This window comes from Micromonospora sp. NPDC000089, assembly GCF_042899365.1.
GTDB lineage: Bacteria > Actinomycetota > Actinomycetes > Mycobacteriales > Micromonosporaceae > Micromonospora.
Map to the genome: position 1 here is coordinate 1 of NZ_JBIAZT010000012.1, position 115,343 is coordinate 115,343.

General features: G+C 76.7%; 9 protein-coding genes (1 of these 9 running past the window's edge). All 9 read left to right on the forward strand.

Annotation, left to right across the window (positions count from 1 at the left end; translation table 11 throughout):
- A partial coding sequence (locus tag ACFY3U_RS21290; RefSeq protein WP_387204277.1) for an SDR family NAD(P)-dependent oxidoreductase occupies positions 1–2,223 on the forward strand: 2,223 nt, incomplete at its 5' end.
- Positions 2,220–3,101 (forward strand): metallophosphoesterase family protein, encoded by an 882-nt coding sequence (locus tag ACFY3U_RS21295; RefSeq protein ID WP_387204280.1) that lies wholly within the window; start codon positions 2,220–2,222, stop codon positions 3,099–3,101. The genes ACFY3U_RS21290 and ACFY3U_RS21295, both read left to right, overlap by 4 nt.
- 204 nt (positions 3,102–3,305) lie before the next feature.
- Entirely contained in the window at positions 3,306–27,122 is a 23,817-nt protein-coding gene (locus ACFY3U_RS21300) for a type I polyketide synthase (RefSeq protein ID WP_387204283.1), read from the forward strand.
- Positions 27,123–27,144: 22 nt separating this feature from the next.
- Complete coding sequence (locus ACFY3U_RS21305; protein ID WP_387204286.1) at positions 27,145–56,982, forward strand: type I polyketide synthase; 29,838 nt, start codon at positions 27,145–27,147, stop codon at positions 56,980–56,982.
- A 298-nt stretch (positions 56,983–57,280) separates the two neighbouring features.
- Positions 57,281–67,561, forward strand: coding sequence for a type I polyketide synthase (locus tag ACFY3U_RS21310; protein ID WP_387204289.1), 10,281 nt, complete (start codon positions 57,281–57,283; stop codon positions 67,559–67,561).
- Positions 67,562–67,584: 23 nt separating this feature from the next.
- Positions 67,585–82,356 (forward strand): type I polyketide synthase, encoded by a 14,772-nt coding sequence (locus ACFY3U_RS21315; protein WP_387204476.1) that lies wholly within the window; start codon positions 67,585–67,587, stop codon positions 82,354–82,356.
- 49 nt (positions 82,357–82,405) lie between these two features.
- Positions 82,406–93,649 carry a type I polyketide synthase gene (locus ACFY3U_RS21320; RefSeq protein ID WP_387204479.1) on the forward strand — a complete coding sequence of 3,748 codons (11,244 nt, stop codon included), beginning with the start codon at positions 82,406–82,408 and terminating at the stop codon, positions 93,647–93,649.
- Positions 93,646–107,763 (forward strand): type I polyketide synthase, encoded by a 14,118-nt coding sequence (locus ACFY3U_RS21325; RefSeq protein WP_387204291.1) that lies wholly within the window; start codon positions 93,646–93,648, stop codon positions 107,761–107,763. Before ACFY3U_RS21320 ends, ACFY3U_RS21325 begins: the two co-directional genes overlap by 4 nt.
- 44 nt (positions 107,764–107,807) lie before the next feature.
- Positions 107,808–115,343, forward strand: partial view of an SDR family NAD(P)-dependent oxidoreductase gene (locus tag ACFY3U_RS21330; protein WP_387204294.1) — the 5' portion only. It continues 3,447 nt past the right edge of the window; only the first 7,536 of its 10,983 coding nucleotides appear in the window; the start codon lies at positions 107,808–107,810; the stop codon falls past the right edge of the window.

Below are 115,343 nucleotides of genomic sequence, written 5' to 3' on the forward strand. Positions count from 1 at the left end.
ACCACGGCCGTGGCCCGGTTGCACGTGACCGGCACCCGGATCGACTGGGCGGCCTGGTACACCCGCGACGGGCAGCGTCCGGCCACCGTGGACCTACCCACCTACGCCTTCCAACACCAGCGCTACTGGCTGTCCGAGGACGACGCCCCGGCCGCCACGCCGGTCGGGGGCGGCGCGGCCGACGACCGGTTCTGGGCCGCCGTCGAACAGGCGGACCTCACCGGCCTCGACCCGGAGTTCCGCACCGACCGGCCGGTCGCCGAGCTGTTGCCCGCGCTCGCCCGCTGGCGGCACGCCGGCCGGCGTCGCGCCACCGCCGACTCGTGGCGCTACCGCGTCGACTGGCAGGGCGTACCCGAGCCGACCGGGAGCCTGACCGGGACCTGGCCGCTGCTGGTGCCGTACACCGGGATCGACGACGCGGTGGTCGCCGCCGTGACCGACGGGCTGACCTCGGCCGGCGCGGACGTCCGGCCGGTACGGCTGGACGGGCCCGCCGACGACCGGGACCTGCTCGCCAAGGCGCTGCACGCCGCCGGCCCGGCCGCCGGGGTGGTGTCGCTGCTCGCGCTCGGCGGCGCCGACGCCGGTGCCGCGCTGGCGACCGTGCAGGCCGCCGCCGACGCCGGCCTCGGCCCGCTCTGGTGGCTGACCCGCGGCGCGGTCACGGTCGGCGCGTCCGACGGCCCGGTGGACCCGGTCGCCGCCGCAACCTGGGGCCTGGGCCGGGTCGCGGCCCTGGAGGAGCCCGGCCGCTGGGGCGGCCTGGTCGACCTGCCGGCGGCGCTGGACGCCCAAGCGGTGCGGCGGATGTGCGCGGTGCTCGCCGGCGGCGGTGAGGACCAGGTGGCGGTGCGACCGTCCGGGCTGTTCGCCCGGCGGCTGGTACGGGCCACCGACGACCCGGCCCGGCGGATGTTCCGGTTCTCCGGGACGGTGCTGGTGACCGGTGGCACGGGCGCGCTCGGCGCGCGGGTCGCCGAATGGGCGGCCGGCACGGGCGCCGAGCACGTGGTACTGACCAGCCGGCGCGGCGCGGACGCCCCCGGCGCGGCGGAGCTGGCCGACCGGCTGCGTGGGCACGGAGCGCTGGTGACCGTGGCCGCGTGCGACGTGGCCGACCGGGATGCGCTGTCCGCACTGCTCGACAGCATGGCCGGCCGGGGTGAGCCGGTGCGGGCGGTCGTGCACGCCGCCGGGGCCGCCCAGGCCACCCCGCTGACCGCGATGCCCGGCGCGGAACTGGCCGAGGTGCTGCGGGCCAAGGTCGACGGCGCGGCACACCTGGACGCCCTGCTGCCGGACCTGGACGCGTTCGTGGTGTTCTCGTCCATCGCCGGGGTGTGGGGCTCCGCCGGCCAGGCCGGTTACGCCGCTGCGAACGCGTACCTCGACGGGCTGGTGGCCCGGCGACGGGCCCACGGCGCGGCCGGCACCGCCGTGGCCTGGGGACCCTGGGCCGGCGCCGGAATGGCCCAGGGCGAGCAGCGCGACCACCTCGCCCGGCGCGGCCTGCCCGCGCTCGACCCGGACCTCGCGGTGACCGCACTCCAGGGCGCGCTCGACCGGGACGACACCACCGTGGTCGTCGCGGACGTCGACTGGAAACGGTTCGCCGCCTCGTTCACCGCCCGCCGGCCCAGCCCGCTGCTCGCCGGCATCCCCGAAGCGGCCACCGACCACGCCGGCCCGCCGCCGGCCGACGCGGACGCGCCGGCGGCGCTGCGCGACCGCCTCGCCGGGGCCGGACCGGCGGAACGGGACCGGATGCTGCTCGACCTGGTGCGCGCGGCCGCGGCCACGGTGCTCGGGCACCGCACCCCGGCCGCGATCCGGGCCGGCCGCGGCTTCCTGGACCTCGGCTTCGACTCGCTCACCGCGGTCGAGCTGCGCGACCGGCTCACCGCCGAGACCGGGCTGGCGCTGCCCACCACCCTGGTCTTCGACCATCCCACGCCGGCCGCGCTCGCCGAGCACCTGGCCGGGGAGCTACGCCCCGACGCCGCCCCGGTCACCGCCGAGATCGACCGTCTGGCGCGGCTGCTCGACGCGGTGCCGGGCGAGCGCCGCGACGCGGAGATCACAAACCGGCTGGAGGGCCTGCTGGCCCGCTGGCGGGGCGACCCCACGCCGCCGGCCGCCGCCCCGGTCGCCGACGACCTGGCCGCCGCCGGGGAGGACGACATCTTCGCCATCATCCAGCGTGAGTTCGGCAAGTCGTGACCAGCGCCGGAGCTAGGGGTACGCCCGCGGCTAGGGGTGCCAGGCTGCTCGCCGTCAGCGACCTGCACGTCGGGTACGCGGAGAACCGTGAGCTGGTCGAACGGCTGCGCCCCGACGGCGACGACGACTGGCTGATCGTCGCCGGGGACGTCGGGGAGTACCTGCACGACGTGGAATGGGCGCTCGGCCTGCTCGCCCGGCGCTTCGCCCGGGTGGTGTGGGCGCCCGGCAACCACGAGCTGTGGACGCCCCGCGACGACTCGGTGCAACTGCGCGGCGAGGCCCGCTACCGGCACCTGGTGGCGCTGTGCCGCCGCCTCGGCGTGCTCACTCCCGAGGATCCGTACCCGGTGTGGGACCCCGACGGCGACCCGGTGCTGGTGGTGCCGCTGTTCGTCGGCTACGACCACTCGTGGCGGCCACCGGGCACCTACAGCCGCGCGCAGGCGCTGGCGCTGGCGTACGAGACCGGGGTGGTGTGCACCGACGAGATCCTGCTGCACCCCGACCCGTATCCGAGCCGGGACGCCTGGTGCCGGGCCCGGGTCACCCGCACCGAGCGGCGGCTCGACGCCGAGCGCAACGGCCTGCCCACCGTGCTGGTCAACCACTACCCGCTGGTCCGCGAGCCGACCCGGATCCTGCGGTACCCCGAGTTCGCCCAGTGGTGCGGCACCGACCTCACCGCCGACTGGCACCTGCGCTACGCGGCCCGCGTCGCCGTCTACGGGCACCTGCACATCCCGCGCAGCACCCGCTACGACGGCGTCCGCTTCGAGGAGGTCTCCGTCGGCTACCCCCGCGAGTGGCGGCGCCGGGCCACCCCGCCCGGGCAGCTGCGGACCATCCTGCAGGCGCTCGCCGGGCAGCCCCGCTGACCCTCCGCCCGGGCGCGTCCGGCGACCGGGGCACCCCACCGGCCGGGGGCGGTGAGGGGTCCGTAGGGGTTGGGTCGCAGGTCAGCGCTCAGTAGCGTCCACTCACGGTGACGGGCCGGGTGCCGGCGTACCCACGTGTGCCGCACCGGCGGCTACCTCGGTGTTCGACGGAATCGATCGGCAGCAACTGCGGGCGGGTGGATCATGGCGGACGAAGAGAAGCTCCTCGAACACCTGAAGTGGGTGACCACCGAGCTCCGGCAGGCGCACCGGCGCCTGCGCGAGCTGGAGGAGCCGGAACCGATCGCCGTGGTCGCCATGGCCTGCCGGTTCCCCGGCGGCGTGGCCTCCCCGGAGCAGCTGTGGGACCTGGTCGCCGCCGGCACCGACGCGACCGGACCGTTCCCCACCGACCGCGGCTGGGACCTGGCGGACCTGTACGACCCGGACCCGGACCACCAGGGCACCTCGTACAGCGACCGGGGCGGCTTCCTCACCGACGCCGGGCACTTCGACCCCACCCCGTTCGGCATCAGCCCGCGCGAGGCGCTCGCCATGGACCCGCAGCAGCGGCTGCTGCTGGAGACCACCTGGGAGGTGTTCGAGCGGGCCGGCGTCGACGCCGGCACGCTGCGCGGCAGCCGCACCGGGGTGTTCGTGGGCACTGCCGGGCAGGACTACGCGTCCGTGCTGCGCCGGCTGCCCTCCGGTGCCGAGGGGTACCTGCTGACCGGCACCGCCGCCAGCGTCATCTCCGGCCGCCTCGCCTACACGTTCGGCCTGGAAGGGCCCGCCGTCACCGTCGACACCGCCTGCTCGTCGTCGCTGGTCGCGCTGCACCTGGCCGTGCAGGCGCTGCGCAAGGGCGAGTGCACGCTCGCGGTGGCCGGCGGCGCCAGCGTGATGGCCACCCCGGGCGGCTTCGTGGAGTTCTCCCGCCAGCGCGGCCTGGCCGCCGACGGCCGGTGCAAGGCGTTCTCCGCCGCCGCCGACGGCACGGGCTGGGCCGAGGGCGCCGGCCTGGTGCTGGTGGAGCGGCTCAGCGACGCGCGGCGGCTCGGCCATCCGGTGCTGGCCGTGATCCGCGGCAGCGCGGTCAACTCCGACGGGGCCAGCAGCGGTCTCACCGCCCCCAACGGGCCCGCCCAGCAACGCGTGATCCGGCAGGCCCTGGAGAACGCCGGCCTCACCCCGGCCGACATCGACGCGATCGAGGCGCACGGCACCGGCACCACGCTCGGCGACCCGATCGAGGCGCAGGCGCTGTTGGCCACGTACGGCCGGGACCGGCCCGCCGACCGGCCGCTGCGGCTCGGCTCGCTCAAGTCGAACCTCGGCCACACCCAGGCCGCCGCCGGCGTCGCCGGTGTGATCAAGATGGTGCTGGCGCTGCGCCACGGCCTGCTCCCCGCCACGCTGCACGCCGACGAGCCCACCCCGCACGTCGACTGGTCGGCCGGCGCCGTCGCGCTGCTCACCGAACCCCGACCCTGGCCGGCCGACCCGGAGCGGGTCCGTCGGGCCGCCGTCTCCTCGTTCGGCATGAGCGGCACCAACGCCCACCTGGTGATCGAAGAGGCCCCGCCGGCCGAGCCGGCGCCCGAGCCGACGGCCACCGTGCACCGGCCGGTCGTGCCGGTGCTGCTCTCCGCCGCCGATCCGGCCGCGCTCGCCGCGCAGGCCGGCCGCTGGGCGTCCCGGCTGGACGCCGACCCCGCGCCCCGCCCGCTCGACGTGGCGTACGCGTCGGTCACCACCCGGGCCACGCTGGACCGGCGGGCCGTGCTCGCCGCCGCCGACCCGGACGGCCTGCGGGCCGCGCTGCGGGCGCTGGCCGCCGGTGAACCGGCTGGCGCGCTGGTCACCGGCGAGGCGACCGACCGTGGCCCCACCGCCATGCTCTTCTCCGGGCAGGGCGCGCAGAGCGTCGGCATGGGCCGCGAGCTGTACGCGCAGTTCCCGGTGTTCGCCGCCGCACTGGACGAGGTGTGCGCGCACCTGGACCGGGCGTTGCCCCGGCCACTGACCGAGGTGCTGTTCGCGGCCGAGGGCACGCCCGAGGCGGCGCTGCTGGACCAGACCGCGTTCACCCAGGCCGGCCTGTTCGCGGTCGAGGTGGCGCTGTTCCGACTGGTCGAGTCGTTCGGCGTCACCCCGGACCTGCTGGCCGGCCACTCCATCGGCGAGGTGACCGCCGCGTACCTGGCCGGGGTGCTGTCGCTGAAGGACGCCTGCCTGCTGGTGGCCGCCCGGGGCGCGTTGATGCAGGCGCTGCCCGCCGGCGGCGGCATGCTCGCCGTCGCCGCCACCGAGGAGCGGGTCCGCGCCGACGTGGCCGGGTACGCCGACCGGGTCGACATCGCCGCCGTCAACGGCCCGGCGTCGGTCGTCGTCTCCGGCGCCGTCGACGCGCTGGACGAGCTGGCCGCCCGGTGGACCGGCGACGACCTGCGGGTACGGCGGCTCGCCGTGTCGCACGCGTTCCACAGCCCGCTGATGGCACCGATGCTGGACCGCTTCCGCGCGGTGCTGGCGAAGCTGACCTTCTCCGCCCCCACGCTGCCGGTGGTGTCCAACCTGACCGGCGCGCTCGCCGAGGGCGACGACCTGTGCACCCCCGACTACTGGGTGCGGCATGTGCGGGAGGCGGTCCGCTACGCCGACGGCGTGGCCGCGCTGCGCGCCGCCGGCGCGGACACCTTCCTGGAGATCGGCCCGCGCAGCGTGCTCACCGCGCTGACCGCCGAGGCGCTGCCCGACGCCGACGGCGTACTCACCGTCGCCGCCCAGCGACGCGACCGGCCGGAGACCGAGGCGCTGCTCGCGGCGCTGGCCGAGCTGCACGTGCACGGCGTGCCGGTGGACTGGACACCCTGGTTCGCCGACACCGGCGCCGGCCCGGTCGACCTGCCCACGTACGCGTTCCAGCGGGAGCGGTTCTGGCCGGACGCACCGGCCTGGCAGGCCGGGGACGTGTCCGGGGCCGGGCTCGGCGTGGCCGGGCACCCGCTGCTCGGCGCCGCCGTCCGGCTCGCCGGCGACGACGAGGTGCTGCTCACCGGGCGGCTGTCGGTGTCCACGCACCCCTGGCTGGCCGACCACGTGGTCGCCGGTGCGGTGGTGGTGCCCGGCACCGCGCTGCTGGAACTGGTGGTGCGCGCCGGCGACGAGGTCGACGCCGGACGGATCCGCGACCTGACCGTCGCCACCCCGCTCACCCTGCCGGTCGCCGGCGCGGTGCGGGTGCAGGTGCGGGTCGGCGCCGCCGACGACACCGGCGCCCGCCCGGTGACCGTGCACGCCCAGCCCGACGACGACCCGGACGCCGACTGGGTCCGGCACGCCGAGGGCGTGCTGGAGCCGTCCGCCGCCGACGAGCCCACCGTCGGGGACTGGCCGCCCGCCGGGGCGTCCGAGGTGGACGTCGACGGCTGGTACGACGCGTTCGCCGCGCACGGCCTGGCGTACGGGCCGGTGTTCCGGGGCGTCCGTCGGGTCTTCTCCGGCCCGGACGAGGCGTACGCCGAGGTGACGCTCCCCGACGGGGCCGACCCGACCGGCTTCGGCGTGCACCCGGCGCTGCTCGACGCGGCGCTGCACCCGATCGGCCTGCTCGACGCCGGCTCCGGCGACGGTCCCCGGGTCCCGTTCGCGTTCGAGGGCGTGCAGGTGCATGCCGCCGGCGCCCGGGTGCTGCGGGTGCGGCTGACCCGCGCCGGCTCGTCGGTGCGGCTGGTCGCGGTGGACGCCATCGGCGCGCCGGTGGTCTCGGTGGACGCGCTCGCCCTGCGGGAGCTGGGTGGGTCCGCGCCGGCGACCGCCGCCGACCGCTCGCTGTACGCGCTGACCTGGCCGGTCGAGCCGGTCACCGCGCCGGCCACCGAGCCGACGTGGGCGGTGCTGCGGCAGCAGTGGGCCGGGTCCGGCACGGTGGGCGCGGGCTCCGGCACGGCCACGGCCGGCACCGGGCCCGGCACGGACGCGGCTGTCCCGGATGCGGGCACGACCACGTCCGGCACCGGTGGCGCGGCGGAGTATCCGGACGTGGCGGCGCTCGTCGCCGCCGTGGCAGCCGGCGCGCCGGCCGCGCAGGCGGTGCTGCTGCGGCTGCCCGCCGGGCCGGCCACCGACGAGGCGCGGGACCGGACCGGTGCCGGCGCGGACGGGGCCGGTGCCGGCGCGGACGGGACCGGTGCCGGCCTGCCGGACCGGGTCCGGTCCGTGACCACCGCCGTGCTGGCGACGCTCCAGGAGTGGCTGGCCGCCGACGCGCTCGCCGACTCGCGCCTGGTGGTGCTCACCCGGGGCGCGGTCGCGGCCACCGACGACGACCGGATCACCGACCTGGCCGGCGCGGCGGTGTGGGGGCTGCTGCGCTCGGCGCAGTCGGAGCACCCGGGCCGCATCGTGCTGGTCGACCTGGACCGGGAGCCGGACGCCGAGACGCTGTCGACGCTGGCCGGAGTGGTCGCCGACCCGACGGCGACCGGCGGTCAGGTGGCGCTGCGCGGTGACGCGGTGCGCGTACCCCGGTTGGCGCGCCCGGCCGACGACGAGCTGAACCCGCCGGATGGCCGGTGGCATCTCGCGGCGGTCGCGCCCGGCACGCTGGACGGCGTCGTGCCGGTGCCGGCGCCGGTCGCCGAGGCGGGACCCGGCCAGGTCCGCATCGCGGTGCGGGCCACCGGCGTGAACTTCCGCGACGTGCTCATCGCGCTCGGCATGTACCCGGATCCGGCCGCCCGGATGGGCAGCGAGGGCGCCGGCGTGGTCCTGGCCGTCGGCCCGGACGTCACCGACCTGGCCCCCGGCGACCGGGTGCTGGGCATGTTCGAGCCCGGCTTCGGGCCGGAGGTCCTCGCCGCCCGCGAGCGGGTGGCCCGGATGCCGGCCGGCTGGACGTTCACCGAGGCGGCGTCCGTGCCGCTGGTGTTCCTCACCGCCTGGTACGCGTTGCGGGACCTGGCCGACCTGCGGGCCGGCGAGTCGGTGCTGATCCACTCCGGTGCCGGCGGCGTGGGCATGGCGGCGATCCAGATCGCCCACCACCTCGGCGCGACGGTGTACGCGACGGCCAGCCCGGCCAAGTGGGACACGGTGCGGGGTCTGGGGGTGGCGGACGAGCGGATCGCGTCGTCGCGGACCACCGACTTCGAGGCCGTGTTCGCCGCCGCGAGTGACGGCGCCGGTGTCGACGTGGTGCTGGACGCGCTGGCGGGGGAGTTCGTGGACGCGTCGTTGCGGTTGCTGCCGCGCGGCGGCCGGTTCGTGGAGATGGGCAAGACGGACCTGCGGGATCCGGCGGTGGTGGCGCGGGAACATCCGGGCGTCGGCTACCGGTCGTTCGACCTGAACGACGCGGGCGGGGCGCGGATCGGGGAGATGCTGGCCGAGCTGCTGGCGCTGTTCGAGCGCGGCGTGCTGTCGCCGCTGCCGGTGCGGGCCTGGGACGTGCGGCAGGCACGGACCGCGTTGCGGCACCTGAGTCAGGCCCGGCACGTCGGCAAGGTGGTGCTCACCGTGCCGGTTCCGGTCGACCCGGACCGGGTCACGCTGGTCACCGGCGCGTCCGGTGCCCTCGCGGGGATCGTCGCCCGGCACCTCGTCGCTTCCGGCCAGTCGCGCAATCTGCTGCTGGCCGCCCGCCGTGCCCCGGCCGACGACCCGGCGTACGCGGCGCTCGTCGACGAGCTGACCGACGCCGGGGCCACGGTTCGGGCCGTCGCGGTGGACCTCGGCGACCCGGCGCAGGTGACCGCGCTGGTGGCCGGTGTGGACCTGACCGCCGTCCACCACTGCGCCGGCGTCGTCGCCGACGCGACGATCGCGTCGCTGGACGCCGACGCCGTCGACCGGGTGCTGCGGCCCAAGGTGGACGCCGCCTGGGCGCTGCACCGGGCCACCGCCGGTCACGACCTGTCGGAGTTCGTGCTGTTCTCCTCGTTCGCGGCGACGCTCGGCTCGCCCGGGCAGGGCAACTACGCCGCCGCGAACGCGTTCCTCGACGCGCTCGCCACCCACCGCCACGCGACCGGACTGCCCGCCACCAGCATCGGCTGGGGCATGTGGGCCACCTGCAGCGCGATGACCGCCCACCTCGACCGGGATGACGCGCGTCGGCTGCGCCGCCTCGGCATGACCCCGCTCACCGCCACCGAGGGCGCCGCTCTGCTCGACGCCGCCACCCGCCGCGCCCGGCCCGCCGTCGCGGCGGCCCGGCTGCGGCTCACCGGCGACGCCGACCGCTACCCGGCGATCCTGCGCGGGCTGGCCCGCACCGGCGCCCGCCGCGCCGCCGCGCAGGCCACCGGCGGCGGCCAGAGCGGCTGGGTCGAGCGGCTCGCCGGCCTGGCCCCGGACGAGGCGACCGCGTTGCTCGTCGAGCTGGTCCGGGCGCAGGCCGCGGCGGTGCTGGGGCACCCGTCGGCACAGGCGGTGCCGGGCGGGCGGGCGTTCAAGGAACTCGGCTTCGACTCGCTGACCTCGGTCGAGCTGCGCAACCGGCTCGCCTCGGCCACCGGGCTGCGGCTGCCCGCCACGCTGGTCTTCGACCACCCGACCCCGGAACGCGTCGCCGGCCTGCTGCACGGGCAGCTCGCCGCCGCCGCGCCCGCCGCGCCGGCCACCCGTGCCGCCGGGCCCGCCCGCGCCGACGAACCGCTCGCCATCATCGGCATGGCCTGCCGCTACCCGGGCGGCATCGCCACCCCCGAGCAGCTCTGGGACCTGGTCGCCGCCGGCGGGGACGCGATCGGCGGGTTCCCCGCCGACCGGGGCTGGGACCTCGACGCGCTCTACGATCCGGACGCCGAACGGGCCGGCACGTCCACCACCCGCCACGGCGGATTCCTCGCCGACGCCGGCGACTTCGACCCGGCGTTCTTCGGCATCAGCCCGCGCGAGGCGCTGGGCATGGACCCGCAGCAGCGGCTGCTGCTGGAAACCTCGTGGGAGGCGTTCGAGTCCGCCGGCCTCGACCCCGCCACCCGCGCCGGCACCGCCACCGGCGTCTTCGTCGGCGCCGCCTCCTCCGGCTACGCCGCCGACGGCGCCGACGGGCTCGAAGGGCATCTGCTCACCGGCACCGCCGGCAGCGTCGCCTCTGGCCGCCTCGCCTACACGTTCGGCCTGGAGGGCCCGGCCGTCACCGTGGACACCGCCTGCTCGTCGTCGCTGGTCGCGCTGCACCTCGCCGCGCAGGCGCTGCGGTCCGGCGAGTGCGACATGGCGCTCGCCGGCGGCGTGGCGCTGATGGCCACGCCGGGGATGTTCTCCGAGTTCTCCCGGCAGGGCGGCCTCGCCCCGGACGGCCGGTGCAAGGCGTTCGCCGACGACGCCGACGGCACCGGCTGGGGCGAGGGGGTCGGCGTGCTGCTGGTGCAGCGTCTCTCCGACGCGCGCCGCGACGGCCGGCGGATCCTCGCCGTGGTACGCGGCACGGCGGTCAACTCCGACGGCGCCTCCAACGGCCTGACCGCCCCGAACGGGCCGTCCCAGCAGCGGGTCATCCGGGCCGCCCTGGCCAACGCGCGGCTGTCCACGTCGGACGTGGACGTGGTCGAGGCGCACGGCACCGGCACCACCCTCGGCGACCCGATCGAGGCGCAGGCGCTGCTGGCCACGTACGGGCAGGACCGGTCCACGCCGCTGCTGCTCGGCTCGGTCAAGTCCAACATCGGGCACACCCAGGCGGCGGCGGGTGTCGCCGGGATCATCAAGATGGTGCTCGCCATGCGGCACGGCGTGGTGCCGCCGACGCTGCACGTGGACGCGCCCTCGTCGCACGTCGACTGGACCGCCGGCGCGGTCACCCTGGTGACGGACGCCGCGCCCTGGCCGATGGTCGACCGGCCCCGCCGCGCCGCCGTCTCCTCGTTCGGCATCTCCGGCACCAACGCGCATGCCGTCATCGAGGCGGCCCCCGTCGCGCCGCCGGCCGGCCCCGCGCCCGCCGCCGGCCCCGGCCTGGTCGCCGCCGACGCCGTGCCGCTGCTGCTGTCCGCGCGCAGCGCCCGCGCGCTGCCCGCCCAGGCCGCCCGGCTGCGCGACCACCTCGACGCCCACCCCGACCTGGACCTCGCCGACGTCGGCTGGTCGCTGGCCGCCGGCCGCGCCCACCACCCGTACCGGCAGGTCACCGTCGCCGCCGGCCGGGACGACGCGCTCGCCGCGCTCACCACCGCCGCGCCGCCGACCGCCCCCGCCGACGGTACGCCGAAGGTCGTCTTCGTCTTCCCCGGCCAGGGCTCCCAGTGGCCCGGCATGGCGCTCGACCTGCTCGACAGCTCCCCGGCCTTCTCCGACCGGATGCGCGAGTGCGCCGCCGAGCTGGCCGGGCTCGTCGACTGGACGCCCGAGGACGTGCTGCGCGGCGCACCCGACGCCCCGCCGCTGGACCGGGTCGACGTGGTCCAGCCGCTGCTGTTCGCCGTGATGGTGTCGCTGGCCGAGGTGTGGCGCTCCTGCGGCGTACGCCCCGACGCGGTGATCGGCCACTCCCAGGGCGAGATCGCCGCCGCCTGCGTGGCCGGCGCGCTCACCCTGCCCGACGCGATGCGGCTCGTGGTGGCCCGCAGCCGGGCGCTGCTCGCCCTCTCCGGCCGCGGCGGCATGGTCTCCGTGCCGCTGTCCGCCGCCGACGCCGCCGACCTCGTCGCGCCCTGGGGCGACCGGCTCGGCGTCGCCGCGCTCAACGGCGCCACGGTCACCGTGGTCTCCGGCGACGCCGACGCCGTCGACGAGCTGCTCGCCACCGCCGCCGACCGTGACCTGCGGGCCCGGCGGATCGCGGTCGACTACGCCTCGCACTGCGCGCACGTCGACGCGGTCCGCGACGACCTGGCCGCCGCGCTGGGCACCCTCACGCCGCAGCCGAGCCGGGTCGCGTTCCACTCCACCGTCACCGGCGAGCCGATCGACACCACCGAACTGGACGCCGACTACTGGTTCCGCAACCTGCGCGAGCCGGTCCGCCTCGCGCCGGTGGTGGACGCGCTGATCGAAACCGGTCACCGGGCGTTCGTCGAGATCAGCCCGCACCCGGTGCTCAAGGTCGTGGTGCAGGACGCGCTCGACCGGGCACCCGCCGGGACGCCCGGCGTCGTGGTCGGCTCGCTGCGCCGCGACGAGCACGGCCCCCGCCAGCTGCTCACCGCGCTCGGCGGGCTGCACACCGCCGGCGTACCGGTGGATTGGGCGGCCGTGTTCGCCGGCTCCGGGGCCGCCCGGGTCGACCTGCCCCGGTACGCCTTCCAGCGGGAGCGGTTCTGGCCCGAACCGGGCGCGGCGCGGGGCGGCGACGTCACCGGCGCGGGCCTGGGCGCCGCCGGGCACCCGCTGCTCGGCGCCGCGGTCCGGCTGGCCGACGCCGACGAGGTGGTGCTGACCGGCCGGCTCTCGCTCGCCGCGCAGCCGTGGCTGGCCGACCACGCGGTCGCCGGCACCGTGCTGCTGCCGGGCACCGCGCTGGTCGAGCTGGCGGTCCGGGCCGGCGACGAGGTCGGCGCCGCCCGGGTACGCGAGCTGACGCTGCTGACCCCGCTGGCCCTGCCGGACACCGGTGGGCTCCGGGTGCAGGTGCGGGTCGGCGCGCCCGACGAGGTCGGTAGCCGCCCGGTGACCGTGCACGCCCAGTCCGACGGCGTCGCCGACGACGGGTGGACCCGACACGCCGAGGGCGTGCTGGAGCCGGCGACCGCCGAGGAGCCGACGCTCGACGCGTGGCCGCCCGCCGGGGCGACCGAGGTGGACCTCACCGACTGGTACGACACGCTGGCCGGGCACGGCCTGGCGTACGGGCCGGCGTTCCGGGGCCTGCGCCGGGCGTGGACCGTCGACGGCACGGTCTGCGCCGAGGTCGCGCTGCCGGACGGGCCGGCCGGCCGTGCCGGCCGGTTCGAGGTGCACCCGGCGCTGCTCGACGCCGCGCTGCATGCGATCGGCCTGCTGCCCGGCGGGGATGCGACGCCCGGCCCCCGGGTGCCGTTCACGTTCGGTGGCGTGCAGGTGCACGCGGCCGGCGCGGCGGTGCTGCGGGTGTGGCTGTCCCGCGCCGGTGACGCGGTGCGGCTGGTCGCCGCCGACCCCAGCGGCGTGCCGGTGGTGTCGGTGGACGAGCTGGTGCTCATGGAACTGGGCGCGTCCGTCGTACCGGCCGCCGCCGACCGGTCCCTCCTCGAGGTGGCCTGGTCGGTCCGGGGTGCCACGCCCGCGCCCGAGCCGGTGGCCTGGGCGACGCTGGCCGGCGTCCGGCCGACCGGAGCGGACCCGTGGCGGCCCGCCGACGGCGACGGTGCCGGCGCGACCTACCCCGACGTGGCCGCGCTGGTGGCCGCCGTGGCGGCCGGCGCACCGGCCCCGGCGGCGGTGCTGCTGCCGGTCCTGTCCGGGCCGGCCACCGACGGACCGGCCGGCGCGGCCGAGGCCGCCGGAGCGACCCGCTCGACCGACGGCGACAAGCCGGCCGGCGCCGGCGAAGATCTGCCGGAACGGGTGCGGTCGGCGACGGCGGCGGTGCTGGCGGCCGTGCAGACCTGGCTGGCCGCCGACGTGTTCGCCGACTCGCGGCTGGTGGTGACCACCCGGGGCGCGCTGGCGGCCCGCGACGGCGATCGGATCAGCGACCTGGCCGGCGCGGCGGTGTGGGGGCTGCTGCGGTCGGCGCAGTCCGAGCATCCGGGCCGGATCGTGCTGGCCGACCTCGACCGGGCACCCGACGCGGACACGCTGGCGCTGCTCGCCGCCGCGCCGCCCGGCGGCCAGGTCGCGTTGCGCGACGGGGACGTGCTCGTCCCGCGCGTGGTGCGCCCGGCCGGCGACCGGCTGGTCCCGTCGACCGACCGGTGGCACGTGGCGGCCGTCGAGCCGGGCACCATCGACGGCGTCGCCCTGCGGCCGACCGACACCGTGCCGCTCGGCGCCGGTGAGGTGCGGGTGGCGGTGCGGGCGGCGGGGGTGAACTTCCGGGACGTGTTGATCGCGTTGGGCATGTATCCGGATGCGTCGGCGGTGCTGGGTAGTGAGGGCGCCGGGGTGGTGCTGGAGGTGGGTCCGGGGGTGTCCGGGCTGGCCGTGGGTGACCGGGTGTTCGGGTTGTTCGAGCCCGGGTTCGGGCCGGAGGTGGTGGCGCGTCAGGATCGGATCGCGCGGGTGCCGGCCGGTTGGTCGTTCGTGGCGGCGGCGTCGACGCCGGTGGTGTTCCTGACCGCCTGGTACGCGCTGCGGGACCTGGCCGATCTGCGCTCCGGTGAGTCGGTGTTGATCCACTCGGGGACCGGTGGGGTGGGGATGGCGGCGATCCAGATCGCGCGTCATCTCGGCGCGACGGTCTACGCCACGGCCAGCCCGGCGAAGTGGGACACGTTGCGGAGCCTGGGGGTGGCGGACGAGCGGATCGCGTCGTCGCGGACCACCGACTTCGAGGCCGCGTTCACCGCCGCCAGTGACGGTGCCGGTGTGGACGTGGTGCTGGACGCCCTGGCCGGGGAGTTCGTGGACGCGTCGTTGCGGTTGCTGCCGCGCGGCGGCCGCTTCGTCGAGATGGGCAAGACCGACGTCCGGGACCCGGACCAGGTCGCCGCCCAGCACCCCGGCGTCACCTACCGGGCGTTCGAACTCAACGCGGCCGGCGGCGAACGCCTCGGCCAGATGCTCACCGAACTGCTCGACCTGTTCGAGCGCGGCGCGCTGCACCCGCTGCCCACCCGGACCTGGGACGTGCGGCAGGCCCGGACCGCGCTGCGGCACCTCAGCCAGGCCCGGCACGTCGGCAAGGTCGTGCTCACCGTGCCGGCGCCCGCCGACCCGGACCGCGTCACGCTGATTACCGGCGCCAGCGGCACTCTCGCCGGCCTGGTCGCCCGCCACCTCGTCGCCACCGGCCGGACCCGCAACCTGCTCCTGGCGGCCCGTCGGTCGCCGGCCGACGACCCGGCCTACTCCGCCCTGGTGGACGAGCTGGCGGCGGCCGGCGCGAGCGTCCGGGCCGCCGCGGTGGACCTCGGCGACCCCGCGCGGGTCGCCGAGCTGGTGGCCGGCGTCGACCTGACCGCCGTTTACCACTGCGCCGGCGCCATCGCGGACGCCACGATCGCGTCGCTGGACGCCGACGCGCTGCAGCGGGTGCTGCGGCCCAAGGTGGACGCCGCCTGGGCGCTGCACCGGGCCACCGCCGGCCACGACCTGTCGGAGTTCGTGCTGTTCTCCTCGATCGCGGCCACGCTCGGGTCGCCCGGGCAGGGCAACTACGCCGCCGCGAACGCGTTCCTCGACGCGCTCGCCGCCCACCGCCGGGCGAACGGCCTGCCGGCGGCCAGCCTCGCCTGGGGACTCTGGGCCACCACCAGCACCATGACCGCCCACCTCGACGACGGCGAGCACCGGCGCGCCATCCGCGCCGGCAGCGCGCCGCTCACCGACGCCGAGGGGCTCGCGCTGCTCGACGCGGCCCAGCGGCACGGCGGCGCGCACACCGTGCTCATGAACGTGCCGACCAGCCCCGACCCGGCCCGCGTGCCGGAGCTGCTGCGCGACCTGATCCGGCCGGCGCGGCGGCGGGCCGCCGCGCGTACCGGAGGAGAGCTGTCGCTGGCCGACCGGCTCGCGGCGCTCAGCCCCGCCGCCCGGCACAACCAGCTCCTCGACCTGGTCGCCGGCAGCGTCGCCGCGGTGCTCGGCCACCGGTCCGCCGACGGCGTCGACCCGCAGCGCCCGTTCAAGGAACTCGGCTTCGACTCGCTGACCTCGGTGGAGCTGCGCAACCGGCTCGCCGCCGCCACCGGGCTGCGACTGCCCGCCACCGTGGCGTTCGACCACCCCACCCCGGTCGTGCTCGCCGAGCACCTCGACCGGGAGATCGGCGGCAGGGCCGCACCGGCCGCCACGCCGGCCGGCACCGCGACCACCGCCGTCGACGAGCCGATCGCCGTCGTCGGCATGGCCTGCCGTTTCCCCGGCGACGTCCGCAGCCCCGAGGACCTGTGGAACGTGGTCACCGCCGGCGCGGACGTGATCGCGCCGTTCCCCACCGACCGGGGCTGGGACCTGGCCGGCCTGCTGAACGACGGCGACGACCGGCCCGCGCCCCGGCACGGCGGGTTCCTCTACGACGCCGCCGACTTCGACGCCGCCTTCTTCGGCATCAACCCGCGCGAGGCCCTCGCCATGGACCCGCAGCAGCGGCTGCTGCTGGAGACGTCGTGGGAGGCGCTGGAACGCGCCGGCGTCGACCCGTCCACCGTGCGCGGCAGCAGCACCGGCGTCTACGTCGGCCTGATCTACCACGACTACGCCGGCACCGCCGTCGGCGCCGACGGCGAACTCGACGGGTACGTGGGCAACGGCAGCGCCGGCAGCGTCGCCTCCGGCCGCATCTCCTACCTGCTCGGCCTGGAAGGCCCGGCGGTCACCGTCGACACCGCCTGCTCGTCGTCGCTGGTCGCGTTGCACCTGGCCGCCCAGGCGCTGCGCCAGCAGGAGTGCGGCCTGGCCCTGGCCGGCGGTGTCACGGTCATGTCCAGCCCCGGCATGCTCGCCGAGTTCTCCCGCCAGCGCGGCCTGTCCCCGGACGGGCGGTGCAAGGCGTTCGGCGCCGACGCCGACGGCACCGGCTTCGCCGAGGGCGTCGGCATGCTGCTGCTGGAACGCCTCTCCGACGCCCGCCGCAACAATCGCCGGATCCTGGCCGTGCTGCGCGGCAGCGCGGTCAACCAGGACGGCGCCAGCAGCGGACTCACCGCCCCCAACGGGCCGTCCCAGCAGCGGGTCATCCGGGCCGCGCTGGCCAACGCGCGGCTGTCCCCGGCCGACGTGGACGTGGTCGAGGCGCACGGCACCGGCACCACCCTCGGCGACCCGATCGAGGCGCAGGCGCTGCTCGCCACGTACGGGCAGGACCGGTCCACGCCGCTGCTGCTCGGCTCCGTCAAGTCGAACATCGGGCACACCCAGGCCGCCGCCGGCGTCGCCGGCATCATCAAGATGGTCCTGGCCATGCGGCACGGCGTGGTGCCGCCGACGCTGCACGCCGACGAGCCGTCCCCGCACGTCGACTGGACCGCCGGCGCGGTCACGCTGGCCACGACGGCGGCGCCCTGGCCGACCGTCGACCGGCCCCGCCGCGCCGCCGTCTCCTCGTTCGGCATCTCCGGCACCAACGTGCACGCCATCCTGGAGCAGGCCCCCGAGCCGGTCCCCGCGCCCACCACTCCGCACCCCGTCACCGGCGACCTCGGCACCCCGTGCGTGCTCTCCGCCCGCACCCCGGACGCGCTGCGCGCCCAGGCCGGCCGGTTGGCCGCCTGGATCGGGGCGAACCCTTCGGTGCCGCTGGCCGACCTGGGGCACGCGCTCGCCACCGGACGGTCCGCGTTCGAACACCGGGCCGTGCTGCTGCCCCGCGACCGGGCCGGCCTGCTCTCCGGCCTGGCCGCCATCGCCACGGACCAGCCGTTCTCCACAGTGGTCCGGGGCACCGCCGGCACCGGCCGGCTCGCCGTGCTCTTCTCCGGTCAGGGCGCGCAGCGCGTCGGCATGGGCCGCGAGGCGTACCGGGCGTTCCCGGTCTTCGCCGCCGCGCTGGACGAGGTCTGCCGGCACCTCGACCCGCTGCTGCCCCGACCGCTGCGGCCGGTGCTCTTCGCGCCCGAGGGCGCGCCGGAGGCGGCGCTGCTGGACCGCACCGAATTCACCCAGCCGGCGCTGTTCGCCGTCGAGGTGGCGCTGTTCCGCCTGATCGAGTCGTTCGGGATCACCCCCGACGTGGTCGGCGGGCACTCCGTCGGCGAGATCACCGCCGGGTACGTGGCCGGGGTGCTCTCCCTGCCCGACGCCGCCGCGCTGGTCGCCGCGCGCGGCCGGCTCATGCAGGCGCTGCCCGACGGCGGCGGCATGCTCGCGGTCGCCGCGCCCGAGGACGAGGTGACCGCCGCGCTCGCCGGGTACGCCGACCGGGTCGGCGTCGCCGCCGTCAACGGCCCGTCGGCCGTGGTCGTCTCCGGTGCCCTCGACGCCCTCGACGAACTGGAACGCGCCTGGCGGGAGCGCGGCCTGCGGACCCGCCGGCTGCGCGTCAGCCACGCGTTCCACAGCCCGCTGATGGCGCCGATGCTGGACGAGTTCCGGGCCGTCGTCGACGGGCTCACCCTCGACCCGCCGCGCCTGCCGGTGCTGTCGAACCTGACCGGCCGGTTCGCCGAGCCGGACGAGCTGTGCGACCCCGACTACTGGGTGCGGCACGTCCGGGAGGCGGTGCGCTTCGCCGACGGCGTCGCCGACCTGCGGCGGCGCCACGTCGGCACGTACCTGGAGGTCGGGCCGGACGGGGTGCTCGCCGGCATGATCCGCGACTGCCTCGGCGACGACACCGGCCCGGTGGTCGTGCCGACGCTGCGCGCCGGGCGGCCCGAGGGGGCCGCGCTGCTCACCGCGCTGGCCGAGGCGTACGCCGGTGGCGTGCCGGTGGACTGGACGCCGCTGACCGGCGGGGGCGCGCCGCTGGACCTGCCCACGTACCCGTTCCAGCGGCGGCGCTTCTGGCCCGACGCCACCGGCTGGCGGGCCGGTGACCTGACTGGCGCCGGACTGGCCGCGTCCGGCCACCCGCTGCTCGGCGCCGCGGTGCGGCTGGCCGGCGCGGACGAGACGGTGCTGACCGGCCGGCTCGCGGTGTCCGCGCAGCCCTGGCTGGCCGAGCACGTCGTGGCCGGGTCCGTGCTGCTGCCCGGCACCGCGCTGGTGGAGCTGGTGGTGCGCGCCGGCGACGAGGTCGGCACCCCCCGGGTACGCGACCTCACCGTCACCGCGCCGCTGGTGCTGCCCGCCACCGGTGGCGTCCGGGTGCAGGTGCGGGTCGGCGCCGCCGACGACACCGGCGGCCGGGACGCCGCCGTGTACGCCCAGCCGGACGACGACCCGGACGCGGAGTGGACCCGGCACGCCGAGGCGGTGCTGGAGCTGGCCGCCGCCGACGAGCCCGGCCTCGCCGCCTGGCCGCCGCCGGGCGTCACCGAGACGGACCTGACCGGCTGGTACGAGACGCTGGTCGGCCACGGCCTGACCTACGGGCCGACGTTCCAGGGCCTGCGCCGGGCCTGGGCCGGCCGCGACGAGGTGTACGCCGAGGTGGCGCTCCCGGACACCACGGTGGCCGGGTTCGCGGTGCACCCGGCGCTGCTGGACGCCGCGCTGCACCCGATCGGCCTGCTGCCGGGCGGGACCGGGACGACCGGGCCGCGCGTGCCGTTCGCGTTCGAGGGCGTCCAGGTGCACGCCGCCGGCGCCCGGCTGCTGCGGGTCCGGCTGAGCCGCGCCGGTGCCGGGGTGCGCCTGGTGGCGGTCGACGAGACCGGCGCGCCGGTGGTGACGGTCGACACGCTGGTGCTGCGCGAACTGGCCGGCACCCCGGCCCCCGGAGCGGGTTCCCGCTCGCTGTACGCGGTGACCTGGCCGGTCGAGGAGATCCCGCCGGCCGAGGCGGATCTGACCTGGGCCGCGCTCGCCCCGACCCGGCCGGACGACGCCGACGCGGACCGCCCGGCCCGGGGCCGGAAGGCGGCCGGACGCGACGCGGCCCGGTCGAACACCGGATCCCCGAACGCCGGCTGGATCGACCCGAGCGGGGCGGTGCCGGCGTTCCCGGACGTGGCGGCGCTGGTGGCAGCCGTCGAGGCCGGCACGCCCACCCCCGACGCGATCCTGCTGCCGACCGGTCTCCCGGCGCGCACCGCCGACGCCCTGACCGGCACGGCGGGCAGCGGCGTGGTCGATGCGACGGCCGAGGAGGTGGGCGTCCACGGGGAGGTGCCGGCCCGGGTGCGGTCGCTGACGGCGGCGGTGCTGGCGGCCGTGCAGGCGTGGCTGGCCGCGGAAGCGCTCGCGGACTCCCGGCTGGTGGTGGTGACCCGGAACGCGGTGACCACCGGCGACGACCGGGCCGTCGACCCGGCCGCCGCGGCGGTGTGGGGACTGCTGCGCTCGGCGCAGTCCGAACACCCGGACCGGATCGTGCTCGTGGACGCCGACGCCGCCCTCGACCGCCACGCGCTCGGCGTGCTGGCCGCCGTGGTGGCCGACCCCGCCACCGTGGGCGGTCAGCTCGCGCTGCGCGGCGACCGGGTGTGCGTACCCCGGTTGACGCGACCGGCGGGTGCGGAGTTGGTGCCGCCGGCGGCGGGTGGCTGGCACGTCGCCGCCGCCCGGCCCGGCACGCTCGACGGCGTCGAGATCGTCCCGGCCACGCCGGCCCCGCTCGCGGCCGGTGAGGTGCGGGTGGCGGTGCGGGCGGCCGGGGTGAACTTCCGGGACGTGTTGATCGCGCTCGGGATGTATCCGGACGCGTCGGCGGTCATGGGTAGCGAGGGCGCTGGAGTGGTGGTGGAGGTCGGTCCGGGGGTGTCCGGGTTGGCCGTGGGTGACCGGGTGTTCGGGTTGTTCGAGCCCGGCTTCGGGCCGGAGGTGGTGGCGCGGCGGGATCGGATCGCCAGGGTGCCGGCGGGGTGGTCGTTCGTCGAGGCGGCGTCGGTGCCGGTGGTGTTCCTGACCGCCTGGTACGCGTTGCGGGATCTGGCGGGGCTGCGTTCCGGTGAGTCGGTGTTGGTCCACTCCGGTGCCGGTGGGGTGGGGATGGCGGCGATCCAGATCGCGCACCACCTCGGTGCGACGGTGTACGCGACGGCGAGCCCCGGTAAGTGGGGGATCTTGCGTGGGCTGGGTGTCGCGGACGAGCGGATCGCGTCGTCGCGGACCACCGAGTTCGAGCAGGCGTTCGCGGCGGCGTCCGGTGGCGCCGGGGTGGACGTGGTGTTGGACGCGTTGGCCGGTGAGTTCGTGGACGCGTCGTTGCGGTTGCTGCCGCGCGGCGGCCGGTTCGTGGAGATGGGCAAGACGGACCTGCGGGATCCGGCGGTGGTGGCGCGGGAGCATCCGGGCGTCGCGTACCGGTCGTTCGACCTGAACGAGGCCGGCGGCGAGCGCATCGGCCAGATGCTGGGCGAACTGCTCGCGCTGTTCACCAGCGGCGCGTTGCGGCCCCTGCCGGTCCGGACCTGGGACGTGCGGCAGGCGCGGACCGCGTTGCGGCACCTGAGCCAGGCCCGGCACGTCGGCAAGGTCGTGCTCACCGTGCCGGCGTCGGTCGATCCGGACCGGGTCACGCTGGTCACCGGCGCGTCCGGCGCCCTCGCGGGCATTGTCGCCCGGCACCTCGTCGCCACCGGCCGGTCCCGGAACCTGCTCCTCGCGGCCCGCCGCGCGCCGGCCGACGACCCGACCTACGCGGCCCTTGTCGACGAGCTGGAGACGGCCGGCGCGACCGTCCGGGTCGCCACCGTCGACGTGGCGGACGAGACCCAGGTCGCCGCGCTGGTGGCCGGTGTGGACCTGACCGCCGTCCACCACTGCGCCGGTGTCATCGCCGACGCCACGGTCGCGTCGCTGGACGCCGACGCCGTCGACCGGGTGCTGCGGCCCAAGGTGGACGCCGCCTGGGCGCTGCACCGGGCCACCGCCGGCCACGACCTGGCGGAGTTCGTGCTGTTCTCGTCCATCGCGGCGACGCTCGGCTCACCGGGGCAGGGCAACTACGCCGCCGCGAACGCGTTCCTCGACGCGCTCGCCACCCACCGCCACGCGACCGGACTGCCGGCGACCAGCATTGGCTGGGGGGCGTGGGCCACCGGCGGCATGGCCGGGCGGCTCGATGCCGGCGACCGGCAGCGACTCGGCCGGATCGGCATGACCGGGCTCAGCGCCGCCGAGGGGGCGACGCTGCTCGCTGCCGCCGCCGCGCAACCGCTGCCCGCCGTGGTCGCCGCCCGGCTGCGCATCACCGGCGACCGGACGCAGCTCCCGCCGCTGCTGCGGCTGCTGGCCCCCACCGGCGTACGCCGGCAGGCCCGCACCGCGGACACGAACACCGCCGGCTGGGCCGAGCGGCTCGCCGGGCTGGCCCCGGACGAGGCGACCGCGTTGCTCGTCGAGCTGGTCCGGGCGCAGGCCGCGGCGGTGCTCGGGCACGCGTCGGCGCAGGCGGTGCCCGGCGCGCGGGCGTTCAAGGACCTCGGGTTCGACTCATTGACCTCGGTGGAGTTGCGCAACCGGCTCGCGTCGGCCACCGGGCTGCGGCTGCCCGCCACGCTGGTCTTCGACCACCCCACCCCGGAACGCCTCGCCGAGCACCTGCTGGAGCGCCTCGGCCACCAGCCGGCCCCCGTCGCCACCGCCACCCGCGCCACCGCCGCCGCCGACGACGACCCGATCGCCATCATCGGCATGGCCTGCCGGCTCCCCGGGGGCGTCACCAGCCCGGCACAGCTGTGGGACCTGGTGTCCACCGGCGGCGACGGGATCGCCGAGTTCCCCGCCGACCGGGGCTGGGACCTCGACGCGCTCTACGACCCGGACGCCGACCGCGCCGGCACGTCCAGCACCCGGCACGGCGGCTTCCTGCCCGGCGCCGCCGACTTCGACCCGGCGTTCTTCGGCATCAGCCCGCGCGAGGCGCTCGCCATGGACCCGCAGCAGCGGCTGCTGCTGGAGACCTCGTGGGAGGCGTTCGAGTCCGCCGGCCTCGACCCGCACGACCGCACCACGACCACCGGTGTCTTCGCCGGCCTGATCCACCACGACTACGCCGGCCGGCTCGACGCCGCTGAGGAACTGGAGGGCTACCTGGTCAACGGCACCGCCGGCAGCGTCGCCTCCGGCCGCGTCGCGTACGTCTTCGGCCTGGAAGGCCCCGCCGTCACCGTGGACACCGCCTGCTCGTCGTCGCTGGTCGCCCTGCACCTGGCCGGGCAGGCGCTGCGGGCGGGGGAGTGCGACCTGGCACTGGCCGGTGGCGTCACCGTGATGGCCACGCCCAGCGCGTTCGTCGGCTTCTCCCGCCAGCGCGGTCTCGCCCCGGACGGGCGGTGCAAGTCGTTCGCCGCCGGCGCGGACGGCACCAGCTGGGGCGAGGGCGTCGGCATGCTGCTCGTCGAGCGGCTCAGCGACGCCCGCCGCCGCGGCCACCGGGTCCTCGCCGTGGTGCGGGGTACGGCGGTGAACCAGGATGGCGCGTCGAACGGGTTGACGGCGCCGAACGGTCCGTCGCAGCAGCGGGTGATCCGGCAGGCGCTGGCGAACGCGCGGTTGACCACCGCCGACGTGGACGCGGTGGAGGCGCACGGCACCGGCACCACGTTGGGTGATCCGATCGAGGCGCAGGCGTTGCTGGCCACGTACGGGCAGGATCGTGAGCAGCCGTTGCTGCTGGGGTCGGTCAAGTCGAACATCGGGCACACGCAGGCCGCCGCGGGTGTCGCGGGGATCATCAAGATGGTCCTGGCCATGCGGCACGGCATCGTCCCGCCGACGTTGCACGTGGACGAGCCGTCGCCGCACATCGACTGGAGTGCCGGTGCGGTCAGCCTGGTGACCGAGGCGACGCCGTGGCCGGTGGTGGATCGGCCGCGTCGGGCGGCGGTGTCGTCGTTCGGCATCTCCGGCACCAACGCCCACGTCATCCTGGAGCAGCCGGTCGTCGGCGTGGTGGCGTCGCCGGTGATCGCGGGCGGCCTGAAGCCGGCCGGGAGCGGCGACGTCCACGGCGAGGCGTCCCCGGACCGGGTTGCTTCCCGGCCGGTGCCGGTGCTGCTGTCCGCCCGTACCGACGCCGCGCTCGCCGCGCAGGCCGGTCGGTGGGCGGCCTGGCTGGCCGGTGACGAGACGCTCCGCCCGGCCGACGTCGGCTGGTCCGCGATGACCACCCGACCGGCGCTGGAGCAGCGGGCCGTGCTGGCCGCCGCCGACCGGGACGACCTGCTCGCCGCGCTGCGCGCGCTGGCCGGCGGCACGTCCTCCGGCGCGGTGACCACCGGCGCGACCGCCGCCCACGGCCCGCTCGCGGTGCTGTTCTCCGGGCAGGGTGCGCAGCGTGCCGGCATGGGCCGGGAGTTGTACGACGTGTTCCCGGTGTTCGCCGCCGCGTTGGACGAGGTGTGCGCGCAGGTGGATCCGCTGTTGCCGCAGCCGCTGAAGGCGGTGCTGTTCGGCGACGGTGACCTGATCGACCGGACGGAGTTCACGCAGGCGGGTCTGTTCGCGGTCGAGGTGGCGTTGTTCCGTCTGGTGGAGTCGTTCGGTGTGGTGCCGGACTTCGTGGGTGGGCACTCGATCGGTGAGGTCACCGCCGCGTACGTGGCCGGGGTGCTGTCTTTGGCGGACGCGTGTGCGCTGGTGGCGGCGCGGGGCCGGCTCATGCAGGCGCTGCCCGCCGGGGGTGGGATGCTGGCGGTCGCCGCCGCCGAAGCGGACGTGGCCGCGTCGATCGTCGGGCACCCCGGCCTGGGCGTCGCCGCGGTCAACGGCCCGGAGTCGACCGTGGTGTCCGGTCCGCTCGACGCGCTGGCCGGGGTCGAGCGCGCCTGGCGGGACCGGGGTGCCCGGACCCGCCGGTTGACGGTGTCGCACGCGTTCCACAGCCCGCTGATGGAACCGATGCTGACCGACTTCCGGGCCGTGCTCGACGGGTTGAGCTTCTCCGCGCCGCTGCTGCCGGTGGTGTCCAATCTGACCGGCGCCCTCGCCGACGGCGACGACCTGCGCACCCCGGACTACTGGGTGCGGCATGTGCGGGAGGCGGTCCGCTTCGCCGACGGGATCACGACCCTGCGGGCCGCCGGCGTCGACACGTTCCTGGAGATCGGCCCGCAGAGCGTGCTCACCGCGCTGGTCCACGACACCGCCGGTGACGCGCTGGCCGTCGCGGTGCAGCGCCGCGACCGCGACGAGACCGCCGCGCTGCTGGCCGGGCTGGCCGACCTGCACGTGCACGGCATCCGGGTGGACTGGGCGCCCTGGTTCGCCGGCACCGACGCCGGCCGGGTCGACCTGCCCACCTACGCGTTCCAGCACGAGCGGTTCTGGCCCGACACGCCCACCCGGACGGACGCCTCCGACGCGGAGTTCTGGGCCGCCGTGGAGAGCGGCGACCTCACCGCGCTCGCCGGTCACTTCGCCGACGACGCCCTCGACACGCTCGCCCCGGCGCTGCCCGCGCTCACCACGTGGCGGCGGGCCCGCACCCGGCGTACCCCGGCCGACCGGTGGGCGTACCAGGTCACCTGGAAGCGGCTCGACCGCGACGAACGGCCCGCCACCGGCGGCGCCTGGCTGGTCGTCGCCCCGGCCGGCGAACCCGCCACCGCCGACGTCGCCGCCGCGCTGGCCGGCGCGGACCTGCGCCCGGTCACCGTCGACCCGGCCACCGCCACCCGCGCCGACCTCGCCGCCGCGCTCGGCAAGGCGCTCGCGGACGGGCCGGTCGACGGCGTGGTCTCGCTGCTCGGCCTGCACGACGCGCCGCACCCGGACCACCCGGCGCTGCCCGCCGGCACCGCCGCCACGCTGCTGCTGATCCAGGCGCTGCACGACACCGGCGACACCCCGCCGCTGTGGTGCCTCACCCGGGGTGCGGTGACCACCGGCGACGACGACCCGGTGCACGGCGCCGACCAGGGCGGCCTGTGGGGCCTGGCCCGGGTCGCCGGGCTGGAACTGCCCCGGCCGCGCGTCAACCTGCTCGACCTGCCCGACGACGGCACCGACCCCGCCCGCCTCGCCGCCGCGCTCACCGCCGACGGCGACGAGGACCAGCTCGCGCTGCGCTCCACCGGCCTGTACGCGCGCCGGCTCGTCCGGGCCGCCCCGGCCGCCCCGGACGCGGCCGACCGGTGGCAGCCCTCCGGCACGGTGCTGGTCACCGGCGGCACCGGCGCGCTCGGCGCCCACGTCGCCCGCTGGGCGGCCGGCAACGGCGCCGCGCACCTGGTGCTCACCAGCCGCCGCGGCGATGCCGCCCCCGGCGCGGTGCAGCTGCGCGACGAGCTGACCGCGCTCGGCGTACGGGTCACGCTGGCCGCCTGCGACGTGGCCGACCGGGACGCGGTCGCCGCGCTGCTCGCCCGCCTCGACGAGGATGCCGCGCCGCTGACCGCCGTCGTGCACGCCGCCGGACTCAACGACGTGGCGCCGCTGCTCGACACCGACCTGGACCGGCTGGCCGGGGTGCTGACCGGCAAGACCGCCGGCGCCGTGCACCTCGACGAGCTGCTCGGCGACCGGCCGCTCGACGCGTTCGTGCTGTTCGCCTCCATCGCCGGGGTGTGGGGCAGCGGCGGGCAGGCCGGCTACGCCGCCGGCAACGCCCACCTCGACGCGCTGGCCGCACGGCGGCACGCCCGCGGTCTCGCCGCCACCTCGGTGGCCTGGGGCCCCTGGGCCGACGGCGGCATGGCGACCGACGACGCGCAGCGGGAACTGGCCCGGCGCGGCCTGCGGGCGATGGCCCCCGCCGAGGCGGTGCACGCCATGCGCGTCGCGGTCGGGCGCGGCGACGCCGGCCTCACCGTGGCCGACGTCGACTGGGCGACGTTCGCCCCCGCGTACGCCGCCACCCGCCCCCGCCCGTTCCTGGCCGACCTGCCCGAGGCGCGGCAGGCCGTCCGCACCGCCGCGCAGGTGCCCGCCGACGGCGGCGCCGCCCTGCGGGACCAGCTGCGCGAGCTGACCGGCGAGGAGCAGGACCGCAAGCTCGTCGAGCTGGTCCGCACCGAGGCGGCGGCCGTGCTCGGCCACGGCGGTCCGGAGCGGGTCAAGCCCCGACGCGCGTTCAAGGACCTCGGCTTCGACTCGCTGACCGCCGTCGAGCTGCGCAACCGGCTCAACCGGGCCACCGGCCTGTCGCTGCCCACCACGCTGGTCTTCGACCACCCAGACCCGGCCGCGCTCGCCGACCTGCTGCGCGCCACGCTGCTGCCCGACGCGGCGGCGCACCCGGCGGCCGACCCGACCGAGACCGCGATCCGCCAGACCCTGGCCACCGTTCCGCTGGCCCGCATCCGCGAGGCCGGACTGCTCGACCTGCTGCTCGGCCTCGCCGACACCGACCACCCCGCGCCCGAGCCGGACGGCGCGGAGATCGACCTCGACGACCTCGACACCGACACCCTGATCCGGCTGGCCCTCGACGGCTCCGAGTCCTGACGCCCCACGTACGGAGTAGATGATGTCCACGTCCGCAGACAAGGTCGTCGAGGCGCTTCGGGCCTCCCTCAAGGAGACCAGCCGGCTCAAGCAGCTCAACCAGCAGTTGACCGCCGCCGCCCGGGAGCCGGTCGCCATCGTCGCGATGTCCTGCCGCTATCCAGGCGGGGTGTCCACCCCGGAGCAACTCTGGGAACTGGTGGAAGCCGGCGGCGACGCCATCGGCGGCTTCCCCACCGACCGGGGGTGGGACCTGGCCAACCTCTACGACCCGTCCGCCGACCGGGCCGGCCGCTCCACCACTCAGCAGGGCGGCTTCCTCTACGACGCGGCCGGGTTCGACGCCGAGTTCTTCGGCATCAGTCCACGCGAGGCGCTGGCCATGGACCCGCAGCAGCGGCTGCTGCTGGAAACCTCGTGGGAGGCGTTCGAGTCCGCCGGCATCGCCCCGTCGTCGGTGCGCGGCCAGAAGGTCGGCGTGTTCGTCGGCACCGCCGCCAACGGCTACGGCGTCGGATCCGACGGCGGCGCGCTGGACGCCGACGAGGGCTACCTGCTCACCGGCACCGTCACCAGCGTCGTCTCCGGGCGGATCGCGTACGCGCTCGGCCTGGAAGGGCCGGCCGTCAGCGTGGACACCGCCTGCTCGTCGTCGCTGGTCGCGCTGCACCTGGCCGCCCAGGCGCTGCGGGCCGGCGAGTTCGACCTCGCGCTGGCCGGTGGCGTGACCGTGATGGCCAACCCCGGCGCGTTCGTCGGGTTCTCCCGCCAGCGCGGCCTCGCCTCCGACGGGCGGTGCAAGTCGTTCGCCGCCGCCGCCGACGGCACCGGCTGGGCCGAGGGCGTCGGCCTGCTACTGGTCGAACGGCTCGCCGACGCCCGTCGCAACGGCCACCCGGTCCTCGCCGTGCTGCGCGGCAGCGCCGTCAACCAGGACGGGGCGTCCAACGGGCTCACCGCCCCCAACGGCCCCTCCCAGCAGCGGGTCATCCGGCAGGCCCTCAGCAACGCCCGGCTCGACACCGGCGACGTGGACGCGGTCGAGGCGCACGGCACCGGCACCACGCTCGGCGACCCGATCGAGGCGCAGGCGCTGCTGGCCACGTACGGGCAGGACCGGGACGGACGGGACCCGCTCTGGCTCGGTTCGATCAAGTCGAACCTGGGCCACAGCCAGTCCGCCGCCGGCGTCGCCGGCGTGATCAAGATGGTGCAGGCCATCCGGCACGGCCGGCTGCCCGCCACGCTGCACGTCGACACGCCGTCGCCGCACATCGACTGGTCGGCTGGCGCGGTGGAGCTGCTCACCGAGGCCCGGAGCTGGCCGGCGGTGGACCGGCCGAGGCGCGCCGCGATCTCCTCGTTCGGCATCAGCGGCACCAACGCCCACGTCATCCTGGAACAGGCCGACCCCGCGCCCACCCCGGTGCCGGACGCCGACCGGCCGGCGCTGGTCGCCGGGCCAGCCACCGTGTGGTCGATCTCCGCCCGCTCCACCGACGCGCTGCGCGAACAGGCCGCTCGGCTGGCCCGGCACGTCCGCGACCACGCCGACCTCGACCCGGCCCGGCTCGCCTGGTCGCTGGCCACCACCCGGTCGGTCTTCGAGCACCGGGCCGCCGTGGTGGCCGCCGACCCCGCGCAGCTCCTCGCCGGCTTGGACGCCGTCGCCGCCGGGACCCCGGCCGGCACGGTCGTCACCGGCCAGGCCGGCGAGCCGGGGGAGGGCCCGGTCTGGGTGTTCCCCGGCCAGGGCGCTCAGCACGCCGCCATGGCCGCCGAGCTGATCGGCGCCGCCCCCGTCTTCGACGAGGCGCTCGCCGAGTGCCAGGCCGAATTGGACCACTGGCTCGACGTCGACGTGGTCGCCGTGCTGACCGGCGCCGACGACACGTGGCTGAACCGTTCCGAGATCGCCCAGCCGGCGCTGTTCGCGGTCGGCGTGGCACTTGCCCGGCTGTGGCGGCACGCCGGGATGAGCCCGCGCGCGGTGATCGGGCACTCCCAGGGCGAGATCGTCGCCGCCCACGTGGCCGGCGCGCTCACCCTGGCCGACGCGGCCCGGGTGCTGGCGCTGCGGCTGCGGGCGCTGGCCGACGTCGCCGGTACCGGCGCGATGGCCGCGGTCGACCTGCCGGCCGCCGAGCTGGCCGCCCGCCTGCCCGAGGGCGTGACCGTCTCCGTGGTCAACGGCCCGGCCACCACCGCCGTCGCCGGGCCGGCCCGGGTCATCGCCGACCTGATCGCGGAGCTGGTCGCCGAGGGCGTCCGGGCCCGGCAGGTGGCCGTGGACTACGCCTCGCACTCGCCGGCCGTGGCGCCGGTCGCCGACCGGCTCCGCACCGAACTGGCCGGCCTGACCCCGCGCGACGGGGACGTGCCGATCATCTCCACGGTCACCGGCGACTGGCTCGACGGCACCCGGTTCGACGCCGACCACTGGGCCGACAACCTGCGGCTGCCGGTGCTGTTCGACACCGCCGTACGGGCCGCGATCGACGCCGGGCACACCGACTTCGTCGAGGTGTCACCGCACCCCGTGCTCACCATGTCGGTGGCGGCGATCCTGGACGACACCGGCACCACCGGTCACGCGCTGGCCACGCTGCGCCGCGGTGAGGACGCCCGGCTGCGGCTGCTGACCAGCCTCGCTCAGGCCCACGCCCACGGCCTGCCGGTGGACCTGGCCCGGGTGCTCGCTCCCGCGCCGGTGCTCACCGGCCTGCCCACGTACGCGTTCCAGCGGCGGCGCTACTGGCCGGAGCGGATGGCGGCGACCGCCGCCGGTCCGGTCGGCCCGGACGTCGTCGATGTGGAGTTCTGGTCGGCGGTGGAACGCGCCGACGTCGCCGCGCTCACCGCCGGCGACGCCGACCCGGAGGTGCTCGCCCCGGCGCTGCCGCTGCTGTCGTCCTGGCGTCGCGCCCGGCTGCAGCGGGCGGTGCTGGACGGCTGGTCGTACCGGGTGGTGTGGCAGCCGGCCACCGCCGTCGTCGCCCCGGCCGCCGCCGACCTGCTGGTGGTGTCGCCGGCCGGCGACGACCGGGCGGACACCTGGCTGGCCGCGCTCGCCGCCGCGCTGCCCGACGGGTCGACGCTGCGCACGCTGCCCGTCGACCCGGTCCACGCCACCCGCGCGGAGCTGGCCGCGTCGCTCACCGACGAACCGACCGCGATCGTGTCGCTGCTCGGGCTCGCCGACGCCGACCAGCCGGGCCACCCCGGCATCTCCACCGGCCTGGTCGCCACCACCCGGCTGGTGCAGGCCGCCCAGGACGCCGGCCGCACCGCCCCGCTGTGGTGCGTCACCCAGGGCGGCGTGGGCACCGGCCCGACCGAGCCGGTCACCAGCGCCGCCCAGGCCGCGCTCTGGGGCCTGGCCCGGGTGATCGGCCTGGAACACCCCCGGCAGTGGGGTGGCGTGCTCGACCTGCCCGCCGCGCCCGACGCCGCGACCTGGACCGAGGTGGCCCGCGTCCTCACCGGCGGCGGTGACGAGGACCAGTACGCGGTCCGCCCGTACGGCACGTTCGTGCGCCGGCTGGCCCGCACCACCGCCCGTGCCGCCGGGCAGCTCGCCGGCTGGCAGCCGCGCGGCACCGTGTTGATCACCGGCGGCACCGGCGCGATCGGCGCCCAGGCCGCCCGCTGGCTGGCCGCCAACGGCGCCGAGCACCTGGTGCTCACCAGCCGCCGGGGGCTCGACGCCGCCGGGGCCCGCGAGCTGGTCGACGAGCTGACCGCCGACGGGGTACGGGTCAGCGTGGTCGCCTGCGACCTGGCCGACCGGGAGCAGGTCGCCGCGCTGGTCGCCGGCCTGGACGACGTCGCGCCGCTGACCGCCGTGCTGCACGCCGCCGGCATCACCCGGCTGACCGCGCTCGTCGACACCGACCTCGACGTGTTCGACCACGTGATGGCCGGCAAGGTCGCCGGCGCCGCGTACCTCGACGAGCTGCTCGGTGACCGGCCGCTCGACGCGTTCGTGCTGTTCGCGTCCATCTCCGGCGTGTGGGGCAGCGGCGGGCAGGGCGCGTACGCGGCCGCGAACGCCTACCTGGACGCGCTCGCCGAGCAGCGCCGCGCCCGCGGGCTCACCGCCACCTCGATCTCGTGGGGCGCCTGGGCCGAGGGCGGCATGGCCACCACCGAGGAGGCGCAGCGGCTGCTCAGCCGGCGCGGCCTCAACCCGATGCAGCCGGCCGCCGCGCTGCTGGCCCTGCGCCGGGCCGTCGAGCACGGCGAGACCACGCTTGTCGTCGCCGACGTGGACTGGGCCCAGTTCGCGCCCGCGTACGCCTCCGCCCGGCCCCGGCCGCTGCTCGCCGACATCCCGGAGGCCCGGGACGCGCTGACCGAGCGGCCCGCCACCGCCGACGTCGACGACCGGGCCGGCGGACTGCGCCGGGAACTGCTCGACCTGCCCCGCGCCGACCGGGAACGCCGCCTCACCGACCTGGTCCGCGACCACGCCGCCGCCGTGCTCGGCCACGCCGGCAGCGACGCGGTACGCCCCCGGCGCGCGTTCCGCGACCTCGGCTTCGACTCGCTGACCGCGGTGGAGCTGCGTAACCAGCTCACCACCGCCACCGGCCTGTCGCTGCCCACCACCGTCATCTTCGACTACCCCAGCCCGGCCGTGCTGGCCGGTCAGCTCGCCACGCTGCTGCGGCTGCCCGAAGCCGGCGACGCCGCCGCCGACGTCCCCGCCGGCCCGGTGACCGCCGACGAGCCGATCGCGATCGTCGGTATGAGCTGTCGCTACCCGGGCGGCGTCGCGGACCCGGACGGGCTGTGGGAGCTGGTCGCCGAGGGCCGCGACGGCATCACCGAGTTCCGCACCGACCGGGACTGGGACCTCGACCGGCTCTTCGCCGCCGACCCGGACGCGCCGGGCCGCTCGTTCACCCGGCACGGCGGCTTCATCGACCGGGCCACCGAGTTCGACCCGGACTTCTTCGGCATCAGCCCCCGCGAGGCGCTCGCCATGGACCCGCAGCAGCGGTTGCTGCTGGAGGCCACCTGGGAGGCGTTCGAGGGGGCCGCGATCGCCCCGGACGCGCTGCACGGCACCGCGACCGGCGTGTTCGTCGGCGCGTCCCCGTCCGGCTACGGCGCCGGCGACGAGACCCGCGACCTGGACGGCTACCGGCTCACCGGCGGCGCACACAGCGTCATCTCCGGCCGGGTCGCCTACACGTTCGGCCTCGAAGGCCCGGCGGTCACCGTGGACACCGCCTGCTCGTCGTCGCTGGTCGCGCTGCACCTGGCCGTGCAGTCGCTGCGCCAGGGGGAGTGTGACCTGGCCCTGGCCGGCGGCGTGAACGTGCTGGTCACCCCCGGCGCGTTCGTGGAGTTCACCCGCCAGGGCGGCCTGGCCGCCGACGGCCGCTGCCGGTCGTTCGCCGCCGCCGCCGACGGCACCGGCTGGTCCGAGGGCGTGGGTGTGCTGGTGGTGGAGCGGCTGAGTGACGCCCGCCGCAACGGTCACCGGGTGCTCGCCGTGGTCCGGGGCTCCGCCGTCAACCAGGACGGCGCATCCAACGGCCTCACCGCCCCGAACGGGCCGTCCCAGCAGCGCGTCATCCGGGCCGCGCTCACCGCCGCCGGGCTGACCACCGCCGACGTGGACGCGGTCGAGGCGCACGGCACCGCCACCACGCTCGGCGACCCGATCGAGGCGCAGGCGCTGCTGGCCACGTACGGGCAGGACAGGGCCGGCGAGCCGCTGTGGCTGGGCTCGATCAAGTCGAACATCGGGCACAGCCAGGCCGCCGCCGGCGTCGCCGGGGTGATCAAGATGGTGCAGGCGCTGCGCCACGGCGTGCTGCCCCGCACGCTGCACGTCGACGAGCCGACCCCGCACGTCGACTGGTCGGCCGGCGCGGTGGAGCTGCTGACCGAGGCCCGGCCGTGGCCGGCGGTGGACCGGCCCCGCCGGGCGGCGGTCTCCTCGTTCGGCGTCAGCGGCACCAACGCCCACGTCATCATCGAGCAGCCGCCCGCCGTCGAGCCCGAGGTGACCGACCGGCCCGCGCCGCCGTCGCTGGTGCCGGTGCTGGTGTCGGCGCGCGGTGACGGCGGGCTGGCCCGGCAGGCGGCCCGCTGGGCCGACGCGTTCGCCGCGCCGGACCGCCCCGACCTGGCCGACGTGGGCCGCACGTCGCTGACCGCGCGGACCGCGCTGGAGCACCGGGCGGTGCTGCTCGCCGCCGACCACGACGAGCTGACCGCCGGGCTGCGCGCGCTCGCCGCCGGTGGGGCGGCCGACAACCTGGTCACCGGCCGCGCCACCGACCGGGGCCCGGTCGCGGTGCTGTTCTCCGGGCAGGGTGCGCAGCGTGCCGGCATGGGTCGGGAACTGTCCGAGGCGTTCCCGGCGTTCGTCGCCGCGTTGGACGAGGTGTGCGCGGCACTCGATCCGCTGCTGCCGCAGCCGCTGAAGCCGGTGCTGTTCGGCGACGCCGATCTGCTGGATCAGACCCAGTTCACGCAGGCCGGCCTGTTCGCGGTCGAGGTGGCGTTGTTCCGCCTCGTCGAGTCGTTCGGGGTGACCCCCGACTTCGTGGGTGGACATTCGATCGGTGAGGTCACCGCCGCATACGTGGCCGGCGTGCTGTCCCTGGCGGACGCCTGCGCGTTGGTGGCGGCGCGGGGCCGGTTGATGCAGGCGCTGCCGGCCGGCGGCGGGATGCTGGCCGTCGCCGCCGAAGAGGCGGACGTGGCCGCGTCGATCGCGGGGCAGCCGAGTGTGGGGATCGCGGCGGTGAACGGCCCGTCGTCGGTGGTGGTGTCCGGCCCGGTCGACGCGCTCGACGAGATCGAGCACAGCTGGCGGAAGCGCGGTGTCCGGACCCGCCGGTTGACCGTGTCGCACGCGTTCCACAGCCCCCTGATGGAGCCGATGCTGGCCGACTTCCGGGCCGTGCTGGACGGGCTCGCGTTCGATGCGCCGCTGCTGCCGATCGTGTCCAACGTGACCGGCGCGCTCGCCGCGCCCGGCGAGATCAGCACCCCCGACTACTGGGTGCGGCACGTGCGGGAGGCGGTCCGCTTCGCCGACGGCGTGACCGCGCTGCGGGGCGCCGGCGTCGACACGTTCCTGGAGATCGGCCCGCAGAGCGTGCTCACCGCGCTGATCCGCGACACCGACGAGAGTGTGCTGGCCGTCGCCGCCCAGCGCCGGGACCGCGCCGAGCCGCAAGGGCTGCTCACCGCCCTGGCGGAGCTATTCGTCGCCGGCGGGCACGTCGACTGGACCCCGCTGTTCGCCGGCGCCGTCCCGGCCGACCTGCCCACCTACGCCTTCGGCGGCGACCGCTACTGGCTGCGCCCGGCCGGACCCGCCTCCGACGTCAGCCGGGCCGGCCTCGGCGCCGCCGGCCACCCGCTGCTGGCGGCCGCCGTCCGGCTCGCCGGCGAGGACGCGGCCGTGCTCACCGGCCGGCTGTCCCGGTCGACCCAATCGTGGCTGGCCGACCACCAGGTCGCCGGCGCGGTCCTGGTCCCCGGCACCGCGCTCGTCGAACTCGTGCTGCGCGCCGGCGAGGAGTTCGGCCCCTGCCGGGTCCGCGAGCTGACCGTCGCCGCGCCGCTGGTGCTCCCGGCCCTCGGCGCGGTGCGCGTGCAGGTCCGGGTCGGCCCCCGCGACCACGCCGGCTGGCGCACCGTCGCGGTGCACTCCCAGCCCGACGACGACCCCGACGGCGACTGGACCCGGCACGCCGAGGGCCTGCTCACCGCCGCCGCCCCCACCGAGGGGGCCGGCCTCGGCGCGTGGCCGCCGCCGCACGCGGTCGAGACCGACCTCACCGGCTGGTACGACGCGCTCGCCGGCCACGGCATGACCTACGGGCCGGCGTTCCAGGGCCTGCGACGGGCCTGGACGACCGGCGACGACACCGTCTACGCCGAGGTGACGCTGCCGTCCGCCGGCAGCGACCAGGTCGGCGGGTTCGGTGTGCACCCCGCGCTGCTCGACGCCGCGCTGCACCCCACCGCGCTGCTGCCCGGCGACGGCACCACCGGCCCGAAGGCGCCGTTCGCGTTCACCGGCGTCCAGGTGCACGCCGTCGGCGCCCAGACGCTGCGGGTCCGGCTCACCCGGGCCGGCACGGCGGTGCGGCTGCTCGCCGTCGACCCCACCGACCGGCCCGTCGTCACCGTCGACGCGCTGGTGCTGCGCGAGCTGACCGGCGTCACGCCGCCGGCCGCCACCCGCGCCGCCCGGTCGCTGTTCCGGGTCGCCTGGCCGGCCGAGCCGCTCACCCCGGCCGCCCCGCCCGCCACGGCGGTGCTCGGCGCGCCGCTGCCCGCCCTGCCCGACGCCGCCGCCCACCCGGACGTGGCCGCGCTGGTCGCCGCCGGCGGCGTACCCCCGCTGGTGCTGCTGCCGGTGCCGCCGGCCGGGCCGACGCCGGACGCGGTCCGCGCCGCCACCACCGGCGTGCTCGCCGCGCTGCGCGCCTGGCTGACCGCCGACGCGACCGCCGACGCGCGGCTCGTCGTGACCACCCGCGACGCGATGCCCGCCACGCCGGACGACAGCGCCGCCGACCTGGCCGGCGCCGCCGTCTGGGGCCTGGTCCGCTCCGCCCAGTCCGAGCACCCCGGCCGGATCGTCCTGGCCGACCTGGACCGCGACCTCGACGCCGACGTGCTGGCACTGCTCGCGGCCGCCGCCGGTGACCCGGCCGCGGCGCAGCTCGCGGTCCGCGGCGACACCACCCACACCCCCCGACTGGTACGCGCCGACGCCCCACCCGCGACCACCCCGGCCACCTACGACGGCACCGTCCTGGTCACCGGCGGCACCGGCGCGCTCGGCGCGCTGCTCGCCCGGCACCTCGTCACCGACCGGGGCGTGGACTCGCTGGCCCTGGTCAGCCGGCGCGGACCCGACGCCGACGGCGCTGCCGACCTGGTCGACGAGCTGACCGCGCTCGGCGCTGACGTCCGGGTGCTGGCCTGCGACCTCACCGACCGCGACGCCGTCGACCGGCTGATCGCCGACCTCACCGGCGCCGGCCGGCTCGCCGGGGTGGTGCACACCGCCGGCGTGCTCGACGACGCCGTGATCACCGGCACCGACGCCGACCGGCTGGCCCGGGTGCTCGCCCCCAAGGTGGACGCCGCCTGGCACCTGCACGAGGCAACCGCCGGCCTCGACCTCGACCTGTTCGTCACCTACTCGTCGATCGCCGGCGTGCTCGGTTCCCCCGGCCAGGGCGCGTACGCCGCCGCGAACGCCTACCTCGACGCGCTCGCGGTCCACCGCCGCGCCCAGGGCCGGCCCGCGCACGCGCTGGCCTGGGGCATGTGGGACACCGACGGGATGGCCGCCGGCCTCGACAGCGCCGACCGTTCCCGGGTGGCCCGCGCCGGGCTCGGCGTGATCACCGAAGCGGTCGGCGTCGCGCTCTTCGACACCGCCGTCGCCTCCGACACCGCCGCGCTCGTGCCGGCCGTGCTGGACCTGCCGGCGCTGCGCGCCGCCGCCGGCGTACCCCCGATGTTGCGTGCCCTCGCCGGCGCGCCCGCCCGGCGGCAGGCCGGCGCGGCGGCCGACGGCTGGGCCGACCGGCTCGCCCGACTCACCGACGACGAGGCCCACGCCGAGGTGGACCTGCTGGTCCGGGGCCTGGTCGCGCAGGTGCTCGGCCACGGTGGCGCGGACGCGGTGCCGGCCGACCGGGCGTTCCAGGAGCTGGGCTTCGACTCGCTGACCGCGGTGGACCTGCGCAACCGGGTCAACGCCGCCACCGGGCTGCGGCTGGCGTCCACGCTGGTCTTCGACTACCCGACCCCCGCCGCGCTCGCCGCGCACGTGCACGAGCAGCTCACCGGCGCCACCGCCGTGACCCGCGCCGACGCGGCGGCGGTCACCGGCGTGGACGAGCCGATCGCGATCGTCGGCATGGCCTGCCGCTATCCGGGCGGCATCGACAGCCCCGAGGCGCTGTGGGAGCTGCTGGCCGCCGACGGCGACGGCATCGGCGCGTTCCCCACCGACCGGGGCTGGGACCTGGACACGCTGTTCCACGACGATCCCGACCACCCGGGCACCTCGTACGCCCGGGAGGGCGGCTTCCTCGCCGGCGCCGCCGACTTCGACCCGGGCTTCTTCGGCATCAGCCCGCGGGAGGCCCTCGCCATGGACCCGCAGCAGCGGCTGTTGCTGGAGGCGTCCTGGGAGACGTTCGAGTCCGCCGGGGTCGACCCGGCCCGGCTGCGCGGCTCGCGCACCGGCGTGTTCGCCGGACTGATGTACCACGACTACGCCGCCGGGTTGGGGGAGCTGCCGGAGGGCGTGGAGGGGTACCTCGGCACCGGCAACTCCGGCAGCGTCGTCTCCGGGCGGGTGGCCTACACGTTCGGGCTGGAGGGCCCGGCGGTCACCGTGGACACCGCGTGTTCGTCGTCGCTGGTCGCGCTGCACCTGGCGGTGCAGGCGCTGCGGTCCGGGGAGTGCGACCTGGCGCTCGCCGGCGGCGTGACGGTGATGGCCAACCCGGGCACGTTCATCGAGTTCTCCCGGCAGCGCGGTCTCGCCGCCGACGGCCGCTGCAAGTCGTTCGCGGCGTCGGCCGACGGCACCGGCTGGTCCGAGGGCGTCGGCGTGCTGCTGGTGCAGCGCCTGGCCGACGCCCGGCGGGACGGGCGGCGCATCCTCGCCGTGGTGGCCGGCACCGCCGTCAACCAGGACGGCGCGTCGAACGGCCTCACCGCGCCGAACGGCCCGTCGCAGCAACGCGTCATCCGGCAGGCCCTCGCGAACGCGCGGCTGACCACGTCGGACGTGGACGCGGTCGAAGCACACGGCACCGGCACCACGCTCGGCGACCCGATCGAGGCGCAGGCGCTGCTCGCCACCTACGGGCAGGAGCGGGCCGGCGATCCGCTCTGGCTGGGCTCGGTCAAGTCGAACCTGGGCCACACCCAGGCCGCGGCCGGCGCGGCCGGCATCATCAAGATGATCATGGCGATGCGGCACGGCGTGCTGCCCCGCACGCTGCACGTGGACGCGCCCTCCCCGCACATCGACTGGGACGCCGGCAACGTCTCCCTGCTCACCGAGGCCCGGCCCTGGCCGCGGTCGCACCGCCCCCGCCGCGCCGCGGTCTCCTCGTTCGGGGTGAGCGGCACCAACGCGCACGTCATCATCGAGGCGCCGCCCGCCGAGCCGGCTCCCGTCGCCGCCGAGCCGCCGCGCCGACCCGCGCCGGTACTCCTCTCCGCCCGCGACCCGGAGGCGCTCGCCGCGCAGGCCGACCGCTGGGCCCGCCGGCTGGCCGCCGACACCGCCGTCAGGCCGGTCGACGTCGGCTGGTCGTCGGTCACCGGCCGGGCCGCCCTGGACCACCGCGCCGTCGTCGTCGCCACCGACCGCGACGACCTGCTCGCCGGGCTGCACGCGCTCGCCACCGGCACGCCGGCCGGCACCGTGCACACCGGTACGGCGACCACCCGGGGCCGGCTCGCGATCCTCTTCTCCGGGCAGGGCGCGCAGCGTGCCGGCATGGGCCGCGAGCTGTCCGACGCGTTCGATGTGTTCGCCGCCGCGCTGGACGAGGTGTGCGCGCAGCTCGACCCGCTGCTGCCGCAGCCGCTCAAGCCGGTGCTGTTCGGCGACGGTGACCTGCTGGACCAGACCCGGTTCACCCAGGCCGGCCTGTTCGCGGTCGAGGTGGCGCTGTTCCGGCTCGTCGAGTCGTTCGGCGTCACCCCCGACTTCGTCGGCGGGCACTCGATCGGCGAGGTCACCGCCGCGCACGTGGCCGGCGTGTTGTCGCTGCCGGACGCGTGCGCGCTCGTCGCCGCGCGGGGCCGGCTCATGCAGGCGTTGCCGGCCGGCGGCGGGATGCTGGCCGTCGCCGCGCCGGAGCGGGACGTCCTGGCGTCCCTCGACGGCACCCCCGAGCTGGGCGTCGCCGCCGTCAACGGGCCGTCGTCGGTGGTGGTGTCCGGGCCGCTCGACGCGCTGGACGAGGTCGAACGCGGCTGGCGGGAACGGGGCGTCCGCACCCGCCGGCTGACGGTGTCGCACGCGTTCCACAGCCCGCTGATGGAACCGATGCTCGCCGAGTTCCGGGCCGTGCTCGACCGGTTGAGCTTCTCCGCGCCGCTGCTGCCGGTGGTGTCCAACCTGACCGGCGCGCTCGCCGACCCGGCCGACCTGACCCGCGCCGACTACTGGGTGCGGCACGTCCGCGAGGCGGTCCGCTACGCCGACGGGATCACCGCGCTGCGCGACGCCGGCGCGGACACGTTCCTGGAGATCGGCCCGCAGAGCGTGCTCACCGCGCTGACCGGCGACATCCTGCCCGACGCGCTCGCCGTCGCCGGCCAACGACGGGACCGCGACGAGACCGCCGCCCTGCTGGCCGCGCTGGCCGACCTGCACGTGCACGGCGTGCCGGTCTCCTTCCCGCAGTGGTTCGCCGGCACCGGCGCGACCCGGGTCGACCTGCCCACGTACGCGTTCCGGCACCAGCGCTACTGGCTGCCCACCGGCCGCCCCCGCCCCGGCGACGTCAGCGGCGCCGGGCTCGGCGACGCCGCCCACCCGCTGCTCGGCGCCGCCGTCACCGTGGCCGGCGCGGACCTGGTGGTGCTGACCGGCCGGCTGTCGGCGACCACCCACCCGTGGCTCGCCGACCATCTGGTGGCCGGCGCCGTGCTGGTGCCCGGCACCGCGCTCACCGAACTGGCCGTCCGGGCCGGCGACGAGGCCGGCACCCCCCGGGTACGCGACCTCACGCTCACCGCGCCGCTGGTGCTGCCGGCGACCGGCGGCGTGCGGGTGCAGGTGAGCGTCGGCGCCCCCGACGCCACCGGCGGCCGACCGGTCGCCATCCACTCCCAGGCCGACGGCGACGTCGAGTGGACCGCACACGCCGACGGCGTGCTGGAACCCGCGTCCGCCGTCGAACCCACCGTCGACGCCTGGCCGCCCGCCGGGCTGACCGAGGTGGACCTCACCGACTGGTACCCGGCGCTGGCCGGACACGGCCTCACCTACGGGCCGGTGTTCCAGGGCCTGCGCCGGCTCTGGACCGGCGACGGCGAGGCGTACGCCGAGGTCGCGCTCGGCGACGACGCAGCCGGCGAGGCGTCCCGGTTCGGCGTCCACCCGGCGCTGCTGGACGCCGCGCTGCACCCGGTCGGGCTACTGCTCGCCGGCGACGGCCCGCGCGTGCCGTTCACCGTCGAGGGCCTCCAGGTGCACGCCACCGGGGCCCGTGCCCTGCGGGTGCGGCTCACCCGCACCGGCACCACCGTCCGCCTGGTCGCCGCGGACACCGCCGGCGCGCCCGTGGTGTCGATCGACACGCTGGCGCTGCGGGAGCTGACCGGCACGGTCGTCCCGAACGTCGCGGCCCGGTCCCTGTACGCGCTCCACTGGCAGCCGGAGGACGTCACGCCGGCCGACGCCCCGTCCGGCTGGGCCGTGCTCGCTGGGACCGGTGTCGACCCGGCCGAGTCCGGCGTGACCGGCTCCGACCTCGGGCTGCCGGTGTACCCGGGCGTCGCGGCGTTGCTCGGCGCGGTCGACGCCGGCCACGACCCGGCCCCGCGGGCGCTCCTGCTGCCGCTGCCCACCGCCGACCTCCCGACTCCCGACGCGGTGCGCGTGGTCACCACCGACGTGCTCGGCACCGTGCGGTCCTGGCTGGCCGCCGACGCGCTCGCCGGCACCCCGCTCGTGGTCCTCACCCGGGGCGCGGTCTCCGTCGGCGACGACGACCCGGTGACCGATCTGGCCGGTGCCGCCGTCTGGGGTCTGCTGCGCTCCGCGCAGTCCGAACACCCCGGCCGGATGGTGCTGGCCGACCTCGACGCCGATCCGGACGACCGGACGCTCGCCGTGCTCGCGCACGCGGTCACCGACCCGACCGGCGGTCAACTCGCGGTACGGGACGGCCGGGTGTTCGTGCCCCGCCTGGTCCGCGCCGCCTCGACGCCGGGCGTTCCGGCCCCGGCCGACCCGGTGCCGACCGAACCGGCGTCGGACGGTGCCGAGCGGGTGGTGCGGGACGGCACGGTGCTGGTGACCGGTGGCACCGGCGCGTTGGGCGCGTTGGTGGCGGCGCATCTGGTCACCGGGTACGGGGTGCGGTCGCTGGTGCTGGTGTCGCGGCAGGGGCCGGCTGCGCCGGACGCGGACGCGCTGGTCGAGCGGTTGTCCGGGCTGGGTGCGTCGGTGTCGGTGGTGGCGTGTGACGTGACCGATCGGGATCAGGTCGTGCGTCTGGTGGCGGGTGTGGAGGGTCGGCTCGCGGGGGTGGTGCACACCGCCGGTGTGCTGGACGACGGGGTGGTGTCGTCGATCAGCCCGGAGCGGCTGGCGGCGGTGTTGGCGCCGAAGGTGACGGCGGCGTGGTGGCTGCACGAGGCGACCCGCGACCGTGAGCTGGACCTGTTCGTGTTGTTCTCGTCGGTTGCCGGGGTGCTCGGCTCGCCGGGGCAGGCCGCCTATGCGGCGGGCAACGCGTTCCTGGACGCGCTGGCGGCACGACGCCGGCAGGACGGACTGCCCGGGATCAGCCTGGCGTGGGGGATGTGGGACACCGCCGGGATGGCGGCGTCGTTGTCGGAGGGGGAACGGCAGCGGTCGGCGCGGGCCGGGTTGACACCGATGAGCGTGCAGACCGGTCTGGACCTGTTCGACGCCGCGCTCGCCGAGGGCCGTCCGGTGCTCGTGCCGGCCGTCGTCGACGTACCGGCGTTGCGGTCCGCGCTCGGCGCCGGCCCGGTGCCGGCGGTGCTGCGTACCCTGGTCGGTCCGACCGCGGCCCGACGGCAGGCCGGCGCGGGCGGCGACTGGGCCGACCGGCTCGCCGGCCTCGACCCGCAGGACGCCCGCGCCGAGGTCGACCTGCTGGTCCGGGGCCTGGTCGCGCAGGTGCTCGGCCACGCCGGGGCCGGCGCGGTGCCGGCCGACCGGGCCTTCCGGGAACTCGGGTTCGACTCGCTGACCGCGGTGGACCTGCGCAACCGGGTCAACGCGGCCACCGGGCTGCGGTTGCCGTCCACGCTCGTCTTCGACCACCCCAGCCCGGCGGCGCTCGCCGAACACCTCTACGAACAGGTCTCCGGCCGGATCAGCGCCCGCCGCGCGGCGGTGCGGGCGGTCGACACCGACGAGCCGATCGCCATCGTCGGCATGGCCTGCCGGTATCCCGGCGGCGTCGACAACCCGGAGCAGCTCTGGCAGCTCCTGTCGTCGGGGCGGGACGGCATCGTCGAGTTCCCCGCCGACCGGGGCTGGGACCTCGACACGCTCTACGACCCGGACCCGGACCACGCCGGCACCTCGTACGCCCGGCACGGCGGCTTCCTGGCCGGCGCCGCCGACTTCGACCCCGACTTCTTCGGCATCTCGCCCCGCGAGGCGGTCGCCATGGACCCGCAGCAGCGGCTGCTGCTGGAGGCGTCCTGGGAGAGCTTCGAGTCCGCCGGCGTGGACCCGGCGGCGTTGCGCGGCTCGCGTACCGGCGTGTTCGCCGGGGTCATGTACCACGACTACGCCTCCCGGCTGGCCGACCTGCCGCCGGACGCCGAGGGCTACGTCGGCACCGGCACCTCCGGCAGCGTGCTGTCCGGCCGGGTCGCGTACACGTTCGGGCTGGAGGGCCCGGCCGTCACCGTGGACACCGCCTGCTCGTCGTCGCTCGTCGCGCTGCACCTGGCCGGGCAGGCGTTGCGCTCGGGCGAGTGCGACCTGGCGCTCGCCGGTGGCGTGACGGTGATGGCGACGCCCGGCACGTTCATCGAGTTCTCCCGGCAGCGTGGTCTGTCCCCGGACGGCCGCTGCCGCTCGTTCGCCGCGTCCGCCGACGGCACGGGCTGGTCCGAGGGCGTCGGCGTGCTGCTGGTGCAGCGGCTCTCCGACGCGCGTCGTGAGGGCCGGCGGATTCTCGCGGTGGTGCGGGGTACGGCGGTGAACCAGGACGGCGCGTCGAACGGGTTGACCGCGCCGAACGGTCCGTCGCAGCAGCGGGTGATCCGGCAGGCTCTGGCGAACGCGCGGCTGAGCACCGCCGACGTGGACGCGGTGGAGGCGCACGGCACCGGCACCACGCTCGGTGACCCGATCGAGGCGCAGGCGGTGTTGGCGACGTACGGGCAGGACCGGGAGACGCCGCTGTTGCTCGGGTCGGTGAAGTCGAACCTGGGTCACACGCAGGCCGCGGCCGGGGTCGCCGGGATCATCAAGATGGTCCTGGCGATGCGCCATGGCATCGTCCCGCCGACGCTGCACGTGGACGAGCCGTCGCCGCACGTCGACTGGACGGCCGGGGCGGTGAGCCTGGCGACGGAGGCGACCCCGTGGCCGGTGGTGGACCGGCCGCGTCGGGCGGCGGTGTCGTCGTTCGGGATCTCCGGCACCAACGCCCACGTCATCCTGGAACAGCCACCTGCCGGCGAACCGGCCGGTCCGACGGCCGACGGTGACGTGCCCGGCGCCGGCGACGTCCTGCCCGGAGGCGCGGACGACTCCGGCGACGTGACCGCGGGCGGGCCGGTGCCGGTGCTGCTGTCGGCGCGTACCGACGGGGCGCTCGCCGCGCAGGCCGGCCGCTGGGTGGCCTGGTTGGCCGGCGACGAGACGCTCCGTCCGGTCGACGTCGGATGGTCGTCCGCCACCACCCGTACCCCACTGGAACAACGCGCTGTGCTCGCCGTCACCGACCGGGACGACCTGCTGGCCGGGCTGCGGGCGTTGGCGGCCGGTGAGCCGTCCGCCGTAGTGGTCGCCGGTGGTCGGGAGCAGCGGGACCGGGTCGCGGTGCTGTTCTCCGGGCAGGGCGCGCAGCGTGCCGGCATGGGTCGGGAGTTGTCCGAGGCGTTTCCGGTGTTCGCCGCCGCGTTGGACGAGGTGTGCGCGCACCTGGACCCGCTGCTGCCGCAGCCGTTGCAGCCGGTGCTGTTCGGCGACACCGATCTGCTGGACCAGACGCGGTTCACGCAGGCCGGGCTGTTCGCGGTCGAGGTGGCGTTGTTCCGTCTGGTGGAGTCGTTCGGGGTGACCCCGGACTTCGTGGGTGGGCACTCGATCGGTGAGGTCACCGCCGCGTACGTGGCGGGTGTGTTGTCGCTGCCGGACGCGTGTGCGCTGGTGGCGGCGCGGGGCCGGCTGATGCAGGCGTTGCCGGCCGGTGGTGGGATGTTGGCGGTCGCGGCGCCGGAGGCCGAGGTGGCCGCGTCGATCGCGGACCACGGAACGCTGGGCGTTGCGGCCGTCAACGGCCCGTCGTCGACAGTGGTCTCCGGTGACCTGGACGCGCTCGACGAGGTCGACCGTGCGTGGCGGGAGCGGGGGGTGCGGACGCGTCGGCTGACCGTGTCGCACGCGTTCCACAGCCCGCTGATGGAGCCGATGCTGGCCGAGTTCCGTACGGTCCTCGACGGGTTGACGTTCGCCGCGCCGCTGCTGCCGATCGTGTCCAACGTGACCGGCGCGCTGGCGGCGGGCGACGACCTGCGCACGCCGGACTACTGGGTGCGGCACGTGCGGGAGGCGGTGCGGTTCGCCGACGGTGTGACCGCGCTGCGGGCGGCCGGGGTGGACACGTTCCTGGAGATCGGCCCGCAGAGCGTGCTCACCGCGATGACCGCCGAGATCCTGCCCGACGACGAGACCGTCGTCGCAACCGCGGTGCAGCGCCGGGACCGGGACGAGGCGGACGCGTTGCTGGCCGGGCTGGCCGAGCTGCACGTGCACGGCGTCCGCGTCGACTGGGCGCCGTGGTTCGCCGGCACCGGCGCGACCCGCGTCGACCTGCCCACCTACGCGTTCGCGCACCGGCGCTACTGGCCGGCGACCGCCCGCCGCCGGGGCGACGTGTCCGGGGCCGGGCTGAGCGACGCCGCGCACCCGCTGCTCGGCGCCACCGTCGACCTGGCCGGCGACGGCGAGGTGGTCCTCACCGGCCAGCTCTCCCTCGCCACCCACCCCTGGCTGGCCGACCACGCGGTGGCCGGCACCACGCTGCTGCCCGGCGCGGCGCTCGTCGAACTCGCCGTCCGGGCCGGCGACGAGGCCGGCGTGTCCCGGCTGCGCGAACTCACCGTCGCCACTCCGCTGGTCCTGCCGGACACCGGCCGCCTGCGCATCCAGGTACGCGTCGACGGCAGCGGCACCCGCCGCACCGTCACCGTCCACTCCCGCCCCGACGACGACCCCGAGGCGGGCTGGACCCGGCACGCCGACGGCATCCTCGAACCGCCCACCGCCGACGAACCGGCCGTCGGGGCCTGGCCGCCGGTCGACGCGACCGAGGTCGACCTGACCGGCTGGTACGACACGCTCGCGGCGCACGGCCTGGCGTACGGGCCGGCGTTCCGAGGCCTGCGCCGCGCCTGGACCGGCGACGGCGAGGCGTACGCCGAGATCGCCCTGCCGGACGACATGACCGCCGACGCGGCCCGGTTCGGGCTCCACCCGGCGCTGCTGGACGCCGCCCTGCACCCGATCGGGCTGCTGCCGGACGGCGGGACCGGCGGCCCCCGGGTGCCGTTCGCGTTCGAGGGCGTCCAGGTGCACGCCACCGGCGCCACCCTGCTGCGGGTCCGGCTGTCTCGCACCGGAGACGCGGTCCGGCTGGTCGCCGCCGACGAGAGCGGCGCACCTGTCGTGTCGGTGGACTCCCTGGTCCTGCGCGAGATGACCGGCCTGCCCACGTCCGGCGCCGCGAACCGGTCCCTGTACGAGGTGCGCTGGCAGTCCGCGGAGACGTCGGCCGGTCAGGCGACCGGCTGGGCGGTGCTCGGTGCGTCCGTCGACGGGCTGTCGTCGTATCGGGACGTGTCGGCGGTGCTCGACGCGGGGGAGGGGCTGCCGCACACGCTGGTGCTACCGGTCGCGGTGCCGTCCGGCGTGGACGTGCCGGACGCGGTGCGGGTGGTGGCGTCGGATGTGTTGGCGGTGGTGCAGGCGTGGTTGGCGGCGGAGCCGCTTGCCGAGTCGCGGTTGGTGGTGACGACCCGGGGCGCGGTGGTGGCGGCAGCGGGGGATCGGGTGACCGATCTGGCGGGTGCGGCGGTGTGGGGGTTGGTGCGGTCGGCGCAGTCGGAGCATCCGGAGCGGATCGTGCTGGCCGATCTGGATCGGGACGTCGACGGCGGGGTGCTGTCGGTGCTGGCCGGTGTGCTCGGCGACCTGCCGGGCACCGGTGGGCAGGTGGCGGTACGCGGTGACGCGGTGCTGACGCCGCGCCTGGTCCGCGCCGCGCCCGCCATCACGGACGCCGGGCACACGCCGACGGTCGACGGTCGGGCCGCCACCGACGAAGCGTCGGTGCCGGACCACGTCAGGCGTGAGATCGGTGCCGGCACGGTGCTGGTGACCGGCGGCACCGGCGCGTTGGGCGCCCTGGTGGCGGAGCGCCTCGTCACCGGGCACGGGGTGCGGTCGCTGGCGTTGGTGTCGCGGCAGGGCCCGGCCGCGCCGGGCGCGGACGCGCTCGTCGAACGGTTGTCCGGGTTGGGCGCGTCGGTGTCGGTGCTGGCGTGTGACGTGACCGATCGGGATCAGGTCGCCCGCCTGGTCGCGGGTGTGGAGGGTCGGCTCGCCGGGGTGGTGCACACCGCCGGGGTGTTGGACGACGGGGTGGTGTCGTCGATCAGCGCGGAGCGGTTGGCGAACGTGCTCGCGCCGAAGGCCACGGCGGCGTGGTGGCTGCACGAGGCCACCCGGCATCTCGACCTGGACCTGTTCGTGTTGTTCTCGTCCGTCGCCGGGGTGCTCGGCTCGCCGGGCCAGGCCGCGTACGCGGCGGGCAACGCGTTCCTGGACGGGTTGGCGGTGTGGCGTCGGCACGAGGGTTTGCCGGCGGTGTCGTTGGCGTGGGGGATGTGGTACACCGCCGGGATGGCGGCCTCGTTGTCGGAGGGGGAACGGCAGCGGTCGGCGCGGGCCGGGTTGACGCCGATGAGCGTGCAGACCGGTCTGGACCTGTTCGACGCCGCGCTCGCCACCGGTCGACCGCAGCTCGTGCCCACCGTGATCGACGTGCCGGCGCTGCGCGCGGCGACCGCCGGCGCACCCGCACCGGCGATCCTGGCCACGCTCGTCGGCCGTCCCGCCGGCCGGCGCCTCGCCGGGGCCGGTGGCTGGGCCGACCGGCTCGCCCGACTCACCGACGACGAGGCCCGCGCCGAGGTCGACCTGCTGGTCCGGGGCCTGGTCGCGCAGGTGCTCGGCCACGCCGGGGCCGGCGCGGTGCCGGCCGACCGGGCGTTCCAGGAGCTCGGCTTCGACTCGCTGACCGCGGTGGACCTGCGCAACCGGGTCAACGCCGCCACCGGGCTGCGGCTGCCGTCCACGCTGGTGTTCGACTACCCGACGCCGGCCGCGCTCGCCGGACAGGTGTGGTCCGAACTGGCCGGAAGCCGGCCGGAACCGGCAACCGCGCGGGCCGCCGTCCCGACCGGCCTGGACGAGCCGGTGGCGATCGTCGGCATGGCGTGCCGCTATCCCGGCGGGGTGGAGAACCCGGAGCAGCTGTGGGAGTTGCTGGCCGCCGGTGGGGACGGCATCTCCGAGTTCCCGGCCGACCGGGGCTGGGACCTCGGGTCGCTGTTCGACAGCGACCCGGACCGCAGCGGCACGTCGTACGCGACGCAGGGCGGCTTCCTCTACGACGCCGCCGACTTCGACCCCGGCTTCTTCGGCATCTCGCCGCGTGAGGCCCTGGCCATGGACCCGCAGCAGCGGCTGCTGCTGGAGACGTCGTGGGAGGCGTTCGAGTCGGCCGGGGTAAACCCGGCCGGGCTGCGCGGTTCGCGGACCGGCGTGTTCGCCGGGGTCATGTACCACGACTACGCCACGCGGCTGGTGGAACTGCCAGCCGAGGTCGAGGGCTACGTGGGCGTCGGCACGTCGGGCAGCGTGCTGTCCGGCCGGGTGGCGTACTCGTTCGGGCTGGAGGGCCCGGCGGTCACGGTGGACACCGCGTGTTCGTCGTCGCTGGTGGCGTTGCACCTGGCGGTGCAGGCGTTGCGGTCCGGGGAGTGCGATCTGGCCCTGGCCGGCGGCGTGACGGTGATGGCGACGCCGGGCACGTTCATCGAGTTCTCCCGCCAGCGTGGTCTGTCCCCGGACGGCCGCTGCAAGTCGTTCGCGGCCGCCGCCGACGGCACCGGCTGGGGCGAGGGCACCGGCGTGCTGCTGGTGCAGCGACTCTCCGACGCGCAACGCGAGGGCCGCCGCGTCCTGGCCGTGGTGCGGGGCAGCGCGGTCAACCAGGACGGCGCGTCCAACGGGTTGACCGCGCCGAACGGTCCGTCGCAGCAACGCGTCATCCGACAGGCCCTGGCCAACGCGCGGCTGACCACCGCCGACGTGGACGCGGTGGAGGCGCACGGCACCGGCACCACGCTCGGTGACCCGATCGAGGCGCAGGCGCTGCTCGCCACCTATGGGCAGGACCGCGACCAGCCGCTGCTGCTCGGCTCCGTGAAGTCGAACATCGGCCACACCCAGGCCGCAGCGGGGGTCGCCGGGATCATCAAGATGGTCCTGGCGATGCGGCACGGCATCGTCCCGCCGACGCTGCACGTGGACGAGCCGTCGCCGCACATCGACTGGAGTGCCGGGGCGGTGGAGTTGGCGACGGCGCCGACGCCGTGGCCGGTGGTGGATCGGCCCCGGCGGGCGGCGGTGTCGTCGTTCGGCATCTCCGGCACCAACGCCCACGTCATCCTGGAACAGCCACCCGCCGACGCCGCCCCGGCCGGCCCGGTGATCCCCGGTGACACCGCGGAGACCGGGAACCGGGACGCCGCGGAGGACCCGGCCCAAGCCCGGCCGGTGCCGGTGCTGCTGTCCGCCCGTACCGACGCCGCGCTCGCCGCGCAGGCCGGCCGGTGGGCGGCCTGGCTGGCCGGTGACGAGACGGCCCGACCGGCCGACGTTGGCTGGTCGTCGACGGTCACCCGGGCGGCGATGGAGCAGCGGGCCGTGGTGGCCGCCGCCGACCGGGACGACCTGCTGGCTGGGCTGCGGGCGTTGGCGGCCGGTGAGCCGTCCGGCGCGGTGGTCGCCGGTGGTCGGGAGCGGCGGGACCGGGTCGCGGTGCTGTTCTCCGGGCAGGGCGCGCAGCGTGCCGGCATGGGTCGGGAGTTGTCCGAGGCGTTCGGTGTGTTCGCCGCCGCGTTGGACGAGGTCTGCGCACACCTGGACCCGCTGCTGCCGCAGCCGTTGCAGCCGGTGCTGTTCGGCGACACCGATCTGCTGGACCAGACCCAGTTCACGCAGGCCGGGCTGTTCGCGGTCGAGGTGGCGCTGTTCCGCCTCGTCGAGTCGTTCGGGGTGACCCCCGACTTCGTCGGTGGGCACTCGATCGGTGAGGTCACCGCCGCGTACGTGGCGGGTGTGTTGTCGCTGCCGGACGCGTGTGCGCTGGTCGCGGCGCGGGGCCGGTTGATGCAGGCGCTCCCCGCCGGCGGCGGAATGCTGGCGGTCGCGGCCCCCGAGGCCGAGGTGGCCGCGTCGATCGCGGACCACGCGGAGATCGGGATCGCGGCGGTCAACGGACCGACGGCGGTGGTGGTGTCCGGACCGCTCGACGCGCTCGACGCGCTCACGCGCCACTGGCAGGAGCGCGGCGTGCGCACCCGGCGGCTGACCGTCAGCCACGCGTTCCACAGCCCGCTGATGGAGCCCATGCTGGCCGAGTTCCGATCAGTGCTGGCGGGGCTGACGTTCGCCGCGCCGCTGCTGCCGGTCGTGTCCAACGTGACCGGCGCGCTGGCGGCGGGCGACGACCTCCGCACGCCGGACTACTGGGTGCGGCACGTGCGGGAGGCGGTGCGGTTCGCCGACGGCGTGACCGCGCTGCGCGACGCCGGCACGGACACGTTCCTGGAGATCGGCCCGCGCAGTGTGCTCACCGCGCTGATTCCCGACCAGGCCGACGGCGTACGGGCGGTCGCCGCCCAGCGCCACGACCGCGACGAGCGGGACGCGCTGCTGGCCGTGCTGGCCGAACTGCACGTGCACGGGGTGCCCGTCGACTGGGCGCCCTGGTTCGCCGGCACCGGCGCGACCCGCGTCGACCTGCCCACGTACGCGTTCCAACGGCAACGGTTCTGGCCCGACACGCCCGCCCGGACCGACGGGCCGGACGCCGAGTTCTGGGCCGCCGTGGAGAGCGGCGACCCGGCCGCGCTGGCCGCGCACCTCGGCGACGACACCGCCGCCGACGCACTCCGCTCCGCACTGCCGGTGCTGGCCGACTGGCACCGGGCACGCACCCGGTCGGACGCCCCCGCGTACCGGATCGGGTGGGAACCGGTGCGGCCCGCCTCCGCGACCGGGCTGGCCGGCCGGTGGCTGGTCGTCACCGTAGGTGGCGGCGCAGACGCGGGCGTCGCGAAGACGCTCACCGGCGCCGGCGCGCGGGTCGACACGCTCACCGTCACCGCCGACACCGACCGGCGGGACCTCGGGGAACGGCTACGGCGACTCGGCGAGCAGGGCTGGGCCGGCGTGCTCTGCGTCCTGCCCCACCAGGACCGGCCGCTCGACCACACCCCGGCCGTCCCCGCCGGCACCGCCGCGCTGCTCGCACTCGTCCAGGCGCTCAGCGACACCGACCTGCCCGGCCGGGTGTGGGCGCTCAGCCGCGCCGCGCTGCCCGTCGCTCCCGGCGACCGGGGCGGCGACGTGCGGGCCGCGTCCGCCTGGGGCCTTGGCCGGGTCGTCGCCCTGGAACGCCCGGACCGGTGGGGCGGCCTGATCGACCTGCCCGCCCGCGCCGACCGGAACACCCGCGCCGCGCTCGTCGCGGTGCTCGCCGACGGCAGCCACGACCAGGTGGCCGTACGCCGTACCGGCGTCTTCGTCCGCCGCCTCCTGCCGGCGGCACCGCCGGCCGGCGGCGGCTGGCAGCCGCGCGGGACCGTGCTGGTCACCGGCGGCACCGGCGCGCTGGGCCGGCACGTGGCCCGGTGGCTGCTGACACACGGGGCCGACGAGGTGGTGCTGGCCTCCCGGCGCGGCCCCGCCGCCCCCGGCGCCACCGAGCTGGCCGACCTGCCCGGCGCGGTGCGGGTGGTCGCCTGCGACGTCAGCGACCCGGTCGCCGTCAGCGACCTGGTGGCCGGCCTGCCGCAGCTGACCGCCGTGGTGCACACCGCCGGCGTCGCCGGCGACCCCGCCGCCGTGACGGACCTGACCACCGACGATCTGGCCGGCACCCTGTCCGGCAAGGCGCTCGGCGCAATCCACCTGGACGCCGCCTGCCAGGGCCGCGACCTGGACGCGTTCGTGGTGTTCTCCTCCGTCGCCGGCGTGTGGGGCGGCGGCGGGCAGGCCGGCTACGCCGCCGGCAACGCCCTGCTCGACGCGCTGGTCGCGGCCCGCCGCGCCGCCGGCCTGCCCGCCACCGCGCTCGCCTACGGACCGTGGGCCGCCGATGGCATGGCCGCCGGCGAGACGGCGGACGGGCTGCGCCGGCGTGGCCTCGACCCGCTGCCACCGGCCACCGCCGTGGCCGCGCTGGGCCGCTGGGTCAACACCCCCGAACCGGCCCCGGTGATCGCCGGCGTGGACTGGTCCCGGTTCATCGCGGCGTACACCGCGGCCCGGCCCAGCCACCTGTTCGACCGGGTCGCCCCGGCCGTCCGCGTGGACCGGGAGCAGCCGGAGACCAGCGGCGACGGCGGCCTCCGCGCCCGGCTCGCCGCGCTGCCGGCCGCCGGGCAGGAGACGCTCCTGCTCGACCTGGTACGCGCCGAGGCCGCGGCGGTGCTCGGGCACACCTCCACCGACCAGGTGCCCGCCGGTCGGGCGTTCCGCGAACTCGGCTTCGACTCGCTGGCCGCCGTGCAACTGCGGGACCGGCTGGGTCGGGCGACCGGCGCCACGCTGCCCTCGACAGTGGTGTTCGACCACCCGTCGGCGGCCGAGCTGGCGCGCTTCCTGCGTACCGAGGTGGTGGCCGGCGCGGACGTTCCCGCCGAGGTCGTCCGGACGGCCCGGCCGGCCGCTGACGAACCCATCGCCATCGTGTCGATGGCCTGCCGTTTCCCCGGCGGGGTGTCCTCCCCGCAGGAGCTGTGGCGGCTGCTCGCCGACGGCGGGGACGCGGTCACGCCGATGCCCACGGACCGGGGCTGGGACCTCGACGGACTGTTCGACAGCGACCCGGAACGCGTCGGCACCAGCTACACCCGCAGCGGCGGCTTCCTGGCCGACGTGGCCGGTTTCGACGCCGCGTTCTTCGGCATCAACCCGCGCGAGGCGCTCGCCATGGACCCGCAGCAGCGGCTGCTGCTGCACACCACCTGGGAGGCGTTCGAGCACGCCGGCATGGACCCGCACCGGGTACGCGGCACCGCCACCGGCGTGTTCATGGGCACCAACGGGCAGGACTACGCCACGTTGCTGCTGGGCGCCCGGTCCGAGGTGGAGGGCTACCAGGCCACCGGCAACGGCGCGTCAGTCGTCTCCGGCCGGCTGGCGTACGCGTTCGGCCTGCACGGGCCCGCCGTCACCGTCGACACGGCCTGCTCGTCGTCGCTGGTGGCGCTGCACCTGGCCGCACAGGCGCTGCGCTCCGGTGAGTGCGACCTGGCCCTCGCGGGCGGCGTGACAGTGATGTCCACGCCGGGCGCGTTCCTGGAGTTCTCCCGGCAGCGTGGGCTCGCCGAGGACGGCCGGGTCAAGGCGTTCGCCGCCGCCGCGGACGGCACCGGCTGGGGCGAGGGCGTCGGCGTGCTGCTGCTGCAACGCCTCTCCGACGCGGAACGCGACGGCCGGCGCATCCTCGCCGTGGTACGCGGCAGCGCGGTCAACCAGGACGGCGCGTCCAACGGGCTGACCGCCCCGAACGGGCCCGCCCAGCAGCGCGTCATCCGGGCCGCTCTGGCCAACGCCGGCCTGACCCCGGCCGACATCGACGCGATCGAGGCGCACGGCACCGGCACCACGCTCGGCGACCCGATCGAGGCGCAGGCGCTCGCCGCCGCGTACGGGCCGGACCGGCCGGCCGACCGGCCGCTCTGGCTCGGGTCGGTCAAGTCGAACCTGGGCCACACTCAGGCCGCCGCCGGTGCGGCCAGCCTGATCAAGATGGTGCTGGCGCTGCGCCACGCGACGCTCCCGGCCACGCTGCACGTCGACGCGCCCACGCCGCACGTGGACTGGGCGTCCGGCCCGCTGGCGCTGCTCACCGAGGCGCGCCCGTGGACGGCCGGCGGCTCGCCGCGCCGGGCCGGCGTCTCGTCGTTCGGCATCAGCGGCACCAACGCCCACGTGATCCTGGAGGAGGCGCCGACCACCGGTGCCGCCGACGACCGCACCGCCACCGTGGCGGCAGGCCACACCCCGGACGAGAGCGACACCGGGCAGGGACGGGCGAACACGGACCCGACCGAAGCGCCGCGCGCCGACGCGGACCGGACCGCCGCCGCGGAGCCGAGCGCCGCGTCGCGCGCCGACGTGGCGCTGCCGTGGCCGGTCAGCGCCGCGACCGCGGCCGGCCTGCGGGACCAGGCCGACCGCCTGGCCCGGCAACTCGCCGACCCGGCCGCCGCCGACCCGGTCGATCCGGCGGGCCCGGCCGGTCCGCTGGCCGCTGTCGACCCCGGCGCGGTCGCCTGGGCGCTGGTGGAGGGCCGGGCGCACCTGGCCCACCGGGCCGTGGTGGTCGCCGCCGACCCGGCGACCCGGCTGGCCGCGCTGACCGCGCTCGCCGCCGGCGACACCCACCCGGCGCTCGTCCCGGCCGCGCCGGCACGGACCGGCCGACTCGGGATCCTCTTCTCCGGGCAGGGCGCGCAGCGCGCCGGCACGGGCCGCGAGCTGTCCGCGGCGTTCCCGGAGTTCGCCGCCGCGCTGGACGAGGTGTGCGCGCACCTCGACCCGCTGCTGCCGCAGCCGCTCAAGCCGGTGCTGTTCGACGACGGTGACCTGCTGGACCAGACGCAGTTCACCCAGGCCGGACTGTTCGCGGTCGAGGTGGCGCTGTTCCGCCTCGTCGAGTCGTTCGGGATCGTGCCGGACGCCGTCGGTGGTCACTCGGTCGGCGAGATCGTCGCCGCCCACGTGGCGGGTGTGCTGTCCCTGACCGACGCGTGCACGCTCGTCGCCGCGCGCGGCCGGCTGATGCAGGCGCTGCCGACCGGCGGCGGGATGCTGGCGGTCGCCGCGCCCGAGGCCGAGGTGGCCGCGTCGGTCGCCGGGCACCCGGAGGTCGGGATCGCGGCGGTCAACGGCCCCTCGTCGGTGGTGGTGTCCGGCCCGACCGACGCGCTGGACGGGATCGAGCGCGCCTGGCGGGAGCGGGGTGTCCGCACCCGCCGGCTCACCGTGAGCCACGCGTTCCACAGCCCGCTGATGGCGCCGATGCTGGCCGAGTTCCGGACCGTGCTCGACGGGTTGAGCTTCGCCGCGCCGCTGCTGCCGGTGGTGTCCAACCTGACCGGCGCGCTCGCGGCGGGCGACGACCTGCGGACGCCGGACTACTGGGTGCGGCACGTGCGCGAGGCGGTCCGGTACGCCGACGGGATCGCCGCGCTGCGGGACACCGGCGTGGACACGTTCCTGGAACTCGGGCCCGCCGCGGTGCTGACCCCGATGAACGCCGACCTGCTCCCCGACGACACCACCGCGGTCGCCGCGCTGCGGGCCGGCGTACCGGAGGTCACCAGCCTGCTCACCGCGGTCGCCACCGGCTACGCGGCCGGGCGGGACCCGCACTGGCCGGCGCTGCTGACGCCGCTGGCCGGCCCCCGCCCCGCCGCGCGGGACCTGCCCGAGCTGCCCACGTACGCGTTCCAGCCGCAGCGGTACTGGCCCACGCTGACCACCCCGGTCGGCGGCGCGGCGGCGGACGACGGCGAGTTCTGGCGGGCGGTCGGCGACGGCGACCTGGACCGGCTCGGCATCGACACCGGGCAGCCGCTGCGTGACGTGCTACCACAGCTCGACGCGTGGCGACGCCGGCGCCGCCAGGACGGCGTGCTGGCCGGCTGGCGCTACCGGGTCACCTGGCACCGGCGCCCGTTGACCGGCGGCGAGCCGGGCCGCTGGCTGCTTGTCGCGCCGCCCCGCGAGACCGCCGACACGGTCGCCGACGCGCTGCGGGCCGGCGGCGCCGACGTACGGCTGCTCACCGTCGACCCGGCCACCGCGGACCGGGACGGCCTCGCCGACGCCCTGGCCCGGGCCGAGACCGACCACCGGCCCACCGCGCTGCTGTCGCTGCTCGCGCTGGACGAGGCCCCGCACCCCGGGCAGGACGCCCTGCCGGCCGGGCTCGCGGCCAACCTGCTGCTGCTCCAGGCGCACGTCGCCCGCGACGCCGGTGTGCCGCTGTGGCTCGCCACCGCCGGGGCCGCCGCCACCGACGACGAGGCCGCCACCCGACCGTGGCAGGCCACCAGCTGGGGCCTCGGCCTGGCCGCCGCGCTGGAACACCCCCGGCACGTCGGTGGTCTGGTGGACCTGCCCGGCGCGGTGACCGCCGAGGCCGCCGCCGGGCTGCTCACCGCGCTGACCAACCGCGAGGGGGAGGACCAGCTCGCGATCCGCGCCGCCGGCCTGCTGGTGCGCCGGCTGGTCCGGGCGACCGGCCCGGCCGACGGTACGGGCGGCGGCTGGACGCCGCAGGGCAGCGTCCTGCTCGCCGGCGGCGCCGGACCGGTCGCCCGGCACACCACCGCCTGGCTCGACCGGGCCGGCGCATCAGTGGTGCCGCTGGACGAGACGGCCGGCGGCAAGCTCGCCGACCGGATGGCGCAGCTCGCCGCCGACGGGCGGCCGGTGACCGGCCTGGTGCACGTGCCGGCCGACACCGGCACCGCGCCACTTGTCGACCTCACCCTGGCCGACCTCGCCGCCGACCTGACCGCCACCGTCGGTGACCTGCCCCGGTACGCCGACGAGGTGGAACAGCGCGCGCTCGGCGCGCTGGTGGTCTGCTCGTCCACCTCCGGCGTGTGGGGCTCCGGCGGGCGTTACGGGCAGGCGGCCGGCGACGCGCTGCTGCACGTCCTTGCCGCCGGTTGGCAGCACGCCGGGCTGCCGGTGACGTCGGTGGCGTTCGGCCCCTGGGCCGACGGCCTCACCGACACCGACCTGGCCCACCTGGGCCGCAGCGGCCTGCCCGGCATGGACCCGGAGCTGGCCGTCGCCGCGCTCCGCCAGGCGGTCGTCGACGGCGACCGGCTCGTCGTCGCCGACGTGCGGTGGGACCGGTTCGTGCCGGCCGTCGCGGCGGTCCGGGACCGGCCGCTCTTCGCCGACCTGCCCGAGGCCGTCGAGGCGCTGCACGGCCTGCACGCCGAGCAGCCCGCGGATGACGCCGCCGCGGCGGCGCTGCGGGACCGGCTGCGTCCGCTCGGTGACGCGGAGCGGGACGCGATCCTGGTCGACCTCGTCGCCGGCCAGGCCGCGGCGGTGCTCGGTCTCCCGGACGCCGCCGACCTCGGCCCCGGCCGGGCGTTCCGCGAGGTCGGATTCGACTCGATGACCGCGGTCGAGCTGCGTAACCGGTTGCGCGCCGCGACCGGGGCCACGCTGCCGGGCAGTGTGGTCTTCGACTACCCGACCCCGCTGGCGCTCGCCCGGCACCTGCGGACGCTGCTGGCGCCCGACGGCGCCGCCGCCACCACCGGCCTGCTCGCCGAACTGGAGAAGGTGGACGACCTGTTCACCGCCGGCACGCCGGACCCGCTGACCCGGCAGAAGCTGCTGGTGCAGATGCAGGCGTTCATCGCCCGCTGGGGCGACGAGCGCGCGGGCACGCCGGAGGCACCGGTGACCGACACACTCGACGCGGCCAGCGACGCCGAACTGTTCGATTTCATCCACCGCGAGCTGGGCGGGCCGGGCGGCGAATTCTGAACGAATTCGCGCACCATTGTGGGCGCCCCGGCCCCGCCGGTCGCGGGGGCTTAGCGGACGCCGCCGCGACCGGTCCGGCCGGGTCGGTCGCGGCGGCGTACCGGCCCAGCCTGCGCACCTCGCGGCGGCGTCCCTGCTAGGGGCGGCCCTAGGGGCGGGCTAGGGGTTGTGACGCGTCTGGCCAGGCAATTACCTTCCTCACCGTAAGTGAGACCTGGTGGGCGCCGGTCAACGCAATTCGTGATCGCGCCGAACGGTATTGGGTCGCCTGTTGTTCCGGCCCGAAAAGGTGGCGCTGATGGCGACTGAGGACACCCTCCGGGAATATCTGAAATGGATGACCGCCGACCTGCACCAGACCCGGCGGAAGCTCGGCGAGCTGGAGGCCGCGAACCGCGAGCCCATCGCCGTCGTCGGCATCGGCTGCCGGTTCCCCGGCGGGGTGCGCTCCCCGGAGGACCTGTGGCGGCTGGTCGACAGCGGCACCGACGCGGTCTCGGCGTTCCCCACCGACCGTGGCTGGGACCTGGAGCGGCTCATCCACCCGGACCCCGATCACCCCGGCACCTCCTACGTCGGTGAGGGCGGCTTCCTGGACTCGGCCACCGAGTTCGACGCCGGCTTCTTCGGGATCTCGCCCCGCGAGGCGCTGGGCATGGACCCGCAGCAGCGGCTGCTGCTGGAGACGTCGTGGGAGGCGTTCGAGCACGCCGGTATCGACCCGGCGACGCTGCGCGGCCACCAGGTCGGCGTGTTCGCCAGCACCACCGGTCAGGACTACGCGGCGCTGCTCCAGACGCCCCCGCCCGGCGTCGAGGGGTACGTGCTCACCGGCACCGCCGCCAGCGTCGTCTCCGGCCGCATCTCGTACGTGCTGGGCATCGAGGGACCGGCCGTCTCCGTCGACACCGCGTGTTCGTCGTCGCTTGTCGCGATGCACCTCGCCGGCCAGGCGCTGCGGCAGGGCGAGTGCACGCTCGCGCTCGCCGGCGGCGCCACCGTCATGTCCACCCCGGCCGCGTTCGTCGGGTTCAGCCGCCAGCGCGGGCTGGCCGCCGACGGCCGGGTCAAGGCGTTCGCCGCCGCCGCCGACGGGACCGCCTGGGGCGAGGGCGTCGGCGTGCTGCTGCTGGAGCGGCTCTCCGACGCCCGCCGCAACGGCCATCCCGTCCTCGCCGTGATCCGGGGCAGCGCGGTCAACCAGGACGGCGCGTCCAACGGGCTCACCGCTCCCAACGGCCCCTCCCAGCAGCGGGTGGTGCTCCAGGCGCTGGCCAGCGCCCGGCTCGCCCCGGAGCAGGTCGACGCCGTGGAGGCGCACGGCACCGGCACCAACCTCGGTGACCCGATCGAGGCCACCGCGCTGCTCGCCACGTACGGGCAGGGCCGGCCGGCCGACCGCCCGTTGCGGCTCGGGTCGGTGAAGTCGAACATCGGCCACACCCAGGCCGCCGCCGGCGTCGCCGGTGTGATCAAGATGGTCATGGCGTTGCGGCACGACCGGCTGCCGGCCACGCTGCACGTGGACGCGCCCACCCCGCACGTCGACTGGTCCGCCGGCGCGGTGTCGCTGCTGAACGAGCCGCTGCCCTGGCCGCCGGGAGAGCAGCCGCGCCGGGCCGGCGTCTCGTCGTTCGGGATGAGCGGCACCAACGCCCACGTGATCGTCGAGGAGGCCCCGCCGCCGCCGGATCCGGCCGCCGCCACCCCGGCGACCCCGGACGCCGAGCCCGCCGCCGCCATCTCCACGGACGTCACGTCGGTGACCGGCCCCGCGCCGGTGGTGGCCGCCGGCCTGGTGCCGGTGCTGCTCTCCGCGCGCGACGCCGCCGGACTGGCCGCCCAGGCCGCCCGCTGGGCCGACTGGCTCGCCACCGACGACGCCCCCGTCACCGACATCGGCTGGTCGTCGGTCACCACCCGGGGCGCGCTCGAACACCGCGCCGTCGTCCTCGCGCCGGACCGGGACGCGCTGCGCGACCACCTGCGTAACCTCGCCGACGGCGACGCCGCGCCCGGCCTGGTCACCGGCGCTGGCCCGCGCGGCGGGCAACTGGCGTTCCTGTTCAGCGGGCAGGGCGCCCAGCGCGCCGGGATGGGCCGGGAACTGGCCGCCGCGTTCCCCGCCTACGCCGACGCGCTCACCGAGGTCTGCCGCGAACTCGACCGGCACCTGCCCCGACCGCTCGGCCCGATCCTCGCCGCCGCGCCCGGCACCGACGACGCCGCGCTGCTCGATCGGACCGAGTACACCCAGGCCGCGCTCTTCGCCGTCGAGGTGGCGCTGTGCCGGCTGCTGGACTCGTGGGGCGTACGGCCGGACCTGCTCGCCGGCCACTCCATCGGCGAGGTGGTCGCCGCGCACGTGGCCGGCGTGTTCAACCTCGCCGACGCCGCCACGCTGGTCGCCGCGCGCGGCCGGCTGATGCAGGAGCTGCCGGCCGGCGGCGCGATGCTCTCCGTGTCCGCCGCGCCCGCCGAGGTCGAGGCGCTCCTCACCGACGTCGACGGGCCGATCGGCGTCGCCGCCGTCAACGGGCCGGCCGCCGTCGTGGTCTCCGGGGCCGCCGAGGCGGTCGCCGAGGTCGAGCGCCGCGCCGCCACCCAGGGCGTACGCACCAAGCGCCTCACCGTCAGCCACGCCTTCCACAGCCCGCTGATGGAGCCGATGCTCGCCGAGTTCGCCGCCGTGGTGGCCCGGCTGGACCTGCGCGCGCCGACCCTGCCGATCGTGTCCAACCTGACCGGCGAACCGGTCGACCCGGACGAGATCCGCACCCCGGATTACTGGGTGCGGCACGTCCGGGAGACGGTCCGCTTCGCCGACGGCGTGACCCGGCTGCGCGCGCTCGGCGCCGGCACGTTCCTCGAGGTCGGGCCGAGCGGCGTGCTGACCGCGCTGACCCGGGAGTTGACCGGCCCGGACGCCACCGCGGTGGCGCTGCTGCGCCGCGACCGCCCGGAACCCGCCGCGCTGCTGACCGCGTTGGCCGAGCTGCACGTCGCCGGCGTCACCGTCGCCTGGCAGGAGCTGTACGCCGGGGCCGACCCGAGCCGGGTCCGGCTGCCGGGGTACGCGTTCCACCGGCAGCGATTCTGGCCCGATCCGCCGGCCGCCCCGCCCACCGTCGAGGCGCCAGGCGCGGACGCCGAGTTCTGGACCGCCGTGGAACAGTCCGACGTCGACGCGCTGCGCAACCAGCTCGGCGCCGAGCCGGTGGAGGCGCTGCTGCCCGCACTGCCCGTGCTCTCCGCCTGGCGGCGCGGCCGGCAGGACCGGTCCGTGGTGGACGGCTGGACGTACCAGGTGCGGTGGGAACCGGTCCCGGTCGCCGAGGGTGACCGGCCGGCGGGCCGCTGGCTGGTGCTGCTGCCCGCGGACGCCGGGGAGCGCGAGGAGTCCGGCGCAGCGCGGCCCCGCGGTCGCGAACCGAAGGTGGGCACCACCCCCGGGTGGGCCGACGAGCTGCCCGGCCTCTTCGGCGACGCGGCGGTGCTGCGGCTGGGCACCGGCGACCTGGACCGGGCGGCGCTCGCTGACCGGCTGCGCGCCACGATCGGCGACGCGCCGGTCGCCGGCGTGCTGCACCTGGTCGCCGGGCACGACCGGCTGCTGCCCGAGCACCCCGGCGTCAGCCTCGCCGCCGCCACCACGCTGGTGCTGCTCCAGGCGCTGACCGACCTCGACCTCACCGCCCCCGTCTGGTGCCTGACCAGCGGCGCGGTCAAGGCCGGACCGGCCGACCGGCTCACCGACCCGGTGCAGAACCTGGTCTGGGGCCTCGGCCGGGCCGCCGCCGTGGAGCAGCCGCACCGGTGGGGCGGCCTGATCGACCTGCCGGCCGTGCCCGACGACGCCGTCCGCCGCCGCCTCGCCGCGGTGCTCGCCGGCGGCAGCGACGAGGACCAGGTCGCGGTCCGCGCCGGCGGCGTCTGGGGCCGACGGCTCGTCCCCGCCCCCGCGCCGGAGCGGCCGGCCGGCGACCGGTGGGCCGACGCCACCGTGCTGGTCACCGGCGGCACCGGCGCGCTCGGTGGACACGTCACCCGCTGGCTGCTGGACCGGGGGGCCCGGCGGGTCGTCCTGGCCGGCCGGCGCGGCGCCGACACGCCCGGCCTGGCCCCGCTGCTCGCCGAGCACGGCGCCGACGGGCGGGTCACCGCCGCCGCCTGCGACATGACCGACCGTACGGCGGTCGCCGCGCTGCTCGACTCGCTGCCGGACCTGACCGCGGTGGTGCACGCCGCCGGCACCGACCAGCTCACCCCGCTGACCGCCACCACGCTCGACGAGTTCGCGCACGTCGTCGCCGGCAAGGTGGTCGGCGCGCTGCACCTCGACGAGTGCCTCGCCGACCGTCCGCTCACCGCGTTCCTGCTCTTCTCCTCCGTCTCCGGCACCTGGGGCAGCGCCGGGCAGTGCGCGTACGGCGCGGGCAACTCGCTGCTCGACGCGCTGGCCACGAATCGCCGCGACCGCGGGCTGACCGCCACCGCCATCGCCTGGACCGCGTGGGGCGGCGCCGACGGCATGGCCGCCAAGAACGCCGCCACCGAGCAGCTGCACCGGATGGGCCTGCCCACCATCGACCCGGGCCGTGCCCTGCTCGCCCTGGACCGGGCGCTGGACCGGCCCACCTCCGGCGTCACCGTCGCCGACGTCGACTGGAGCCGGTTCCACCCGGCCTTCACGCTCACCCGGCCCAGCCCGCTGCTGTCCGAGCTGCCGCAGGTCCGCGCGCTCGCCGAGGCGGAGGCGGCGCGGGACGCCGGCACGCCGGCCGGCGTGGCCGAGGCGCTGCGCCACCTGGCCGACCTGCCCGAGGCGGAGCAGGAACGGGAGCTGCTGCGGCTGGTCGACGAGCAGACCGCCCGGGTCCTCGGTCACGCCACCGCCGACGACCTGCGCGGCCGACCGTTCAAGGACCTCGGCTTCGACTCGCTCACCGCGGTGGACCTGCGGACCCGGCTGAACGAGGCCACCGGGCTGCGCCTGCCCGCCACCCTGGTCTTCGACCACCCCACCCCGGCCGAGTTGGCCCGGCACCTGCGGGAGAGGGCGTTCGGCGCGGACACCGCCGCCCCGGCCGTCCCGGTCACCGCCGCCGACGCTGACGAGCCGATCGCGGTCGTCGGCATGGCCTGCCGCTACCCGGGCGGCGTGGGCGGCCCGGAGGAGCTGTGGCGTCTCGTCACCGACGGCGTCGACGCGATCGGCGGCTTCCCCACCGACCGGGGCTGGGCTGTGCCCGCGCCGGACAGCGGCTACACCCCGGCCGGCGGGTTCCTGCCCGAGGCCACCGGCTTCGACCCGGCGTTCTTCGGCATCTCGCCCCGTGAGGCGCTGGCCATGGACCCGCAGCAGCGGCTCACCCTGGAGACCGCGTGGGAGGTGCTGGAACGGGCCGGCGTCGACCCGACCGGTCTGGCCGGCAGCCGTACCGGCGTATTTGTCGGCGCGTCCACCTCCGGCTACGGCACCGGGCTCACCGAGGTGCCGGAGGGCACCGAGGGCTACCTGATGACCGGTGGGGCGCACAGCGTCATCTCCGGGCGGGTCGCGTACACGCTCGGCCTCGAAGGGCCGGCCGTCACCGTGGACACCGCCTGCTCGTCGTCGCTTGTCGCGCTGCACCTGGCCGGTGAGTCGCTGCGCCGGGGCGAGTGCGACCTGGCGCTGGCCGGCGGTGTCGCGGTGATGGCCACCCCGGACACGTTCGCCGAGTTCTCCCGGCAGGGCGGGCTGGCCGCCGACGGCCGGTGCAAGTCGTTCGCCGCCGCCGCCGACGGCACCGGCTGGTCCGAGGGCGTCGGCATGCTGCTGGTGGAACGGCTCTCCGACGCCCGCCGGCACGGCCACCGGGTGCTCGCGCTGATCCGCGGCTCGGCCGTCAACTCCGACGGCGCGTCCAACGGCCTGACCGCGCCGAACGGTCCGTCGCAGCAGCGGGTGATCCGGGCCGCGCTGGCGGACGCGGGGCTGTCCACGTCGGACGTGGACGTGGTGGAGGCGCACGGCACCGGCACCACCCTCGGTGACCCGATCGAGGCGCAGGCGCTGCTGGCCACGTACGGGCAGGACCGGGACGGGCACGAGCCGCTGCTGCTCGGGTCGATCAAGTCGAACATGGGTCACGCGCAGGCCGCCGCCGGCGTCGCCGGCGTGATCAAGATGATCCTCGCGATGCGGCACGCGACCGTGCCGGCCACGCTGCACGTGGACGCGCCGTCGCCGCACATCGACTGGTCGGCCGGCGCGGTGGAGTTGGTCACCGAGGCGCGGGCGTGGCCGGCGGTGGACCGGCCGCGTCGGGCGGCGGTGTCGTCCTTCGGCATCTCCGGCACCAACGCCCACGTCGTCATCGAGGCGCCCGACGCGCACGTGGTCACCGGGCAGCCCGACGCGCCCGCGTCGGGGCTGGTCCGGACCGACGCGGTGCTCTGGCCGCTGTCCGCCCGCTCGACCGCGGCGCTGACGAGCCAGGCGGAACGGCTCGCCTGGCATGTCCGGGAGCACCCGGACCAGCCGCCCGCGGCGGTGGCCTGGTCCCTCGCGACCACCCGCGCCGCGCTCGACCAGCGCGCCGCGATCGTGGGCACCGACCGCGACGACCTGCTGGCCGGCCTGGACGCCCTCGCGTCCGGTGCGCCGGCGGCGAACGTCGTGACCGGCACCAGCGTCGAGCACGATCCGGGTCCGGTGTTCGTGTTTCCGGGTCAGGGTGGTCAGTCGGTGCGGATGGCGGCCGGTCTGGTGGGTCGGTGTGCGCCGTTCGACGTGCGTCTTGCGGAGTGTCAGCGGGCGTTCGCGCCGTTCCTGGACGTGGATCTCGTATCGGTGCTGACCGGGGAGGACGACGCCTGGTTGGACCGGGTGGAGGTTCTGCAGCCGGTATTGTTCGCGGTCGGTGTGTGTCTGGCCGAGGTGTGGCGGGCCGCCGGGGTTGAGCCGTCGCTGGTGATCGGGCATTCGCAGGGCGAGATGGCCGCCGCGTGCGTGGCGGGAGCGCTCTCGTTGGACGACGCGGCGAAGGCGGTGATCCTGCGGGCCCGGGCGTTGTCCACGCTGGCCGGGTCCGGGGGAATGCTGGCGGTGGACCTGTCGGAGGCCGAGGTCGCCGCGCGGGTCGAGGGGATCGCGGGCACGGTGGTGGCGGTGCTCAACGGTCCGGGGCATGTGGTGGTGTCCGGGCCGCCGGAGACGCTCGCCGACCTGCGGAAGCGGTGGCAGGCCGACGGGGTGCGGGCCAAGCCGGTGCCGTTCAACTACGCCTCCCACAACCCGGCCGTCGAGCAGATCCGCGAGCGGATGCTGGCCGACCTGGCGGATCTGTCGCCGCAGCCCGGTCACACCCGGATGGTGTCCACGGTGACCGGGGACTGGGCCGACCCCGAGAGCATGGACGGGGATTACTGGTACACGAACCTGCGCCAACCCGTGCGGTTCGAGCAGGCGGTGCGGACCGCGCTCGGGGCCGGGCACCGCACGTTCGTGGAGGTGTCCGCGCATCCGGTGCTGACCATGCCGGTGACCGCGATCCTGGACGACACCGACACCACCGGGTACACGCTGTCCACGCTGCGCCGCGGTGACGACGACCCGACCCGACTGCTGACCAGCCTCGCCACCGCCCACACCGTCGGCCTGACCGTCGACCTGACCCGCGTCCTCGCCCCCGCGACCACCGTCGACCTGCCCACCTACCCGTTCGCGCGGGACCGGTACTGGCTGGCGCGCGGCGGCTCGGGCCCGGTCGGGCTGCCCGCCGCCGGCCTCGACGCGGTCGACCACCCGCTGCTGCACGCCGTGGCCGACCTGCCCGGCGACGAGGGCCTGCTGTTCACCGGCCGGCTCACCCTGGCCACCCACCCCTGGCTGGCCGACCACGCCGTGCTCGGCACCGTCCTGCTCCCCGGCACCGCAGTGGTCGAGCTGGCGTCCTGGAGCGGACGCGCCGTCGACACCGCCCACGTCACCGAACTGGTCCTGGAAGCGCCGCTCGTCGTCCCGCCCACCGGCGGCGTCGACCTGCGGGTCCGCGTCGGCCCCGTCGACGACGACGGCTGCCGGCCGGTCACCATCCACTCCCACCTCGGCGACGACGGCGACACCCCGGGCACCGGCCGCACCTGGCAGCGGCACGCCACCGGCCTGCTCGCCCCCACCCGCCCGGTCACCGTCGCCACCGGCGGGGCCTGGCCGCCCGCCGACGCCGAACCGATCCCGCTGGACGCGCTCTACCCGCACCTCACCGCGCAGGGCTACGGCTACGGCCCGACGTTCCAGGCGCTGCGCGCCGCCTGGCGCAGCGGCGACGACCTCCTCGCCGAGGTGGCGCTCGACACCGACGCCCCCGCCGACCCGTTCACGCTGCACCCGGCGCTGCTCGACGCCGCGCTGCACACCATCGGCGCCGATGCGCTGCACCGCGCCACCACGACCGCGCCGGCCGGAGACGCCGCGACCACGCCGACCACGGCACCCGGGCTGCCGTTCTCCTGGACCGGGCTTGCGATCCAGCCCACCCGGGCCCGGGAACTGCGGGTCCGGCTCACCCCCACCGACGGCGCGGTCGCCGCCACCGTCACCGACACCGGCGGCGTGCCGGTCGCCTCCCTCGACGCGCTCGTGCTGCGCCCGATCAGCGCCGACCAGCTCGACACCGCCCGCCGGACGGCCGCCCGGTCGCTGCACCGACTCGACTGGATCAGCCCCGAACCGGGCGACCGCCGCCCGTCCCGCCTCGCCGTGCTCGGCGACGCCGACGAGTGGCCCGGCGTCGAGGCGTACCCGGACCTGGACGGGCTGGTCGCGGCCGTGACCGGCGGCGCGGCCCGGCCCGACGCGGTCGTCGCCACCGTCACCGGGCAGCGCGCCGACGAACCCGACCCGGCCCGTGCCGCGCACCTGCTCACCCACGAGACGCTGGCGCTGGCCCAGGACTGGCTCACCCGCGAACCGCTCGCCGACATCCCGCTGGTCGTGGTCACCCGCAACGCGGTCCGCGCCGAACCCGGCGACCGCCCCACCGACCTGCCGGCCGCCGCCGCGTGGGGGCTGATCCGCTCCGCCCAGTCCGAGAACCCGGGCCGGTTCGTGCTGCTCGACCTCGACGACGACCCCCGCTCCACCGTGGCGCTGCCGGCCGCGCTCGGCACCGGCGAACCGCAGCTCGCGCTGCGCGCCGGCCAGATCCGGGTACCCCGGCTGGTCCGCCTCGGCCCGCCGCCCGAGCGGCCCGAACCGGAGCTGTCCGCCGGCACCGTGCTGGTCACCGGCGCCACCGGCGCGCTCGGCCGCCTCGTCGCCCGGCACCTGGTCACCCGGCACGGCGTGCCGCGCCTGCTGCTGGCCAGCCGCAGCGGCCCGGACGCGCCCGGCGCGGCCGACCTGGTCGCCGAGCTGACCGCGCTCGGCGCCGCCGCGCAGGTCGTCGCCGTCGACGTCAGCGACCGGGACGCGCTCGCCGTGCTGCTCGACGAGATCCCCGCCGACCGGCCGCTGGTCGGCGTGGTGCACGCCGCCGGCGTCCTCGACGACGGCGTGCTGCCCGCGCTCACGCCGGCCCGGTTCGACACCGTCCTCACGCCCAAGGTGGACGCCGCCTGGCACCTGCACGAGCTGACCGAGAAGCTGGACCTCGCCGCGTTCGTGCTGTTCTCCTCCTCCGCCGGCCTGTTCGGCGGGCCCGGCCAGGCCAACCACGCCGCCGCGAACGCCTTCCTCGACGGGCTCGCCCACCACCGCCGGGCGCGCGGCCTCGCCGTCACGTCCATGGCCTGGGGGCCGTGGGCCAGCCCGGCCGAGCCCGGCGGGCCGCAGGGCCACGTCGACGAGCAGCGGATGAGCCGGGCCGGCTTCCGGCCGCTCGGCCCGGACGAGGGCATGGCGCTGTTCAGCGAGGGCCTGCGCCACGAGGAGCCGGCCATCGCCCCGGTCAGCCTGGACCATGCCGTCCTCGGCCGGCTCGGACCGGCGCTGCCCCGGCTGCTGCACGGCCTCGTCCGTACCACCGGTGGTAACCCCACCACGGGCCCGGACGGAGACGCGGCGGCGGCACTGCGCGACTCGCTTGCCGCCACCGCCCCGGCCGACCGCGACCGGGTGCTGTCCGACCTGGTCCGCACGCACGCGGCGGCGGTGCTCGGCTACGCCTCGATCCGCGACGTGGACGCCGACAAGGGCTTCGTCGAACTGGGCTTCGACTCGCTGACCGCGGTGGAGTTCCGCAACCGGCTCAGCGCTGCCACCGGGCTGCGCCTGCCGTCCACGCTGATCTACGACCGGCCCACCACCGCCGCGATGGTCACCCACCTGCGCGGCGCGCTGCTCGCCGAGCGGAGCACCTCCGCGCTGACCGTGCTCGGCGAGCTCAACAAGCTGGAGACCGCGATGCGCGCCATCGCCGACGACGACACCGACCGCGCCGCCGTCGCCGTCCGGCTGCGCGAACTGCTGTCGCTCTGGACGTACGCCGACAGCGGCGCCGACGACCCCGGTGCGGGTGACGGCAACCTCAGCTCCGCCAGCGCCGAGGAGCTGTTCCACCTCCTCGACGACGAACTCGGAACCGCCTGAGATGCCCCGGACCTCTGATCCCGATACGGAGCGCCCCGATGCCCACTGAGGCAGAGTTCCTCGACTACCTCCGGCGCGCCACCACCGACCTGCGCGAGGCGCGGCGGCGCGTCCGCGAGGTGGAGGCCAAGGACCGCGAGCCGATGGCCATCGTGGGCATGGCCTGCCGCTACCCGGGCGGTGTGCACGGCCCGGACGAGCTGTGGCAGCTCGTCGCCGACGGCCGCGACGGGGTGGGCGACTTCCCGACCGACCGGGGCTGGGACCTGGAGCGGCTCTTCTCCGTCGACCCGGACAACCCGGGCACGTCGTACACCGACAAGGGTGGCTTCCTCTACGAGGCCACCGAGTTCGACCCGGCGTTCTTCGGCATCTCGCCGCGCGAGGCGCTCGCCATGGACCCGCAGCAGCGGCTGCTGCTGGAGAGCACCTGGGAGGCGTTCGAGTCGGCCGGGCTGGACGCGCACCGGCTGCGCGGCAGCCGGACCGGCGTGTTCGCCGGCGTGATGTACCACGACTACGCCTCCCGGGTGCTGGACCTGCCGGAGGGTGTGGAGGGCTACCTCGGCACCGGCAACTCCGGCAGCGTGGTCTCCGGGCGGGTCGCGTACACGTTCGGGCTGGAAGGCCCGGCGGTCACCATCGACACCGCCTGCTCCTCGTCGCTGGTCGCGGTGCACCTCGCCGTGCAGGCGCTGCGCCAGCGCGACTGCGACCTGGCCCTCGCCGGCGGCGTCACCGTGCTCTCCACCCCCGGCGTCTTCGCCGAGTTCTCCCGCCAACGGGGGCTGGCCGCCGACGGGCGGTGCAAGTCGTTCGCCGCCGCCGCCGACGGCACCGGCTGGGCCGAGGGTGTCGGCATGCTGCTGCTGCAACGCCTCTCCGACGCGCAACGCGACGGCCGGCGCATCCACGGCATCATCCGGGGCAGCGCGGTCAACCAGGACGGCGCCAGCAGCGGCCTGACCACCCCCAACGGCCCCAGCCAGGAACGGGTCATCCGACAGGCCCTCGCGAACGCGCGGCTGTCCCCGGCCGACGTGGACGTGGTCGAGGCGCACGGCACCGGCACCACGCTCGGCGACCCGATCGAGGCACAGGCGCTGCTCGCCACCTACGGCCAGGACCGCGACGGCCGGGACCCGCTGTGGCTCGGCTCGGTCAAGTCGAACCTGGGCCACACCCAGGCGGCGGCCGGCGCGGCCGGCATCATCAAGATGGTCCAGGCGATGCGGCACGGCGTGCTGCCCCGCACGCTGCACGTGGACGAACCGTCCCCGCACATCGACTGGTCGGCCGGCGCGGTCACCCTGCTCACCGAGGCGCGGCCCTGGCCGGAGTCGGACCGGCCCCGCCGGGCGGCGGTGTCGTCGTTCGGCATCAGCGGCACCAACGCCCACGTCATCGTCGAGCAGCCGCCGGCCGTCGACGAGCCCGAACCCACGCCCGGCACGCCGCCGCCGCTGGCGCCGGTGCTGCTCTCCGCCCGCGACCCCGAGGCGCTCGCCGCGCAGGCCCGCCGCTGGGCCGATCACGTGGCCACCGACGCCCGGCCGGTCGACTGGGCCGCCGCCGCCCGCCGCCGCGCCAACCTGGACGCGCGGGCCGTGGTGCTCGCCGCCGACCGCGACGAACTGCTCGCCGGGCTGCGCGCGCTCGCCGACGGTGAACCCACCCCGACCGTGGTCACCGGCGCCGCCGCGCCGCGCGGCCGGGTCGCGTTCCTCTTCTCCGGGCAGGGCGCGCAACGCGGCGGCATGGGCCGCGACCTGTACGACGCGTTCCCCGTCTTCGCCGCCGCGCTGGACGAGGTCTGCGCCCACCTCGACCCGCTGCTGCCGCAGCCGCTCAAGCCGGTGCTGTTCGGCGCCGGCGACCTGCTGGACCAGACCCAGTTCACCCAGGCCGGCCTGTTCGCGGTCGAGGTGGCGCTGCACCGCCTCGCCCGCTCGTTCGGGCTGGTCCCGGACTACCTGGTCGGTCACTCGATCGGTGAGCTGACCGCCGCGCACGTCGCCGGCGTGCTGTCACTGGCGCACGCCGCCCGGCTCGTCGCCGCACGCGGCCGGCTCATGCAGGCGCTGCCCGCCGGCGGCGGCATGCTCGCCGTGGCCGCCGGCGAGGCCGACGTGACCGCGTCGCTGGCCGACGTGACCGGACGGGCCGGCATCGCCGCCGTCAACGGGCCCGCCGCGGTGGTGGTCTCCGGCGACGCCGAGGCGATCGACGCGCTCGCCGCGTACTGGGCCGACCGGGGCACGCCCACCCACCGGCTGCGGGTCAGCCACGCGTTCCACAGTGCCCTGATGGAACCGATGCTCGCCGAGTTCGCCGCGGTCGCCGCCGGCCTCGACTACGCACCGCCGACCGTGCCGATCGTGTCGAACCTGACCGGCCGGATCGCCGAAGCCGACGAGATCACCACCGCCGACTACTGGGTGCGGCACGTCCGCGAGGCGGTGCGCTTCGCCGACGCGGTGGACCGGCTCGCCGAGGCCGGCGTCGGCACGTACGTCGAACTCGGGCCCAGCGGGGTGCTCACCGCGATGGCCGAGGGCGCCCTCGCCGACCCGGCGGCCGTGCTGGTGCCGCTGGTGCGCAAGGACCGCGCCGAACCCCGTGCCGTGCTGGAGGCGCTGGCCCGGCTGCACGCCGAGGGCCTGACCGTCGACTGGGACGCCCTGCTCGCCGACGCCGGCGCCCGTCCGGTCGACCTGCCGACGTACGCGTTCCACCACGAGCGGTACTGGCTGGAGCCGGTTGGCCGGCTCGCCGACGTCTCCGGCGCCGGTCTCGGCGCGGCCGGGCATCCGCTGCTCGGCGCCGCCGTCTCCGTGGCCGGCGAGGACATGGTGCTGCTCACCGGCCGGCTCTCCGCCGCCACCCACCCCTGGCTCGCCGACCACCAGGTCGGCGACGTGCTGGTGCTGCCCGGCACCGCGCTGGTCGAGCTGGTCGTCCGGGCCGGCGACGAGGTCGGCGTGTCCCGGCTGCGCGAGCTGGCCATCGCCGCGCCGCTGGTGCTGCCCGCCTCCGGTGGCGTCCGGGTGCAGGTGCGGGTCGGCCCGGCCGACGAGGCGGGCGCCCGCGCGGTGACCGTGCACGCCCAAGCCGAGGACGGCCCGGAGGCCGGCTGGGTACGGCACGCCGAGGGCGTGCTGGAACCCGCCGCCGCCGAGGAACCCGGCCTGCCGACCTGGCCCCCGACCACCGCGACCGAGGCCGACCTGACCGGCTGGTACGGCACGCTGGCCGAGCACGGCCTGACGTACGGGCCGGCGTTCCGGGGCCTGCGCCGGGCCTGGACCGGCGACGGCGAGGTGTACGCCGAGATCGCGCTCCCCGAGGACGTCACCGGCACCGGCTTCGCGGTGCACCCGGCGCTGCTGGACGCCGCGCTGCACCCGATCGGCCTGCTGCTCGCCGCCGACGGCGGGGGCCCCCGGGTGCCGTTCGCGTTCGAGGGCGTACAGGTGCACGCCGTCGGCGCCACGGCGCTGCGGGTCCGGTTGTCCCGCGACGGCGGCGCGGTGCGGCTGGTCGCCGCCGACGACGCGGGCGCGCCGGTGGTGTCGGTGGACTCCCTGGTCCTGCGCGAGATGACCGGACTGACCGCCCCGGGCGCGGCGGCCCGCTCGCTGTTCGAGGTGCGCTGGCAGCACGAGCCGGTCCCGCCCGCCGAGGACCTGGCCGGCTGGGCGGTGCTCGGCGCGTCCGTCGACGGGCTGCCCGGGTACGCCGACGTGCCGGCCGCCGCCGAGGCGGGGGAGGGGGCGCCGCACACGCTGGTGCTGCCGGTGGCCGCGCCGTCCGGGGTGGACGTGCCGGCGGCGGTCCGCGTCGTCGCCTCCGACGTGCTGGCGGTGGTGCAGGCGTGGCTGAGCGCCGAGCCCTTGGCCGAGTCGCGGTTGCTGGTGCTGACCCGGGGTGCGGTGGCGGCATCGGACGAGGACCGGGTCGTGGACCTGGCCGGCGCGGCGGTGTGGGGTCTGCTGCGGTCGGCGCAGTCGGAGCATCCGGAGCGGATCGTCCTGGCCGACCTGGACCGGGATCTCGACGGCGACGTTCTCGCGGTGCTGGCCGGAGTGCTCGCCGACCTGCCGGCGACCGGTGGGCAGGTGGCGGTGCGCGGGGGCGAGGTGCTGACCCCGCGCCTGGTCCGCGCCGCGTCCGTGCCGGCGACGGCGCCCACGGCCACGACGGCCGGCGGAGTCGCCACGCCGCCCGGCGACGTCGCCGCGACCGGCGGCAGCGCGGCAGCCGGCGGCACGGTGCTGGTCACGGGTGGCACCGGGTCGCTGGGCGCGCTGGTCGCCGAGCACCTGGTCACGGCGCACGGGGTGCGGTCGCTGCTGCTGGTGTCCCGGCAGGGCCCGGACGCGCCGGGTGCGGGCGCGCTCGCCGACCGGCTGTCCGGACTCGGCGCGTCGGTGTCGGTGGTGGCGTGTGACGTCACCGACCGGGACCAGGTCGCCCGCCTGGTCGGCGGCGTCGAGGGCCGGCTCGCCGGGGTGGTGCACACCGCCGGGGTGCTGGATGACGGGGTGGTGTCGTCGATCAGCGCGGAGCGGTTGGCGAACGTGCTCGCGCCGAAGGTCACGGCGGCGTGGTGGCTGCACGAGGCCACCCGGCACCTCGACCTGGACCTGTTCGTGTTGTTCTCGTCCGTCGCCGGGGTCCTCGGCTCACCGGGCCAGGCCGCGTACGCCGCCGCGAACGGGGTGCTCGACGCGCTGGCGGCGCAGCGCCGGCAGGACGGACTGCCGGCGGTCAGCCTGGCCTGGGGCATGTGGGACACCGACGGCATGGCCGCCGCCCAGTCCGACGTCGACCGAGCCCGCTCCACCCGCGCCGGCCTCGCCGCCATGAGCCCCCAGGTCGGCCTGGAACTGTTCGACACCGCGCTCACCGCCGGGCGGGCCACGCTCGTGCCGGCCGTCATCGACGTACCCGCGATGCGGGCCCAGATCGTCGGCGGCCGGGTGCCGTCGCTGCTGCGGGCGCTGCTCGGCCCGGTCACCACCCGCCGCCAGGCCGGCCGGGGCAACTGGGCCGACCGGCTCGCCGGCCTCGACCCGCAGGAGGCCCGCGACCAGATCGACACGCTGGTGCGGGGCCTGGTGGCACAGGTGCTCGGGCACGGTGGCGCGGACGCGGTGCCGGCCGACCGGGCGTTCCGGGAACTGGGCTTCGACTCGCTGACCGCGGTGGACCTGCGCAACCGGGTCAACGCGGCCACCGGGCTGCGGCTGCCGTCCACGCTGGTCTTCGACTACCCGACGCCACAGATCCTGGCCGGCCAGGTGTACGCCGAACTGGCCGGCGCCCGCACCGACACCACCGGCGCCCCGGAGGCGGCCACCACCACCGGCCTGGACGAGCCGGTGGCGATCGTCGGCATGGCGTGCCGCTACCCCGGCGGGGTGGAGAACCCGGAGCAGCTCTGGGAGTTGCTGGCCGCCGGTGGCGAGGGCATCTCCGAGTTCCCGGCCGACCGCGGCTGGGACCTGGAGTCGCTGTTCGACCCGGACCCGGACCGCAGCGGCACCTCCTACACCCGGCACGGCGGCTTCCTCTACGGCGCCCCGGAGTTCGACCCCGGCTTCTTCGGCATCTCACCGCGTGAGGCCCTGGCCATGGACCCGCAGCAGCGGCTGCTGCTGGAGACGTCCTGGGAGGCGTTCGAGTCCGCCGGCCTGGACCCGGCGACAGTGCGAGGCTCCCGCACCGGCGTGTTCGCCGGTGTCATGTACCACGACTACGCCTCCCGACTGATGGAACAGCCCGCCGAGGTCGAGGGCTACATCGGCACCGGCACCTCCGCCAGCGTGCTGTCCGGCCGCGTCGCCTACTCGTTCGGGCTGGAGGGTCCCGCCGTCACGGTGGACACCGCGTGCTCGTCGTCGCTGGTGGCGTTGCACCTGGCGGTGCAGGCGTTGCGCTCGGGCGAGTGTGACCTGGCGTTGGCGGGCGGCGTGACGGTGATGGCGACGCCCGGCACGTTCATCGAGTTCTCCCGGCAGCGCGGCCTGTCCCCGGACGGGCGGTGCAAGTCGTTCGCGGCCGCCGCCGACGGCACCGGCTGGGGCGAGGGCACCGGCGTGCTGCTGGTGCAACGCCTCGCCGACGCCCAACGCGAGGGCCGGCGCGTCTTCGCCGTGGTGCGGGGCACCGCCGTCAACCAGGACGGCGCGTCCAACGGCCTCACCGCGCCGAACGGCCCGTCGCAGCAACGCGTGATCCGGCAGGCCCTCGCCAATGCGCGACTGACCACCGCCGACGTGGACGCGGTGGAGGCGCACGGCACGGGCACCACGCTCGGTGACCCGATCGAGGCGCAGGCGCTGCTGGCCACGTACGGGCAGGACCGGGAGACGCCGCTGCTGCTCGGCTCGGTGAAGTCGAACATCGGCCACACGCAGGCCGCGGCCGGGGTCGCCGGGATCATCAAGATGGTCCTCGCGATGCGCCATGGCATCGTCCCGCCGACGCTGCACGTGGACGAGCCGTCCCCGCACGTCGACTGGACCGCCGGCGCGATCACCCTCGCCACCACCCCGATCCCGTGGCCCGACCGGGACCGGCCCCGCCGCGCGGCGGTGTCGTCGTTCGGGATCTCCGGCACCAACGCCCACGTCATCCTGGAGCACGCCCCCGCGCCGGCCGCCCCGGCCGAGTTCCGGCCCGGCGCCGCCGTCGACGCCGGCGTGATCCCGTTCGCGCTCTCCGCCGCCGACCGGGCCGCGCTGCCCGACCAGGCGGTCCGGCTGCGCGCCCACCTCGCCGCGTACCCCGAGTTCACGCCCGCCGAGGTGGCCCACGCGCTGACCAGCAGCCGGGCGGCCTTCCCGCACCGCGCCGTCGTGCTCGGCCGGGACGCCGACGAACTGACCCGCGGCCTCACCGCGCTGGCCGACGGCGAGACCGTGCCCACCGTGGTCACCGGCACCGCGCTGCGCAACCCGGCGCCCGTCTTCGTCTTCTCCGGCCACGGCGGCCACTGGCCCGGCATGGCCGTCGACCTGCTGGACACCTCGCCCGTCTTCGCCGCGTCCATCGCCGAGTGCGAGGCCGTCCTCACGCCCTGGGTCGACTGGTCGCTGACCGACGTGCTGCGCGGCGCCGACGGCGCGCCCCCGCTGGTCGCCTCCGGCGTCGTCCAGCCCGCGCTCTGGGCCGTCATGGTGTCCCTGGCCCGGCTCTGGCGCTCCCTCGGCGTCCGGCCCGGGGCCGTGGTCGGGCACTCGCAGGGCGAGATCGCCGCCGCCTGCGTGGCCGGCGCGCTCTCCCTCGAGGACGCCGCCCGGATCGTCGCGCTGCGCAGCCAGGTGCTCGCCGACATCGCCGGCAAGGGCGGCATGGCCTCCGTCGGCCTGCCCGCCGAGCGGGTCGAACGGCTGCTCGACCGTTGGCCCGGCCGGCTCTGCCTGGCGGTGGTCAACGGACCCGGCTCGGTGGTGGTCGCCGGTGACCCGGACGCGCTCGCCGAACTGGTCGCCGCCTGCGCCGCCGACGACGTGCGGGTCCGCCCGCTCGACGTCGACTACGCCTCCCACTCGCCGCACGTCGAACCGGTCGCCGACCGGCTCCTGGCCAGGCTGGCCGGGCTCACCGCCCGCCCCGCCGAGGTGCCGTTCTACTCCGCGCTCACCGGCCGGCCCGTCGACACCACCACGCTCGACGCCGACTACTGGTACCGCAACCTGCGCCAGACGGTGAACTTCGAACAGGCCGTGCGGACCCTCCTCGCCGACGGCCACCAGGTGTTCCTGGAGGTCGGCCCGCACCCGGTGCTCAGCTTCGGCATGCAGGAGACCATCGACGACGCCGAGCACGACGCCGCAGTGGTGAACACGCTGCGCCGCGACGCCGGCGGCTGGCCGCGCGTGCTCACCGCGCTCGCCGAGCTGCACACCCACGGCGTCGGCGTCGACTGGGCCGCCGTCTGCGGCGTCAGCGCCGCCGCGCCCGTGCCGCTGCCCACGTACGCGTTCCACCGGCAGCGCTACTGGCCCGAGTCGCCGGTCCGCACCGGCCCCGTCGCGACCGTCGAGGACCAGGCCGACCGGCAGTTCTGGGACGCCGTCGAACGCGCCGACGCCGACGCGCTCGCCGCCACCCTCGACGTCGACGGCAGCGCCGCCCAGGCGCTGGGCGAGGCCCTGCCACTGCTCACCGGATGGCGGCAACGCCGCCGTGACGAGTCCACCGTGGACGCCTGGCGGTACCGGGTGCGCTGGACGCCGCTCACCGCCGCGACCGCCACCCGCCTCGCCGGCACCTGGCTGCTCGTCGCCCCCGCCGCGTACGCCGGTGACCCGCTGGTCGGTCAGGTCGTCGCCGCCCTCGGCGAGGCCGGCGCCGGCGTCGTGCCGGTCACCGTCGACGACCCGGACCGGGCGGCCCTCGCCGGGCAGCTCGCCGGGCTCGACACCGACGCGCTCACCGGCGTGCTGTCCCTGCTCGCGCTGGACGAGACCGGCCACCCGGACCGCCCGGTCGTGCCCGCCGGGCTCGCCGGCACGCTCGCGCTCGTGCAGGCGCTCGGCGACGTCGGCTGCGCCGCGCCGCTGTGGTGCGCCACCCGGGGCGCGGTCACCACCGGCCGCGCCGACCCGCTCGACCACCCCGCGCAGGCCCTGGTCTGGGGCCTCGGCCGGGTCGCCGCGCTGGAACACCCGGACCGCTGGGGCGGCCTGGTCGACCTGCCGGCCGTGCTGGACCGCCGGGCCCGCGGCCGGCTCGCCGTCGTGCTGGCCGGCGTCGGGCACGAGGACCAGCTCGCGGTCCGCCCCTCCGGGCTGTTCGGCCGGCGGCTCGCCCGCGCCGGCGGCGACACCCCGCCCGACGCCACCGGCTGGCGGCCCGCCGGCACGGTCCTGGTCACCGGCGGACTCGGCTCGCTCGGCGCCCACGTGGCCCGCTGGCTGGCCACCGACGGCGCGGACCATCTCGTGCTCACCGGCCGGCAGGGCCCGGCCACACCCGGCGCCGCTGAACTGGAGGCGGAGCTGACCGCGCTCGGCGCCCGCGTCACGGTGGCCGCCTGCGACGTCGCCGACCCCGACTCGCTGCGCGGCCTGGTCGAGCGGCTCGCCGGGCAGGACGTCCGCGTCGACGCGGTCTTCCACGCCGCCGGCGTCGCGCACGCCGGCCCGCTCGACGGCACCGACCTGGCCGCGCTCGCCGACGGCCTGCACGCCAAGGTGGCCGGCGCGGTCAACCTCGACCGGACGTTCGGCGACGACGTCGCCGCGTTCGTGCTCTTCTCCTCCGGCGCGGGCGTCTGGGGCGGCGGCCTCCAGGGCGGCTACGCCGCCGGCAACGCGTTCCTCGACGCGCTCGCCGAGGACCGCCGCCGACGCGGCCGGCCTGCCACGGCCGTCGCCTGGGGCGCCTGGGACGGCGGCGGCATGATGGACACCGAGGGCGCCGCCGACCAGATGTTCCGCTCCGGCGTCCGGCCGATGCGCCCCGACCTGGCCGTCGCGGTGCTCGCCCGGGCGCTCGCCACCGACGAGGTCACGCTCGCCGTCGCGGACATCGCCTGGGACCGGTTCCACCAGACGTACGCGCTGGCCCGCCCGCGCCCGCTGATCGAGGACCTGCCCGAGGTGGGCCGCCTGCTCGCCGCCACCCGCGCCGACGACGAGCCGGCCGAGGCGTCCCCACTGCGCGGGCGGCTCGCCGGCCTGGCCGAACCGGACCGCCGCCGCGCCCTGCTGGAACTGGTGCGGAGCAACGCCGCCGCGGTGCTCGGGCATGCCTCCGCCGAGGCGGTCGGCGCGGACCGGCCGTTCCGCGACATCGGCTTCGACTCGCTCAGCGCGGTGGAGATGCGCAACCGGATCGCCGAGGCGGTCGGGCTGCGGCTGCCCGCCACGCTGGTCTTCGACCGGCCCACCCCGGCGCTGCTCGCCGGCTGGCTCGCCGACCGGATCCTCGGCGTCACCGACGCGGCGCCCACGCCCACCCGGGCCGTCGCCGCACTCGACGAACCGATCGCCGTGGTGGCGATGAGCTGCCGCTACCCGGGCGGCGTGGACAGCCCCGAGGAGTTCTGGCGGCTGGTCGCCGAGGGCCGCGACGCGATCGGCCCGTTCCCCGCCGACCGGGGCTGGGACCTCGACGCCATCTACGATCCCGACCCGGACACGCCCGGCACCTCGTACGCCCGGGAGGGCGGCTTCGTCACCGACGTCGGCGGCTTCGACGCCGGCCTGTTCGGCATCTCGCCCCGCGAGGCGCTGGTGATGGACCCGCAGCAGCGGCTGCTGCTGGAAACCGGCTGGGAGCTGTTCGAACGCGCCGGCCTGGCCCCGGCCGACATGCGGGAGAGCAGCACCGGCGTGTTCGTCGGCACCAACGGGCAGGACTACGCCACGCTGCTGATGGCCGCCCGCGCCGACACCGAGGGCTACCAGGCCACCGGCAACGCCGCCGCCGTGGTCTCCGGCCGGCTGTCCTACACGTTCGGGTTGCAGGGCCCCGCCGTCACCGTGGACACCGCCTGCTCGTCGTCGCTGGTCGCGCTGCACCTCGCGGTGCAGGCGCTGCGCGCCGGCGAGTGCGACCTCGCGATGGCCGGCGGCGTCACCGTGATGGCCACGCCGGGGCCGTTCCTGGAGTTCGCCCGGCAACGCGGCCTCGCCGCCGACGGCCGGTGCAAGTCGTTCGCCGGCTCGGCCGACGGCACCGGCTGGGGCGAGGGTGCCGGCCTGGTGCTGCTGCAACGACTCTCCGACGCCCGCCGCGACGGCCGCCGGGTGCTGGCCGTGGTGCGCGGCTCGGCCGTCAACCAGGACGGCGCGAGCAACGGCCTGACCGCCCCCAACGGCCCCGCCCAGCAGCGGGTCATCCGGCAGGCCCTCGCGAACGCCGGGCTCACCCCGGCCGACGTGGACGCGGTCGACGGGCACGGCACCGGCACCCGCCTCGGCGACCCGATCGAGGCGCAGGCGCTGCTCGCCACGTACGGGCAGGACCGCCCCGCCGACCGTCCGCTGCTGCTCGGCTCCGTCAAGTCGAACATCGGCCACACCCAGGCCGCCGCCGGCGTCTCCGGCGTGATCAAGATGGTGCTGGCGCTCCAGCACGGCCAGCTCCCGCCCACGCTGCACGTGGACGAGCCCACCCCGCACGTCGACTGGTCCGACGGCGGCGTGGCGCTGCTCACCGAGGCCCGGCCCTGGCCGGAGACGGACCGGCCGCGCCGCGCGGCGGTGTCCGCGTTCGGGGTCAGCGGCACCAACGCCCACGTCGTCCTGGAAGCGGCCCCGCCCGCCGACGACGCCCCGACGGAGCCGGACCCGACGGTCGGGCCGGAGCTGCCGCTGCTGCCCTGGCCGCTCTCCGCCGGTGACGACGAGAGCCTGCGCGCGCAGGCCGCCCGGCTGGCCGCGACGGACCTCGACGACGAGGCCGCCCCGGTGGCGCGGACACTCGCCACCGCCCGCTCCCACCTGCGGCACCGCGCGGTGCTGCTGGCCGCCGACCCGGACACCCGGTCGGCCGCGCTGCGCGCGCTGGCGGCGGGGGAGAGCCACCCCGCCGTGCAGCGGGACGTGGCCACGCCCGGCACCCTCGCCATGCTCTTCTCCGGTCAGGGCGCCCAGCACGCCGGCATGGGCCGCGAGCTGTACCAGGCGCTGCCCGCGTTCGCCGAGACGCTGGACGAGGTCTGCCAGCACCTCGACGCGTACCTGCCCCGCCCGCTGAAGAGCGTGCTCTTCGCGCCCGACGGCAGCGCCGAGGCCGCGCTGCTCGACCAGACCGCGTTCACCCAGGCCGGGCTGTTCGCCGTCGAGGTGGCGCTGCACCGGCAGCTCGCCGACTGGGGCGTCCGCCCCGACCTGGTGGCCGGGCACTCCGTCGGTGAGATCACCGCCGCGCATGTCGCCGGCGTGCTGTCGCTGCCGGACGCCTGCACGCTTGTCGGCCAGCGCGGCCGGCTCATGCAGGCGCTGCCGGCCGGCGGCGGGATGCTCGCCGTCGCCGCCGGGGAGGCCGAGGTGACCGACGTGCTCGCCGGGCACGCCGACCGGGCCGCCGTCGCCGCCGTCAACGGACCGGCCGCCGTCGTGGTCGCCGGCGCCGACGAGGCGCTGTCCGCGCTCGCCGACCACTTCACCACCCTCGGCGTACGCACCAAGCGGCTCACCGTCAGCCACGCGTTCCACAGCCCGCTGATGGAGCCGATGCTGGCCGAGTTCGCCACCGTCGCCGCCGGCCTGGACTACGCCGCGCCGGTCGTGCCGCTGGTGTCCAACCTGACCGGTCGCGTCGTCGACGCCGACCTGATCCGCACCCCCGACTACTGGGTGCGGCACGTGCGGGAGGCGGTGCGCTTCGGCGACACCGTCACCCACCTGCGCGACCTCGGCGTCGGCACGCTGCTGGAGGTGGGCCCGGACACGGTGCTCACCGCGCTCGCCGCCGACCTGCTGCCGGACGGCGGGCCGCTGGTCACCGGCGTGCAACGGCCCGGCCGGGACGAGGTCGCCACGCTGCTCGGCGCGCTGGCCCGGCTGCACTGCCACGGCACGCCGGTGGACTGGGCGGCGCTGCTGCCCGACGCCGACCCGGTCGCGCTGCCCACCTACCCGTTCCGCCACCAGCGCTTCTGGCCGGTCGCCGACGGCGAGCTGGTCGGCGTCGCCGCGCCGGCCGCCGCCGACCCCGCCGACGACGCGTTCTGGCAGGTCGTCACCGCCGGCGACGGCGACGCCCTGGCGGCCCGCTTCGGCGTGGACCCGGACCGGCCGCTGCGCGACCAGCTCCCCACGCTCGCCGACTGGCACCAGCGGCGTCGCGCCGACGCGGTCGCCGACGGCTGGCGTTACCGGATCACCTGGCCCCGGCGGCAGGTCAACGCCGGCCCGGCCACCGGGGACTGGCTGCTCGTGACGCCCGGCGACGCGGCGACCGAGCCGGCGGAGCGGATCGCCGAGCTGCTCGGCGCGCACGGCGGCACGGTGCGTACGCTCACCGTCGACCCGGCCACCGTGACCCGCGCCGACCTGGCCGGGCACCTGCCGGACGGACCCACCCGGATCGTGTCGCTGCTGGCGCTGGACGAGCGCCCGCACCCGGCGTACCCGGGGTTGCCGGCCGGTCTCACCGGCAACCTCGCGCTGGTCCAGGCCGTCACCGACGTCGCACCGACGGGGCCGCTGTGGCTGCTCACCCGGCAGGCGGTCAGCACCGGCACCGGTGACCCGCTCGCCCGGCCGGAGCAGGCCACCACCTGGGGCCTCGGGCTGGTCACCGCGCTGGAACATCCGGCGCACGCCGGTGGCCTGCTCGACCTGCCGGCCGACCTGGATGCCGCCACCGGGGAGCACCTGCTGCGGGCGCTGACCAACACCGACGGCGAGGACCAGCTCGCGGTCCGCCCGGCCGGCGTGCACCTGCGTCGACTCGTCCGGGCGCCCCGCCCGGCCCGGCCGGACGCCCCGACCTGGACGTCACCGGACACCGTGCTCATCACCGGCGGCACCGGCGCCATCGGCGGGTACGCCGCCGGCTGGCTCGCCCGGCACGGCGCCCGCACGCTGATCCTGGTCAGCCGGCGCGGCCCGGACGCGCCCGGCGTCGCCGAGACGGTGGCCGAGCTGGCCGCCCTCGGCGCGCAGGCCCGGGTGCTCGCCTGCGACCTGGCCGACCGCGCCGCCGTCGCCGCGCTCGTCGACGGGCTGCGCGCCGACGGCGAGACGGTCCGCGCGGTGGTGCACGCCGCCGGCGTCGGCCGCCTCAACCCGCTGCGCGCGGTCACCACCGACGAACTCGCCGACGTGGTTTCCGGCAAGACCGCCGGCGCCCGCCACCTCGACGAACTGCTCGACCCGGCGGCGCTGGACCTGGTCGTCTACTTCTCCTCCATCGCCGCCGCGTGGGGCGTCGGCGACCACGGCGCGTACGCCGCCGCCAACGCGTTCTTGGACGCCTGGGCGCAGTCCCGCCCGGCCGGGCCGGCGCGCGTGGTGTCGGTCAACTGGGGACCGTGGGCCGGTGGTGGCATGGTCGACGCCGACCACGCCACCGCGATGAGCCGGCGCGGCGTCACGCTGCTCGACCGGGAACCGGCGATGGCCGCGCTGCGCGCCGCGATCTGCGGCGACGACCCGGTGCTCACCGTCGCCGACGTGGACTGGGCGCGCTTCGCCCCGGTCTTCGCCGCCGCCCGACCCCGACCGCTGATCGGCGACCTGCCCGAGGTGGCGGCCCCGGCCGCCGGCGCCGACCCGGCCGACACCGGTGGCGCGGAGACGCTCGCGGACCTGCGCAAGCGCCTCGCCGACCTGACCGCCGCCGAACAGAACCGGCTGCTTGTCGACCTGATCCGCACCGCCGCCGCCGAGGTGATCGGCCACGACAGCCCGTACGCCCTGGAGGCCGACCGGCCGTTCCGGGACCTCGGGTTCGACTCGCTGACCGCGGTGGAGCTGCGCGGCCGGCTGGCCCGGCTCACCGGCCTCGCGCCGGCCAGCTCGGTGGTGTTCGACTACCCCACCCCGCAGGCCCTCGCCGAGCACCTGCGCGCCCAGCTCGTCGACGAGTCCTCGGAGCGGGAGCTGCCCACCGTGGAGGAACTGGACCGGCTGGAGGAGGCGCTCACCCTGCGGGAGCGCGACGACCTCGGCCGGGTGCGGATCACCATGCGGCTGCACCGGCTGTTGGAACGGCTCGGCGCCGACGAGCCGGCGGAACCGGGCGAGGACGTGGCCGACCGGCTGCGGACGGCCAGCAACCAGGAGCTCTTCGACCTTCTCGACCGCGATCTCGGGTTGTCCTGAGGCACGCGTGGCACACCAGGGAGCGGAATCGACCATGGCGGACACGGCAGTGGGCACCACCGGACCGGCCGGGGACGAGGCACGGCTCCGGGAGTATCTGACCCGGGTCGTCACCGAGCTGCACCAGACCCGCCAACGGCTGCGCGAGGTCACCGCCGAGGAGTCCGAGCCGGTGGCGGTGGTGGCGATGAGCTGCCGCTACCCCGGCGGGATCAGCTCGCCCGAGGAGCTGTGGCGGTTCGTCGCGGACGGCGGCGACGCCATCGGCGACTTCCCCGCCGACCGGGGCTGGAACCTCGACCTGCTGCACCACCCCGACCCGGAGAACGCCGGCACCTCCTACACCGCGGCCGGCGGGTTCCTGGCCGACGCCGGGCAGTTCGACGCCGCGCTGTTCGGCGTCTCGCCCCGCGAGGCGGTCGCCATGGACCCGCAGCAGCGGCTGCTGCTGGAGGTCACCTGGGAGCTGTTCGAACGCGCCGGCCTGGCCCCGCTGTCGCTGCGCGGCAGCCGCACCGGCGTCTTCGTCGGCACGTCCGGCCAGGACTACGCCGCCGTGCTGCACCGCGCGCCGAACGCCGAGGGGTACGTGCTCACCGGCACCGCCGCCAGCGTGGTCTCCGGCCGGCTCGCCTACACGTTCGGGCTGGAGGGCCCGGCGATCACCGTGGACACCGCCTGCTCGTCCTCGTCGGTCGCGGTCCACCTCGCCGCCCAGGCGCTGCGGGAACGCGAGTGCGGGCTGGCGGTGGCCGGCGGCGCCACCGTGATGGCCACCCCGGGCCCGTTCGTGGAGTTCTCCCGGCAGCGCGGGCTGGCCGCCGACGGGCGGTGCAAGTCGTTCGCCGCCGCCGCCGACGGCACCGGCTGGGCCGAGGGCGTCGGCGTGCTGCTGCTGGAACGGCTCAGCGACGCCCGCCGCAACGGCCACCCGGTGCTGGCCGTCATCCGCAGCTCGGCGGTCAACCAGGACGGCGCGAGCAACGGCCTCACCGCCCCCAACGGCCCGTCCCAGCAGCGCGTCATCCGGGCCGCGCTGGCCGGCGCGAAGCTCACCCCCGACCTGGTCGACGTGGTGGAGGCGCACGGCACCGGCACCACGCTCGGCGACCCGATCGAGGCGCAGGCGCTGCTGGCCACGTATGGGCAGGACCGGCCCGCCGACCGGCCGCTGCTGCTCGGCTCGATCAAGTCGAACCTCGGGCACGCGCAGGCCGCCGCCGGCATCGCCGGGATCATCAAGATGATCCACGCCATGCGGCACGGGATCGTCCCGGCCACGCTGCACGTCGACGAACCCACCCCGCACGTCGACTGGACCGCCGGCGCGGTCCGGCTGGTCACCGAGCCGACGCCGTGGCCGGCCGTGGACCGGCCCCGCCGTGCCGCCGTCTCCTCGTTCGGCATGAGCGGCACCAACACCCACATCGTGCTGGAACAACCCGCCGAGGAACCGGCGGCCCCGGCCACGCCGGCCGACCGGACCGGGCCGGTGCTGCTCACCGGCCGCACCCGTACCGCGCTGCGCCAGCAGGCCGAACGCTGGTCCCGGCGGCTCGCCGCGGATCCGGACCTCGCGGCGGCCGACGTGGCCTGGACGTCGGTGGTGTCCCGCTCGCCGCTGGAGCACCGCGCCGTGGTGCTCGCCGCCGACCGGGACGAGCTGACCGCCGCGCTGGACGCGCTCGCCGACGACCGGTCGGCCCCGCCGCTCGTCACCGGCGTCGCCGGCCAGCCAGGCGAGGTGGCGTTCGTCTTCCCCGGCCAGGGCTCGCAGTGGATCGGCATGGCCGTCGAGCTGCTCGATACCGCGCCGGTGTTCGCGGAGAAGCTCACCGCCTGCGCCGAGGCGCTGCGCCCGTACGTGGACTGGTCGCTGCTCGACGTGCTGCGCGGCGCACCGGACGCGCCATCACTGGACCGGGTGGACGTGGTGCAGCCGGCGCTGTTCGCGGTCGGTGTGTCCCTGGCCGCGCTGTGGCAGTCCTACGGCGTGCAGCCGTCCGCGGTGATCGGCCACTCGCAGGGCGAGATCGCCGCCGCGTACGTCGCCGGCGGGTTGACCCTGGACGACGCCGCCGCCGTGGTGGCGCTGCGCAGCCGGGTCATCGCGGAGCTGGCCGGCGACGGCGGCATGGTGTCCGTGGCGACCACCGCCGAGGAGGCGACCGAGACGATCACCCGCTGGGCCGGGCGGCTCTCCCTCGCGGCGGTCAACGGCCCGACCGCGGTGGTGGTCTCCGGCGACGTCGCCGCGCTGGACGAACTGGTCGCCCACTACGAGGCCCGGGACGTCCGGGTACGCCGGGTGCCGGTGGACTACGCCTCGCACTCCGCGCACGTCGAGCCGCTCCGCGACCAACTCCTGGCCCGGCTCGCCGACGTGACCCCGCGCAGCGGCACCGTCCGGTTCCGCTCCACCGTCACCGGCGACTGGCTGGACACCGCCGGCCTCGACGCCGACTACTGGTACCGCAACCTGCGCCAGACGGTCCACTTCGACGACGCGGTCCGCAGCCTCGTCGACGCCGGCTACCGCACGTTCGTCGAGGTCAGCGCGCACCCGGTGCTCACCATGTCGGTGCAGGACAGCGCCGAGGCCGCCGGCGGCCCGGACGCCGCCACCGTCACCGGCACGCTGCGCCGGGACGAGGGCGGCCTGGACCGGTTCCACCGGTCCGTCGCGGCGCTGCACGTCGCCGGCACGACGGTGGACTGGCAGCCCGCGTTCGCCGGCCGGCCCGGTCGCCTGGTCGACCTGCCCACCTACCCGTTCCAGCGGCAGCACTACTGGGTGCCGGCCGACGAACCGGCCGTCCCGGCCGCCGGCGCCGCCCTGCTCGACCACCGGTTCTGGGACGCCGTCGACCGCGCCGACCTGGACGCGCTGCGCGACACCCTGGCCGTCGACGACGCCGAGGCGGCCGAGTCGCTGCGCACGCTGCTGCCGGTGCTCGCCGGGTGGCGGCGCCGCCAGCAGCAGCACGACCAGCTCGACGGCTGGCGCTACCGGATCGAGTGGCAGGCCGCGCCCGAACCGGCCACCGCCGCGCTCGGCGGCACCTGGCTGCTGGCGGTGCCGACCGGCCTCGACGACGACCCGGCGGTGGCCGCCGTCCGCGACGCGCTCACCGCCGCCGGTGCCGACGTGCGCCCGCTGACCGTGGCACCCGACGCCGACCGGCCCGCGCTCGCCGCCGCGCTCACCGTCGCCACCGACGCCGACCGGGCCGCGCTCACCGACGCCACCGACGCCGACCGGACCTCGCTCACCGACGCCACCGACGCCGGCCGCGACGGCCGCGTCGACGTCGGCGGGGTGGTCTCGCTGCTGTCCTGGGCGCCCGCCACCGACACGGACCCGCTCCTGCCCGGCCTGGCCGCCACGCTCGCGCTCACCCAGGCGCTCGGCGACACCGGCCTGGCCGCGCCGCTGTGGCTGGTCACCCGCAACGCGGTCGCCGCCGCCGCGTACGACCGGGGGACCGACCCGGCGCAGGGCGCGGTCTGGGGGCTGGGCCGGGTGGTCGGCGTGGAGGCGCCGCACCGCTGGGGCGGCCTGGTCGACCTGCCCAGCCGACCCGACGCGCGGGCCGCCGGCCGGCTCGCCGCGCTGCTCGCCGCCCCGGCCGGCGAGGACCAGCTCGCCGTACGCGGCCCCGGCGTCCTGCGCCGCCGCCTGGTCCGCGCGCCGATCGGCGACCGCCCCCCGGTACGCCACTTCACGCCCACCGGAACCGTGCTGGTCACCGGCGGCACCGGCGGGCTCGGCGCGCGCGCCGCCCGCTGGCTCGCCGACGCCGGCGCCGCACACGTGGTGCTGGTCAGCCGGCGCGGCCCGGACGCGCCCGGCGCGACCGAGCTGGCCGCCGAGCTGCGCGAACGGGGCGCCCGCGTCACGGTCGCCGCCTGCGACCTCGCCGACCGGGCCGCCGTCGCCGCGCTGCTCGACCGGCTCCGCGCCGAGGGACCGCCGATCCGCGCCGTCCTGCACACCGCCGGCCTGCCGCAGACCACCCCGCTGGACGCCGTCACCGCCGCCGAACTGGCCGAGGTGACCGCCGGCAAGGTGGCCGGCGCGGCCCACCTGCACGACCTGCTCGCCGACGACGAGCTGGACGCGTTCGTCGTCTACTCGTCCATCGCCGCCACCTGGGGCAGCGCCGGGCAGGCCGGGTACGCGGCCGGCAACGCCTACCTGGACACGCTGGTGCAGCGGCGACGTGCCGACGGGCTGGCCGGCACCGCCATCGCCTGGGGTTCGTGGGGCGAGGGCGGCATGCACGTGGCCGACTCCGACCGGGCGCTGCGCCGCCGGGGCGTGCCGCCGATGGACGCCGACGTCGCGATGAGCGCGCTGCGGCAGGCCCTCGACCACGACGACGTGACGCTCACCGTCGCCGACGTGGACTGGTCCCGGTTCGCGCCCGCGTACGCGTCCGCCCGGCGTCGGCCGCTGCTGGAGGGCGTACCGGAGGCGAAGGCCGCGCTCGACGGCGGCGCGCCGGCCGACGGCGACGCCGACGACGGACCGGCGGCGACGCTGCGGGCCCGGCTCGCCGGCCTGGATCCGGCCCGCCGCGAGGAGGCGCTGGCCGACCTGGTCCGGGAACTCGCCGCCGACGTGCTCGGCCACGCCGACGCCGCCGCGATCCCGGCCACCACCGCGTTCCGGGACCTCGGCTTCGACTCGCTGACCGCGGTGGAGCTGCGCAACCGGCTGGTCACCGCCACCGGCCAGCCGCTGCCCACCACGCTGGTCTTCGACCACCCCACGCCGGTGGCGCTGGCCCGGCTGCTGCGGGACACGCTGCTCGGTGCCGACCCGGCGCCCGCCGGGACCCCGGTCACCACCGTCGCGTCCGGCGAGGAGCCGGTGGCCGTGGTGGCGATGGCCTGCCGCTTCCCCGGCGGCGTCAGCGACCCGGACGCGTTGTGGCGGATCGTCGCCGACGGCGTGGACACGGTCGGCGACTTCCCCACCGACCGGGGCTGGGACCCGGACACTCTCGTCGACCCGGCGGCGGCGTCGGCCGGCACCACCTACACCGACCAGGGCGCGTTCGTGGCCGACGCCGGCCACTTCGACCCGGTGTTCTTCGGTATCTCGCCGCGCGAGGCCGCCGCCATGGACCCGCAGCAGCGGCTGCTGCTGGAGGCGAGCTGGGAGGCGATCGAGCGGGCCGGCGTGGTGCCGGAATCGCTGCGCGGCTCCCGGACCGGCGTGTTCGCCGGCACCAACGGGCAGGACTACCGCGCGTTGGTGCTGGTCGCCCCGGACGAGAGCTTCGGCGGCACCGACAACGCGGCAAGCGTGGTGTCCGGCCGGGTGTCGTACGCGCTGGGCCTGGAAGGACCGGCCGTGTCCGTGGACACCGGCTGCTCGTCGTCGCTCGTCGCGTTCCACCTGGCGGTGCAGGCGCTGCGACGCGGCGAGTGCGACCTCGCGCTCACCGGCGGCGTGACAGTGATGGCGACACCCGGGCTGTTCGTCGAGTTCTCCCGCCAGCGTGGACTGGCCGCCGACGGCCGGGTCAAGGCGTTCGCCGCCGGCGCCGACGGCACCGGCTGGGGCGAGGGCGTCGGCGTGCTGCTGCTGGAACGGCTCTCCGAGGCCCGCCGCAACGGTCACCCGGTGCTCGCCGTGGTGCGCGGCAGCGCGATCAACCAGGACGGCGCGTCGAACGGGCTGACCGCGCCGAACGGCCCGTCGCAGCAGCGGGTCATCCGCGCCGCGTTGGCGGACGCGGGTCTGTCCACGTCGGACGTGGACGTGGTGGAGGCGCACGGCACCGGCACCACGCTGGGTGACCCGATCGAGGCGCAGGCGCTGCTCGCCACGTACGGGCAGGATCGCGCTACCCCGCTGCTGCTCGGGTCGATCAAGTCGAACATCGGCCACACCCAGGCCGCCGCCGGCGTCGCCGGGATCATCAAGATGATCCTCGCCATGCGGCACGGCATGGTGCCGCCGACGCTGCACGTCGATGAGCCGTCGCCGCACATCGACTGGTCGGCCGGCGCGGTGGAGCTGGTGACCGAGGCGCGGGAGTGGCCGGTGGTGGACCGGCCGCGTCGGGCGGCGGTGTCGTCGTTCGGTATCTCCGGCACCAACGCCCACGTCGTCATCGAACAGGCCGACGAGCCCGACGCGCGTCCGGTGCCCGCCGTCCCGGGCCTGGTGGACGCCGACATCCGGCTGTGGCCGGTGTCGGCCCGTACCCGGGCCGGCGTCGCCGCGCAGGCCGCCCGGCTCGCCGCCCACCTGCGCGCCGGCGGGCAGCTCGACCCGGCGGCGGTGGCCTGGTCCCTCGCCACCACCCGCTCGACGTTCGAGCACCGCGCCGCAGTGGTCGGCACCACCGGCGACGAGCTGCTGACGGCGCTGGACGCGCTCGCCTCGGGGGCCCCGGCGGGAAACGTGGTGTCGGGTTCGGTCGTCGAGCACGGCCCGGGTCCGGTGTTCGTGTTTCCGGGTCAGGGTGGTCAGTCGGTGCGGATGGCGGCCGGTCTGGTGGGTCGGTGTGCGCCGTTCGACGCGCGTCTTGCCGAGTGTCAGCGGGCGTTCGCGCCGTTCCTGGACGTGGACCTCGTGTCGGTGTTGACCGGTGACGACGAGGCCTGGCTGGACCGGGTAGAGGTGTTGCAGCCGGTGTTGTTCGCGGTCGGTGTGTGTCTGGCGGAGGTGTGGCGGGCGGCCGGTGTGGAGCCGTCGTTGGTGATCGGGCATTCGCAGGGGGAGATGGCCGCCGCGTGTGTGGCCGGGGTGCTGTCGCTCGATGATGCGGCGAAGGCCGTGATCCTGCGGGCGCGGTCGCTGGCCACCCTGGCGGGTTCCGGCGGGATGTTGGCGGTGGATTTGCCGGCCGATCAGGTGCAGGCGCGGATCGAGGGGATCGCGGGCACGGTGGTGGCGGTGCTCAACGGTCCCGGTCACGTGGTGGTGTCCGGTCCGCCCGAGACGCTCGCCGAGCTGCGTCAGCGGTGGGAGGTCGAGGGGGTGCGGGCGAAGCCGGTGCCGTTCAACTACGCCTCGCACAACCCGGCCGTGGAGCAGATCCGTGAGCGGATGCTCACCGACCTGGCCGGGCTGGTCCCGCAGCCGGGTCAGGTCCGGATGGTGTCGACGGTGACCGGGGACTGGGCCGACCCGGAGGGCATGGACGGCGACTACTGGTACACGAATCTGCGGCAGCCGGTGCGGTTCGAGCAGGCGGTGCGGACCGCGCTCGGGGCTGGGCATCGCACGTTCGTGGAGGTGTCGGCGCATCCGGTGTTGAGCATGCCGGTGACCGCGATCCTCGACGACACCGACACGGCGGGGCACACCCTGTCCACGCTGCGCCGTGGCGACGACGACCCGACTCGGCTATTGACCAGTTTGGCCACCGCCCACACCCTCGGCCTGCCCGTCGACCTGACCCGCGTCCTCGCCCCCGCGACCATTGTCGACCTGCCCACGTACGCGTTCGACCGGAAGCGGTACTGGCTCACCACCACCGTCCAACCGACGCGGGACGTCGCCTCCGCCGGCCTCCAGGACGCCGGGCACCCGCTGCTCAGCGCCGCGCTGCCGGTCGCCGACGACCGGACCGTGGTGCTCACCGGGCGGCTGTCCACGCGGACCCACCCGTGGCTCGCCGACCACGTCGTCGGCCGGACAGTGGTCGTCCCCGGCACCGCGCTCGCCGACATGGTGATCCGGGCCGGCGACGAGGTCGACGCCGGTCAGGTCGGCGACCTCACGCTGATCAGCCCGCTCGTGCTGCCCGCCACCGGCGCGGTCCAGGTGCAGGTACGCGTCGGCGCGCCCGGCGACACCGGCGAACGGGCCGTCACGCTGCACTCCCGGCCCGCCGACGACGGCGACGCCGACTGGACCCGGCACGCCGAGGGCCTGCTGCTGCCGCAGCCTCCCGAACCCGAACCCGGGCCGGGGGAGTGGCCGCCGGCCGGCGCCGTCGAGGTCGACGCGGACCTGGACGCCTGGTACGCCCGCACCGCAGAGGCCGGCCTCACCTACGGCCCCGCGTTCCGCTGCCTGCACCGCGTCTGGCGGCACGGCGACGAGGTGTACGCCGAGGTGGCGCTGCCCGAGGCGCAGGCCGCCGACGCGTCCCGGTTCGGCCTGCACCCGGCCCTGTTCGACGCGGCCCTGCACGCCACCGGCCCCACCGCGCTGCTCGGCACGCCCGCCGAGGCCGGCAGCGGCTGGCTGCCGTTCACGCTCCGCGCGGTCACGCTGCACGCCCACGGCGCCACCCGGCTGCGGGTGACGATCCGCTCGCTCGGCCCGGACACGGTCGCCGTCACGCTCGCCGACCCGGCCGGCCGACCGGTCGCCACCGTCGAGTCGCTGACGTTCCGGCCGGTCGCCGCCGGCCAGGACGACGCCGCCGCCGCGCTGCGCCGCACCGCCGTGTTCCACCTGGACTGGACACCGCTGCCGGCCACCGACGCCGTCACCGCCCCGGCCCGCTGGGCGCTGCTCACCGACGACCGCGCCGAGCTGGCCGCCGCGCTCACCGAGGCCGGTCACCGGGTGGCCGTCCACCCCGACCTGGACGCGCTGCTCGCCGCCGTGGACGGCGACGACGACGTACCGGAGATCGTGGTCGACCTGCGCGGCGGCCCCGGGCCGGACCCGGAGCGGGCGGACGCGGACGCCCACTCCGCCGCCCGCGACACGCTCGCGCTGGTGCACCGGTGGCTGACCGAACCCCGCCTGGAGGCCGCCCGCCTGGTGCTCGCCACCCGGGGCGCGGTCGCCGCCGCGCCCGGCGAGGCACCCCGCGACCCGGCCCGCGCCGCGGTGTGGGGGCTGGTGCGCTCCGCCCAGTCCGAACACCCGGGCCGGTTCACGCTGCTCGACCTGGACGACGCCGCCGCCACGCTCGACGCGGTGCCCGCCGCGCTCGCGTCCGGCGAACCGCAGCTCGCGCTCCGCGACGGCGCTGCCCTGACACCCCGACTGGTCCGGGCCCGGGACACCGGCGTGCTGACGCCGCCCGGCGACCGGCAGCCGTGGCGGCTCGACGTCACCGAGAAGGGCACGCTGGAGAACCTGGCGTTGCTGCCGGTGCCGGTCGAGGCCGGCGCGGTGCCGGCCGGGCACGTCGCGGTCGAGATGCGCGCCTCCGGCCTCAACTTCCGGGACGTGGTGCTGGCGCTCGGCATGGTCCCCGGCCAGGAGGTGCTCGGCAGCGAGGGCGCCGGCGTGGTCCGCGAGGTCGGCCCCGGCGTCACCGACCTGAAACCCGGCGACCGGGTGATGGGCATCTTCGCCGGCTCGTTCGCCACCGTCGCGGTCACCGACCACCGCATGGTCACCCGCCTCCCGGACGGCTGGTCGTACGCGGAGGCGGCCGGCGTGCCGGTGGTCTTCCTGACCGCCTGGTACGGGCTGGTCGAGCTGGGCCGGCTCACCGCCGGCGAGTCGGTGCTGGTGCACGCCGCCACCGGCGGCGTCGGCATGGCCGCCGTGCAGATCGCCCGGCACCTCGGCGCCGAGGTCTACGGCACGGCCAGCCCCGGCAAGTGGCCGGTGCTGCGCGCCACCGGCCTCGACGACGCGCACATCGCCTCCTCCCGCTCCCTCGACTTCGTCGACGAGTTCCGGGCCCGCCGCGCCGGGCGGGGCGTCGACGTGGTGCTCAACTCGCTCGCCGGCGCGTACGTGGACGCGTCGCTGCGGATGCTCGACAGCGGCGGCCGGTTCGTCGAGATGGGCAAGACCGACCCGCGTGATCCGGCCCGGGTCGCCGCCGACCACCCCGGCGTCAGCTACCAGGGCTTCGACCTGATGGCGGCCGGCCCGGCCGTCGTCGGGCGGATGCTGGCGGAGCTGATGGCGCTGTTCGCCGCCGGCACGCTGCGCCCGCTGCCGCGCCGCACCTGGGACGTCCGGCGCGCGCCCGAGGCGTTCCGCTTCCTCAGCCAGGCCCGGCACGTCGGCAAGCTCACGCTGACCATCCCCCCGGCGCCCCGGCTCGACGGCACCGTCCTGGTCTCCGGCGCCACCGGCACGCTCGGCGCGCTGCTCTGCCGGCACCTGGTCGCCGCACACGGGGTCCGGCACCTGCTGCTGGTCAGCCGGCGCGGCCCGGACGCCGAGGGCGCCGACGAGCTGCTCGCCGACCTCAAGGCCGGCGGCGCGGAGGTGCAGCTCGTCGCCGCCGACCTGGCCGACCCGGAGGCGGTCGCCGACGTGCTGTCCCTGGTGGACAAGCGGCACCCGCTGCGCGCCGTGGTGCACACCGCCGGCGTCGTCGACGACGCCACCGTCGAGAAGCTCACCCCGGAGCGGCTCGCCGCGGTGCTGCGCCCCAAGGTCGACGCGGCCTGGAACCTGCACCGCGCCACCCGCGACCACGAGCTGACCGCGTTCGTGCTCTACTCCGCCGCCGCCGGCCTGATGGGCGGTCCGGGCCAGGGCAACTACGCGGCCGGCAACGCGTTCCTCGACGCCCTCGCCGAGCACCGGCGCGCGTCCGGCCTGCCGGCGGTCTCCCTGGTCTGGGGCCTGTGGGCCACCGCCAGCGGGATCACCGGCCACCTGGGCGCGGTCGACCGGCGGCGGCTGGAACGCAGCGGCCTGGTGGCGCTCACCGACCACGAGGCGCTGGCGCTGTTCGACGCCACCTGGCGTTCCGAACGACCCACGCTGATGCCCGCGAAGATCAGCACGCAGGGCACCGGCGGCCCGGTCCACCCGCTGCTCACCGCGCTGGTCCGCGCCGGCACGCGCCGCGGCACGGTCACCGAGGCGGCCGGCGGCCCGGCGTACGCGGAGACGCTGCGCGGCCTGTCCGGCGAGAAACGCGAACGGGCGCTGCGCGACCTGGTGCTGGCGCACGTCGCCGTGGTGCTCGGCGTCGGCGACCCGGCCGGGGTGGAGCCGGACCGCGCGTTCCGGGAACTCGGCTTCGACTCGCTCACCGCGGTCGAGCTGCGCAACCGGCTCGGCGCGGCCACCGGGCTGCGGCTGCCGGCCACGCTGGTCTTCGACAACCCGACGCCGGCCGCGCTCGCCGCCCACCTCGCCTCGCGGATCGCCGTGCCCGACGGCGCGGCCGACGCCTCCGGCGGTGTCGGCCGGGACCTCGACCGGCTGGAGGCGGCACTGGCCGGGCTGGACCCGGACGACGAGGCGTTCCGCGGCATCACCGAGCGGCTGCACAGCCTGCTGGACCGGCTGACCGCACGGGAGACGACCGCCGACGACGGCGACCTGGAGTCGGCCACCACCGAGAACATCTTCGACCTGATCGACCGCGAGCTGGAGACGTCTTGACCGCCGGCCGCGACGACATCGGTACGCCGAGTGAGGGTAGGACCACGGTGAACAGCGAGGACGAGAAGTACGTCGAGTACCTGAAGCGTACGACCTCGGAGCTGCGGCGCACCCGGCGGCGGCTGCGGGCGTTGGAGGCCCGCGACACCGAGCCGGTCGCGGTGGTGGCGATGGCCTGCCGCTATCCGGGCGGCGTCGGCTCGCCCGAGCAGCTCTGGGAGCTGGTCCGCGACGGCCGCGACGGGATCGGCCCGTTCCCCGCCGACCGGGGCTGGGACCTCGACCGGCTGTTCCACAGCGACCCGGACCACCCGGGCACCAGCTACGTGCGGGAGGGCGGCTTCGTCTACGACGCCGGGGACTTCGACGCCGACCTGTTCGGCATCAGCCCCCGCGAGGCGGTCGCCATGGACCCGCAGCAGCGGCTGCTGCTGGAGGCGAGCTGGGAGGCGTTCGAACGCGCCGGGCTGCCGCTGCCGGCGGTGCGGGGCAGCCGCACCGGCGTGTTCGTCGGCGCCGCCGCGCACGGCTACGACGCGATCCTCGCCCAGGCCGGGCAGGACGCCGAGGGCCACTCGCTCACCGGCAACTCGACGAGCATCGTCTCCGGCCGGATCGCGTACACGCTCGGCCTGGAAGGGCCGGCGGTCACCATCGACACCGCCTGCTCCTCGTCGTCGGTGGCGATCCACCTGGCCGTGCAGGCGCTGCGCAACGGCGACTGCGAACTGGCGCTGGCCGGCGGCGTCACCGTGATGCCCACCCCGGCGGTGTTCGTCGGCTTCAGCCGCCAGCGTGGCCTGGCCGCCGACGGCCGGTGCAAGCCGTTCGCCGCCGCCGCCGACGGCACCGGCTGGTCCGAGGGCGTCGGCATGCTGCTGCTGGCCCGGCTCTCCGACGCGCAGAAGCACGGCTACCCGGTGCTCGCGGTGATCCGGGGCAGCGCGGTCAACCAGGACGGCGCGTCCAACGGGCTGAGCGCCCCGCACGGCCCGTCCCAGGTGCGCGTCATCCGGCAGGCGCTGGCCAACGCCCGGCTCACCCCCGAGCAGGTCGACGTGGTGGAGGCGCACGGCACCGGCACCACGCTCGGTGACCCGATCGAGGCGCAGGCGCTGCTCGCCACGTACGGGCAGGAGCGGGAGACGCCGCTGCTGCTCGGCTCCGTGAAGTCGAACCTGGGCCACACCCAGGCCGCCGCCGGTGTGGCCGGCGTGATCAAGATGGTGCTGGCCGTCCGGCACGGCGTCGTCCCACCCACGCTGCACGTCGACGCGCCCTCGCCGCACATCGACTGGACCGCCGGCGCGGTCACGCTCGCCACCGAGGCCACGCCGTGGCCGGCCACCGACCGGCCGCGCCGCGCCGCGGTGTCCTCGTTCGGCGTGTCCGGCACCAACGCGCACACCGTCATCGAGCAGGCGCCCGAGCCGGAACCGGCCGAGGACGAGCCGGCACCGACCCCGACCGCCCGGCCGGTGGTGCCGGTGCTGCTCTCCGCCCGGTCCGCCGACGCGCTCGCCGCCCAGGCCGGCCGCTGGGCCGCCCGGCTCGCCGCCGCGCCGGAGGTGCGCCCGCTCGACGTCGCGTACTCCTCGGTGGTGTCCCGGTCCGTGCTCGACCACCGGGCGGTGGTCGCCGTCGCCGGCCCGGACGACCTGGTCGCCGCGCTGCGCGCGCTCGCCGCCGGCGAGCCGGCCGGCACCGTGCACACCGGGACCGGCACCCCCCACGGCCAGCTCGCGGTGCTCTTCTCCGGGCAGGGCGCGCAGCGCGCCGGCATGGGCCGCGAGCTGTACGCGCAGTTCCCGGTGTTCGCCGCCGCGCTCGACGAGGTGTGCTCCTACCTGGACCGGGCGCTGCCCCGGCCGCTGAAGGAGGTGCTGTTCGACGACGGTGACCTGCTGGACCAGACCCAGTTCACCCAGGCCGGCCTGTTCGCGGTCGAGGTGGCGCTGTTCCGCCTCGTCGAGTCGTTCGGCCTGACGCCCGACATGGTCGGCGGCCACTCCATCGGCGAGGTCACCGCCGCGCACGTGGCCGGCGTGCTGTCGCTGGAGCACGCCGCCGCGCTGGTCGCCGCGCGGGGCCGGCTCATGCAGGCGCTGCCGGCCGGCGGCGCGATGCTCGCCGTGGCCGCGCCCGAGGCCGACGTCCGCGCCACGCTGACCGACCCGGACGAGCCGGTCGACGTCGCCGCCGTCAACGGCCCGGCCGCCGTGGTGCTGTCCGGCGCGGCGAACGCGATCGACCGGCTGGAACGGCTCTGGCGGGACCGGGGCGTCCGCACCCGCCGGCTGACCGTCAGCCACGCGTTCCACAGCCCGCTGATGGAGCCGGTGCTGGCGCGCTTCCGGGCGGTGCTGGAGCGGCTGACGTTCGCCGCGCCGACGCTGCCGGTGGTGTCCAACGTGACCGGCGAGCTGGCCGACCCGGACGAGATCCGCACCGCCGACTACTGGGTGCGGCACGTCCGGGAGGCGGTCCGCCACGCCGACGGCGTGCACGCGCTGCGCGCCGCCGGCGTCGACACGTTCCTGGAGCTCGGCCCCCGCGCCGTGCTCACCCCGCTGACCGCCGACATCCTGCCCGGCGAGCCGGTCCGTGCCGTCGCCGCGCAACGCGGTGACCGTCCCGAGGTCGAGGCGCTGCTGGTCGCGCTGGCCGAGCTGCACGTGCACGGCCACCCGGTCACCTGGACCGACTGGTTCGCCGGCACCGGCGCGCGCCGGATCGACCTGCCCACGTACGCGTTCCAGCGCGAGCGCTACTGGGCCGGCGACGGCGTGGCCCGCCCGGAGGTGCGCGCCGACGGCGCGGACGGGGACTTCTGGGCCGCCGTGGAACGCGGCGACCTGCCGGCCGTGGCGTCCGAGCTGGCCGTGCAGGACGACCCGGACGCGGTGGCCGCGCTCGGCCCGGCCGTGCCGGTGCTGTCGTCGTGGCGACGCGCCCGGCAGCGCGACGCGGTGCTCGACGGCTGGTCGTACCGGGTCGAGTGGGAGGCGGTCCGTCCCGCGCCCGCCCCGACGCTGACCGGCCGCTGGCTGGTCGTCGCCGTCGACGATCCGGCGCCCTGGGCGGCGCCGCTCGCGGTGGCCGGCGCCGACGTCGACGTGCTCACCGTGCCCGCCGACATTGACCGTGGTGACCTGGCCGACCTGCTGCGCGGCCACGACGAGGCGGGCTGGCGGGGCGTGCTCTGCGTGCTGCCCGGCCCGGACGCGCCGCGACCCGACGCGCCCGCCGTGCCGGCCGGGACCGCGCTGCTGCTCACGCTGGTGCAGGCGCTCGCCGACACCGGCCGGGCCGGCCGGCTCTGGTGCGTCACCCGGGGCGCGGTCTCGGTGGGCGGCGGCGAACCGCTCACCGACCCGTACGCGGCCGCCGCCTGGGGGCTCGGCCGGACCGTCGCGCTGGAACAACCCGACCGCTGGGGCGGCCTCGTCGACCTGCCCGCCGACGCCACGCCGGAGCGGATCGACGCCGACGCGCTGCGCGCCGTGCTCGCCGACGGCGGCCACGACGAGGTCGCCGTCCGGCCGCACGGCACGTTCGGCCGCCGGCTCGTCCCCGCCGCAGTCCCCGCCGGCCCCGGCTGGCGGCCCGCCGGCACGGTGCTGGTCACCGGCGGCACCGGCGCGCTCGGCCGGCAGGTCACCCGCTGGCTGCTCGCCGCCGGCGCGACCGAGGTGGTGCTCGCCTCCCGGCGCGGCCCCGACGCGCCCGGCGCCGCCGACCTGGCCGCCGAGCTGCCCGGCGCCCGGGTGGTGCGCTGCGACGTCACCGACCCCGCAGCCGTCACCGCGCTGGTCGCCGACCTGCCCGCGCTGACCGCCGCGGTGCACACCGCCGGCGTCGTCGACGACGGCATCCTCGACGGCCTCGACCTGACCCGCCTGGCGGCCGTGCTGGACGGCAAGGTCCGCGCCGCCCGGGTGCTGCACGACGCCACCGCCGACCGCCGGCTCGACGCGTTCGTGTTGTTCTCCTCGCTGGCCGGCGTGATCGGCAGCGCCGGGCAGGGCAACTACGCGGCGGCCAACGCCTTCCTGGACGCGTTCGCCGCCTGGCGCCGCGACCTCGGGCTGCCGGCCACCGCGATCGCCTGGGGCGCCTGGTCCGCCGACGGCATGGCCGCCGCCAGCGCCGAGCTGACCGCGCGGCTGACCCGGGGCGGCGTCAACCCGCTCCCGGCCGAGCCGGCCGCCGCCGCGCTGGGCCGGATCGTCGGCGCCGCCGCGCCGGCCGTCACCGTCGCCGACGTCGACTGGGGACGCCTCGCCGCCGTACGCGGCCGGCCCGCGCCGCTGCTCGCCGGCCTGCCCGGCGTGCCCACCGGACCCGCCGTGGTCGCCCCGGCGGTGGTGGTCGGCCGGTCCCTGCCGCAGCTCACCGAACTGGTCCGCACCCAGGCCGCGCTGGTGCTCGGCCACCCGGCCGGCCGGCCGCTGCCCGACCGCACGTTCCGCGACCTGGGCTTCGACTCGCTCACCGCGGTCGAGCTGCGCAACCGGCTCGCCGCCGAGACCGGCATGACGCTGCCCGCCACGCTGGTCTTCGACCACCCCACGGTCGCCGAACTCGCCGCCCACCTGCACGGCCAGGCCGACGACCACACCGGCGGCGCGGTCGTCGCCGCCGACGTCGGCAGGCACCGCGAACCCGTCGCCATCGTGGCGATGAGCTGCCGCTTCCCCGGCGGCGTGGCCAGCCCCGAGCAGCTCTGGGACCTGGTCGCCGGCGGCACCGACGCGCTCTCGCCGATGCCCGAGGAACGCGGCTGGAACGTCGCCGAGCTGTACCACCCCGACCCCGAGCACCTCGGCACCAGCTACGTGCGGGAGGGCGGCTTCGTCGACTCCGCCGGCGAGTTCGACCCGGCGTTCTTCGGCATCAGCCCCCGTGAGGCGCTGGCCATGGACCCGCAGCAGCGGTTGCTGCTGGAGGCGAGCTGGGAGGCGTTCGAACGGGCCCGGCTCGACCCGGCCGCGCTGCGCGGCAGCCGCACCGGCGTCTACGTCGGCACCAACGGGCAGGACTACGGCTCGCTGCTGCTGGCCTCCGGGGACGGCGACGAGAACTACCTCGCCACCGGCGTCTCCGCCAGCGTCATCTCCGGCCGGCTCGCGTACACCTTCGGGTTGCACGGCCCGGCCGTCACGGTCGACACCGCCTGCTCGGCGTCGCTTGTGGCGCTGCACCTCGCCGCGCAGGCGTTGCAGGCGGGGGAGTGCGACCTCGCGCTCGCCGGCGGCGCCACGGTGATGGCCACGCCCGGCATCTTCGTCGGCTTCTCCCGGCAGCGCGGCCTGGCCGCCGACGGGCGCTGCAAGCCGTTCGCCGGCGCCGCCGACGGCACCGGCTGGGGTGAGGGCGTCGGCCTGCTGGTGCTCCAGCGGCTCTCCGACGCCCGCCGCGACGGCAACCCGGTCCTCGCCGTGGTACGCGGCAGCGCGGTCAACTCCGACGGCGCGTCCAACGGGCTCACCGCCCCCAACGGGCCGGCCCAGCAGCGGGTCATCCGGCAGGCCCTCGCGAACGCCGGGCTCGCCCCCGACCAGGTCGACGCCGTCGAGGCGCACGGCACCGGCACCACGCTCGGCGACCCGATCGAGGCGCAGGCGCTGATCGCCACCTACGGGCAGGCCCGCGACGCCGACCGGCCGCTCTGGCTCGGCTCGGTCAAGTCGAACCTGGGCCACACCCAGGCCGCCGCCGGTGTGGCCGGCGTGATCAAGATGGTGCTGGCGTTGCGCCACGGCGTGCTGCCGCCCACCCTGCACGTGGACGAGCCCACCCCGCACGTCGACTGGTCCGCCGGCACGGTCGCGCTGCTCACCGAGGCTCGCCCCTGGCCGGCCGGCGACCGGCCCCGCCGCGCCGGCGTCTCCTCGTTCGGGATCAGCGGCACCAACGTGCACACCATCCTGGAGCAGGCGCCGCCGGAGGAGACCGCGCCGGACGACGACGCCGGGCCGGCCGGAGAGCTGCCCTGGACGCTGTCCGGGCGGACCGCCGCCGCGCTCGCCGCCCGCGCCCGCGACCTGCGGGCGCACCTCGACGCCGTGCCGGACGCCGCGCTGCCCGACCTGGCCTGGTCGCTGGCCACCACCCGCAGCGCCCACGAGCACCGCGCGGTGGTGCTCGCCGCCGGCTGCGACGACCTGACCGCCGCGCTGGGCGCGCTCGCCGAGGGCCGTCCCGCGCCGGACACCGTCACCCGCGCCCCCGGTACGCCGGGCGACGTGGTCTTCGTCTTCCCCGGCCAGGGTTCGCAGTGGACCGGCATGGCCGCCGAACTGCTCGACACCGCCCCGGTGTTCGCCGAGACGTTCGCCGCCTGCGCGGCGGCGCTGCGCCCGCACGTCGACTGGTCGTTGACCGACGTGGTGCGCGGCGTGCCCGGCGCGCCGTCGCTGGAGCGGGTGGACGTGGTGCAGCCGGCGCTGTTCGCGGTCGGCGTGTCCCTCGCCGCGCTGTGGCGCTCCTACGGCGTGCACCCGTCGGCCGTGGTCGGCCACTCCCAGGGCGAGATCGCCGCCGCGTACGTCGCCGGTGGGCTCAGCCTGGACGACGCCGCCGCCGTGGTGGCCCTGCGCAGCCGGATCATCGCCGGCATCGCCGGCGACGGCGGCATGGTCTCGGTCGCCACCACTGCCGACGAGGTCACCGCGACGATCAGCCGCTGGGACGGCCGGGTGTCGCTCGCCGCGATCAACGGCCCGACCGCGGTGGTCGTCTCCGGCGACTCCGCCGCGCTGGACGAGCTGGTCGCCCACTACCAGGGGCGGGACGTGCGGGTGCGCCGGGTGCCGGTGGACTACGCGTCCCACTCCGCGCACGTCGAACCGCTGCGCGAGCGGCTGCGCGAGCTGCTCGCCGGCCTGCGCCCGCGTACCGGCGGGATCCGGTTCCGGTCCACGGTGACCGGCGACTGGCTCGACACCGCCGACCTGGACGCCGACTACTGGTACCGCAACCTGCGGCAGACGGTCGGCTTCGAGGCGGCGATCCGCGACCTCGCCGCCACCGGCCACCAGACGTTCGTCGAGGTCAGCGCGCACCCGGTGCTGACCATGGCGATGCAGGAGAGCGTCGAGTCGGCCGCCGCCGACCCGGCCGCGGTCACCGTGACCGGCACGCTGCGCCGCGACGAGGGCGGCCTGGCCCGCTTCCACCGCGCGGTCGCCGAGGTGTACGCCGGTGGCGCGGCCGTCGACTGGCGGCCCGCGTTCGCCGGCCGGTCCACCCGCCGGCTCGACCTGCCCACGTACCCGTTCCAGCGGCAGCTCTACTGGCCGCGCCCGGCCGCCGCCGCGACCGCCGAGACCACGGCCGGCACGGTCGAGGTGGACGAGGTGGACGCCCGGTTCTGGGCGGCCGTCGAGGCCGAGGACCCGGCCGCGGTCGGCGCCGAGCTGGCCGACGTCGCCGAGGTGTCCGAGGACGCCCTCGCCGCGCTGCTGCCCGCGCTCGCCGCCTGGCGTCGCCGCCACCGCGACCAGGCCACCATCGACTCGTGGCGCTACCGCGACGGGTGGCTTCCGGTCGCCCCCGACGGCTCGGCCGCGCCGACCCTCACCGGGTCCTGGTGGCTGGTCACCGCCGCCGGGGCCGACGCGGATGCTCCCGCCGACGCCGCGACCGGCTTCGTGGCGGACGCGTTGCGTCGGCACGGCGCCACCGTCGTCGAGATCGCGCTGACCGGTGCGCCCGACCGGGACGCGCTCACCGGCCGGCTGCGCGACACGCACCGGGACACGCCGCCCGCCGGTGTGGTGTCGCTCCTGCCGCTCGACGAGACGCCGCTGCCCGGCCACCCGCACGTGCCGGCCGGGTTCGCCGGCACCGTCACGCTCACCCAGGCGCTCGGCGACGCCGGCGTCCGCGCGCCGCTGTGGACGCTCACCCGGGGCGCGGTCGCCACCGGCCCCGGCGACCCGCTGACCCACCCGACGCAGCAGCTCGCCTGGGGCTTCGGCCGGATCGCCGCGCTGGAACACCCGGACCGCTGGGGCGGCCTGATCGACCTGCCCGACAGCCCGGACGACCGCAGCGCAGTCCGGCTCGCCCGCGTCCTCGCCGGCGTCGACGGGGAGGACCAGGTCGCGCTGCGCCCCACCGGCGCGTACGGGCGGCGGCTGCGGCGCGCCCCGCTCGGCGACACCCCCGCCCCGCGCGACTGGCGACCCACCGGCACCGCGCTGGTCACCGGCGGCACCGGCGCGCTCGGCGGGCACGTGGCCCGCTGGCTCGCCGCCAACGGCGTCGACCACCTGGTGCTGCTGAGCCGGCGCGGCCGGTCCGGCGACGGCGTCGCCGAGCTGGAGGCCGAGCTGACCGCGTTGGGCACCCGGGTCACGGTGGCGGCCTGCGACGCCGCCGACCGGGACGCGCTCGCCGCCGTGCTGGCCGACGTGCCCGCCGAGCATCCCCTCCGCACCGTCGTGCACACCGCCGCCGTGCTCGACGACGCGGTGATCGGCGCGCTCACCCTCGACCAGCTCGACCACGCGCTCGCCGCCAAGGTCACCGCCGCGGTCAACCTGCACGAGCTGACCCGCGACCTCGACCTCGACGCGTTCGTGCTGTTCTCCGCGATGGCCGGCACGGTCGGCAGCTCCGGCGTCGGCAACTACGCCCCCGGCAACGCCTACCTCAACGCGCTCGCCGAACACCGCCGCGACCTCGGCCTGCCGGCCACCTCCATCGCCTGGGGTGCCTGGGGCGGCGGCGGCATGGCCGACGGCGAGTTCGGCCGGATGCTGCACCGGCACGGCGCGCCCGAGATGTCGCCCCGGCTCGCGATCGCCGCGCTGCACCAGGCGCTCGCCCACGACGAGACGTTCCTGACCATCTCCAACATCGCCTGGGACCGGTTCCGGGTCGCGCTCACCGCCACTCGCCCGGCCCCGCTGATCGCCGAGATCCCCGAGGTGCGGCGGCTCGCCGCCGAACGGGAACCGGAGGAGACCACCGAGGTCGAGCCGGTCGGCGCGTTCGCCCGGATGGCGTCCGCGCAGCGCCGGCAGGCGCTGCTCGACCTGGTCCGCGACCAGGCGGCCACGGTCCTGAAGTACGACGGCGGCCAGGCCGTCGACCCGCACCACGCGTTCCGGGACCTCGGCTTCGACTCGGTCACCGCGGTCGAGCTGCGCAACCGGCTCGGCACCGCCACCGGGCTGCGCCTGCCGGTCACGCTGGTCTTCGACTACCCGACCGCCACCGTGCTGGCCCGCCACCTCGACGAGGAGCTGGGCGGCGGCGCCGAGGCCGAGGCGGTCGCCGGCCCCGCGCCGCTGGCCGACGACGAGCCGATCGCGGTCGTCGCCATGTCCTGCCGGTTCCCGGGCGGCGTCACCGACCCGGAGCGGTTCTGGCAGTTGCTGCACGCCGGCCGGGACGCGGTCTCGGACCTGCCCGGCGACCGCGGCTGGGACGTCGACCGGCTCTACGACCCCGACCCCTACTCCGCCGGCACCTCCTACGTCCGCACCGGCGCGTTCCTCTACGACGTGGCCGACTTCGACGCCGGGTTCTTCGGCATCTCACCGCGTGAGGCCGTGGCCATGGACCCGCAGCAGCGCCTGCTGCTGGAGACGTCGTGGGAGGCCATCGAGCGGGCAGGGGTTGACCCGGGTGGTTTGCGGGGTTCACGAACAGGGGTGTTCGTCGGCACGAACGGACAGGACTATGGGGCCCTGTTGATGGTGTCCGCGGACGAGGTCGAAGGGTTCGCGAGCACCGGGAACGCGGCGAGCGTGGTCTCGGGGCGGGTGGCGTACGTGTTGGGGTTGGAAGGACCTGCGGTCTCGGTGGACACGGCGTGTTCGTCGTCGCTGGTCGCGCTGCACCTGGCGGCGGCCGCGCTGCAACGCGGCGAGTGCGACCTGGCGCTCGCCGGTGGCGTGACCGTCATGTCGACCCCGGGACTGTTCGTCGAGTTCTCCCGCCAGCGTGGCCTCGCTGCCGACGGGCGGTGCAAGGCGTTCGCCGCCGCCGCCGACGGAACCGGATGGGGGGAGGGCGTGGGGATGCTCCTGGTCGAACGGCTCTCCGACGCCCGCCGCAACGGGCATCCGGTGCTCGCCGTGCTGCGCGGCAGCGCGGTCAACCAGGACGGCGCGTCCAACGGGCTCACCGCCCCGAACGGCCCGTCGCAGCAGCGGGTGATCCGGGCGGCGCTGGCCGCCGCGCGGCTGTCCCCGGCCGACGTGGACGTGGTGGAGGCGCACGGCACCGGCACCACGCTGGGTGACCCGATCGAGGCGCAGGCGCTCATCGCCACGTACGGGCAGGGCCGCGCCGACGTCGAACCGCTGCTGCTCGGCTCGGTGAAGTCGAACATCGGCCACACCCAGGCCGCCGCCGGCGTCGCCGGCGTGATCAAGATGATCCTGGCCATGCGGGCCGGGGTGGTCCCGATGACGTTGCACGTGGACGCGCCCTCGCCGCACATCGACTGGTCTGCCGGCGCGGTGGAGCTGGTCACCGAGAACCGGCCCTGGCCGGGCAGCGGGTCCGGCCGTCGGGCGGCGGTGTCCTCGTTCGGCATCTCCGGCACCAACGCCCACGTCATCCTCGAACTGCCCGACGAGGCGTCCACCGGGGCGGCCGCCGTCCGGCCCGGCCTGCTGGACGCCGCCGTCACCGCCTGGCCGGTGTCGGCGCGGACCCGCGACGGGCTTGCCCGGCAGGCCCAGCGGCTGGCCCGGCACCTGCGCGCCGAATCGGCCGACCCCGCCGTGGTGGCCTGGTCGTTGGCCACCACCCGGTCGGCGTTCGACCAGCGGGCCGTGGTGCTCGGCTCCTCGGCCGAGGAACTGCTGTCCGGTCTGGACGCGCTCGCGTCCGGCGCTCCCGCCGGCAACCTGGTGGCCGGCGCGGTCGCCGTTCACGGTGCCGGTCCGGTGTTCGTGTTCCCGGGCCAGGGTGCGCAGTCGGCGCGGATGGCTTCCGGTCTGGTCGGTCGGTGCGCGCCGTTCGACGCGGCGTTGGCCGAGTGTCAGGTGGCCCTCTCTCCGTATCTCGATGTCGACCTGGTGTCGGTGCTGACCGGTGACGACGAGTCGTGGCTGGACCGGGTCGAGGTGGTGCAGCCGGTGCTGTGGGCGGTGGGTATCGCTCTGGCCGCGGTGTGGCGGCACGTGGGGGTCATGCCGCAGGCGGTGGTCGGTCACTCGCAGGGCGAGATCGGCGCGGCGTGTGTGGCGGGCATCCTGTCGCTCGACGACGCGGCCAAGACGGTCGCGTTGCGGTCGCGGGCGCTGTCCGCGTTGCGCGGCACCGGCACGATGGCGTCGGTCGACCTGTCGGCCGACGAGGTGACGGCCCGGTTGGGTGGCTTCGACGGTGTCGGGGTGGCGGCGGTCAACGGCCCGGCGACGGTGGTGGTGTCGGGTCCGCCGCAGGCGGTCGCGGACCTGGTCGAGTCGTGTCAGGCCGACGGTGTGCGGGCCCGGCTGATCCCGGTGGACTACGCCTCGCACTCCGCCGCCGTGGAGGAGGTCGCGCAGCAGCTCCGCACGGAGCTGGCGGGGGTGACGCCGCAGGCCGGTCACATCCGGCTGGTGTCCACGTTGACCGGGGACTGGGTGGACCCGGCGACGATGACCGCCGACTACTGGTACGACAACCTGCGCCGCACGGTCCAGTTCGACACCGCCGTGCGTACGGCGATCGGGGCGGGACACACGACGTTCGTGGAGATCTCGCCGCATCCGGTGCTGGCGATGCCGGTGACCGCGATCCTGGACGACCTCGGCACGGCCGGGCACACGTTGTCGACGCTGCGTCGGGGTGAGGACGACCCGACGCGGCTGTTGACCAACCTGGCCACCGCGCACAGCGTCGGCCTGCCCGTCGACCTGACCAGCGTGCTCGCCGGCACGGACACCGTCGCGCTGCCCACCTACGCGTTTGACCGGGCGCGCTACTGGCCACGCGCCAGCCTCGACGCGCCCGCCGCCGGGCAGAGCCCGACCGGCGTCGACGCCGCCTTCTGGGCCGCCGTCGACAACGAGGACCTCGCCGCGCTCGCCGACCTCACCGCCGCCGACGCCGCCGAATCCCTCGACCGCCTCGGCGCGGCCCTGCCGCTGCTCGCCGACTGGCGCCGCCGGCAACGCGACCGGTCCACGCTCGACGACCTGCGCTACCGCGCCGTCTGGCAGCCGTACGGCGGAATTCCGGTCGGCTACCTCACCGGCGTCTGGTGGGTCGTCGCCGACGAGGCCGGCACCACCGAGGCGGAGACGGCGGTGGCCGAACTGACCCGGCGCGGCGCGGACGCCCGGCTCGTGCTGCTGCCCGCCGACGACACCGACCGCGCCGCCGTCGCCGCCCGGCTCACCGCCGCCGGCCCCGACCCGGCCGACCGGGTGCTCTCCCTGCTCGCGCTCGCCGACGGCCCGGTCGACGCCACCGAGCCGGTGCCGCCGTTCCTGGCCCGCTCACTGGCGCTGATCCAGGCGCTCGGGGACCTCGACGTGGCCGCGCCGCTGTGGTGCGTCACCCGGGGCGCCGCCGGCACCACCCGCGACGGCGGCGCCGGCCGGCCCGAACAGGCCCTGCTCTGGGGTCTCGGCCGGGTCGTCGCGCTGGAACACCCGGAACGCTGGGGCGGCCTGGTCGACGTGCCGGCCACGCTCGACGACCACGGCTGGGACCTGCTCTGCGCCGCGCTCACCGGCCCCGACGGGGAGGACCAGCTCGCCGTCGACGGCGTCACGCTGCTGGTGCGCCGGCTCGTCCGGGCGCCCGGCGGCGGCGTCGACCCCGCACCCGACCACGCCGGCACCACGCTGGTCACCGGCGGCACCGGCGCGCTCGGCGGGCAGGTGGCCCGCTGGCTCGCCGACCGGGGCGCGACGCACCTGATGCTGGTCAGCCGACGCGGCGCCGACGCGCCCGGCGCCGCCGACCTGGTCCGGGACCTCACCGACCGGGGCGCCCGCGTCACGGTCGCCGCCTGCGACGTCGCCGACCGGGCCGCGCTCGCCAAGCTCCTCGACGAGGTGCCCGCCGACGCGCCGCTGACCGGCGTCGTGCACACCGCCGGCATCCTCGACGACGGGGTCCTCAACGGTCTCACCGCCGACCGGATCGCCGACGTGCTGCGACCCAAGGTGCTCGGCGCGCTGCACCTGCACGAGCTGACCGCCGAGAAGGACCTGCGCTCCTTCGTGCTCTTCTCCGCGCTGCCCGGCCAGCTCGGCGCCGCCGGGCAGGGCAGCTACGCCGCCGCGAACGCCTACCTGGACGCGTTGGCCGAGCAGCGGCACCGGCGGGGCCTGCCGGCCACCTCCGTCGCCTGGGGACCCTGGGCCACCGGCGGCATGGCCGACGCCGACCCCGCCGTGGCCGAACGCCGGCGGCGCAGCGGCGTCGCCCGGCTCGACAGCGACCTCGCGCTCGCCGCGCTCGCCGGCTGCCTCGCCCGCCGCGAACCGGTCACCGTGGTCGCCGGCATCGACTGGGCCCGGTACGTGCCCGGCTTCACCGCGGTCCGGCCCAGCCCGCTGCTCACCGGCATCCCGGAGGCGCTCCGCGCCACCGCCGAGCGCGCCGACGACGCGGGCCCCACCGCCGAGTCGCTCGCCGCCCTGCTCGCCGGGCAGAGCGAGGCGGAACGCCGCAAGACGCTGCTCGACCTCGTGCGGGGCCAGGCGGCGGCGGTGCTCGGACACGCCTCGGACGCCGCCGTCGAACCCGACCGGGCGTTCCGGGACCTCGGCTTCGACTCGCTGACCGCGGTGGAGCTGCGCAATCGGCTCACCGCCGCCACCGGCGTCCGGCTGCCCGCCACGGTGGTGTTCGACTACCCGACCGCCGCGTTGCTCGCCGACTACGTCCGCGCCGCCGTCGTGGACGGGGGAGTGGCCGCCGCCGCGCCGGTCTTCGGCGAACTGGAGCGGCTGGAGGCGGCGCTGTCCGGCGCCGCCCCCGACCGGGGCGCGCGGCTGCGGATCACCGAACGGCTCCGGACGCTGCTGGCCTCGCTCAACGAGGTGGACGCCCCGGCGGACGGCGACGGTGTCGCCGGACAGCTCCAGGACGCCACCCCGGACGAGGTCTTCGACTTCATCGACCGCGAGCTGGGGGTGTCCTGACGTGACCACTGCCGGCTCGGGGCAACACAGGGAATGGGCGGACCATGGCTGACGAGGCGAAGCTTCTCGACTACCTCAAGCGGGTCACCGCCGACCTGCACCAGGTGCGGCAGCGGCTGCGCGAGGTGGAGGCCGGCGAGCAGGAGCCGGTCGCGATCGTCGGCATGAGCTGCCGCTTCCCCGGTGGCATCCGTACCCCGGAGCAGCTGTGGGAGGTGGTGGCGTCCGGCCGGGACGTGATGACCGAGTTCCCCACCGACCGGGGCTGGGACCTCGACGCGCTGCACGCCGGCGACCCCGAGGACGCCGGCACCTCGTACGCGCGCCACGGCGGCTTCGTCACCGACCTGGCCGACTTCGACAGCGGCTTCTTCGCCATCTCGCCGCGCGAGGCGCTCGCCATGGACCCCCAGCAGCGGTGGCTGCTGGAGACCACCTGGGAGGTCTTCGAGCGGGCCGGCATCGACCCGCACACGCTGCGCGGCAGCCGTACCGGCGTGTTCGCCGGCAGCACCGGCCAGGACTACGGCACGGTGTTGATGACCGCCGCCGCGCAGGGCCTGGAAGGGCACCTGATGACCGGCAACGCCGGCAGCGTGGTGTCCGGCCGGATCGCCTACACGTTCGGCCTGGAAGGGCCCGCGGTCACCGTCGACACCGCCTGCTCGTCGTCGCTGGTGGCGATGCACCTGGCCGGGCAGGCGCTGCGGCAGCGGGAGTGCACGCTCGCCGTCGTCGCCGGCGTCACCGCCATGTGTACGCCGGGCGCCTTCGTCGAGTTCTCCCGCCAGCGCGGACTGGCCGCCGACGGCCGGTGCAAGGCGTTCGCCGCCGCCGCCGACGGCACCGGCTGGTCCGAGGGCGTCGGCGTGCTGCTGCTGGAACGCGTCTCCGACGCCCGCCGCAACGGCCATCCGATCCTCGCCGTGCTGCGCGGCAGCGCGGTCAACCAGGACGGCGCGTCGAACGGGCTCAGCGCCCCGAACGGCCCGTCGCAGCAGCGGGTGATCCAGCAGGCCCTGGCCAACGCCGGGCTCGCCGCCGGCGGCGTGGACGTGGTGGAGGCGCACGGCACCGGCACCCGGCTCGGCGACCCGATCGAGGCGCAGGCGCTGCTGGCCACGTACGGGCAGGACCGGGGCGACGCCGCGCCGCTGCTGCTCGGCTCCGTCAAGTCGAACCTGGGGCACACGCAGGCGGCGGCCGGCGTCGCCGGGGTGATCAAGATGGTGCAGGCGATGCAGCATGGGCTCGTCCCGCCCACGCTGCACGTGGACGCGCCGACGCCGCAGGTCGACTGGGACACCGGCGCGGTCGAGCTGGTCACCGAGGCCACCCCGTGGCCGGCGGTGGACCGGCCCCGCCGCTCGGCGATCTCCTCGTTCGGCGTGTCCGGCACCAACGCGCACACCATCCTCGAACAGGCGCCGCCGGACGAGCCCGCCCCGGCCGACGACGCGCCGACACGTACCCGCCCGGTCGTACCGGTGCTGGTGTCCGCCCGCGACGACGCCGCGCTCGCCGACCAGGCCGGCCGCTGGGCCGCGCGGCTGGCCGCCGACCCGGCGTCGACCGCGCTCGACGTGGCGTTCTCGTCGGCGACCGCGCGGGCGGCGCTGGACCGGCGGGCCGTGCTGGCCGCCACCGACCGCGACGACCTGCTCGCCGGCCTGCGGGCACTCGCGGCCGGAACGCCGACGGCCACCACGGCGACCGGCGCGGCCACCGACCGGCAGGGCCTGGCGGTGCTGTTCTCCGGGCAGGGCGCGCAGCGTGCCGGCATGGGTCGGGAGTTGTCCGAGGCGTTCGGTGTGTTCGCCGCCGCGTTGGACGAGGTGTGCGCGGCACTCGATCCGTTGCTGCCGCAGCCGCTGAAGCCGGTGTTGTTCGGTGACGGCGATCTGTTGGACCAGACGCGGTTCACGCAGGCCGGGCTGTTCGCGGTCGAGGTGGCCCTGTTCCGCCTGATCGAGTCGTTCGGGGTGACCCCGGACTTCGTGGGTGGGCACTCGATCGGCGAGGTCACCGCCGCCCACGTGGCGGGGGTGTTGTCGCTGCCGGACGCGTGTGCGCTGGTCGCCGCGCGGGGCCGGCTCATGCAGGCGTTGCCGGCCGGTGGCGGGATGTTGGCGGTCGCCGCGCCGGAGGCCGAGGTGGCCGCGTCGATCGAGGCGCACACCGCGCTGGGGATCGCGGCGGTGAACGGGCCGTCGTCCACGGTGGTGTCCGGTCCGGTCGACGCGCTGGACGAGATCGAGCGGAGCTGGCGGGACCGGGGTGTGCGGGTTCGCCGGTTGACGGTGTCGCACGCGTTCCACAGTCCGCTGATGGAGCCGATGCTGGCCGAGTTCCGCACCGTGCTGGACGGGTTGACGTTCGCCGCACCGCTGCTGCCGGTCGTGTCCAACGTGACCGGCGCGCTGGCGGCGGGAGACGACCTGCGCACGCCCGACTACTGGGTGCGGCACGTGCGGGAGGCGGTGCGTTACGCCGACGGGGTCGCCGCGTTGCGCGCCGCCGGGGCGGACACGTTCCTGGAGGTCGGCCCGCAGAGCGTGCTGACCGCGCTGACCGCGGAGATCCTGCCCGACGACGACACGGTGGTCGCGACCGCGGTGCAGCGTCGGGACCGGGACGAGACCGGGGCGTTGCTGGCCGGGCTGGCGGAGTTGCACGTGCACGGCGTCCAGGTCGACTGGGCGCCGTGGTTCGCCGGCACCGGCGCGACCCGCGTCGACCTGCCCACCTACGCGTTCCAGCGCCAGCGCTACTGGCCGGAGGCCGGCGGCGGCTGGACCGGCGACGTCACCGCGGTCGGCCTGCGCCCCGCCCGGCACCCGCTGCTCGGCGCCGCCGTCGGCGTCGCCCACGCCGAGGGCTTCCTGTTCACCGGCCGGCTGTCCCGGCGTACCCACCCGTGGATCGCCGACCACGTCGTCTTCGACACCGTGCTGCTGCCCGGCACCGGCTTCGTCGAGCTGGCCCTCCAGGCCGGCGCGCACGTCGGCGCCGACCACGTCCGCGAACTGACCCTCGAAGCGCCGCTGATCCTGCCCGAGACCGGCGGCGTCGACATCCAGCTCTGGATCGGCCCGGCCGACGAAACCGGCTGCCGGTCCGTGTCGCTGCACTCCGCGCCCGACGAGCAGTCCGGCAGCGAGCAGACCGACAGTGAGCCCGCCGACGGGGAACACCGCGCCTGGACCCGCAACGCCAGCGGCGTCCTCGCCGACCGGCCGGCGCAACCCGGCGTACCCGGCTGGTCCGACCTGGCCGGCTGGCCGCCGCCGGACGCCACCGAGGTGCCCACCGACCAGCTCTATCCGCACCTCGCCGCGCAGGGCTACGACTACGGCCCGTCGTTCATCGCGCTGCGGGCCGCCTGGCGGCGCGGCGACGACCTCTTCGCCGACCTGACGCTGCCCGAGACACCGGCCGCCGAGGCCGGCGGCTACGGCGTGCACCCGGCGCTGCTCGACGCCGCGCTGCACACGCTCGGCCTCACCAGCGCCGCCGGGGAACCCGCCGGCCCCGGCCTGCCCCCCGGCCACGGCCGGCTGCCGTTCTCCTGGAACGACATCGCGCTGCACGCCGCCGGCGCCGCCGCCGCCCGGGTCCGGGTCCGGCACACCGGCCCGGACAGCGTCTCGCTGCTCCTCGCCGGCGTCGACGGCGCCCCCATCGCCTCGGTCGGCTCGCTGGTCCTACGGCCGGTCACCGCCGACCAGCTCCGCACCGCCGGCGGCGGCGGACCCGAGTCGCTGTACCGGATCGACTGGACCCCGCTGCCGCTGCCCACCGGACCGGCCGCCGGCACGTGGGCGGTGCTCGACACCGACGCCGCGCTCGCCGACGCGGTGGCCGCCACCGGGACGGCCGTCACCGCGTACCCCGATCTCGTGGCCCTGACCGGCGCGCTCGACGACGGCGCCGACGCACCCGGCGTGCTTGTCGCGTCGTTCCTCGACCCGCGCGGCGAGCGCGACGTGCCCCGCTGGGTCGCCGAGGTGACCCACCGGGCGCTCGACGTGCTCCAGCGGTTCCTCGCCGACGACCGCTACGAGGCGACCCGGCTGGTCGTGCTCACCCGCGGCGCGGTCGCCACCGAGCCGGACGCCGACCTCACCGACCTGGCCGGCGCCGCCGTCATCGGCCTGGTGCGCTCCGCCCAGTCCGAGAACCCGGGCCGGTTCGTGCTGGTCGACGTGGACGACCCGGCGACCGCCGCCGCCGCGCTGGTCGCGGCGCTGGACACCGACGAACCGCAGCTCGCCATCCGCGCCGGCGTCGCGGCCGGCGCCCGGCTCGCCCGGGTGCCCGCGCCCGCCGAGCCGGCCGACCCGGCGTTCGACGCCGACGGCACCGTGCTGATCACCGGCGCTACCGGCACGCTCGGCCAGCTCATGAGCCGGCACCTGGTGACCCGGCACGGCGTGCGGCACCTGGTGCTCACCAGCCGGCGCGGCCGGGACGCCGCCGGCATCCCGGAACTCTGCGACGAGCTGACCGCGCTCGGCGCCACCGTCACGGTCGCCGCCTGCGACGTCGCCGACCGCGACGCGGTCGCCGCGCTGCTCGCCGAACTCCCCGCCGACCACCCGCTCACCGCCGTGGTCCACGCCGCCGGGGTACGCGACGACGGCGTCATCTCCTCCCTCACCCCGGACCGGGTCGACGGCGTGCTGCGCCCCAAGGTCGACGCCGCCTGGTACCTGCACGAGCTGACCGCCGACCTCGACCTCACCGCGTTCGTCTCGTACTCCTCGCTCGCGGCCACCGCCGGCGGCCCCGGCCAGGGCAACTACGCCGCCGCCAACGCGTTCCTCGACGGGCTGGCCCACCACCGTCGCGCCCGCGGCCTCGCCGCGCTCACCCTCGCGTGGGGCCTCTGGGCCGACCGCAGCGGCATGACCACCGAACTGGACGACGTCCACCTCAACCGCATCTCCCGCTCCGGCGTGTCCGCGATGGAGGCGGAGGAGGGGCTGGCGCTCTTCGACGCCGCCTGCCGCGTCCCGGCCGCCGCGCTGGTGCCCGCCCGACTCGACCTGGCCGCCATGCGGGCCCAGTTCGCCGGCGCCGTCCCGCCGCTGTACCGGGCACTGATCCGCGCCGGCCGGGGCGCCGCGGCGGCGCCGGCCACCGGGGCGTCCCTGGTGCAGCAGCTCGCCGCGCTCGGCGACGACGAACGGCGGGCCGCACTGCTGGAGATCGTCCGCGGTCAGGCCGCCGCCGTGCTCGGCTACCCGGACCCGGCGGCGGTCGACCCGCGGCGGGCGTTCAACGACCTCGGCTTCGACTCGCTGACCGCGGTCGAGATGCGCAACCGGCTGACCAACGCGTTCGGCATGCGGCTGCCGGCCACGCTGGTCTTCGACTATCCGAGCCCGTACGAGCTCGCCGCGCATCTGGACACCGGGATCGCCGGCGCCCCGGCCCCGACCCGCCCGGTGGCCGCCCCGGCCGTCGTCGGCGACGACGAGCCGTTGGCCATCATCGGGATGGCCTGCCGGCTGCCCGGCGGGGTGTCCACCCCGCAGGAGCTGTGGCGGCTGGTCGCCGACGGGGTCGACGCGATCACCGACCTGCCCGGCGACCGGGGTTGGGACCTGGACACGCTCTACAGCCCCGACCCGGACGCCGCCGGCACGTTCTACGCCCGCGGTGGCGGCTTCCTCGCCGACGTCGACCGGTTCGACCCCGGGTTCTTCGGCATCAGCCCGCGCGAGGCGCTGGCCATGGACCCGCAGCAGCGGCTGCTGCTGGAGACCACCTGGGAGACGTTCGAGTCCGCCGGCATCGACCCCGCCGGGGTACGCGGCAGCAGCACCGGCGTGTTCGTCGGCACCAGCGGCCAGGACTACGGATCGCTGCTCGCGTTCGCGCCGGAGGAGACCTCCGGGTACGCGCTCACCGGCATGACCAGCAGCGTCATCTCCGGCCGGGTCGCCTACACGTACGGGCTGGAGGGGCCGGCGGTCTCGCTGGACACCGCCTGCTCGTCGTCGCTCGTCGCGCTGCACTGGGCCGGGCAGGCGCTGCGCCGCGGCGAGTGCGACCTGGCGCTGGCCGGCGGCGTCATCGTGATGGCCACCCCGACCGCGTTCGTGGAGTTCTCCCGCCAGCGCGGACTGGCCGCCGACGGGCGGTGCAAGTCGTTCGCCGCCGCCGCCGACGGCACCGGCTGGTCCGAGGGCGTCGGCCTGCTGCTGGTGCAGCGCCTCTCCGACGCCCGCCGGCAGGGCCGGCACGTGCTCGCGGTCGTGCGCGGCAGCGCGGTTAACTCCGACGGCGCGTCGAATGGCCTCACCGCCCCGAACGGCCCGTCCCAGCAGCGGGTCATTCAGGCGGCGCTGGCCGCCGCTCGGCTCGGCCCGGCCGACGTGGACGTGGTGGAGGCGCACGGCACCGGCACCACGCTCGGCGATCCGATCGAGGCGCAGGCGCTGCTGGCCACGTACGGGCAGGACCGGCCGGCAGGTCGGCCGCTGCTGCTCGGGTCGATCAAGTCGAACATCGGTCACGCGCAGGCCGCCGCCGGCGTGGCCGGCGTCATCAAGATGGTGCAGGCCATGCGGCACGGCACCGTGCCCCGCACGCTGCACGTGGACGAGCCGTCCCCGCACATCGACTGGGACGCCGGCGCGGTGGAGCTGGTCACCTCGGCGCGCCCGTGGCCGGACAGCGACCGCCCGCGCCGGGCCGCCGTGTCGTCGTTCGGCATCTCCGGCACCAACGCGCACGTCATCGTGGAGCAGGGCGACGAACCGGCCGCGCCGGCCGCCACCGGCCCCGGCCTGCTGGACGCCGCCGCGACGGTGTGGTCGGTGTCCGCTCGCTCCCGCGCCGCGCTGGCCGGGCAGGCGGCCCGCCTGGCCGACCACGTCCGCTCGCACGGCGACCTCGATGCCGCCGCGGTCGCCTGGTCGCTGGTCTCCACCCGGTCGACGTTCGACCAGCGGGCCGCCGTGGTCGGGTCGTCGGTGAAGGAGCTGCTGTCCGGCCTGGACGCGCTCGCCGACGGGTCGCCGTCGCCGCACCTGGTCACCGGCGCGGTCTCCACCGCCGCCGGTCCGGTGTTCGTGTTCCCGGGTCAGGGTGCGCAGTCGGCGCGGATGGCGGCGGGCCTGGTGGGTCGGTGCGCGCCGTTCGACGCGGCGCTGGCCGAGTGCCAGGTGGCCCTCTCTCCTTACCTCGATGTCGACCTGTTGTCGGTGCTGACCGGTGACGACGAGTCGTGGTTGGACCGTGTCGAGGTGGTGCAGCCGGTGCTGTGGGCGGTGGGTATCGCCCTGGCGGCCGTGTGGCGGCACGTGGGTATCAACCCGCAGGCCGTGGTCGGGCATTCGCAGGGTGAGATCGGCGCGGCCTGTGTGGCGGGGATCCTGTCCCTTGGCGACGCGGCGAAGACGGTGGCGTTGCGGTCGCGGGCGCTGTCGGTGCTGCGCGGCACCGGCACGATGGCATCGGTTGACCTGTCCGCCGACGAGGTCACCGCGCGACTGGCGGGAGCGGCCCCGGGCGACGGTGTCACGCCGGACGACGGTCCGTTCCCCGGCGTGGGGATCGCTGCCGTCAAC

What these genes read in the sequence shown, in the direction of transcription:
- ACFY3U_RS21300 (WP_387204283.1), top strand. Translation starts at nt 3,306, where the DNA reads ATGGCGGACGAAGAGAAGCTCCTCGAACACCTGAAGTGGGTGACCACC.
- ACFY3U_RS21305 (WP_387204286.1), top strand. Translation starts at nt 27,145, where the DNA reads ATGTCCACGTCCGCAGACAAGGTCGTCGAGGCGCTTCGGGCCTCCCTC.
- ACFY3U_RS21310 (WP_387204289.1), top strand. Translation starts at nt 57,281, where the DNA reads ATGGCGACTGAGGACACCCTCCGGGAATATCTGAAATGGATGACCGCC.